Genomic DNA, 115,343 nt, shown 5'->3' on the forward strand with positions numbered 1-115,343 from the left:
GCTCACGCTCGTTAAAATCAATCGCGGGGCGTGTTGTGGTAAACGGGTTAGCATAAAGGTTAAATGCTTCCTGACGATTAAAGCCATCGGTTTCAATGCTTTGGAAGATCACACGAGGTGTGATCGTAAGGTTATCTAGTGGCTGCCACTTAAGTGCAATACGACCACCGGTGCGGTTACCACTGTTAACATCATCATCTTTGCCATCAGGCGTGTAGGCATCAATAAAACCGGCATATTCGGTTGAATAGGCAACAGCGCGAAGCGCTAAAGTATCGTCGACAAGCGGCACATTAACCATACCTTTAAGGTGGCCACCAACTTCACCGTCCGTTAGCTTGTTAACATTACCTTCAAATGAGCCTTCAAAAGTATCTAACTCTGGCTGGTTGGTAATGTAACGTACGGTACCGCCAATTGAGCCTGAGCCAAATAGCGTACCTTGCGGGCCACGCAGGGTTTCAACGCGGTTTAAATCATATAAATCAATATCAGGGGTAAATAGTGATAAAGAAATCACGCTTTCATCAAGGTAAACCCCGACCTGCTCTTTTACACCGGGTTGGTCACGAACAATCTGACCGGCAGAGACACCACGAAGCGCCACTTGGCTTTGCCCAGGCCCTAAGTTTTGAATAGTAAGACCCGCAACATTACGAGAGAGCTCTTCGAGATTAGTCGCACCAGCACGTTCAATATCCGCTTGAGTTTGTGCGTTAACAGAGAATGGAACTTCTTTAATACTGGCAGCACGTTTGGTGGCGGTAACAACGATTTTTTCAACTTCGTCGCTGTCGTTTTGCTGTGCATACACTGGAGAGGCCAATGTCCCTAAGACCGCGCTGATCAGCGCAGGCAACTTGGCTTTTTTATACATGTTTTACTTCTTCCTTCAAAGGTTTTTAACTTCCACCTTTCAGATACCGATTAATATCTCCCCTGAAAAGTCAATACGCCATCGACTTGTTATTGTTTTTATTGTGTTGATTTTAATGATTAGAGCTAAGGTTCTAATGTTTAGCGCTCGATAGATATAAATGAAAAAAATTCACCTTGCAATCATTATTTACTTATTTTCATCTTTCTAAGTCATTGATAAATAATTGTAAATTTAGATTCGCAAAACTTAGATAACAGCGAACAAGAGAACGGATAAAATGTGTATTTAGCATCTAATAGCGACTTAATTTAGCGTGCACTTGCAGCCAAATATGAGAATGCAATTAAGAGAGCAAGAGCTAGCTCTAGAAAATAAAAGCAAACGTTTGAAACTCGAAAACCACTAACTATTTGAACCAATAATTCTGCTTGTAAGCGCCTGTAGCCCCTTACCTTTGTTGACGACTTTCCATGCTAAATAACAATCGGCTTCAACGGGCGCATTTTCTGAGGGAATAATCACTAACGCTTTCTGGCTGATAAGCTCGGCAACTCTGGCTTGTGGTAAAAAGCCAACGCCGAGACCCGCTTTAATGGCAGCGATTTTTTGATGAACGCCGGTAACGTAAAAATGCTGACTCTGTTCAATCACATTACTGGTCCATGGAACCGCATTACGAGCAGAGTCATGCACAATTACCGTGCGAAAGTCTTCAATATCCCTGTTACTGACTGGCTGAGGTAAACGCGCAATAGGGTGATCTGGTGCAGCCACTAGTACCTGAGATAAGCTGCCTAGCGAAACTGTTCGAATACCTTGATGATTTGGCACAGGTGAAGGCGCACCAATGACTAAATCTAGCTTATCTTCTTGTAAGGCTTCCCATGTGCCATTCATTACATGCTCGCTAATATCCACCTCAATATTGGGGTAATCAGCCAAAAAGCTAGCCAAAGTATTCATCAGCGGCTGGCAATCTAAAATAGAATCAATACCGATACGTATTTTCGGCTCCCAGCCATGTGCGATGGTTTGTGCCTGCTCGCTAATTTTACTGACGGCGCCAAGCACTTTTCGCCCCTCTGCCAATAAGTGTCGGCCGGCCGGCGTTAGCACAGAGCGCCGGCCTTGACGGACAAACAAGGTAATGGACAGCTGCTCTTCAAGCTTTTGTACGATATAGGACAGTGCCGATGGCACTTTGTTTAACTGCTCTGCCGCAGCGGCAAAGCTACCGCGATTATCAATGGCATCTAGCACTAACAAGGCTTCTAACGTGATCGGGCTTTTGTACATTTTTGCTCCCTAGACTAGGTAACCAACAATCGTTCAAATTTTTTGAACATATTAGTCAAATAATGCCTGTTATTCCATCCAAATTAAGCCCGTAGAATACCCTCAACGCTTAAGGAGAGCAGATATAAACCACTCCTTAACGAGCAACTAAAAGACTTTAAACGAATACTGAGGATTAACTAATGAACACAGCAACAATCAAAAACTTATTCACATCACAGCAAAATATTTCAACATTACCACTGCGCCTGATCGCCGGCGTTATCTTTGCGGCCCATGGCGCACAAAAGCTTTTCGCTTGGTTTGGTGGTTATGGCCTTGATGGCACTGGTCAATGGATGGAGTCAATCGGCTTAGCGCCAGGCTACTTAATGGCACTGATGGCAGGTAGCGCGGAATTTTTTGGCGGCCTGCTACTCATTGTCGGCTTATTAACTCGCCCTGCTGCATTAGCACTAGCGTTTACTATGGTGGTGGCTATTTTCAGTGTACACATTCAAAACGGCTTATTTATGAGCAACAACGGTTACGAATTTGGTTTGTCATTATTGGCCATCAGTGTCGCATTGGTTTTTCAAGGTGGTGGCCGCTTCGCGCTAGATAACTTAGTAGCAAGTCGCATTAAGTAGTTATGCCAGCACTGAACTATTAATTGTAACTATCAATATAAAGCGCGCCATTTGGCTATCTTTTATTACCAAGGCGCGTATTTATACCAAACAGAATTAACAGCAGGAGCAAGATCATGGGCTTATTAGTAAATGGTAAATGGCAAGACAAATGGTATGACACGAAAAACAGCAAGGGCTCGTTTGAGCGTCAAGAAAGCCGCTTTCGCCACCAAATTAGTGATGCACAGGATGCACTTTATCAACCAGAAGCAGGACGTTATCACCTTTATGTCTCACTGGCTTGTCCGTGGGCACATCGCACCCTGATTTTTCGTGAGTTAAAAGGCTTACAAGATATTATCAGTGTCAGTGTCGTCGAAGCAGAAATGTTAGAGAATGGCTGGGAATTTGGTGAGCAAGGCAGTAAAACGGCAGATCCCCTGCACGGTTTTGACTACCTTTATCAAGTGTATTTAAAAGCCGCGCCTGATTATGAAGGCCGCGTGACCGTACCTGTGCTGTGGGATAAAAAAACGCAGACCATAGTCAACAACGAGTCGAGCGAAATTATCCGTATATTTAATACCGCCTTTAATTCGCTGACCGGAAACCAGAATAATTATTACCCAGACACGCTACAATCGCGCATCGATGAGATAAATGACGAGATTTACGATGCAATCAATAACGGAGTTTATCGCGCTGGTTTTGCCACTACACAAGCGGCTTATGAAGAAGCGTTTTTTCAGCTATTTGAAAAACTAGACTGGCTCGAAGAGCACTTAGCCAACAACCGCTACTTAGTCGGTGAAAGGTTAACCGAAGCCGATTGGCGCTTATTTACCACACTGATCCGCTTTGACGCTGTGTATCACGGCCACTTTAAGTGTAATCGCAATAAAGTTAGCGAGTTTCACCATATCAGCAACTATGTGCGCGAGCTTTATCAAGTGGCGAATGTCGCCAGCACAGTGGATTTTGACCATATTAAAGTGCACTACTATGCCAGCCATCGCACCATTAACCCAACATTAGTGGTCCCTGTTGGTCCAGTGCTGGATTTTGATGCTCCACATGATCGTGCGCAGTTAAATGCGCAAAGCAGTAGTGAATAGTGCAATCGTGCATAAAGCAGTTAAGAGGAGTTCCTATGATTAAACATATTCCCTATCAGCAGCTTGGCAAAGCAGATCACGGCTGGTTAAAAGCTAATCATCACTTTAGTTTTGCTCATTATTACAACCCAAAACGTATGGGCTTTGGCACTTTACGTGTGATTAATGACGACTGGGTTGCAGCAGGAACGGGCTTCCCCCCTCACCCACATAAGAATATGGAAATTATTAGCTTTATTCGCTCTGGCGCCATCACCCATCAAGATAGCGTTGGCAATAAAGGCATCACGCCAGCCGGTGAAGTACAAGTGATGAGCGCTGGCACAGGTATTGTTCATTCAGAATATAATTTGAGTAAAGAGCCACTGACCCTTTATCAAATCTGGATCGAGCCAAATCAACATAATGTTAAGCCGCGCTGGGACAGCAAGCGCTTGTCGCAAAAGGCGAACAGCGATAGTTTACCTTTGCTTGTTTCTGGCTTTAAAGAAGACAAAGACAAGGCGTTATTTATTCATCAAGAAGCCAGAATATTTGGTGGCAAGCTTGCCAAAGGCACTCAGTTTGAACATGAAATTACTCATCAAGCATACATTCTCGCGTCATCCGGCAGTGTTGATATCATAGATGGCAACAATCTTATTACCTTGGCGAAAGGTGATGGCGCAGAGGTAACACGCCAGCAGCAAATCGTCATAGAAGCGCATTCAGATGCGGAGCTAATTATTATTGACGCACCTGTGCACTAGCGTGAGTAATAGTACCTTCACCGTAACTTTGAAATAGGCATAAAAAAGGCGAACCCACTTGGAGTTCGCCTAAGTACTAAAATCAATAAATGATGAAAGCACTGCATCTTCAAACTAGCTGTTTATAAAAACAACATAACTTCAAACATAACAACCCTTCAAAGCTGTTATGTTGTAACAATAATTTATCTATCGAAAAAACTCAACAACATTTTTGCGACATTATCACAAAACACTACCTTGTAATGATCTTTACGCATGAAAAAACAAAGCATCTAAAATCCTTATAAATATACAACAAAAAAGAAAACAGTTAGTTAAGCACCTTGCTGGCACTGTGACATAGTCACAACAACTTAAATGTATGAGGTAAACGAGAATAATCACAGGTCAACTAATGTAGCAGCTGCGTACTTTTTGTCTAGCTTCTGCTTTTTATTAGCCGAGTAACATCATTTTGATAAATGATGAACAGTCTTTTTATCCCTCAAATACACCAACGCCTAAACCATACAAAATTGTATTAATCTCTCGTCGCTAATTGCGTTACTATGTTGTTCAGCATTAAGTTATAAAAGCTTGAATAATGAGAGTATTACTTGTCGAAGATGATATTGACACAGCCGACTTTATCGTACGAGGCTTAAGTCAGTCGGGCGAATCTACACATCACGAAACCACAGGTAAAGGCGGCATTATTTCAGCGACAACGGCAGATTTTGACGTCATCATCTTTGATAGATTGCTACCCGATATGGATGGCGTAGATGCAATTCGAGTTTTACGACAAAGTAAATTACTCACACCCATTATCGTGTTAACCGCATTAGCAGAAACAAACGAGCGAGTCTCAGGGCTTGAAACGGGTGCCGACGACTACCCCTAGTTAAACCTTTTGCCTTTAGTGAGTTACACGCCAGACTAAAAGCACTAGCACGGCGACAATCATTGCAGCCAGTTAACCAACAGTTGAGAGTAGGTGATTTAATTGTTAATCGCACGACAAGAAAAGTGACTCGTGCCGGACAATCAATCACGTTGCTGCCGCGAGAATATCAAATTCTGGAATATCTGCTGCTCAATACGAACCAGTTAATCACAAAAACGATGCTACTAGAAAATGTGGGGGGATTTAGTTTTGATCCCAAAACTAGCATAGTGCAAACCCATGTTAGTCGATTGCGCACTAAATTGGATAAACCTTTTGCGTATGATCTGATAAAAGCAGTACGTGGCAGCGGTTATTTAATTAATGATGACCATTAACTTAGTGTCACAGAAAAGACCTTTACCAATAAATACAAGCATTGAAGGCGAATGACAAAGTACAACGAACAACTAACACTTTTGCGTAGTCCCCTATTTCTTTACGCGCTTTTCTTCGGCTTACTTGCTGCACTTGTCTTAACCTTTGCGCTGGGTATTCGTGCGTTGTGGTTTGTTGAGCATGAGCAACAAATGCTCAAAGAAGAGTTACTTGAATTTAAACAAGAAATTTTGGATATTTACCACGAAGACGGCGCCATGGGTGTGCGTGAAGAGCTTGCGACCGTATTTCCAAACCTAACAAACTTTGCTGAACGGCCGACCCTGTTTAAAACTGAGTTGGCCTAGCAACTGTAGTTAGCTGCTAGTCATAAGATGTAAATGGGGCTTTAGCAAATATAGCCCCATTGACCTCCAAGAATTTACCACATTGCCCAGTATTCGTTGTCCCTGCATAAAAATCTAGCTGATAATAATCTGAAGATTTTTACCCCTTCAACCTATCAGTCACATTTAAGAAAGCTAAGCTGGTTTTTCGTGAGGTGCTTGCCCATGATAAAAATCAAAAAAGGCATCTAGTACTTGTTTGGGCGCTTCTAACTGTGGATAGTGCCCAATATCGTTTAACTCACACACATCGGCGTCAGCGATTAGTTCTCCAAATCTAGCTGCCATATGTACCCCTGAAATCGGGTCAGTCATGCCACAAATATATTTAAGCGGAACTTGAGCATTGGTTAGTGCGCCCACCCAACGCTCGCGATTTTGTTTGCGCTGAACAATATAGTGAATCAACTTAGGCATTATTCTTCGGCCATTATTGTGCATCAGCAATTGCCATAAGCCATCAATCACCTCTTCACTTGGTGGCGTATTTTTACCAAAGATCTTATGGAAATTGCGTTTTAACGCTGATTTTGTGGTGAATAGGGTTACTACCCTTCCCAGTGGCGAAAGTAATAGCTTTTGCAACAGTACAGGACGATGTGATTCTGGAAACAAACCACCATTAAGTAAGCAGCAACTAAGAATTTTAGGGTCGGCAATTGGTTCAAGTTGGCGAGCCAACAACTCTTGAGCAACCGTGTCACCATAGTCATGAGCCAGTATATGGTAATCAGTCACATCAAGTTTTTTTAACAAGCTAGTGAACAAGCTCGCTTGCTCACGAATAAGATAATCAACACCAATTGGTTTGTCGGAAAAACCAAAACCTAACATGTCTAGGGTGATGAGGCGAAAGTGTTGCCCTAGTTTGTTCCAAATGGGCTGCCAATCCCAACTAGCACTGGGATAACCATGAATAAGCACCAATACTTGCCCATGCTTTAACCCCCCTTGGCGAACAAATATATTTTGCCCATTTAATTTAACCAGCTCGCCCGCTGCTTGCCAGGCTGATAATGTATTCATATCGCATCCTTTCGCTGTACTACTGTGATACTGAACGTATGCAACTCCTGCTTGATTATTCGCACTGCCTAGATTGAATTAAACTTTAGAGCATCAAGAGAAAAGCGAATAAAAGTATTATTGAGTGCATTGTTTTGTATTAATTGTATACAGTGTAACCAATTGTCATGATGATTTCATAATTAAGATTCACAATTTGCAAAATAGTTCTGCCAACGTATCGTAGACTAATAAAGTATATTATTTTATTGCGATTAATGGCGGTTCGTTCTTTTCATTTTGGGAATAGATTTATCATCAATGCAGTCTGTTATTACCAGCCATGGCATCAAACTTAGTTATCAGGATAGGGGCGATAAAGCCGCGCCAGTGATTATTTTGATCATGGGCTTAGGAGCACAAATGACAGTGTGGCCAGACGAATTGTACTTTGGCTTGGTTGATAAAGGTTTTCGGGTTATTCGTTTTGATAATCGTGATGTTGGCCAATCTAGTCAGCTTGATGAATTTGGCGATCCTAGCCTAGTGAAAAGCTGGCTGAGTACTCGCTTTCCCTCTCGTTTGAAAGTGCCCTATTTACTGGAAGATATGGCGGGTGACGTATTGGCATTAATGTCATCCTTAAAAATTAAGAAAGCGCACTTAGTGGGCGCCTCTATGGGCGGGATGATTGGACAAATCATAGCAGCGCAGCATAAAAAGCGAGTGTTAAGCTTAACATCAATTATGTCGTCTAGTTCGAGCCCGAAAATTTCTTCTACCAATATGAGCGTCTTTTTAAAACTTGCCAAAAGACCACAACCAAGTGCTCGTGAAGCAGTGATCCAATATCACATGAAAATGAACCGTTTAATTGGCAGCCCTAAATATCCTGCAAAAGAGCAGGAGCTGCGCGCACAAGCAAAGAAGAATATTGAAAGAGGCTATAATCCCGGAGGCTTTAAGCGCCAACTCGCGGCAATTACCGCAAGTGGTGACCGCCGTAAACTTGCGCAGAAAATAAAAGTGCCAACGCTAGTTATTCATGGCAGTGCTGATCCCGTCATTCCATTAAGTGCAGGAATAGAAACCGCCAAACATATCCCCAAAACGAAACTTAAAGTTGTTTACGGCTTAGGGCATGACTTTCCAGTGCCCTTGATGCCTAAGCTCGCCAAATGGATCACAAAGCACGCCCTAAAATCCCAAGAAAAGTCACAAAAAAGAGCGCAAGAAAAATCACAGGAAAAATTACAAAAAAAGGCGCTACAAAAGGCCAAGAAAAAGCAGGCTCAAGCAAACTAGCGCAGTTTGCTCATCACCTGCCATTAAATATGCTGTTTTCAATGCAAACTACATGCGCTTTGCATTCACGTTAGATAAATTAACGCTGCCAGAGCCGTCACTGAGCAAATTAAAGCTCGTGGCGTTGTTAACATTGATACTGCCTGAACCATCTCTAACCGTCACTTGCCCTGTTACATCGGATACATGGATACTGCCGGAGCCGTCGTCAATGCGCACATCACCGTCGATAAGTTCAATATCAATAGAGCCTGAACCATCCTCAATCGCCAAAGCGGTGTGATTGTTTGTTGTTTTAATACTGCCCGAACCGTCTTCTATCTTGCTCACACTCGCATTGTCGATAACCATACGACCTGAGCCGTCTTTTATTTCGGTCACTAGCTGTGCGGGTAAAGTTACAGTGACATCAATACGGGTGTCACTGCGACAATTATTTGCAACCAGCTGGGCGTGTTGTTTATCGTCATTTGCATAATCTAGCGACAGACAATATTCCTCACCCGCGTCCACTTGGTAAATTTCCGCAGACACATTGATCTCATCCACCTCGTCACCAATTACAGTAAGGCTGCCAGCACCTGCTTCTATTTCAAAATGTTCAAGTGCTGATGCATCCATTGTTAAGCGCTTAGTCTCAACATATTCATAATCATTGTTCCATCCGGCAACCGCATTTGTTGCCGATAAAAGCGCCACTGTCAACGCAGTAATAGAGACTATTTTTTTCATTATCTTTTCCTTTTCTTTCTATTCAAGCCACTGTTCCGAGCTACCTATTCGAGCTACTAATTCGAGCTTTGCAGCTGACGCTCGCAGAGTTCAGTGCGTTTGTTTAATACATCTTAGATGCGGTGTATTCGAGAAAGGTTTAAATGCTCTCCATATTTTTTGTTGCTCTCTGCATTTAACTATTAGGGCGTGTTGACCTTTCAGGTTTGTTTTTGCAGCAGTCTGTTTGGGTTTTATACAAGGCGGCACTTGTGTAGTGTAGTTGTTCTCCATAAATAAGTGCCAACACAGTAGAAAATTCAAACAGACGCTGCCCCTTTACTTTGTGTTGAGGGGGTTCATCTAAACGCTTCCTGCTCATTGTTGCTCGCTTTTTATATACGACTGCATGGATGCAGGAGGTAGAGCGATTCAGGAGACAAAGCCGAGAATGACTATGCGACAAAGCGAGCGCCGCGATCAGAAAGCGTTTAAATTGAACAAAATTCAATCTCGAAAGATCAACACGCCCTAATATTTACTATTTTTTAACAAATTGGACAGTTTAGCCATATTTTGTCTTTAGCTGAAAATTTATACTTAGCGGCAAAGGAAGACACTAAGGTTGGATTAGGTAAGACAATGGCTACTCTATTGAAGCGCATGCTAATTGCGTCATCATTGCTAAGTGCAAGCTTCGCAGCTAATGCATCATTAATCACAAACGGAAGTTTTGAGCAGTTATTATTTGATGACAGTAGCAAAGCACAGGGGCAAATTTTCAATACAAATCTTGCTGATTTCACTCAGAGAAATAGGGCTTGGGATGTGTTTTATAATTTACCCGGTTGGCAAACCAGTTATGGTAATGGCATTGAGCTACAGAAGAATGTTGTAACTAATTCACAAGATGGTCAATATCATGTTGAGCTTGATTCGCACACCAGAGGCGCCTCAAATTCAGCAATGACGCAAATCATCGACTCCTTAGTAATTGGTCAAAATTATCAGCTTGAGTTTTATTACAAGCCAAGAACCAATCGTGACAACGATAACGCTATTCATGTTTATTGGCATGATGCGAATGTGAATTTTGATCAGAGTTTGCAAGCTAAACATATTGCCGATGGCAGCCGCAGCGCGATTCCAAACTGGCAGGTGCAAACTGTGCAATTTAAAGCAACGGCAACAGAAATGGCATTAAGCTTTGCCTCAGTGGGTGCTCAAAACACACTAGGCGGTTTAATTGATAATGTTTCACTTGTTGCAGTTAGCGAGCCCCCTGTTATTGCACTTATGCTAGGCGGCGCAGCATTATTTGGCTTTAGACGCAGACAAGCGAATAAGTAATTTATTCAATTTATTTACTTGTCAGTATTAACCGATTTCTCGAACTTTCTTGATCATAGGCCAGCCCCCACATTTGGCTGATTAAGAAAGTTCACTCTCGGTTTAACGCATAAGACTTATTCTGCTATTTCCTCTTCTTTTTACTTTCCGACTTTAGACCTCTCGCTTTAAACCTTCTAAATTTTAGTTTGCTCACTTTTTAGATCTTAGTTATCAAGCAGCACTAGCTTGATTTATAAATTCTTGATATATCGCTTCAAAACCATCAATACCGACTAGCTCAGCTTTCTCAAACAAATCATCAACGCCCTTATGCTCAGTTGCGATGCGGTACAAACAATTAAGTAATAACATCATCAGCTTACTCTCATGGCTCGCTTTACTCTTGCTCAAGCAAATTTGTTCGAGTTGATTGAGCTGTTTAATGATTCCGGCATCTAAATGCCAAATGGAAAGCAATAACGAAGACGCGCCAAATAAACTTAACGACAAGCTTTGCTGTAGGTGATGATTAAGTGTTGATAGATCATCAATACCGAATACCGAGTGCACAATTAACGCTTGGTGCTCTGTACTTTGATGCGCGAGTAAAAAGATACCTAACAAACCAAATACCAACATTTGCTCAGCTAGCGCATGATCGGCAAACCACGCAGAAGTTGTTTGCTTACGCGTTAGTTGCATAAGCTTAGGAGCAAGCTCAAATGCTTGGCAATAACGTTCGATAATCATGGGATCTACATGGTGTTGTAGCGCATCTTTGACAGCGTATAAAACCGCAAGATTAACCACCGTTGTTATTCCTAGATTTCTTCCTATCGCTTCACGTAAGTCCGTCGGCGTTTTGCCATAAATGGCCTTGCTGGCAAGGCCGATAACTCGTCCGGAAAATACAGGATCTTTTTCGATAATGGCAACCGCGCAGGCCAAGTCAAGCGCCCCACTGTCGCTTTCGGCGAGTAATTTAGCACAGCTATCTGGCATTGGTGGCAAGTCGTTGGCAATAGCAATTAAATTCTGACGGTGCTGCGCCCCGTGGTTTAACGAAAGCTCTCGAAACCTTGATGGCGTAATACCAAACTTTTGTCGAAAAGCACGCTCGAAAGTCGCACGCTCAGAGTAGCCAAGTGATATTGCCAGAGCTTCAATTTTGGGTTTCTCAGTAAGCAAAGCCTTAACGCAAAGTTCATTAAGGTATTTTTGTTGGATTAGTTTATAGCTGGTTTCTTCTTGCGCTAGCTTGCGACGAAACGACGTCATACTCATGGACAAAGACTGCGCGCACTGCTCAATTGTCAATGCCGCTGGCACTGAGCTTTCAGCTAATAAACGAACAACAATCTCAGTTAACACAAGGTTCGGTTGCTGATCCACAAAGTTACCCAAATTGGCGATTAAAGTGGCGATATTATGTTTGCTTAGCGACCTAACAACAAGTCCTTATTAACAAGAGATTAACTGAACAAGTAGACGGCAGATAATATATATTTTTTGCGAGCTATCAACCCTACTATACAAAAATGCCTATCGATACAAACGGTACCGATAGGCATTTGATTTTTAAAAGTTTAAATTGATGAGCTGTTAAAAGCTTATAACACAGTAATGGTTGCTTCTTGAGGCAAGCGTGCTTTTGGAAGGCCGTAGTTATAGTCTTCACCATCTTTGTGATAGCCCATTGCTAGCGCAACGTCACACACGTGGCCGTCTAGCTCTTCAGCAAAAAGCTCGCTGATAAGCGCAGGATCAACACCTTCCATCGGAGTAGAACCAATACCTAAGCGCGCTAGTACGTGTAGTGTATTGCCTAATGCTAAGTATGTTTGCGCTTTAGTCCAATCACTGTTGTTTCCATTTTCATCAGTATTTGCTTCAGCAAAACCAAACGCACCATCTAAAATGTCATTGTATCTTTCTTCAGGTAAGTGACCAGAAGACACTTCAACATCAACCACTTTACGGTAGTCATCTTTTGTGTAGCTTGGGTTATAAGCGAATAAAATCACGTGCGATGCTTCAGTTGCATGTGGTTGGTTAAACTGATGCATATTTGCAAATGTGTCGTGGAAACGTTTTTTCGCTTCATCTGTTTCAAGAATAATAAACTTCCACGGCTGTGAGTTAATTGAAGACGCTGATAAGCGAAGTGATTCTTTGATCACTGCCATATCTTCAGCCGAAATTTTCTTGCTTGCATCGTATTTTTTAACGGTGTAACGATCGCTTAAATCTTTGATAATTTGATGAGACATATCTTTCTCCACTACTTTGTCTGCTATTGCTAATGTGACATTCACTAGCAGCGAGACCACCAGAATTTGTCAACGGCGCGCAGAATACAGAATTCAATCGTGGCGAAAAATACAGAAATTGGAAAAACTTTATAAAGGAATAATTGATAATCCCATAACCTTTTGTTTTTAAATAATAATAACAAACATTGGTTGGTAGCCAAATTACAAAAAGAAACAAGTTTCATTAGCTTAATAACGTTTTTGCAAGTAAACCTAAACAATGAATATCGATACACTTAGCTCTCTTAGACCTCTAAGCAATAACAATTCGCTATTGGCAATAAACATTTGGTAATAAATACTTGGCACTGAACATTGACGCTGAATACTTAGCACTGAAAAGCTAGCTAGCTTTTGCCGTAAACTGAACGTAAACCAGCTAAAATCATTCAAACCAAGCTAACTTTGACGTAACGAGGGTAAAAAGCAAATAAAAAACCGCCCCCTACTATCAGTAAGAAGCGGTTTTCTGTTTTCTCATTTCTGACAATTTATACCTTAGCTCGTTTGCGCCAATTTGGGCTGTGCGGCCATGGCAGGTTTGTCACCTATAACCGCCACCAACAAGGCAGGTAAGAAAGTTAAACTCAATAACGTAGATACCAAAATACCACTCAGCACAATAATGCCCACGCCGCGATATAACTCAGTTCCTTCACCAGGAATTAAAACGAGCGGTGCTAGGCCAAATATGGTCGTTGCGGTTGACATTAAAATGGGCTTCAGTCGTTTGTTAACAGCAGCAATCACCGCTTCCTTCGCTGCCATACCCTGTTCAATAACAAAACGACGCGTTTGATCAACAATCAAAATAGGATTATTCACCACAGTCCCGAGCAATATCAAAAACCCAAGCATGGTGATCATATCAAAGGGTTGGTGGCTCGCCGAGATACCCATTGACGATAGCAAGCTATTAACGCCATTAACCGCAACCAACCCAAGTAAGCCGCCAGCCATGCCCAGTGGCACTGTTGCCAGAATAAACATAGGGTAGCGCCAGTGAGTAAAAATGGCGACCAAGAGCAAATAACTTAACACTAAGGCGATTAAGAAGTTACCAGAGAGTGAGTTTTTCGTTGCCTCTAATTGATCAGCCGCGCCGCTGATACTCACGTTAATACCTTGTGCGATTTTGCCATCACGCCAAAGGGTAGGCAAAAGCTGTTCACGCACAATTTGCTCAGCAGTTTCTAGGGCAACAATGCGCGGCGGAATAATATAAACGGTAACGGTTCGGTTACCATCGACACGGCGCACCGAGTTACTATTTTTGCTCTCTTTCAAGTCAGCAAGTGCGTGTAATGGCAGCACTTGTCCGGCAGATGTAACAATCGGAGTGACGGCAAGTTCTTCCAAATTTTGTTGATTGCCCGCACCGCTAAACATGAAAATATCAATTTTATCGTCATTGAGAATAAACTCATCGACATAGGCACCATCGCTCATTGCCGCAACCGAGTAGCCAAAATCATTATTGTTGATGTTGAGCTCGGCCAAGCGATGCCAGCGAGGTTTAATTTCAATCAAGGGCTGGTCTAGTGTTAGCGATCTTGGCTCTGAATTTATTTGCGGATTATCGAAAAAAACATTGGCCTGTTCATAAACCGCCTCTGCTGCTTGGTATAACTCAGTAATGTTGCTACCAGAAATATCAACGGCGACAGCTCGTGTACCACCGTCATTACTTGAGATAATTGAACCTCTTGCTGAAAACGCGCGCATGTTGTCATAACTGCGGAATTTTTCCGTTATCGCTGTCATCATGGCATTAATATTATCAGGCTCAACGGGAGCGCTTAGCAGCCAAATTCGCCCAACCGAAACCGACATTGAATAATAAGCCAAAGGCGGCATATTGGTTTTGCCACTGACATAGTCATCACCGCCGGCCTGCACATACTGATCAAAATAGGCTCTAAGCTCAGTGCCAATTTTCTCCATTTCCGATAAGTTATAGTTAGGCGGCGCTATCATCATAGAAAACGCTTTCGGCTCTTCACCTTCCGGTAAATACTCTGCTGCAGGCATCAGCAAATAAGCAGCCCCTAGCGTAGCAACGATAAAGGCAAGTGCGGCAGTTCGAGCTCTTGATTTACTCTGTGTAAACCACATTGCCAAACCAAGCCATCGTTTTGATAAAGTAAACTGCTGCCCCTGTTTGAGATCTTCTTTTTTGCTGATATTGGCCAGTGCCGCTGGCACAATAAATATCGCCACTAACATTGACGCGATAATTGCGCCTGAAATGGCAATAGCAATATCTGAATACAGCTGCCCAGCTTCTTGCTCAACAAATAAAATTGGCGCAAAAACTAATACCGTAGTTGATGTTGAAGCCAGTACCGCAGGCCATACTTCACTAACGCCAGCAATAGCCGCTTTAACTTTACTAACTCCTTGCCGTTTAGCCTGAATAATCGCTTCTAGTACAACAATGGTGTTATCTACTGTCATGCCAATGGCAAAGGCAACGCCTGCTAGTGAAATCACATTGATTGTGCGGCCAAACATCATTAGCGCAAAAAATGCCGCAATAGTACAAATAGGAATACCCATCACGCCCACTAAGGTGGCTTTACCCGAGCGTAAAAAGAAGTACATAACTAAGGTTGCCAACAAGGCACCTAATATTAAGTTAACCCATACGTTATTCAGCGAACTTTGCACGTATTGCACGTCATCACTGGTCAGCTTTAACTCCAAGCCATTTTGTGCCAGCAACTGACGGTTAATATCGGCAACAACAGGTAGCATGGCTTCTTTAATGGCTAGTACGTTCGAGCCGCTCTCTCGCCTGACTGATAAACTTAACGTGCGCTCTCCATCGTTGAACGATAATCGTCGCGTTTCAAAATGATCTAAGGTAACCGTTGCAACGTCTTTGAGTACAATGTTGGCATTATCACGACGGGTAATCACTAAATTTTCTAGCTGGCTGAGCTCTTCAAAGCGACCAATCACACGCAATAAATAGCGGCTAGCACCACTTTCAATATCGCCAGCTGAGCTGTCTTTATTGCGATTGCGAATTGCCGTGCGTAATTGCGGTAAACTAATGCCCCGCTGTGCTAAACGAGCAGCATCTACTTTAATTTGAATCTGTCGCTGTGCCCCACCGCGCACGCCAACTTCTGACACCCCTGATACGCTCTCCATACGAGGTCGAATATAGTCCTCGGCAAAGTCTCGCAGTAAATCTACATCTAGATTCAATGGGTTGCCTTGCACGGGTTTTAACACGAAATACATGAAGGCATTGCCAGAAAATGAGCTAGAAAATAAGCGCGGCTGATCAACGTTTTCTGGGTACGCTGGTACTTGGCTAAGCGCATTATTAACGCGGATCAATGCATCGTTCGCATCAACGCCGAAAGGAAACTCCAACTCAATTCGCGCTTGCCCCATTTCCGCATAAGAAACCATGCGTTTGAGATTTGATAAACTGCGTAAGTAACGTTCTTGCTCAATGAGTATTTCTTTCTCAACATCTTGCGGCGTTGCCCCCGGCCATCCCGTTTGCACTGTGATTGTACGCACCTCAAGATCAGGGATCATTTGCACCGGAATATTAAGTGCAGCCGCCAAGCCTAGTATGGTAGTGATTAATGCAATTACCGCGACTAAGGTTCCGCGACTAACCGCTGATGCTATCATTGCTTCGCTCCTTTGATGCGATTAACAGCCAATAACGCGCCATCTTTTAACAAGGCAACTCCAGTGACCACAAAATCACTATTGCTCGGTGCGCCAGTTACAGCGACTTGCTCTCCTTGTGTCTCAACCACTTTGACAAGGTGGCGTTTGGCGCGATTTTGCTCAACGGTAAATACGCTACGACCACCATCAGGATGCTGTTTTATTGCAGTTTTCGGCAGCCAAATTAAACGGCTAAGCTGAGCTTGCGTGCTAGGTAAAATAATGTCGGCACGCGCTGACATGCCAGCAACCAAATTCTCTGCCTGTGGCAAATCAACATAGCCCGTGATCGTACGACTGGTGTTACTGGCATCACTGACAATGCGGCTCAACGTTGCCCTTATCGGTGGGTTTGCAATATTGGTTGGCGCAGCATCAGGGCTCACTTCAACCCCAATTATTTGGCCATTTACACCGTTTTGGCGGTTAGTAAGGTTAGCGCTCGATAGCTGGCTAAAGTATTCTTGTGGAATGGCGAGTTTAAGCCTGAGTTTTGCTTGCTCAACTAAGGTGAATGCAGGGCGCTGCTGGGTAATCCATTCACCGAGATCAACATGACGTTCACTAATCACACCATCAAACGGTGCATACAAACGATGGCGATTAACAACTTCTTGTTGCTGTGCAACTTCAGCCTGTACTCGCTTAAAGTCAGCATTTGCAATCGCGACACCAGACTCTCGTTCCGCCATCAAGGTTTCAGCAACCAGTTGCTTTTTCGACAGTGTCACCACTTCTTCATACAGGCGCTGTGCTTCAATTAACGCAGCTTGGGCAGCAGCAAGCGATGCCTCGCGCTGAGCCAAAGTTAGCGCAGCGAGCTTGTCATCAAGCACCAACAAAGGGTCACCTTTGACTACATAGTCACCCGCTTCAACTAGCATAGCAGCAACAACGCCCGCTTCTAAGGTTGCCAGTTGTGCATGCTGGCGTGCTTCAATTGTGCCTGTAAGTGACAAGGTTTGTCGCAACATCTGCTCCTCAGCTTTTAGCACATCTACTTTAGTAGGCGCGGCTTGACTGTTTTGCTGTTCTGCAATTGCGTTTGCCGTGACGCTAATGCTACTCACGACAGTTAGCAGCAGTAATATCGCGATCTTTGTATGTTTAGCTATCAAAGTAACCAACCTTTAAATGATAATTATTATTAAATACGCTAATAGAGTAAAAGATACGCATACTATTTGTAATGTGCAGATATCTTCTTTACGTTTTCTTTACATAAGCTGATTGCGTTAAATCACAATTAATTGAATAAATTGCCGATTTGCTATGCACTTATCTATAGCTTAGCTAGAATACGGGCTAACACGTCCAAAAAAAGTCGAAAACATGCTTCACACTGCAAAACCGAGAAAGTTAGCGCTAGCCATAGCACTGATTACCGCTCCAACTAGTTATTTTATGCCTTCATACGCGCAAGCTGCGAGTGCTTCACCAGAAGTTAACATTGGCGGCGCTGTTCGCCTAAACTACGGCTGGCGAGACTATGACAATGACTCTAACGGTAAATTTGAAATTGAGTTGTTTCGAATCGACGCCGATGTGAGTCAAGACAAATGGTATCTTGATGCTCAATTTCGTTGGTATCAAGACTTTGACGCCATTCATCATGCTGAGGTTGGCTACAAAGTAGATGAAAATAACACAGTTATTGCTGGTGTTACCCAAGTGCCATTTGGTATCGCACCATACGCTTCAAACAGTTTCTGGTTTACTGGTGCTTACTATGTTGGCTTGGAAGATGATTACGACACGGGTGTAAAATGGCAAACCAAAGGTGATGGCTGGAATGCTGATTTAGCCTACTTCTTTAATGCTGAGTATGATGACGGCGCAAGATACAGTCGTTACTCGTTTGATATCGCCAGTACAGACGAAAGAGCTAACCGTGAAGATGGCCAAGTTAACGGTCGCATTCAATATCAACTGGGTAACCACACAGTGGGAGCATCTGCCCAATTAGGCAAATTTATCAATAGCCAGTCGCAAGACAAAGGCGACCACTGGGCGGCAGGCGCGCATTATGTTGGCATCTTTGGCAGTTGGAAAGTTAGCGGCCAGCTGATGCAATACGACTATGATACTGAAGAAAGCTTAGGCACTGCAGATCATCGAATTGCCCTTTCTGCGTTTGAATTTCCTTTTGATATTGCCGCTAAAGCAACACTCAGTAATTTAAACATTGCCAAAACATTTACCTATAACAACGATCTTGTCGATAGCATTACTTGCTACAACGAGGTGACCTTGATTGATCCGAATGACCGTTCTGGCTTGGCTGAATCGATTCAAAACGTTACCGGCTGTGCAATTGCAAAAGGCGGTTTATATACCTACGTAGATTGGATTGCCGGTAAAAATATGTGGTTTGTCGGAGGCCCTGGTGTAGGTATTGAACAAGGCCCAGAAAGGTGGCGTTCACGCCTAAATATCAATATCGGCTACTACTTCTAGTCGTTTAGTTTCTTTGGTGTTGCAGTTAGCTAAACCGTACACGTGAGAAACCTATCTAAACTTGCGGTAATTCAATTGTTACAGCTGAAAAGGCTTTGTTTAACTCAAAGCCTTTTCTATTTCTAACCCGTCCTTTCTGTTTTGCGTCGGCTGGCCTTGCTATTTTCCTTTGATTTTCTTTCCTGTTTACCAAGCTTTCAATTCCCCAAACATAAAGTAGCGTCATGGCAGCAAGTGGTATCACCTAGAAGGTACAATTCCTTTCGGCATTTGTTTGACTATCAGCAAAAGCTTACTAATTTTATTAGTAGGCCACCGTTGTTAAGGTAAATAAATGACCATTTCACAAAAACTTATCTCAGCATTTATAGCAACCATTACACTTCCTTTATTCACCATTTCGGTATTAATGATCAATAAAATAATTGATCAAGCTTATATAGACTTTGAAGTGAATAATACCCGCGAAGTAAAGCAAGTTGATCATGCTGTTGAATTGTTTTTTAAAGAAATAGCCAAGAACGTTATTTACCTAACAGAAAATCAATTCGTTAAAAATGCGAGCCAAGATATCACCCGTTATCTTGAAAATACGCAATCAACCGAGATGACTCCTCGCCAAAATAGTGAATTAGAGCAACAAATATTTGCCGACTTTGACAGCTTTGGCGCAAGTCACGAAGGGATCTCATACATCTATCTTGGTAATCAAGCTGGTGGCTACCTGCAATGGCCAATTGGCAGTATTGGCGCAAACTATGATCCTCGCCCTCGACCTTGGTACCAACGTGGTTTACAAGGCAATGGTGAAGCGGTGCGCACAAATGCCTATTACTGGGAACCAGATGATGCAGTGATCGTTTCAACCGTCAGAACCATCACCAACAATGGGCAGTTAGTTGGCGTTGCAGGTATGGATGTGTCGCTCAAAGAACTCACTCAAATGGCGAAGAAAATTAAGATTGGCGAGTCCGGTTACTTGATGGTGATAGAAGATAGCGGCAATGTGCTAGTCGATGCTAAGTACCCGGATCACAACTTTAAACAACTTGCCGAAATTGAAAACGGTGTTTTCTCCGAAATTTCTCAGCAGAGCAATGGCGTAGTCGAACTTGAAATATACGACGAAACCTACCTTGCCAATATCTACACCTCGCCCCAAATGGGCTGGAAATACGTTAGCATGATGGAAAGCTCCGAAGTCCTCGCATCGGCATATAGCATGGCAGTACTTATCGTCATTATTAGCGCAGTGTTACTGGTGATATTTGCAATTTTAGGCGTCTACTTAGCAAGGCTAATTTCAAAACCTATTGTTACCGTTACCGAAGGGCTTGAAGAGATAGCACAAGGGGGTGGTGACCTTACCAAACGATTGCACATCAAAACCAATGACGAAACAGGCAAACTGTCAGAAAGCTTTAACCGCTTCTTAGGCTCAATTGCCCAGTTAATTAAAGAAATTAATCAAAGCAGCGAGAATGTGAACCAGTCTGCCGATCAAACCTCAGCGTTATCGAACAATTTAGACGAGTCGATCAAGCAGCAACTGGAAGCCCTTGACCAATCTGCAACAGCCATCAATGAAATGGCAGCAACTGCAAATGAAGTGGCCAGTAATTGTGTAAGTGCAGCAGATTCTGCAAATGCCACAAAAGACTCTGCGGAATCGGGTCAAGAGCTTATTGAACAAGCCGTAGTGAGCGTACAAGCACTCGGCGAGCTAACGCAAAAATCCGCTGATAGCATTCGCCATCTCGATGTAGAAAGTGAAAACATCACCTCGATATTAGACGTGATTCGCGGTATTGCCGAGCAAACCAACCTATTGGCATTAAATGCCGCCATTGAAGCCGCGCGTGCGGGCGAGCAAGGGCGCGGATTTGCTGTGGTCGCTGACGAAGTACGTGCGCTATCACAACGCACCCATGAATCCACCGAAGAAATCGCTCATCAACTGGGTAAATTAAGAAATATGACGCAAAGCGTGTCGAATGATATGGAAATCAGCGTTGATAAATCACAGCAAACAATCGAGTTCACACAAGAGGCTAAAACCTCATTTGATAGTATTACTGGCTCGGTTGATGCTATCAGTGAAATGAACACGCAAATAGCAGCGGCCGCCGAAGAGCAGCAAGTGGTCGCAGAAGATATCAGCCGAAACGTTGTCGAAATTAAGATGGCAGCGGATGAAGTCGCGGTAATTTCATCGCAAGCTGGCAAAAATTCTCAGCACCTCAACACCCTCTCGGCAGACTTAAATGCCCTAGTACAGAAATTTAAGGTGTAGTGGCTTAAGGAATATCGAAAGGCAATTACGCAAATGTTAGCGTTGCGGTTGTACCATGCTCATTAGATGCTAATGCAATTCCTATCGCTTGTTGATCACATAATCGTTTAGCCAATGATAGACCAATGCCCAAACCTTGGCTTTGGTTACCTTTTACGCCGCTCGCAAACACATTCGGTAATATATCGTGCGCGATACCTTCGCCAGAATTTCTGATAATTAAACGCGGCGATTGCCAGTCAATATCAATTTCACCTTGCTCGGTATGACTAAAGGCGTTAGCGATAAGGTTACCGATAACGATGCGTAACGCCTGTGGGTTGGCGGTTACTGTGGCAGTATTTGAGACATTAACTTCAAGTTCGATGGCCTTATCTTCAATCAGCTGATGATGTTCGACAATGGCTGCTTCAACAACAGCAAGTAATGGTATGGGCTCATGCATTGTCTCACCTTCCCGTGCCAAGGCTAGTAAGCCCTCAATACACAACTGCATTTGCTGCTGTGCTGATGTGATGCGTTCAACTAATGGAAGCTGTTCTTTGGTCAGGGAAGTGTCGCTAAGTAAGGTGATTGCACCTTGAGTGATCGTCAATGGCGTGCGAAGTTCATGTGAAATATCGCGAGTAAAATGCTGCTCACGAGCGATAAATTCGCGAACTCGATCAATTGCTCGTTCTAGTTCTTTGGCAAACAAACCAATTTCATCCTGGTTAAACTGCTTAGCAAAGCCGTTTGGCAATTCATCACCTTTAACCTGTATTAGCACAGCGTTAAGTTGTTCAATTGGCTTAATCAAACGCTTTGCAAATGACCAAGCCAGCCACAAAGCTATAATAATCAGCATACCAATAAACACGGCATGTGTTTTTGCCATACCACCTTTGATATTGCGCACAACTAAATAGTCACTTACTTCCGCCACTAAAAACCCATCACCTAATCTAACTAAGTGGTAGTGCGCTTTGTTGTTTTGATGTTCATGCTCCATTGGGCCATTTTGTTTTGGACCAGAAAACTCAATGCGTTCAGGCTCATCCTTAAGCACATCTGAGATGGCTGTTGGTAATTGCTGAGTTGATGGATAATAACGGACGAAATTTAGCTGCGGTTGAATTGGCTGACCCGCATTAATTTGCGCCTCAACCAGCACTTTTTCTTGTTCAAGTAAGCTCACAAATAAGCTGTCTTCAACATAGTAAGTAAACAAAAAACTTAAGGCACCAAATAACACGCTAATCAGTAAAACTAAGCCAATAAAATACGCAAGAATCCGACTTCGTATTTGAGAAAACATGTTAACGATCCTTATGTCTTTATTTTTCACTAATAAAGTGAATGAGCCTAATAGGCAATGCAGTTGCAAAGCCGATGAACTAGAGAATTAAAAGGTTAAAGCGCTAAACCAAACCCCACGCCATGAATAGTTTTAACGATTGGTACATCAAATGGCTTATCTAAGGCTTTCCTCAGTTGATAAAAATGAGATCGCAATGCATCTGACTCTGTCGGTGCATCCCCCCATAACTTTTGACATAGCTCGCTGCGAGTAAGCGCCCTTGGGTGAGCTTCCATCAATAACTGCAAAATTGTGTATGGAATCGGCTGTAAGTGGATTTCTTGTTGATTTCGCATCACTTGTTTAGTGCTTAGATCAAGCACTAAGTGCTGGCTTCCTTCACCGAGTTCAAGCTGTTTTCGCTGCTGACTTTGATTGCGAGCAGCTAAAGCTTGGCACCTAACCAATAATTCCTCTAGTGCAAATGGCTTGGTAAGATAGTCATCTGCACCTTGCGCAAAGCCAGTTAGTTTGTCGTCAAGAGTATCGCGTGCCGTTAGCATAATGATTGGAATATGACGCTCTGCCTTTGCTCGAAGTAATTGGCACACCGCTAAACCATCTAATTTCGGCAATGCGATATCAAGCACAATACAGTCGAAATAATGGCTAAGTGCCAGCTCAGATGCTTGTTCACCGTCGTAAGCAAAATCGAGTATCACCTGATGCTTTTCAAAAAAGTTAGCGATATTGCGACTAATGGCCAAATTATCTTCAACAATAAGCACCTTTAAAGGTTTTACTTGCAATGATTTACCCGTCAATTAGTTATCCTTAAATGGCTTATGCTTTGAGTAATCAAGTGCTAATCATAGCACTATCAAACACTTAGCTATCGACGCTAATATTTAACATCATAACTTTAATTGTAAACCTTTAGTCGCTTGCTACTTCTCGTTGAAGCTGAACCTTCGTAGTCCAAATACTGCTAGTCTGTCGCCTAGTGCAGCACAATAAAGGCCAAATAAACAAAGATTTACATAAAAAGTTAGCTTACTGATACCAGTTTTCTAGCTGCTGATAGTATCCTTGAGGTAATACGTGCCCGCCATCAAACTGCACATGTTTCTTATTGGCTGTCGCAATGTTGGCATAAAGCGCGGCGTTCTCAGACTCGCTAGCATGCTCATCATCATTGGCTGAAACCAGCCATAATTTATCAAGATGCGCCAAATTATGGGTAAAGTTTTTTGGTGCGACTATCGCCACTTTATCATCAAGATACGGCGGCACAATAGATAGCACCCGTTCAATTCGTTCATCAACGCCAGCAAGTAATATGGATACTTGGCCGCCCATGCTATAGCCTGCAACCGTGGTATTGGCTTGGTCAAACTGCGCTTGTTTTTCCACCCAATCCAGTAAGACTCTATAATCTTTAACCGTGTCGATAACCATCTGCTCATATGGCTCGCGCTTGCCCCACCAATGTAAATCGCGCATCACTTCAATAATGTTGTAGTCAAGGTTTTTGCGTTTGCCATGGTTGCGACTATCAATGGCGATGACGGCATAACCATTAGCCAACGCCTGCTTGGCTAGTTTATCGGTTTGTTCAAGTGTTGGACGCTCTTTGAAGCTATCCATCCACCAGCGATTTTCACTGCGCCCCATGGCGTGCACGCCCAGCATCACCGGCATTGAGTGAGCTTTAGTATCAGTATCAGGATAAGCCATTCGACCATTAACAATAGCGCCATCAAAGCTTTGGTAAGTAAAAGCAAAGGTTGTTGCAGATAACTGTTCAAGCTGCATATTCATTGGCTTATCAGCATTACCTTGGTAAGTATAAGATGCTTGTATTTCTTGTTGATCAACTTGGTACGGATGCAATCCCCAAATCGCGTACCAAATACCGCCCAATAAAGCGAAAATACCAACTATACTGACCATAGCCTTCCCCCAATTGATACTGCTAAGTTTCTGTTTAAATTGATTAAACACACTCATTGCTCCTTGACCTTATTCGCTCAGTGCTAGCAATAGGCTTGCTATTTGTTCGTTATCAGGGAACTTCGCTTTTGATGTTTGCAGCAGTTTTATCGCCGTTTGTGTATCACTTTTATCAAGGTAGGCTTTGGCTATTGCTGTATCTAGCATTGGGTGGTTCACTTTCGCCTGCACCAATTCCATGAGCGTTATTCCAATATCAAGCTCGATTTGACGAGTAGCGTGCTTGGCTTGGTATAGCCCTAACATCGCCAACAACATAGAATCATAGCGTTCACTGTTGGCAATGAACTCTTGCTCGGCGGTTTCGCGGTTATTAAAAAATGCTTCAGCCAGTTTTATCGTACGGTCATCTTTAAAATCAATGTGCTGCGGTACAGGCAAGCCCAGTTTTGCAACCACGGCTTTCGCTGCGTCTGTGGTAGAAAATGGGTTTTGCCCCGTAATCAATCGACCATCGACACTGACCTGATTAAGCATTAAACCATCTTGTTGATAATTTGCGCCATTTTCCACCAGTTTATCTGCTAGCAAAAATGGAAGCTGCCACTTTTTCGTAAAGGCATTTTCTTCTTCATTGGTAAACGCTGACACGCGTTTATCAGTAATCAGCAAGTCACCATTGCTAAGCTTTACATTCAGCAATGCTGCTGGACCATGACAGACAGCCCCGACAATACCTTTGTTTTCGTAAACCTGACGAATAATGTCTTTAACAGCGGAGTTAGTTGCTAAATCAAACATTGGCCCTTTGCCACCAACCACGTAAACCGCATTGAACTTCGCTGGTTCAACTTGCGATAACTTAAGTGTTGAACCAAGTGAATCAACAGCCTGTTTATCATTGAGAAACGCTTGGTTATAAGTTTTGTTCTTATCAAACTTATCAGCGATTGGCTCGTCGCCATTTGGTGAAGCAAAAGTGACAGCAACACCTGCGGCTTTGAATACCAAATAAGATTTACTCATTTCATCAAATTCATAGCCGGGTTTGACTAACTGACCATCATCCCCTTTTTCACCATAACTACTGAGTACCATAAGCACTGCTGGCGTCGAGTCTGTTTGGCTGCTTTGGGCATTGATACTTGTAAATATTAAAGTGATAGGTACTAACACTTTAATGATAAATTGCTTCATTGCTATTGCTCCGTTTTAACTGGTACATGAATATCTAAATTCAATCGTTAAGCTAGCAATGACGCTGTGAAGAAAATGTGAAGACAGCAGTCTTCAGAAAAGGCATATAGAAAAATATTTGCGGAAAAGTTCTGGGCTATGGTTAGCAATTAAAGTTGTATGTAAAAAGATGACGGACCCTCAACAGGGAAATCAAATTAACAACTTTGCAACAAGCCTTTCTATTTTTTGAGCAATTTCCTAAGATGGAGCTAATGAGTACGATTTTTGCTCAAGTTTATTGATGCAAAATAAAGCCACAAAAAGAATAACAAAGGTGAATTTATGACGGAACATTCAGAGCCACTCGTTCAGCGTTTACTCAATAAAGTAGAAATTTGGGGCAATAAACTGCCCGACCCTGCTGCATTATTTATTGCGTTGATGGTCATTGTTTGGCTACTTTCTTGGGCGCTTTCTGGGGTAGATTTTAGCGCTGTAGACCCTCGCACTGGCCAAGCTTTGGTGATTAACAACCAGTTAAGTGGCGATGCCATGACCACTTTCTTTTCAAAAATGGTCACTAACTTTTCGCATTTTCACCCTGTTGGCGTGGTACTTGTCGCTATTTTAGGCATTGGTGTTGCTGAATTTTCAGGCTTTATCAACGCCGGCCTGCGAGCCTTGATGGCGGTAACAGGCAAATGGCTACTTACCCCTATGGTGATCGCCGTTGGTATTGTCAGTCATACCGCGGTAGATGCGGGTTATGTGTTAGTGATACCACTTGGCGGCGTCATTTTCTATGCTGCTGGGCGACACCCGTTAGCGGGCATTGCTGCAGCGTTTGCTGGTGTATCTGGTGGATTTTCTGCGAATTTTGTACCGTCTTCTATCGACCCTATGCTGCAAGGTATTACCCAAGCTGGCGCGCAAATCATGAATTCAGAAATCGTCCTTAACCCACTCAACAATTACTATTTTACCGCAGCCTCGTCACTATTAATCATTACCTTGGGTTGGTTTATTACCGACAAAATTGTTGAGCCGAAGTTAAAAGGTAACGAGCTTGATGGTGATTTATCTGACTTGCCTACGATGGAGCCGTTACAAGAAAATGAACGCAAAGCATTGCGTTGGTCGTTATTCGCAACGGGTATTGGCATTGTCTTGCTCATTGTGAGCACCTCATTTGAAAGCTCCGCATGGCGCGCAAGTGATGGCTCGCTGACTTCGTTTTCTGCACCACTAATGCAATCTATCGTCCCCTTGATTTTCTTACTATTTCTTATTCCCGGGCTAGTTTACGGCATTATTATTGGCAAAATCAGAACCACCAAAGACTTTATTCAAGGCATGAGTAAAGCGATGAGTGATATGGGCTACTATCTGGTCATTATGTTTTTTATCGCCCAATTTATTTACGCTTTTGGTCAATCTAATTTAGGAATTTTACTTGCGGTTAAAGGCGCAGAAGCGCTAAAAGCGCTGGCATTGCCAGGCGGTGTTACTATTACTGGCATTATTATCCTTACCGGCTTTATTAACCTCTTTGTTGGCTCAGCCTCTGCGAAATGGGCACTGCTAGCGCCAATTTTTGTGCCTATGTTAATGCAGCTAGGCATATCGCCAGATCTCGCGCAAGCGGCCTATCGCATCGGTGACTCTAGTACCAATATTATCACCCCATTAATGCCCTACTTCCCGCTGGTTGTTGTTTTCTGCCAACGTTATGTAACCTCTGCAGGGATAGGTACTTTAGCGGCGATGATGTTGCCATTTTCCGTAATATTTCTGATCGCTTGGACAATATTTCTTATGATCTTTTGGAGCTTAGGCTTACCGCTAGGTTTGCAGGCAAGCTATGAGTATTTTCCTTAAGCTCTAGCTTCTTAGATATAGCGATATAAGCTAATGTAGTGAGTAGTCTCAATCACTAAAATATTGAGGCTACTCGCAAATTTCATTGAGTTTCTCTCTTAGCGTTCTTTTAGTTTTCACTTTTACTGCCTATCAGCAAAGCCAAATCAAACAATTGTTACCAAGTTTGTTAAACCACTAGCTAACATAGATAACATAGATAACAATTATTATGCTGTTAATACCAATTTATGGACGAAAAGGTCAACTCAGCTTGTCACACTTTTACTTGTCAGCTTTTATGCGCTCAACCCAATCTAATAGCCAAAAGAATAGCCAGTTTAAAAGCCTAGTCCTGCTAGCTTTGGTGCTCATTAGCAGTATTTATTCCGTTAACGTATCAGCACAAGAGCGAGAGTTACGATCACCACCGCGCAAGCTTACTGCTAAGCAAGCTGAAGTTGCCGCAAGTAATTATCAAAAATACTGCGCCTTATGTCATGGTGAAAATCGTGAAGGTTATGCCAATGACCACGCGCCCTCGTTAAAAAGTAAAAGTTTGATGGAGTCTGGCATTGCCCATCAGGTACTACGCGCGATGCAATATGGCCGCAAAGGCACTGCCATGGCTGGCTATCTGGATGAAGTGGGTGGCCCAATGACACTGGCGGAAACTTGGGATCTCACCTATTGGCTATTTGAGCAAGCAGGTTTTGACCGCCTTAAGTTTTCCACTAAGCCAGTCACTGGTGATATCAAACTTGGTGAAACGCTATATCAGGCTAATTGCACCGCCTGCCACGGGGTTAATGGCGAAGGGGTGAACGCACCAGCGTTGATGAACCAATCTGCCCTTGCCCACAATACCGATGAATTTATTCGCCACGCCATTGAAAATGGTCGTCAAGGCACGCCGATGCAGGCATTTAACGAGAAATTATCCACACAAGAAATTAACAGCATTACTGCCTTTTTACGCAGTAAATCACTGGGCTTAAACGAAACTAAACCGACCTTAACGGCAATGCCTGAGCCCAAAGATTACATTATCAACAAGCAAGGTGATGATCCTAACTTTACGCTGAAAGACGGTATGTATGTGATGTCGGCAGACTTAAATCGTGCACTCGAAAATAACAGCCGTATGGTATTGCTGGATACGCGCGTGCCATCTGTGTGGCAAACCGCCCATATCGAGGGTGCTATCCCCTTCCCTTACTATGCCGACTTAGACGAAACCGTTGCCGGTATTCCAAAGGATGTACAAATCGTCGCCTACTGCTCTTGCCCTCGGGCTGCTGCCGATTACACCATTAATAAGTTAAGAAGACGCGGCTATACTCGCACCGCGGTATTATGGGAAGGCATTTTCGGTTGGATGCACTTAGGTTATCCGGTTAGGCGCGGTGATATTGCCGACGTTAGCCACTAGCGTTAACGCCTTTTAATTCCCAGAATAGATAGCGAAATTATTAGTACTTTCTTTCTGCATTTACTGATATTTCGCTAACTGAGATTGCACTAACTATGGCTGAACGGCCTTACTGAAACTACGAAAAGCGAGCGATGCCGCTTGCGCAGCACTTGCCTGATATTCCTCTTGTTGCACCCAACCTGCGTAAAATAACCCTTCAATTAAGTTTAATACCCAGCTGGTGGGAAGCGAGTTATCAAGCTCTCCGGCTTGCTTAGCCTGCTCGATTAAGTCCCATAACTCCTGATCTTGCTCGGCAATAATGCGGTTCACCTCGGGAATATCGTCGGCAAAATAATCCAGCGTCATCAAAAACTGTAACTCAGCCGTTAATGGCATCGCTAAACTAAACAGTAACTCAAACGCATGCATCGCCGAAGTCGCCTGTGCTTCAATAGGCTGCGTCGCTTGCTCAAAAACTTGTAAGCAATGTAAGGCAATCGCTTCAATTAACGCCTCTTTACTGGTGTACAAGCGATATAAGGTAGCTCGGCCAACACCAGCAGATTTGGCAATATCAGATAAGGAAATTTCCTTATTTTTGTTAATCAGTGTTAAACCAGCCAGTACTAATGCCTGCTGCGATTTTACGATTCTGGCATCCACCATCACATTCACCTTCAGTTTTTAGAGCGCTTTGACCACTACATGCTAAGCAATGCAGCTCGGGCACTCCGCTTAGTAGTTGCCAGTCAGTCTACTGAAAAACACTGTCTGAAACAACACTTATGAAACAGTGGTGACTCATAAAGTTGACTCACTATTAAAATCCCATTACTCTAAAAATACGAAACACATGTGTCTCATAAATTTATCCTGTAAGGAGCTCAGGTGAAATCAGGTAAAAGCAAGTCGCTAGTCATCAATTCACTGGTCGCCGTCATTGGAATATTTCTGGTGTTATGGTTACTTGACGATAGTGAAGCGCAGCAAGCGGCAATTGAACCACCGCAACCAATACCGCAAGTGTCAGTGATTGAGGTAACACCAACCGCCAGAATGGCTGAGATTAAGGTCACAGGAACTGTGAAATCTAGATGGCCACTTGCCCTTAACGCCAATGTCAGCGGCCGTTTGATAGATCATTTTGAGCATATTCAACCGGGCAGTTTTATTCGCCAAGGACAGTCAATTGCCGAAATTCAAGATATCGACTACGTAACAGCCCTGGCCAGCGCCGAAGCACGTATTAGTCAGGCCAAGTTAACGCTTGCCCGCTACCTGAATGAGCAAAGTGTTGCCAAGCATCTGGAAACAACGAATAACAGCAATGAGTTTCGCTTATTTAAGCCGCACGTAAGTGCTGCAAAAGCGGAACTATCCTCCGCACAAGCGAATTACCAATCAGCGCTTAAACGGGTTCAAGATACCAAAGTTAAAGCACCGTTTGATGCAATTGTGTTGGCGAAACACACGGCGCCAGCGCAAGAGATCACTGCAGGTGACACGCTTTATCAACTGGCCTCTTCACAAACCATAGATATCGAAGTGCACCTTGCCACTTATCAGTGGCAGCAAATCGTTAGTACCAAAACTGATAGCCAAAATGACGCCAAAAGTGATGTCCAAAGTAACTCCATAGTTAATGCGGAGCAGGCACCTCATCAAGAAAATACCGAGATAACAGCACGCATAACTGATAATCAAGGCAACATATGGCAGAGCCAACTGCGCTTTTTGTCACCAACACTGAACCCACAAACTCGCCAGCAGCGCTTGCTGCTGACCATTGAAAATCCTTATCAAAACAGCGTTATGCTCTACCCTGAGCAACAAGTGAACGTCAGCTTTAACGCGGCGCAGGGAAGCAATACTATTCTGGCTCCCGCCACTGTGCTGACCCGAGATCAGCAAGTGTGGACCGTTCAAGATGGCAGATTAGTCCAAGAAGAAATTCAACTGCTTAGTGAAGATATTGAGGATAGCGATCAGGTGTTATTTTCCTTTAGCAAGCAACCCAGTCGCGAACGTCTATTAGTGCGTTATCCACTAAGCAATATGTTGGCAGGCCAACAGGTTAACCCCTTGATGGAAAAAGAAAGCCTGCTTGCCGAGCAGCAGAATGAGCAAGAAGGTGCTCAACTAGGTGATCAATTAGACAAGCAGTTAGCAAAATCAACATTTGCAGGAGCACAGCAGTGAACACTATCACCAAATGGTTTCTTGATAATCCCGTTGCCGCCAATTTGCTGATGGTATTTACCCTAGTGGCGGGCTACTTATCGTTTTCCAGTTTACGCGTCGAGAGTTTTCCGCAGCCACCACCGTCACAACTGGTTATTGAAGTGAGTTATCCCGGCGCAACAGCCCTACAAGTCGATGAAAGCATTAGTCAGCGCATAGAAGATGCCATCAGCGGTATCGCTGGCATTAAAACCATCACTAGTGCGTCATATGCTGGCTTTGCCTCAGTACGGGTTAAGAAAAACACTGGTGTAGAGCTAAGCGACTTACTTGAAAAAGTGCGCAATCAAGTGAATGCCATTGTTGGTTTTCCGGAGCGTGCCGAGCAGCCAAAAATTTACCCTGATGAATTTGGCAACTTGGCCTCGTTTGTCATGATTTATGGTGGCGATAGCGATCACACGCGCCAGCAAGTTGCCACCTTGGTCGCTAACAACCTGAAAAAGCATCGGGCGATCTCACAAGTAACGAATTTGGGTAAACGCCGCAAGCAATTAGTCATCGAGCCAAACGCCAACGCTTTAAAGCAATACGGCCTGTCTTATCAGGATGTCGCCAATATTATTCATCAATGGTCACTAAACCATCGCAGTGGTGAGCTCGACACTGAGGCGGGTAAGCTCACTTTAAAGGCCGACAATTATAGTGACACCATACCTAGTTTGGCGCAGATCCCGTTGATTAGCAGCGCAAATGCAGTGATCCGGCTCAGTGATGTCGCCGAGATCACACGCGACTACGAGCAAACTGACAGTCGAGCGCGTTACGCCGGACAAGCCGCTATTGCGTTAATGATATCAACCAGTCAAAAAGATAATTTGCTGACCGTCAACGAGGCAACGCAATCAGTGCTAGCCGAACTACAAAGCCAACTGCCTGCGGGAATAAACACAGATGTGATGGCCGATATGGCACCTTACATCGACGAGCAACTAGATTTGCTCGGCAGCAATGCATGGCAAGGCTTGCTAATTGTGATTGTCTTATTGGCAATATTTCTCGAACTGAGGCTAGCACTTTGGGTCGCCATGGGGATCCCAATTTCCATCGCTGGTGCTATTTGGTTAATGGGGCTGCCAGCCTTAGATTACAGCATTAACGATATCACCCTGTTTGGTATGATTTTAGTGCTCGGCATATTGGTTGACGATGCCGTGGTGGTTGGCGAGTCCATCCATCAAGCGCGAACGCGTATTGCCGACCCGAAAGAAGCAGCCTATCAAGGGGTAAAAGCAGTATCTGTCGCCACCAGTTTTGGTGTACTCACCACCATTGCCGCATTTTCACCTATGTTATGGATAGAAAATGAGCTTGCACAAGTGCTGGCAGGCTTTTCTGCTGTGGTGATTTTTGCGCTGATTTTTTCACTGATTGAAAGCAAATTTATTCTGCCAACCCATCTGGTACTGGCACAAAACAAGGCAGCGCCTAAACAACCCTATCTCGCGCGATTAAATCGGTTACTCAAGGCTATCAAGCGAAAATGTAATGCTGGTTTAACTTGGTTTACCGAGGTTTGCTATCAGCCTAGCCTATCACTGGCACTGGCCCATAAACGCACTAGCCTAGCGATATTTTTACTGCTCGTTCTAGGTGCTTACGGTGCCATGCTAAAAGGGACGATAAGAACAGTATTTTTCCCTGAAATTCCCGGCCGTTATGCAACCTTAGTGGTGGAAATGGATCAAGATGCCGCGCCACAACTAAGCCAACAACATATGCTGAATATTGAGCAGACGATTGCAGCCACTAATCGCGAGTTGGTCAACAAATACCAAACAAGCGAGCCAGTGATTAAACAGTTCTTGGTAGCGATGACTGATAATGAGCAGCTAGAGGCGACAATAGCGCTATCCAACCAAGCCTTGGCAAAGGTCGCCAGTGACGAATTACTTAGTGTCTGGCAACAGCACCTTGGTCTTTTGGAAGGCAGCCAAGCACAAAAATTTACCTTTGCCGAAACGCCAGCGGGCGGCACTTATTTAACCGTTAGTGCGCCATCAAGAGACTTAGCTCGCCATGTTGCCAACGAACTCAAACAAGCGCTCGCTAACTTACCCGGCGTCAACGATATCACCGACGATGGCCAAATAGGCAAGCCACAACTACAAATTACCTTAAATCAACGGGGCATTAATTTAGGCTTAAATCAGCGTCAACTGGCCCAATTGATCGGCGGTGCTTATGGTCATATTGAACTGCATCGGATCCTCGATAGCGGTGAAGAGTCCATGGTGCTGCTGCGCCTACCCGCTCAGTCACGCCAGACATTGCAACAGCTAAAAGAAACACAAGTGCTGATCGCCGAGCAAGAATATATATCACTGGCAGAAGTTGCTGATTTTAGCTTTAGCCGCGAGCCAGAGGTGCTATATCGCAAAAACCGCAATCAAGTCATTTCCGTGTACTGGCGGCAAGACAAAGGCGTTGCCTCTCCACAAGAGGTTTGGCAGCAATTACAGCAGTCAAGCGTTGCCGCGCTTACCGCACAATACCCCAACGTTGAAATTAATGCTGGTGGCGAATTTGAGGAAATACTGGATGTTCAGCAAGGCTTTAAAAAAGCCATGTTGCTTACCTTGTTGTTAATTTATGTGCTGCTCGCCATTCCACTGAAATCCTACTGGCAACCTTTTATCATTATGTCGGTGATCCCATTTGGCTTTGCGGGTGCAATTTATGGTCATGGCCTAATGGGCTTATCGGTCAGTTTACTTTCCTTGTTTGGCATGATGGCTATGACGGGCGTGGTAATTAACGACTCGCTGGTATTGATCACCCGATTTAATCAGCTACACCGCTCAGGTATGACAATGAAAACCGCCTTAATTACCGCAGGTAAAAGCCGATTACGGGCGATATTTCTCACCACAGTGACAACCGTTTTTGGCCTTCTGCCTTTACTCAGTGAAACCTCAGAGCAAGCGCAATACCTTAAACCCGCCGCTGTGTCCCTAGTATTCGGTGAGCTATTTGCGACGCCTATCACCCTGATTTTAATCCCCGTGTTACTGAGTTTTCGAACCGCTGACAATACGAATAAAGCGCAAGCCTGCTCAGCAGAGCATAGCGCCGCTAAGCCCAGCCCAAATACGACACCAGAGTTGACTAGCTAATGACGATACAACCAATTTCTGTTCGCCAAATTCTTCGCAGCAACCAGCAAGCCGTGGCAATAAACGTACTGCTGACGATAGTTGAAATCACATTAACCGCGCTTATTCCGCTGTTTATCGGCTTTACCATTGATGGCCTATTAGCAGGCCAAAGCCGAGAGCTATTGATATTAATGGCGATTTTAGTTGTGCTTGTTATCGTCAGCGTTACCAGACGTTTTTACGATACCCGCGCCTACGGCAAAATCCGAGTAACAACGCAGGTAGGTATTGCCAAACAAAACCATCACTTACCAGTTTCAACCCTTAATGCCAGATTAGAGATGGGGCGCGAGCTGGTCGACTTTCTCGAACATAAGCTGCCTGAAATTCTTACTGCCAGTGTGCAGTTTGTTATTTCACTAGCTGTGTTGTTTTTTCTTAACCCTATATTGTCTGCCACTGCTTTTATTGCTGCCGTGTCGATGATGCTGATTTACGGATTTTTTCATCAAGGTTTTTATCAACTTAATGGCGCACATAACCAGCAGACAGAGCAACAAGTAAGCTTGTTAGCAGCAAAATCTCTACCAACAATTACTCGCCATTTTAATAGCTTAAAAGCTTTGGAAATCAAATTGTCAGATCGCGAAGCCCTGCTCTACGGCTGCGTCTTTATCGTGCTACTGGCAATGGTGGTGAGCAACTTATGGTATGCAACAAGCCAAATGGCCATCACAGCTGGCACTATTTTTTCCATCGTCAGCTATTCATGGGAGTTTGTTGAAGCAGCAATAGTGCTACCAGTTACCCTGCAAAGCTGGGCAAGGCTTTCAGAAATTACTAAGCGTATTAATTCAATAAACAAAGAAGATTAAATCAGCATTTAGTAGTTGTAGATTTGTACTTAGGCGCACTCAGAAGTCTTTGCATAGGCGGCAGCAGAATTGAGAAACACCAGAGTGATATTATTTGAAAATCTCGTCTGCTATCGGCGAATAGCAGTCAGCTCCGCACCTCAGTGTAGTATACAGAAATAGTAAAAAGCGGCCATTGAGGTTGGTCAGTATAAAAGAATTAATTTGCTTCCTTCCTAGAAAAGACTGTTGCTTATATTTAAGTTAAGAGTGCAGATTGTAACGAGGGCCCAATTATCGTCGCAAATCCCCTTTTGCGATGTAATGATTAACGAAGAAATGCTAAGAGCACAAATGTACTTAATAACCACAGCTTATATAAATATTTTCCAACTTGCATTTTGGCATTCGGTATTGCTGCCCTCCTAGTATTTCTTCTTTAGTAAAATAAATTGCATCTGCCTCTAGCGAAGAATTCATAGTCTGCTGCATATTCAACGGAATATCCAAATTAACTGGTTTTACATCTCTCGATAACTCTTTTAGCTCAAGATTGTATGTGTACGCATCACGCTGTTCTTTCGTACTATTATATGTTGAAGCTATCATCCTCAAACTCGACATGCCATCATCACCAATAACTCGAGGCCCTGACTTGAATTGTAAAGATTTTGCCATTCTGTAATTTTGCTCTTCGAGAACATTCTCATGGAAGGTGCCACCACTTGATTTTCCATTTAATTTGAACTCGCAGTCTTTTATAATTGCCAGTAAGGCTGAGCCAAAATCGCTACGATCTTCAATGGACTCTCGGTTTAGTTCGTAAAAAGCGAAAGTGTATTTAAGCGATGTCACATAGTCTTTTGCCTTATATGCCTTTTTACCCATCCAGTAATATTCTTCTTTTAGGTATGCGCCTGCTTGAAAGGACACAAACAGGAGTACAACGACTAATTTTTTCGCTAAGTTCATTTTGCTACTCCTCATCTTGCTTTTCCGGTAGTTCTGGATAAATTAGGTTTTTGTTTTTACCTCCGCCGCTACTAGAATTGCTACCATAATGAGTCTCAAATGGCTTATCAACAAACACAGCCACAGATAACAATACAACGCCCAGAAACACAAAAAAAACACCAGGAGACGCACTAACCAAGTCAGCTTTGGCTCCTTTAAGTTTTCCTTTAAATTTGAATTCTCCTGAAACGCCTTTTATTAGCAGGTCGTACCCTAATCGGCAAATTAAGTACCCGACCAAAAGTGTTGTGATTTTAAAGAAAAATACGAATCCAACAGTTATAAGGTGCATTGAAATATCTTTATCCATTGCGAATCCAACAGCTATCAGGTGCATTGAAATGTCTTTCCCCATGAAGCCTTCTGTTACTGATTTTTATCTCGATACCTTAGACTAGATTGTAGTATATATACGGGTTAAGTCCTTAGAACAATAAAGTCACTCACAACAAGCGCTCTAGTACCTACATATTGGTAAACAATTTTTAGTTCTACCATTTATACCCTCTGCTTCTGGCTTATTGGGAAAGTAGCCATGATGTCGACTGCACATACAAAGTGAACCACAAGCTATTAATTAGCGACGACCCGCTTCTGACACTTAGCAAAAAATCTTCCATATCACTAAGTATGTCGCATTTCCAAGTAACCCATCTATTTGAATTTCTCGCCACATAATACAAACTTCAAATTCGCTTGATTACTGATAGCTTTCACTGCTTTGTACTATGTGTCTATAAATCATTATTGCAATTAACTAGACGACCAGTCTAAAATAAAATTTCACTAATTATATGAACAGTTAAATGACTAGTAATGCGCAAAAGCCAAAACGCGGTCGCCCACCAAAAGTTGCCCGCGATAACCAAGATACCAAAGCGGCATTGATCCGCAGCGGCCTTGAGCAGTTAACCGAAAATGGTTTTGCTTCTTCCGGTATCGATCAAATCTTAAAAAAAGTCGGTGTGCCGAAAGGGTCTTTCTATCACTACTTCGCCAGCAAAGAGGCGTTTGGACAAGCGGTGATAGATAGCTATGGTACTTATTTTGCGCGTAAGCTCGATCTCTATTTACTCGATGAAACTCACCCGCCACTAACTCGGCTCAGCAACTTTGTTGACGATGCCAAACAAGGTATGCAGCGTTATCAATTTAAACGAGGCTGTTTAGTGGGCAATTTAGGTCAGGAAGTGGATTTGTTGCCTACGAGTTACCGCCAACAACTCATTGATATATTTAGTCAGTGGCAGCACAAACTAGAAGCTTGTTTAAGTGCAGCACAGGCATGCGGTGAGCTTGCAACTAAGCATAATTGCGCGCAGCTCGCTGAAGACTTTTGGATTGGCTGGGAAGGCGCGGTTAGCAGAGCCACACTCGTGCAAAATACAAAGCCACTAGATAACTACTTAGCTTTTTTTATCGCACGCATTTCGCAAAATAAATAGGCGAATAGTCAAACACGAATAAGCAAAAAAAGAGTAACTCGGCGAGGCTATCATTTAAAAGCTTCACCACATTTTTTTCAACATTAATAGACAATCGGTCTAAAACAGGAGAAAGCATGTTTAAGAGTATTGTTATCAATAAAGACGAACAGGGTTATCAGGCACAAGTTAAGGAAGTGGACGACAGCATTTTGCCTGAGGGCGATGTCACTATTGATGTTGCTTATAGCACCTTAAATTACAAAGATGCCCTAGCCATTACCGGCAAAGCCCCTGTGGTGCGAAGCTTTCCGATGATCCCCGGCATTGATTTAGCAGGAACAGTAACCGCAAGCGATAGCGACAAATTCAAGATTGGCGATAAAGTCTTACTCAATGGTTTTGGTGTAGGTGAAAAACACTGTGGTGGTTTGGCGGAAAAAGCCCGCCTGAACAGTGATTGGCTGATTCCATTGCCTGAAGCTTTCTCACCTCGCCAAGCCATGGCAATTGGCACCGCCGGCTATACCGCCATGCTGTGTGTTATCGCGTTAGAGAAAAATGGCGTTACCCCCGATAAAGGTGAGATTTTAGTCACCGGCGCGAATGGCGGTGTTGGCAGTTTTGCCATCGCAATTTTAGCTAAGCTTGGTTATACCGTGGTTGCTTCGACAGGTCGACTAGACCAAACCGATTACTTAAAACAGTTGGGCGCAGCAGAAGTGATTGATCGCAATACCCTATCGGAGCCGGGCAAGCCATTAGCGAGAGAGCGTTGGGCAGGTGCCGTTGATGCGGCTGGCAGCCACACCTTGGCCAATGTTTGTGCCAGTATGCAATATGGCGGTGTCGTCACCGCTTGTGGTTTAGCACAAGGCATGGATTTTCCAGCCTCGGTTGCCCCGTTTATTTTACGCGGCGTGGTATTAGCTGGAATTGATAGTGTGATGAGACCACTAGCGGATCGAATAGAAGCTTGGCAGCGCTTAGCCGAGATTATCGAAACAGCAGATCTAGAAACTATCTCCACCGATATCAGCCTTGACCAAGCCATTGAGACAGCACAAGCGCTTATTGCTGGACAAGTTCGTGGCCGAGTCATTGTCGATCTTGGTGCTAATAAATAGGCGAATAAGCTAACTAATAGTATATAAAGAGATGGTTAATAGATTGCCATCTCTTTTGCTTTTCGTTTGTCGTCCGTGTCATCAATAGCAGCTATTTTCTCAATTTTAGCAAGATAATCTGCGGGTAAATTCGCTTGGCTCGCGCCATAAAATACATGATGCTTATACCAAGCAAACGGCTGAATATCTGGCGTGCTATCGCTAGCATAATAAAGGCTAGCTTGCTCTGCTTGATGATTTTCATCATAGATGGTCACGTCTTTTTCAAAATAAAACACACCTAAGCCTTCAGCGGCGTCTAAAAAATGTTTCTCACTGGGGCAGAACTCAAATAGTACGCCAAAAACAACATCTTCTTCTTTGTTGGTCAGGTAGGCATCACACTTGGCAGAGCCGTCAACGCCCTTTTTATGAAAGCGTAAATCGTGTTTAGGTAAGTAATAAGCGCCAATATAGCGCGCGCTTGGCACCCGTTGCTGTAATCGTGGCACCGACATATTCGAGCCATAGGCAAAATATTTTAATAATGCACTATCCTTCATAACACTCCCTTAAAAAATTTTAGCTTTTGCAGCCTGTTAGTAAGACCATAACAAGTTAACCCAAAAGCCATCAAACGATAAAAACAGACGTAATAAACATACGTCAAAAGATACATCAAAAAATACGACTGTAGAGCGAATAAAGATGAAGAAATTAATCACAATATGCCTTCTCTGGCTAGTTAGTGCACAAACCTTTGCCTTGCCGAAAGTGGAGTTTACCGCAGTGAATTTGGCGGATCATAAACGCATTGTCGTTTTTATCAAAGACACGCAATCGTTGACGGGTATCGCTGCACAAATTAATCAAGAATCCTCAGGTCAATTACTCGCAGCAATTGCTAACAGTGATGCCTCGACCAAGTTTGGTGATACGCAAATTTTTTACGGTATTGCGCCGTTTACGCAGGTTTCGGTGATTGGTCAAGGTGACGAGCCGTTAACTCAAGCTAGCCTGCAAGCCTTAGGTGGTTATGCTATCGCCAGTATTCCTGCCAACCTGCAAGAGCAAGCCGCCATCGTTACTGATGCACTTAACACCAAAGTTGAAACACCCGAAGCTTGGCTGGCGCTCGGCGCGGCCTTGCGCGACTACCATTTTGATAAATACAAAACGCCGTCAGCCAGAACATTGCCTAGCGACTTGCTTATTCAATCAAACGATATTAATGCGGCAAAAGCTAAATACGACAAAGATTTGAAACATATGGCTGAAGGGATTTACCTCGCACGCGATTTAGCCTCTGAGCCCGGTAAAACTATGTACCCAGAAAGTTTTGTTAGCCAAGTCAAAAAAGCGTTTAAAGGGGTGAAAAATATTGATATCGACGTACTGAAAGTCCGCGATATGAGAAAGCGTAATATGGGCGCGCTGTTAGGGGTTGGGCAAGGCTCAGTGCATGATCCAAGGCTGCTGGTCATAAGCTATGTCGGTGCCGGCAAAAAAGCGCCAATCGCCCTCGTGGGTAAAGGCATTACATTTGATACTGGCGGTATTAGCCTTAAACAAAACAAAGGCATGTGGGCGATGAAATCTGATATGGCAGGAGCTGCTGCGGTTGCAGGTACGTTACTCGCAGTCGCCAAGCGCGGCGAACAAATCAATTTAGTCGGCGTGATGCCGCTGGCAGAAAATATGCCATCTGGTGATGCTATTCGCCCTGGTGACGTGTTAACTACAATGCAAGGCACGACGATTGAAATTATCTCGACCGACGCCGAAGGCCGACTTATTTTGGCTGATGCCGTACGTTACGCGCAGAAAGAGTTTAAGCCTAGTTTGTTGCTTAACATCGCCACCCTGACAGGCTCAGCGGTGCGAGCGCTAAGTGATGAATATGCTGCTGTTGTGACGCGCGACTGGCAATTGACTGAGCAAATGATGGCAATAGGTAAAAGCAGTGGCGAAAACGTCTGGCCATTACCACTGCATCCCAATCATTTTGACCAGATAAAATCGGATATAGCCGATATTAAAAACTCAGGAGCCGGTAATCCCGGCGCCAGTATTGGCGCTGCCGTGGTTGCCACTTTTATTGATAAAGACTTACCTTGGGTACACTTAGATATTGCCGGCGTTGACTGGTTAGACGCAGATATCGCCATAGCTCCAAAAGGCTCACAAGGCTGGGGGGTGCGCTTTATGGATCAGCTAGTGCGTGAAAGTTTGAAATCAGACGAGTAACAACCGCCCTGTTTTCAATGCTTACAGCAACAATAGCTGATCATATTGTTTTTATGAGCCATTAGCACAAGTAATTAGAAAGCCGCTAATTAGCGGCTTCTTTGTAATGGCTATTCAAATACTCAGACATGCATACCGCGAATGGGGTAATCATTGTCTGGGTTTTTAATCCAAGCTAAACCATTAACCAGCGTACCAAGCTCTGGGCGCACAAAGGGATTATTCGAAATATCCACGACATGTAACTTACCCTCGCCATTGACCACAAATAAGCCCGGCTCGGCAAACGGATGATCGGTTTCCTCTGGCGAGCGCGGATCAGAAATATACACACCTAGCTGCTGCATTTGTTCGACGGTTAAGCCGTAAGCAATTGGGAAACTAATGTCTAACTTTTCCAAATGAGCTTCTAGCTGTGCTTTCGAGTCACCAGAAACCGCCAGTACTTCAACGTCAATATCAGCTAACGGTGCTAGGTATTGCTCCAATGCATTTAGGTACTTGGTACATAACGGGCAGTGTTTACCGCGATACACTAACACCAGTTGCCAGCCATTTGTGTTAGCTGCTTTACCCAATATTTGCTGCTCGCCTGAGCGCATCGTGACAGATATTTCAGGAAACTCACTACCCGGGTGCAGTTTATTGGTTGTATTCGTCATCACTTTTCTCGCTTAAAAATGTTGGTTAAGGTGGGCTTCAAAACGTTTAAAGTCGTTTTCAATATCCGCATTTTTCATCACATCAAAACACGCAAAGGTTTCCATCGCCGTCATCCCAAAGAACTTAAAATTCATATGCATAGGGAAGAACAAATCGTCAACGCTCTTGCCTTCAAAAAAGTCTAGCTCGTCATTAAAAGATTCTGCTGGTGCGTTAAACGTCAATGACAACATATATTTAGTGCCCGCTAATGTACCGCCTGTTCCATAGTTGCTTTTCGGTGCATCTTCGGTGCGGCCATCGCCATTACATAAAGCACCACCCATACCTGCGGTATACACTTCATCCATATATTTTTTAAACGACCAAGGTACGCCCATCCAATTCACTGGCGCTTGCAGTAAGACAATATCGGCCCACTGGTGATGTGCCAGTTCTTGTTCAACGTCGACGGTTTCACCAATGCTGATAACACGGATCTCGTGGCCTTTTTCAGCTAATTGTGTCGCCGCTTTGTCAACCAAGGCAGCACTTAGCTTGCCTTCTGAAAATGGGTAATATTGGTGGGCGTTAATAATTAATACATTGCTCATAAGAAAATCTCGTTAATATGCGCTAGCAATCACTTCAGATGTAAATGCGCTAGAAGCTAGGCTATAAATGAAAAATAAAATACAGAATCATCGCTGACTCAAACTTGTGGTTTATTTTAGTAACCTGTAAACTTTAATCAATTAGTATACTTTTAGTAACCTAGTTGAGACCTAGAGAATTTTATGAAAAGTGTTGTAGAAACAGATAGTAAAGGTCGTAAAAAAGTTTTAAATGCCTGCCTAGAGCCATGTGCCATTGAAAAAGGCATGCGGTTAATTGGTGGAAAGTGGACAGGTTCGATTATTTATCACTTAAAAGATGAGCCAGTGCGTTTTAATGATTTAACCCGCTTACTTGGCGGCGCAAGCAAGAAAATGATCGACCAGCGATTAAAAGAGCTTGAAGCCAATGGTATGGTGCTGCGAAAAGTGATCAGCGATCGCCCGGTCGCGGTAAGCTATGAATTAACTGAATTTGGCCGCTCGGCACTATCGATTTTAGAACAGTTAAGAAGCTGGTCTGAACACAACGACATATAAGGTGGCTACTCTGCTACTCAGCTACTCAGCTACGTCAGCGAAGTCAGCTATGTAAGTTTGGTTAAACAAGTCTTGTCGTAAATTACTCATATCCATCCAATTTACCGTGATGAGCAGAATACTTGATCTATAGTCAGTGAATACCCAAATGGTATGTCGCTTATGTCTTTAACAGGAGATCATATGTCTAATCACACTTATAAATTACTCGAATTAACAGGTTCCTCACCAGATGGTATTGAGCAAGCGGTCAGCAATGCTATCGCCAAAGCCAGCGAGTCCTTACACAATCTTAGATGGTTTGAAGTCATCGACACCCGAGGGCATATTGACGAGGGAAAAGTCGCTCATTGGCAAGTCACCATCAAGGTCGGATTTACGCTGGATTAACAGGTAATAGCATGTGCGTCATTGATTAGTGCACAGTGATTATTGGCATCAAGCTTTCCGCCAGTAGTTGTTTACAGGCGAATATTTTCTTTTAAAAAATCGATAAATACTCTGATACGCTCTGACAACGCGGTTTGCTTATAGTAAACCGCCTGAATTTGTTCCCAAGGGTTGGGAGAATGCACAGCGCCCGGTAGCAATTCAACTAAACGGCCAGCGGCTAAATCGCGGTGGATCATAAAATTCGACAGCAACGCCAAGCCATGATGATGCAGCACAAGTTGCCTGACCGACTCGCCGCTGCTTGCCAATATAGAGGGCTTTGTTTGGCACGGCTCAATAAGCGCCCAATCATTAAACTTAGGCAAATCGGCAAAGCCCACGATTTTATGACTTGCCAACGCCGCAATACTTTCCGGCTTACCGTGTTTGGCAAGATATTCTGGCGTTGCCACTATTTTCAATGGGCTTTCCCCTAAACGACTGGCATGTAAGTTTGAGTCATTCAGTTGACCGATGCGAATAGCGACATCGGTGCGACGCTCAAGCAAGTCAATAATGCTTTCATTGGAAATCAGTTCGACCGATATATCTGGGTAAGCGACATTAAACTCAGCCATTAACGGCACAAGTTGGTGCAGAATAAAGGGGCTGGCGGCATCAATTCTGAGTCGCCCTGAAGGCTTGGCATCAGCAAATAAAAGTTTTTCTTCTGCATTAGTGAGGGTGGCTAACGCTTGTTTTGCCTCAGCTAAAAACAAGCGTCCCTCTTCCGTTAAATCCACTCGTCGCGTGGTGCGATTAAGTAAAGTCGTATTTAAGCTTTGCTCTAAACGGCTGACACTTCGTGAGACTTTGGCCACTTGCAAATCAAGCGCATCAGCCGCACTGGAAAAACCACCAGTATCAACAACGGCAATAAATGCCGCTAAATCTTCAATTTTTGATTTAACCATAATCGTGATGCTTTCACTGAAGAGTCACTATAAATTTAGCCAGTCGCAGCACTAGTAATGATAACGAAGCTGTGCGATAAGAATGGTTTGGTCTTGATACTTATACACGATGCGATGTTCATCATTAATTCTGCGCGACCAATAACCAGAAAGACCGTGCTTTAACGGCTCTGGTTTGCCTACCCCCTCATATGGCGTTCGCTGTATCTCCTTGATCAGCAGATTTATGCGCTTGAGCACTTTTTTGTCGGTGCTCTGCCAATAAAGGTACTCTTGCCATGCCTTCGACGAAAAGGTGAGTTTCACTCCATTAACTCTCGCTCAGCTCCTTTACCAGCTTCAAGCTCTGCGATCGATTCCAATAATGCTCTGGCATTTGCAGGAGATCTCAATAAATAAGTGGTCTCCTGCATCGCTTTATAGTCTTCCAGCGACATCATCACCACGGGGCTTTCACTTTTTCGGGTGATAATAACGGGCGCATGGTCTTCACAAACCTTTTCCATGGTTTTAGCCAAATTCGCCCGTGCGGTTGTATAGCTGATGGCATCCATTGGTTTAATCTGCCTTATAACCTGTACTTAATTCTGTACTTAATCATGTAAAGTGAGTGTAGGTTATGCTATTGATGAATTCAACTTAAGCCTCTTACAGTGGTGCTTAAACCCAGAATTTAAGGCGTTATCTTAACTATCTGCTTACCCACTAGCCCACCTGCTAACTGCTTATGCATGGCGTTAGTGACCTTCTCGGCATCAAAATCAATCGCATGAATTTCAGGTACATGCAATTGTTTACTCGCCAATAGTTCCAGTAAATGATCACCCATCATACTCAGTTTTTGCTGAGCACATAAATCATTGGCAAGCCAAGCACCACCGAGTGAAACAGCATGAATGGCCGGCGAGCGTTCAAACAATAAACCCGCATCAATTTCTGGGAGTTCGGTTAAACAGGCAATGCGGCCGTTAAAACGTAATAATTCAATATCACGCGCCGTTGCTTCGCCACCAACTGAATCAAGTACTGCGTCTAATGGCTGATAAGCCAAGGCTTGCTTAATCTTATCCACTAAGTGTTTATCGCGATAATCAAAGACATGATCTGCGCCTAAACAGCTAACTAATTTATGATTGGCTTTCGATGCGGTTGCCAGCACAGTTAATCCTTTGGTTTTTGCCAGCTGAATCGCAAACTGGCCGACAGCGCCTGCTCCTGCTTCAATTAAGATGGTTTCGCCCGCTTCAACTTGCAGCTTACATAAAGCGAGGATAGCTGTCATACCCGCACAAGGTAAAGCGGCGGCTTGGAGTGGTTCAACACCTTCCGGCAGTAGCGATACCGCATGAGCTTCAATCGCGACATATTCGGCAAGTGCACCAGCTTTAGACAAATCGCTATGCCACAGCACTTGTTTACCGATTAACGGGCAATGCGGGCTGTATGAATCTACCACAGTGCCAACGCCATCTAATGCTGGAATATGCGGATATTGCCAAACGCTATGCCCGACTTTCGCTAACTTGCTATCCACTGGGTTGAGCGCGGCATAGTCAACTTTGATCAGTACTTGACCATCACCAACACTCGGCACGGTTAGCTGAGTTTCAGTTAGTTCAAAGTCTTCACTTGCCTTGGTTAATACCAGTGCTTGCATCGCACTGGTAATCGAATTGCTTGTTTTCACTTATTTCCCCGCTAATACAAACTTACTGCGATAGGTTTAGCACTCAAAATAATCATTGCTAGACCTATCGCTATTGGCCGTTCCCTACGTTACTTGCTCAGCTGATAACGTTGAGACGGCCTTTTTATTTTTATTAGCTAGTAGCATATAGAAAACTGGCGTAAATAACAGGCCAAATACCGTTACCCCAATCATGCCGCCAAATACCGCTACCCCCATTGCTTGACGCATTTCTGCGCCTGCACCTGTTGCCAACACAAGCGGCACAACACCGGCAGTAAAGGCAATTGAGGTCATTAAAATTGGGCGTAAACGCAAGCGACATGCTTCTAAAATTGCCGCTAATGGCGATTGACCAGCATCTTGAATTTCTTTGGCAAATTCCACCATCAAAATCGCATTTTTACAGGCCAGTGCGACCAGTACGATCAACGCTATTTGGGTGAAAATATTGTTGTCACCGCCAATCATCCAAACACCCAACAAGGCAGAGAAAATGGTCATCGGCACAATCAAAATAATGGCTAATGGTAAACGTAAACTTTCATATTGCGCAGCTAATACAGTAAACACTAACACCACCACTAGCGGGAAGATGTACACCATGGTATTACCGGCTAAAATTTGCTGGTAGGTGACTTCGGTCCACTCGTATTCCATGCCGTTTGGCAAGGTCGCGGCGAGTACTTCTTCAATCGCAAATTGTGCCTGATCAGAGCTATAACCCGGCGCTGGGCTACCGTTTAATTCAGCACTTGGATAACCGTTATAGTGCATCACGCGATCTGGCCCTGTGGTTGGCGTTACTGCCACAACTGCGCCCAACGGTACCATATGCCCTGCGGCATTACGGACTTTTAAGCCAAGAATTTGTTTCGGATCAACACGAAAGTCTGCATCTGCTTGCGCATTAACCTGATAAGTGCGGCCAAACAGGTTGAAATCGTTGACATACAATGAGCCTAAGTAAACTTGCAGCGCATCGAACACTTCCGAAAGCTCTACCCCTAATATCAAGGCTTGTTCGCGATCCACTTCAATATCCATTTGCGGTACTTGAATGCGGAAAGTTGAGTACAAGCCCATTAACTCTGGGCGTTTCTGCGCTTCACCAATCACCGCTTGTAGTGAGTCAAACAAAGCGTTAAACCCTAAGTTACCTCTGTCTTCAATTTGCAGCTTAAAACCACCCGTTGAACCTAAGCCTTGAATAGGCGGCGGTGGGAAAATCGCGACAAAGGCTTCATCAATAGCCGCAAATTGGCCATTTAAGTTAGCCGCAATGGCATTAGCAGAAAGCTGTGGTTCATTGCGTTCGGTAAAATCTTTTAAGGTGACAAACACAATACCGCTGTTCGGACTGTTGGTAAACCCGTTCACCGACAAACCTGGGAAGGCTACGGTATTGGCAACACCTGGCGTGTTTAGCGCCATATCACTCATTTCTCGGATCACTTCTTCGGTACGATTCAAGCTTGCCGCATCTGGCAATTGCGCAATCGCCACTAGGTACTGCTTGTCTTGCTGAGGAATAAAACCACCCGGTACAGCATTAAACAAGCTACCAGTTGCGCCCACTAAACCTAGGTATAACACAGACACTAACAGCGAGAAGCGGATCAGCTTTTTCACTAAGTTTTCATAGGCATTAGTGCCTCTGTCAAACAACTTATTAAACGGTGTGAATACCACTTTGCTTAGCGTTTTATCTAACACACGTGTTAACCAGTCTGGCTTGGCGTCATGCCCTTTTAGCAACAATGCCGATAACGCTGGCGATAACGTTAACGAGTTAAACGCTGAAATCAGGGTTGAGATGGTAATAGTTAACGCAAACTGCTTGTAGAATTGGCCCGATAAACCAGTAATAAACGCGGTTGGAATAAATACCGCACATAGCACAAGTGCAATCGCAATAATTGGCCCAGTTACTTCGGTCATGGCTTTACGCGTTGCTTCTAATGGTGATAAACCATCGTGAATATTGCGCTCAACGTTTTCCACCACCACAATGGCATCATCAACGACAATCCCGATGGCAAGTACCAAGCCAAACAGTGAAAGCGTGTTAATTGAAACGCCAATCCACTGCATAATAGCAAAGGTACCAATGAGTGATACAGGCACCGCAATTAATGGGATGATTGATGCGCGCCATGTTTGTAGGAATAAAATCACCACTAAGACCACCAGCACAATCGCTTCTAGTAAAGTAGCGATTACCGCGTCAATCGAGCCACGAACAAACACGGTTGGATCGTAAGCGATTTCATAAGCTACCCCTTGTGGAAAGGCTTTTGATAGCTCGGCCATGGTGCTGCGCACTTCATCAGACAATTCAATAGCATTAGAGCCGGGACGCTGGAAAATCGGCATCGCTACCGCAGGCTTACCGTTAAGTAGTGAACGCAAGGCATAGGTGTTTTGGCCTAGCTCAACACGCGCGACATCCTTTAATCGGGTAATAGAGCCATCTTCACCCACTTTAATGACAATATCTTCAAACTCTTCAATCGAGTTTAAGCGCCCTTTTACGTTTAGGAGAACTTGGAATTCACTATCCACTGGCGTTGGCTGCGCGCCTAATGAACCTGCTGCAACTTGTCGGTTTTGCTCACGAACGGCTGAAACAACATCCATTGCTGTCATATTGCGTGAGGCAATAGCATCAGGGTTTAGCCATAAGCGCATTGAGTATTCACCGCCGCCAAATAGCTGAACATCACCAACACCGCCTAAACGAGCGATCTGATCTTTCACATACAGGCTGGCATAGTTTGATAAGTAGCTGATTTCGCGTGACTCATCCGGCGAATATAAATGCACGACCATGGTTAAATCAGGCGAAGCTTTTTCGGCGACTACACCCAAGCGCTGCACAGTTGTTGGCAAACGCGGTAAGGCACTGTTGACACGGTTTTGCACTTGAACTTGTGCTTTGTCTAAGTCAGTACCTAAGGCAAAAGTGACGGTTAAGGTCATGCGGCCATCACTGGTCGCCTGTGAAAACATATACAGCATGTTTTCGGTACCATTGATTTCCTGCTCAAGCGGCGTTGACACCGTTTCAGCAATCACTTTTGGGTTAGCCCCTGGGTAGTTCGCCGTGACCACAACAGTAGGTGGCACAACTTCTGGATATTCACTGACCGGCAGTTGGAATAGAGAAATAGAACCGCCAATCAGGATAATCAGCGACAGCATCGACGCGAATATCGGTCGTTGAATAAAGAAATGAGAAAAATTCACAGCGAGTAACTCCTAGCGAACAGCCGCAAGCGTGTCGGCAGTAGCTGGGTCAACGGTTAGCGCAACCGCTGATAAGTCTAAAGTGACATTGCGCGGGCTGATCACCATGCCTGGGAAGACTTTAGCTGGGCCATTTACCGCGATATTATCTTCAGGGTTTAAACCATCGGTGATCACGCGGTACTGACCGTAACGCTCACCTGCTGTCACTTGACGATATTGCACTGTGTTGTCTTCACCAATCGTTAACACAAAACGGTTTTTCAGATCGGTGCCAATTGCACGATCTGGCACCAAAATGTGTTTTTCAATATCAGTAGACGCCAGTTTTAAGCGAGCAAAAGAACCAGCTTTTAACGCGCGCTCTTGCGTGTGATTATCAAACGTTGCACGTACACGAATCGTACCTGTTGACGCATTCACCGCATTGTCGACAAAGTCGATATTGCCTTGATATTGCCGCTTTGTATTGCCTGCTAAGGTTAGCGTCACAGGCAATGGCGTGTTTGACGTTACCTTGGCAAAATCTGAGTTCCATGTGCGCTCGTCAATATCAAAGTATGCGTACATTTCATCGTTAGATACGATGTTAGTTAACACACTTTGATTAGCGATAACGTTGTTGCCTTCGGTAATTTCAGCGCGAGAAATCACACCAGTAATTGGCGACTTCACTGAGGTGAATTCTAAATCAAGTAAGGCTGAATCGAGTTGAGCTTTCAGTGCTAACAATTCCGCTTTACGTTGTTTTGAATCAGCTGAGCGCGATTCCACTTGTTCAATTGAAATGGCACTGCTTTTTCCTAAGTTTAAGGCTCGTTTTTCTCGATTAATCGCCTCTTCCAACGCTGCTTCACCAGCAAGAATTTGCGCGCGTAAGCGATCAACTACCGCTTGAAATGGACGAGGATCGATTTGAAAAAGTGCGTCACCTTGCTGCACCGTTTGCCCTTCGGTAAAGGCTATGCTTTCAACCACACCTGAAACACGCGGCATTAAAATCACGCGCTGTGGCGTCTCAAGGCGAGTGGTATAGGTATGCCAAGATTGCACTTCTTGAAAGGCAACTTGTGCAACATCAATTGGCAGTGGTGGCATTTGCATTTGTGGCTCGGCTTCTTGGCTATTACATCCAGCCAAGGTAAGTACCGCGAGCATTGCCGTTACGGAAGCTAATAAATGAAGCTTTTTCATGAAAATATATACCTTGTAATGCGCTAATTACGACCACACGTGGTCGAGAATTTTATGAAAAGAGATTGGTAAGGGTGACAAATACAGACTGTGAAACCATGACCAATTTATTGAGCGCTATTGTAAGGCTTTTATTGTTGCCTATTAACCACATATAATGACACACAGTGTTGCCAATGAAGCACCAATAAAGTTAACTTTGTGGAGATCCGAATGGATATTTCTAGCCGTATGTTGTTGTTTTTGGAAGTTTCTGAGCGCGGCTCATTTGCCAAAGTCGCCGAGCATAGAAAAATCGATCGCTCGGTTGTATCGAAACAAGTCGCCAAGTTAGAGCAAGAATTAGGCGTGCGCTTAATGAATCGTACCACGCGCTCCTTTTCCATTACTGGCGCAGGCCATGATGTGCTAAGAAAGGCTCAAGCGCTCAAAAGCCTGCTTGATGACACGACGCGTGTTGCACAAAACTATCACCAAACGCCGCGGGGCACGCTAAAAATCACCTGTAGCTATTCACTGGCTAAGCAAGTGTTAATGCCGGTGATTACCTCCTTTCAGCAGCGCTTTCCGCAAGTTAACGTAGAATTATTCACCGGCGATAAAGTCGTCGATATTATTGCTGATGGTTTTGATTTAGCGATCCGCGTTGGCGAACAAAAAGACTCTTCTATGGTGGCGCGCTACCTTGCCCGCAATCGCTTATTGTTACTTGCCGCGCCAAGCTTTATCGAACGCTTTGGCGAGCCGAAAACGCTTGAAGAACTGGCGAGCTTACCCGCTACTTGCTATGCCGGCGAGCAAATTAGGCCAGATTATATCGATTATGCCGACGATAAAAACGAGACACAGCGTGTGCACCTAAACTGGCAATTTGCCTGTAATGAAGTGGAGTTAATGCGCGACCATGTGCTTTCAGGCGCTTCGTTTTATCTCGCCCCTGCGTTTCAAATGCAAGACGATATCAGCGCTGGTCGCCTAGTGCCGATCATGACCGACTTAAAACTACTGGATTTTACTGCGATTTATGCGGTATACCCGCACCGAGACTTGCCACTTAGAGCACGTTTGTTTTTTGATGCATTAAAAGAATATATCGGCGATAAAATTCCGATTTGGGAGCAGAATATTCCGAACTTTGAAAAAATGTACGGCAATCCAACGCGTGAAGAGTGGAACAGCCAAGCCTAAACCATCAACAAGTAGCTAACGTTAAAAAGGCACTAAAGTTAAAAAGGCACCAACTGGTGCCTTTACGTAAATACCCGCTTAAATACTGGAACTTAGTGCAGTTTCATTTTAGGTCGAGTCACTTTCACTAACCGTTCGGCAAACCACAAAATTGTGGCTCGCACTTGGCCGTGAATAGCGGCTTGGTGCATGCGATACAAAGAAACATACACCAGTTTGGCAATGCGCCCTTCAATAAACATGCTGCCTTTGGTGAGATTCCCCATTAAACTGCCGACAGTACTAAAACGCGACAAATTCACCAGCGAACCATAATCCATATAGCGATATTCTTTCGGCGCGAGCCCTTTGCGCTTACGTAAAATATTTTCTTTGACGATGCTCGCCATTTGGTGTGCTGACTGCGCTCTGGGTGGCACCCAACTTTCATCTGGGTTTTGAAAACCGCAGGCATCACCCAATACATAAATATCCTTATTAAACGTTGAGGTCAGGTCTTTATTGACTAGCACTTGCCCCATGCGATTGGTTTCGACGCCTTTAATTTGTGATAAAAACTCAGGCGCTTTTACCCCTGCCGCCCAGATCATAATATCGGCTTGCAGTTTTTCATCTTCGCTGGTGACAAAGCCATCATGCTCTGCGCGCTGCACCCGCGTTTGCTCTAATACTTCAACGCCTATCTTTTCTAACTCACGTTTCGCAGCGCTTGCAATGCGATCAGGCAAGGCGGGTAAAATACGCGGTCCAGCTTCAATTAGGCGAATTTTAAGCTGCTCTGCGGCCATATGCTCAAAACCATAGCTGCCCAGCATTTCGGTAACATGAAATAGCTCTGCCGCCAGCTCAACACCAGTCGCGCCTGCGCCAACTATATCAATGTGCAGCTCTTGCTTGGATTCGTCCTGACTAATTCGGGTAAAAGTGCTTAATAAAGTTTTGTGAAAGCGCTCAGCCTGTTGATGACTATCAAGAAAATAGCAATGCTCAGCCACGCCAGGCGTGCCAAAATCATTACTGACACTACCAACCGCTAACACTAATTGATCGTAGTGTAGTTGGCGCGTGCCGAGATTATGCTCGTCGCTGACAGGTTCTAAGGTCAGGGTTTTGTTGTCAGGGTTAACACCACTCAAACAGCCAAGCTGAAAGTGATAGCCATGACGTGCGCCATGCGCGTGATAAACCACGGCATTTAAGCCAGCATCAAAGGTGCCAGAGGCGACCTCGTGCAATAAAGGTTTCCACACATGGGTGCGGTTTTTGTCTACCAAGATGATCTTGGCTTGGTTTTTTCGGCCTAGTTTATGGCCTAATTGGGTTGCTAATTCAAGGCCGCCAGCCCCTCCTCCAACGATAACAATAGTTTGCATAGAAAAGTCCTTAAAAGTAATAAAGGACTGACGTCGACAAAATTTTTAACAGCTCACCTAGCATTCTTCGATACAGAGAGGAGCGTAGCCAAAACAACCCAACTTCAGTGCTTTATCACTTAAAAAGCAAAATCATACTAACACAATTTATACGGTAATTTTAAAGAACCCTTTGGTATTAATAAGTTACCTTAGGATTACAGTTCTGAAGCCGTTCTTCGGAACTTCGAACTAGCAAATAGTCGATATGATCTTGATACAAATAGGCTATTTTTGAAGACGATATCGCCTAGCAGGTTAACCTTAGCAACTATAAAGTGGCTCGCAAAAGTTCAACCAAGGTAAATCACCATGAGACCGCTAATTTTAGCGTTAGGAGCCATAGTGTCACTGACCATCGCAACACCCGTTAATGCCTCAGATTCCATGTCAAATAGCCAAACGCATACAAACAGCCTTGTGCAAGCAGATAGCGATGCACTAAGCAAAGATCTAAGTAAAGCACAACCTAGTGTCCAAGATAGTGAGGGCAACACCTATCGCACCGTAGCAATAGGCGATCAAATCTGGCTCGCAGAAAATCTAAGAAGTACTAAATTTCAAGATGGCTCGGCGATAAACACAGCCTTTATTCCAGAAGACGATGAAAATATGCTGCTAACCTATGGTCGGCTCTACAACTGGTATGATGTTGTCGACGAGCGAAATATTTGCCCTGTCGGCTGGCGCGTTGCCACTGACGCCGATTGGCAAGCATTAGAAAAAACCATTGGTATGGCAAATGCCGATTTAAATAAAGAAGGTTGGCGAGGTGACAATGATCTTGCTATCACCCTTAAAGAAGCACAACCAGATAGCTGGTTTAAAAATTTCGATAAATCACAAGTCAATAAATACAATTTCGCTGCCAGACCCGCTGGCGTGAAATGGCATAACTTTTATATCACCCAAGGTATGTACACCGAGTTTTGGACAAGCACGGAGGCAACCGACAAAAAAGCCTATAACCGAACGCTAGTCTACCCTTGGTGGAATTCTCACAAAGGCGAAATTAATCGCGTCAGGATATCGAAAGACTATATGTTTTCCGTGCGCTGTATCAAAATTTAATCAAGTGTAATGAGTTTTGATAACTTGCTAGTGCGATTACTTGGTTTGCGCCCATTGCTTGGGAGATTGGCCATATAATCGCTTAAAGTCTCGGCTAAATTGGGACGAGCTCACATAGCCCATTGCCAGTGCTGCCGTGCTGACATTCTCACCACTAGCAATGCGCATTGCAGCATTATTTAATCGCATGGATTTAACAAATTGTATTGGCGACATAGTGGTTGCTTGCTTAAACTTGCGATGAAAGACAGCGCGGCTCATGCCCACTTGCGATGCAAGCTCGTCAATCGTCACGCTTTTACCTAAATGTGCCGATAAATATTCAATTGAACGAGCGATTTCATTGCCCATACCGAACGCTCGCTTCACTGACTGACCTGCTTGCCCTTCCAGTACAGCGTAATAAAACTCTCTTAATCGATTATCCCCGAGTATTTTCATTTGAGTTGGGTTAGCCAATAATTGCAACAAACGTAGCAACGCATCAGTAAAACTATCATCCCATGTTGCCAAGCTTAAGCTCGGTGATTGGTCGCTATGTTTAGGTTGTTTCATAACACTGGTTGTACTGGCTAATTCGATTACCAGTTCAGTCATTACCTTAGTATCAAGCGAGATATAAACGCCTAACAGTGGCTGTTCAGGTGAAGCCAAAGGTGTGCCTGCTTCAACTGGCATCGACATAGTGCAGCACATGTATTGGTCGCTGCCATAGCTAAAACGCTGACCATCGAGTATCGCCTCTTTAGTACCGCTAACAATGGCGATAATTGCTGGCTCGTATATCGCCGGTGCACATCGCACTGCGTCAGTTACTTTAAAAAGTTGTACGCCTTTAATACCGGTATCGATTAACGCTTCCGCGCTGACCTTGCTTTCACTTGCCGGCTTTTCACTAAGCTGTTGCTCGCCCATGGTTTGCTGACTTACCTGAGCCTCAATTAGTTGCCTTATTTGTTGTTTCAGCGCGTCTTTATTGCTCATATTTACATTCTACTTGTTAGCCTAACCAACTATCTTGACTCCCGAGCCCACATTTTAACAGTTCACCAAATCACTAAATTAACACCAATACGATACAAATAGGCAAGTTTTAACGACTTTATCGCCTATTAGCTACAACTATTGAGATTTATAGTATTTCACCTGAGCAAGTGCTTTAAGCTTATTAAGCATATGGGTTAACGACCGAAACCCGCAATAACGGTGACTTGCCAACCCATTTAGTACTTTAGCAACACGTATTCAGGAGTTAGACGATGACTACACAACAATTTGGCAAAAACGGCTGGAGCCCCGAGCGAATCAGATCATTAGCGGGCAAAACTTATGTTATTACTGGAGCAAATTCAGGCACAGGTTTTGAAGCTGCCCGTATTTTCCTGTCAAAAGGCGCGAAGGTAGTGATGATGAATCGCAATACTGAAAAATCAGCAGTAGCCATCGGCAAGCTTCAGCAAGAGTTTGGTACCAGTTGCCCGGTCAGCTTTATTCAAATGGACTTGGCAAGCTTAGCGTCAGTGCGCGAAGCTGCTGCACAGTTGTTGGAATCAGTACCGCAAATTGATGCACTGATCTGTAATGCCGCAATTGCACAAGTTGCTCAGCAAGAAATCACCACTGATGGCTTTGAGAGTCAGCTTGGCGTCAACCATTTTGGTCATTTTTTGCTATGTGGCTTGTTGTTTAATCGCATTGAAGCGTCAAGCGGTCGTATTGTTGTGGTAGGTAGCAACGCCTATAAAATGGGACTAAAAACCATTCAGTTTGACGATCTAAATTTTGACGCCAAATACACCGCATGGAATGCCTATGCGCAAAGTAAATTAGCTCAGCTAATGTTCGCTTATGAGTTGCAATATCGCTTGGCCAATCAATTTGCCAGCCGTTTAGCCAGCGATACTGATACTAAAGGCTCAAACGTTGAAGTGCACGTCTGTCACCCTGGCGCATCGCGCACTAATTTATTGATGGACACCGCCAGCACATTTAACAAGGCACTTTGGTCTGTGTTATCACGCGTTATCGCCCAACCCGCCGAAAAGGGTGCTTGGCCTCAGGTAATGTGTGCGACTGAGAACGAGTTAAAAGCACAGCGTTACTATGGGCCAACAAGACGCACACAAACGGTTGGCGCTGTTGATGAATGCCCGTTAGAAGCACTGGCGCTAGACAGGGAAGTCGCCACTAAACTGTGGCAGGTATCTGAGCAGAAAACGGGTTTTACTTGGCCGTTTTAGATAGCTATTTGGATTATGCTGTTTAATTCTTGGCGAGTTAAAAGATCTTTTCTCGCCAAGGCTCTTGCTGAATGCTTTATGCAAAACAAAACGCTACTAGCCCTGACTAAATATCAATATAAGGGTATTTAATTTCGCTAACAGGCACAATATAAAAACTTACCCCCGCAATCGAATATGTCGGTAGTTGATATGCAGGGTCAAAGCTTGTCGGTGTGCTAACGGCTTTTCTAAAACGAATATTTTTTAGAATAAGATCGGAAAAGGCATCCACATCATTAGGTGAGAAGGCCAGAATATTGCGGTCAATCACTAAGGAAAAACCGTTAAATATATTGGTAGAATCACAGGAAAAGCCGCAGTAACCGAAGTAGTCAGATAAGTTAGAGCCGATGCGAATCACTTCTTTAACAAACTCTTTCTCGCCAAACAGATAAGCGATTTTCCGTTCGAATAACTCACTGTTTAAACCGACAAATTGACTCATCAAGCTACAGTTTGCGTGGGCATTGATCAGATCGGTTAACAGCTGATTGTTCGCGTGGATCAGCTCAGATTCAGAGACAGCCCCTGACTCGCGAAGCGCTATTAACGAGTCGCATTTTTTCTCAAATGAATCAAAGTAAGCGGCAAAGTGGGCGATAAAATGAGAGACACTAGCATTAAATAAATTCATTCGAATCAAACTTATTGCGAATAAACCATTAATTTAAATCTAGTTAGCTTTTGATGGTTCGGCAACATTGACCATAGATGAAAATTCTTCTCTCATAGTTAATAATTGTAAGTGCAATATCATTCCAATCGAGCTAGCTTTTCCAATAGAAAATCAATCAACACTCTAACCCGCTTTGCTTTTTGCGCGTCTTTGTGGAAATACACATACAGCGCAGAATACGGATACCAATAGTCAGGTAGAACCGGAACCAGCTGGCCGCTATTGATTAATTCAGTGACTAGCGGCTCAACGATACGGCCTATTCCCAAGCCTTTTTGCGCAGCATCCACCATCAAGCTGGTATCATTGACAATTAAGGCGTTAGGCATTTCTACCGTCACTGTTTGACCATTATCATTAAGCAACACTGGCACTAATTGATTCGAGGTAATAAAGCGATACTGGATCAGTTTATGCCCCTGTAATTCGTTTGGCGTTGATGGTAAGCCATGTTGTTTTACATATTCGGGTGATGCGAAAAATGCCTCTTTCATTGGTTTGGTTAACTGGCGCGCCACCATCCCCTGCTCGACGCGATCACCGAAGCGAATACCCAGATCATAGCCTTCTTTTAAAATATCGATCGCCGCATCAGAAACGGAGATTTCCAATTCAATGGCGGGATAACGCTGACAAAATTCCGCATAAATGGGTTGTAATAAATGCTTATAAACAAAGCGCGGCGTAGTTAGCCTAACCTTACCCGATGGTACCTTGCTTAAATCGCTGACACTTTCAAACGCTAAGGGCAATTCCTGTAATGGCTGTTGCGTTTGCTGGTGCAATAACCTGCCGGCTTCAGTGAGCTCAATTCGACGGGTTGTGCGAGTAAAAAGCGGTAAGCCGACTTCTGCCTCAAGTGCTTTTAACGCATTGCTAACCGAAGGCGCGGCAATTTCTAGCTTTTGTGCCGCTTTGGTAATACTGCCCTCACTCACTATTGTGTGAAACATTTGTAGTTGGTTAAAAGTCGCGCCATTCATTTTTGCTGTTCTACATAACAAGCCAATTATTAGTTTTAGGCTAACAATTACTTAGCCATACATCATCTAATAAATAGCAATAAGCTCACATACACTCTCCCTATCAATTACAGACAAGGCCAGTTTAGTCAGGCCTTAGCCATATTAATGCTGTCAGCAGGAGAGTTACCATGAGTAATATTCTAGTAATTTCAGGCCATCCAGATTTAGCCAATTCAAACACCAATACTGTGATCATTGATCACTTAACTACACAGCTTGCCGCTCCCTCATATCGCCTTGAAGTTCGTCGATTAGATAGCTTATACCCAAATTTTCAAATCGATGTCGCCGCAGAGCAAGCAGCGCTTGTTAACGCTGATATTGTCGTCCTACAGTTTCCTTTTTACTGGTACTCCGCGCCAGCGTTATTGAAAAAGTGGTTAGACGATGTGTTTAGCTACAATTTTGCATATGGCGCAGAGGGTGACAAGTTAAAGGGCAAAGACTTGATCTTATCCTTTACGGTGGGTGGCCCCGAAGAGTCATATCAACCACTAGGTTATAACCACTTTTCGATTGAACAGTTAATTTCGCCACTTCAGCAAACCGCTTATTTGGCCGGCATGAATTTTGTTGCTCCTATTTACACCCATCGCATGGTGTATATTCCGGGTGTATACAATACCTTGGAGGATGTACAAGCCCGTGCTACCGCCCATGGTCAACGTCTCGTTAATCAAATTCAACAGTTGTCCAATTCAATCGACAGCAAAGTGAGTAAGTTTGTTACTGATTGGTTTGCCGATTTTGATCTACTGACTGTCGCGCCGGAGCGCTTAACCGCTCATTTAAGCGAGGATGTAAAAATGATCATGCCAGACGGTGAATTTATCGGCCATCAAGGTTTTAGGGACTGGTACGCCATTGCCAGAAAAACTTTTAAACCAAACTGTCAGCATATTGTCGAGCAACTAAGTGTGAGCGAGCAGAACAAAATTGGGTATTACACCGCTGAGTTACGTATTCGTCTTAAAGCAGAAACCTTTCCTAAATCAGCGCTGCAAGGTGAAAGCGTTAATATGCTAGTCAATGAAACTTGGCAGCTGAGCGTGACGGATAATGGTGATATTAATATTTCTGAATACCTAGTCGACGTAGTTAATGCTTAGCTCTTTGGAAACAGCCTCCCTTATTGGGAGGCCTTAACCGCCATCATTTTAATTCAACTATTACACAAACAGAACCAGCTCAAACGAGCAAAAAAATACTCCTATTATTTCATTTTAAACAAATATAATTTGTTATTTTTGCTCTCAATCTAGCCAATCAGCCTTGCTAAGATGCGCGCCACTTAACTTACTTTCTTCACACTTTGCATAATGTAGCGAGGCTCAGCCATGACAGATGCTTTATTCCAGCCTATTCAACTAGGCAAACTAACGCTTCACAACCGTATTGTAATGCCACCTATGACTCGCTCGCGAGCCAGTCAACCTGATGATGCTGCCAACGATTTAATGGCAACCTATTACGCCCAGCGTGCGAGCGCAGGTCTTATCGTTACTGAAGGTACGCAAATTTCACCTATGGGTAAAGGTTATGCTTGGACACCTGGCATATACAGCGAAACACAAATCGCTGGTTGGAAAAAAGTGACTGAGGCTGTGCATGCTAAAGACGGCAGTATTTTCGCGCAGCTTTGGCACGTTGGCCGAGTTACCCACCCAGATAATATCGGTGGCGAGCAGCCAATCTCATCTTCAGCAATTCAAGCCGAAAACGTTAAAGTGTTTGTCGATAATGGCACCGATGAGCCGGGATTTGTTGATGTAACAAAGCCGCGTGAAATGACCCATGACGATATCAAGTTAGTCATTGAGCAATATCGCCAAGCGGCATTGAATGCCATTGAAGCGGGCTTTGATGGCATCGAACTACACGCCGCTAACGGTTATTTGATTAACCAATTTATCGATTCAGAATCGAACAACCGCACCGACGAATACGGTGGTTGCCTTGAAAATCGTTTGCGTTTTCTAGACGAGGTGGTTGCCGCTATGGTAGATGCCATAGGTGGTGATCGCGTTGGCGTGCGTTTGGCACCTTTAACCACGCTTAACGGCACAGTTGATAGCGACCCTATCAACACTTACACAGCAGCCGCGGCACTACTCGATAAGCAAAAGATTGTTTATCTACATATCGCGGAAGTGGACTGGGACGATGCCCCCGATACACCAGTGTCATTTAAGCAAGCACTGCGTAACGCGTTTAGCGGCGTGCTTATTTACGCAGGTCGTTATAACGGTGAAAAAGCCGAAAAAGCTATCAGCCAAGGCCTTGCCGATATGGTTGGTTTTGGTCGCCCATTTGTTGCCAATCCTGATTTACCCAAGCGAATTAAACACGGCTACCCATTAGCTGCTCATGTGCCAGAAACCCTATTTGGCGGCGGTGAGCAAGGTTTAATTGATTACCCTAACTACACTAGCCAAGCTAACGCGGAGCAGTAACCATGATTTTCCAAGATTTTGAGCATCAATCACTAAGCTTAACTAACCGTATCGCCATGGCGCCAATGACACGCTCACGCTCTACTCAGCCCGGTGATATTCCCAATGAGTTAATGGCGAAATACTATGGGCAACGCGCTACAGCTGGACTCATTGTTACCGAGGGCACACCGATATCTGAAGTAGGTCGCGGTTATTCCATGACGCCGGGGATTTACACACCAGAACAAATCGCCGGCTGGCGTAAAGTAACCAATGCGATTCATGAAAAAGGCGGTAAAGTTTTTGTTCAGCTTTGGCATGTTGGCAGACGCAGCCATTCCAGTATTTCTGGGCAACAGCCGCTAGCGCCATCGGCAATCAAAGTGCCGGACCAAGTATTCGGCCCGTTGCCGTCGGGTGGCTTTGGCATGATAGAAATCGAGCAGCCAAAAGCCATGACGCAGCAAGATATCGACAATACTGTCGCTGACTTTGTCCAAGCAGCAAAAAATGCGATTGAAGCAGGCTTTGATGGCGTTGAGATTCACGCGGCACATGGCTACCTGTTTGATACATTTTTGCGTTTTGAAAGTAACCAACGGAACGATCAATATGGCGGTAGCCCTGAAAATCGGATGCGCTTTTTACTTGAGACTTTATCTGCCATAGGTAATGAGATTGGCAATGAAAAGGTCGCAGTGCGTCTATCACCGCATGTGATTGAAGGCTTTGCTGAACAAGACCCAGAGCTGGTGTCACTAACGTTAAAAATGCTAGAAAAGTTGCAGCCAATGAATTTGGCCTATATACATTTTTCCGAGAATATTTCCCGTTACCATGAAGTGCCAGAGTCATTTCGCCAGCAGGTGCGTGACGTTTACCAAAACCCAATTATGGTCGCTGGTAAGCTTGATAAAGACAAAGCTCAGGCTTTGCTAGCTAAAGGTTATGCCGATCTAGTGGCGTTCGGAACGCCGTTTGTCACTAATCCTGATTTAGTCGCGCGCTTTGAAAATAACTGGCCACTAGCGGAGTTTGATGCCGATGCCAGACTGACTTTATATGGTGGCAATGCTGAGGGTTACACTGACTACTCAAGTTATTTTGCCTAGTTTTAAGAGCATAAATATTTTGAAGTTCTAAAAATAGCTCACAAAATAAAAGCTAAGCGTGATTGCTAACTTGCCAGCAATTTAAAAATTCAGCAGTTACGTCTTGGCTTTACCCATTTTCAAAAGCGTAAAATTTTCATATAACCAACAACAGCCATATAACCGAAACCTCTCATATAACCATCAACGCTAAACAACTCAAAATAGGCAAAGTAAGCCACGGAGTTAACGTAAACTAAGCAATTGATGTAGTCAACGTAAGAAACCTAAGAAGCGTTGGCCAGCTAGCTCTTGACTAACCACCTATTTAGAATCAAACACTTACAATAGAATTTTCACCTTCAGATTAAGGTGACAATAACGATAATTCATCAAAATCATAATGCCTGTAAGCTTATACATAAACTCTCTCAATTATGATGCTAACTTGCTGACAATTCATCATTTATTATTACTTTTCGCTCATCTTTAGTTCTAACTAGCTATAATCGCTAGAGCGCCACTTTGATTTAGCCCCTATCATTGCTCAATATTCCTGGTAATCTAGCTAAAGCTTTTACTCTAAGTTATCGAGAAAAAGCAAAAAAAAGCAAAAAAAATCAGTAAAAACAATCATAAATTCTTCAGGTTTAAAATTCTTGGTCTACACTAAAGTGGCATTGCACAAGTCTGTAATACACACCAGACACCTAGTAAACACCCAAGAGTAACCCAAAACTTAGTTCGCTTTTTCAAAGCAAAGGACCTGTTGAGTAGAAGGAAGTCACCAATGAAAAAACTACTGAGTAGATTATCTATTATTCAAGTTTCGTTAATAAGCTCAGCCATACTCGCCATATTTGTTGTCACCTTGTTGATTCAAAACCTATTAAACAAGTGGCACGAAGTGGAAACTACAGAACAAGATATTAAGCTCATTATGTTGCTTGATGCGTTAGAGAAAATAGCACATAACCACGCTGTTGAACGGGGGTTAACCGCAGGCTTTTTAGGCAGCGGCACCGACCAAGCTAGGCAGAAAGTTATCGCTCAACGTCAAAAAGCCGATACATCGATTAACAACTTACGAGAGCTACAAAAAGAGCTTGATCATTTAGGTGATAAACTTAGTGAAAATCTCACTATTTTGTACAACTATGAAGCAGGTAAAGCCAGCCTGCGCCGTAAGGTTGATGTGCGAAACGCGCCGGAAGCATTTGGCTACTTCAGTACACTCAATAAAATTGCTATTGATATAGCCGCAAGTCTCAAAAATCAAATTAAGCACCCTGAGTTAGCTGAAGAATTAAGCGCTTCCTTTCTATTTGCTCAGTACAAAGAGCGACTTGGGCAAAATCGCGGCAAAATAAATGGTGTTTTAGCCAAACAACAAATTACTCCGCAAGCCCAACAAGACATCGCTTTGTATAGTGCAGAACTGCGCTTGTTGAACAATTATTTGAAAGCTACCCTATCAGGAACCGACGGGCAGCAAATTTTCAACCGAATTTTGAGCTCTGGAGACTCAATTCGAATTAAATCGATTGTCGATCAATTATTAGCATCAAGCGCTCCTGATTTTTCCTCGCTACCAAAACCTGCCAGCTGGTTTCCAATGGCAACCCAGCAAATTGGACAAGTAAAAGCCATGCTAGACGACCAATGGCAAACCATTCAAGCAGATGGCGAGGCAATGAAAAACGACGCGTTAAATGATTTTACTTATACAGTTGTCGCGTTTGTGATCACTGTCATCATCATTATTACGCTGAACTACTATTTACTATCAACTCTTCGTGCGGAGCTTGGCTACTTAACTAAAATGCTAAAAGAAGCTGAGAACGGTGATTTAACCGTTGAGTTGCGCCTTGATACCAAAGACGAACTAGGTGAAATATCAAGCGCTATTCACAACACAGTTTATGCGTTTAAAGCCTTGATGCTAGGGTTAGATAAGTCAGTCAAATCAGGAACCCGCCTCAACAATAGCATGAACGAAGCGACACAAACCGTGTTAGAAGAGTCAGTTAAAACACAGTCAATGGCTACAAATATCGCCAGTGCAATTGAAGAAATGGCAGCCACTAGTCGAGAAATTGCTCAGTCTGCGTCGCAAACCTTAGACGCCAGTGACGACTTAAACCGACAAGCAAAGCAACTGATTGATGACAATCAAGCAAGCCAGACTTCAATCAATGATTTAACCACAAGTATGAATACTGTTGAATCACTTGCCGCGCAAATGGAGCAGCAAGTTGCCAGTATTTCGTTAATTCTTGATTCGATTAGCAGTATTGCCGAGCAAACCAACTTACTTGCCTTAAACGCCGCAATTGAAGCTGCACGTGCTGGTGAGCATGGTCGAGGCTTTGCTGTGGTCGCCGATGAGGTAAGAAGTTTGGCTGGTAACAGTAAAGAGTCTTCAGAGAAGATTGCTTCACTACTCAATCAACTGCAATCCATTACTGAACAAGTCGTTCACTCAATTGACGATAGCGCTGAGTTGTCGAAAACTGCATTAAAGAAGTTTGAGCAAGCAAAAGGCGTGTCTGAGCAAGTGCATGCTCAAAGCCGTAATTTGGAATCGCTGGCAATGAACGTATCTTCTGCTGCCGAGCAGCAATCGACTGTTGCCGCAACCATTGCTGGCGACGCAACTAATGTGCTGGAATATGCGAACCACGAAGTTGAAGCATCTCAAGATTTAGAGCAAATTTTCAAAGATATGAAAATCAACTCTAAAACACTTCAAAACACCATGGACAACTTTAAATTTCAGTAGCAATTTAAACGCAAGCCAATAACAAAAAAGCGAGCATCACTTAGCGTGAATTGCTCGCTTTTTTATTTGCCTATTTCTGCCTAATTAGCTTTGTTATCTTATCTTTATATGACTGTTTTTATTGGAATTTAGACACAGATTCGATTTAAGGTAGTGTCAACATCGGCAGCTGTGCGCTGTTGTTGCTCAGCGTGCTCAGCAATGGCAGCTAAACCTTGCGTGACATCACGGCTTAAGGCCACCACCGTCGCCATAGCCTCGTTTATCGAAGATGTCGACAGTCGTTGTTCATCAGTGCCACTGGCTATTTGTGAGGTTAGATTGTCAACGTCAGCAAAGGCATCACCGACTTGGTCTAATGCCGACACCACCTGCTGAGAATGCGCTAAACTTTCTTGTGTTAACGCTTGCCCTCGGCCAATTGCGTTAACCGCATTGGTCGATTTTTCTTGTAAACCTTCTACCATCGACTGAATTTCTACCGTTGACTCTTGGGTTCGATGCGCCAGCGCCCTCACCTCATCGGCGACCACGGCGAAACCACGCCCTTGTTCTCCGGCACGCGCTGCTTCAATGGCGGCATTAAGTGCCAATAAATTAGTTTGTTCCGCAATGCCACGAATAACATCGAGTACAGTGCCAATTCGTGAGCACTCTTCTTGCAGCAAGGCTAAGTCATTGGCCATGCTGTTGACTTCATTGGTGACCGATTCAATTGTATGTTGGCTGGTATTTGACGAGGAAGTACCCTGTGCAAGAATTTCCATCACACGACTAGTCGTTTCGCTAACTTGCTCTGCGCTGTCAGATAAAATACTCGAAGTTTCGGCAACTTGATTGATTGAGCCTGCCATTAGCTCGATTTGATTTGATGATTCGTCAACGGCATTAACCGAGTTAACCATTTGTGATGACAGCTTAGTAGAGCCTTGACTTAACACCTCAGACTCAGTGCGAATTTCTTCAATTACTTGCCCTAAACCTTCAATAAACTCGCTTAATTCATTAGTGATTTCAGCAAGTTCATCGCTACGGCTATCATTAAGTGGAGACTCTGGTGCTTGCTCAGTACTCACCACTAACGCCAAATAGGCTTTTAGCTTGGCAAGCCTAGCCGTTAATGTCTGTTGGGAATAAAAGTAACAACCTATCAGCTGAGTGACGAGCATCGCTAGCACAAAGCCTGTGACTGCGCCACCCGACAAGGCTTCCGCCATCAAGACACTAACGACAACAAAAATGACACCAATCAATGCCAACGGCATCAGCAATTTTACGTTTAACCTATCTAACATATTAACTTTCCATATTATTTTTCTTATTCTTCACAACTTTCTGAGTAATGATATTTACCGTCGTCTCACCTTTAGCCCTGAATAATAGTACTCGAGCTATTTTGAAACTTAATAAGATAATAAATGACATCATTGTTATGAAAGCGTTACCAAATTACCGACAAATCAGCTATTTTTCTATGATAATTTTAAGATTTAACAGACAAATCATTTATCTGCATGAATATTGAGCAATTATTAATTCTAGTTTTGGCGTTAGGAGTTATTTGGGGCGGTATACTGTTACTAAAACAGTCTGCGAAGAAATTTAACCTGACAGATGAACAGAAAAAGAAAGTAAAAGAGCGTCAAGCCGCTTGGGAAAAGGAAGAGAAAGAAGAAGATAAGGAATGAAAGACATCGCTAGGACATTAAAAAAGAAATCAGAAAAGAAAAAGATGTTAAGTAGTTGATGGCTTGCTTGGTAAAGCGTTACACAAGCAAACCGTTCCATAAGTACCTTAAATTGTAGCGGCGAAAACGTTGGTCTAACTGCGATAAATGGTTTGGATCAGGTGAAAGCCAAAGCGAGTTTTCACTGGGCCGTAAATTTTCAACACATCTTTCTTAAACACCACATCGTCAAATGCTTTCACCATTTGACCACGACGAAACTCACCCAAGTCTCCTCCGCGCTTGCCAGATGGGCAGGTGGAATGCTTTTTTGCCAATTTGGCAAAATCAGCGCCTTTGTCTAATTGTTGTTTTAACTTTTCCGCTAATGCTTTGTCTTTCACTAAAATATGTCGGGCAGATGCTGTTGCCATGATTGCTCTCAATAAATACTCAATAGTGACAATTGTAAACTGAAAACACTAAAAACAACTAATTCAACCACTTCACATATTCAGTTGTGATACGCTATCACCAAGTTTATCTACTACTTACAATTATAATAATTAACTATGAGCTCCATCGATCATCTATTTAGTAAAAACCAACAATGGGCAGATAAAATACGTGAACAAGACCCTGATTTTTTTGAGCAATTGTCGAAACAGCAATCACCAGAATATTTGTGGATTGGCTGTTCAGATTCTCGTGTTCCCGCCAACCAGCTATTAGGCTTGGCGCCGGGTGAAGTATTTGTTCATCGCAATATCGCCAACCAAGTAGTGCACACTGACCTTAACTGCTTATCGGTAATGCAATACGCGATTGAAGTGCTGAAAGTGAAGCACGTGATTGTGTGTGGTCACTATGGTTGCGGTGGCGTTATAGCCTCAATGGATGATGAGCCTCGCGGCTTAATCGATAACTGGCTGCGTCATTTAAAAGATGTTTATCGATTCCACAAAGATAAAGTTGATGCCGTCACCGATCAAAACAAGAAATTTAATTTAATGTGCGAGCTCAATGTAATTGAACAAGTCGCCAATGTCGCTAATTCCAGTATTGTTAAAAAAGCGTGGTCTAACGGTCAGGAGTTAACGGTTCATGGCTTTGTCTATAACCTTAAAGACGGCATTTTAAAAGATATGGAAGTATCGGTAGACGGTAAGTAGCTGCTAGTGTTTTAACCTAAACGAAAGCCTTAACTAAAACCTTAACGAAAAAATAGCCAGCAATTGCTGGTTATTTTTTTATATACCCATGCTATTTCAAAGTGTTTGTTTCAGTTGGAATTAAAAGCGGTTTAGGCAAGGCATTGATTGGAGAGAATGTTTGTTCCCTTGTCAAAATCAATAACACAGCATAAATCGCTTTTAAACCAACCCCTTGGGCACTTCACAGGAACTCACTCTCAGCGTTGTAGCTTATTGAAAGGGAGTGGCCATTCCGGCAAGCTGCGCCTTGATATTGAGTCCCTGTGACAGCGCTGAAATCAAGCATCTTGAAGTAACATGGGTATTGGATGACAGTTGAAAAACCTACTCTTCCGAACCTTCTAAAATATCCGCAAATTTATTCAGTTTCTCCAATGCTAAACCATGAATTGATTTGCGTGGGTAGCGACCTGTGCGACTAATTTCGCCTGCTGGCATCGCCATCAATATTTCCAACGCTTGGTCGATACAATCAACGGCATAAATGGCGAATTTTCCTTCTTTAACGGCATCAATCACATCTTGCTCTAACATCAGATTAATGACATTTGTACGCGGGATAATCACCCCTTGCTTGCCAGTTAACCCCTTGTCTTTACAAAGGCGATAAAAACCTTCGATTTTTTCATTAACACCACCAACCGATTGCACTTCGCCGTGCTGGTTGATTGAACCAGTAATCGCAATGCTTTGTTCAATTGGCAGTTGCGTAATGGCAGAAATTAATACGCACAGCTCTGCCATCGAGGCACTATCGCCATCGATATGCCCATAAGATTGCTCAATGGCAATATTGGCAGAAATCGATACCGGAAACTCTTGACCGTATTTGTGGCCAAGATAGCCAGTGAGTAGCAATACCCCTTTGGAGTGAATTGATTTACCTAAGTCAACCTCACGCTCAATATCGGTCACGCCATTACTGCCTGCATATACCGTCGCGGTAATACGCGCTGGCGTACCAAACACGCTTTCGCCAATTTCTAATACGGTTAAGCCATTAACCTTGCCAACATTTTGTCCTTCGGTATTAATCAGTACTTGGCGCTCTTTAATTTCACTGAGCCAAGTTTCACTTAATCGTCCGGTACGACGCTGTTTAGCGGCAAGGGCAAGCTTGACAAATTCAGCAGTAAGTGTGCTTTCTAGTGACTGCTTGCGCCAGCAATAAACGGCTTCATCCAATAAGTCATTGATTTGCACAATATTGGCAGAGATCTTGTGTTGATGCTCTGCACGGCGCAGTGCATAGCGCACCAACTCAACAATCGCCTCATCCAGCACTTGAGGATAATCGAATTGTTTTGCGCGGCGACGAATTAAGTTGCCATACGCTTTTAAACTGGCGTGGTTATTATCGATATGACGATCAAAATCGGCCAATACGCGAAATAGCTCGGTAAACTCTTGATCGTACTCTTGCAGCATGTAGTAAACGTCTGAACTGCCCAGTAAAATCACTTTCACATTAAGGGGGATTTTTTGCGGCTGTAAAGTGACCGTCGCGCTCGCCCCCATTTCTGAGTAGGGGGTTTCAATGGCTAACTTTTGCGTTTTTAACGCCAGCTTTAACCTTGACCACACCAATGGCTGATTAAGCAGCTTATCAGCATCTAAAATCAAATAACCGCCATTCGCTTTGTGCAAAGCCCCCGGGCGAATTTGACGATAGCTAGTGTAAGTTGCTCCTTGAAAGGTAGAAAAATCGATATGACCAAACAAGTTCTGGAAGGTTGGATTTTGCTCGTACACCACAGGCGCGCCTTCATTCGGCTTACGTGAAACGAGTAGGTTTGGTAAAAAGTGCTCAACCAATAACTTACGATTGTCTTTATCGTTCGTGTTTTCTGCACTTTCATCCGCCAGTACTTCAAGTACTGTATCTACGGCGTGTTCTTTGAGCTTGCTCAGGTATTTAAGCACACCTATATTACTGGCAAATTCGTGCTCTAGTTCTTTAATTAATGGGCGAATACTGTGATCAGCGGTTTCAAATTTAAGCTTTCGTAGTTTGTTTGACGACTCGCGTTTCCATAGCGGTAACTCAATTAATTGTTCCGATAACAAATTCTCGAGGGCCGCAAGAATTTTGTAAAATTCAGCGCGTTTTTCTTCGGATAGATTGGCAAATTCTTTATCGCTAACAGGCTTGCCATCCACTAAGGGTGAAAAACCAATTTCACCGTTTTCTTCATGCAAGACAACGCTATGGCTAAGTGCAGTTTGTTCAACAGTGCCAATGGCTTCATCGTATTTTTGGTTAAACTCGCGATCAATCGCCGCCTTTTGACGTTGATAACCTGGGTTATCAAAAATTTCTGGAAACAGTGCCATCAACTCATCAATGAAGGTATTGATACGTGCCAATAACTGTTTGCCATCACCCGGGCTAACGTAAAGTCGATATGGTGCGTGGTTATCATCAAAGTTGTTGATATAGCACCACTCGGATGGCGTGGTTTGCTCACCTGCCACTTCATTTAGCATTTGCTTGATTAATGTTTGGCGACCAGTACCGTGATCCCCCATGGCGAACACATTAAAACCGATAGCTTCCATTGACAAACCAAATTCCAACGCCTCTTTTGCACGTTCATGCCCGACAAATGGCTGACGTTCAATGGCGTGCTCAGAGCTGATAAACATCGCCTCTGATAAATTAGCAGTTAATTGGTTTGGTTTTAGCAGGCAGCTAACAGCGGATAAACTCATGCAGGAACTCAAATGAAACATGTTCAGATTTTGTTAGTATTATCGCCAGTTTACTCGCTTGCCTGCCAAGAGCAAAGGTAATTTACCCTTGGCTTTGACAGGTGGTTACTTATCAATCAACGCAATCTAGTTAGCAGCAACTTAACCCCGCCCTATCTGCACTAGAAAGTAAGTTTCATTTACTTGAATAATCCTATTTACCGAAAACTAAGGAGATAGCGGCTGTCGGTAAAACTTATCGTGCCCACACTTAGCACAATTAGCGACTTGCGAGAAATGAGAAACCGTCAGCGAGGTTTGACATTGGCAGCAAACCAATACACCAAAACCAATATAGTCACCACTTTGATAGATACCATCATGGGCAAAATCATCCGGCAACTCAGCCCACTCTATTTGCGATTTATCTGCCGCTTTTGCTAACGAATCCCACCATGTTTCGTTAAGTAGTCCCAAATAAATTGAATGTGCCGAGTCTTGCTGCCACTGCTCGCTAAACTCCTTTAAGTCATACTTCAAGTTATCAACAAATTGGCCGACTCGCTCTTGCGATAAACTCTCTGCGGCATGCGCTAACGCCTTTGCTTCTTCCACGACATCAATTAACTGCCTGACCTCATGTTGCTGAATATCTTGCAGCCAATTGGAAAGCTTTTGATAAATAGTATCTAGTTGGTTGTGCTCAGCCATCATAACTCCTTAATCACTTAAGCAAGAAACACCCTATCATTGAGTATAGCTAGCCATAGCGATATCGTATTTTAGTGATTCTAAAATTAGCCTTAACTCAGGTTGCAATTAACGGGATTAAACTTGTTGTTTCCTAGCTGGATAAGGTATTCTATGCGGCAAAATTTAACATGCCGCCATTGCAGCCGTTCAAAGAGCGAATAAATAGCGATTAAATCGTTATTTAATGCCCACGTTACTTACCCTGCTACTTACCTAGCCACATGGGATAAATAATGGTAAAAAGCTGCTAGTTAAGGCTTAGGCACCCTCTTCTGAGTATTTGAGAAATTAATTGATGGAATCCACATACAATCCCCAATCGATTGAAGCAGAAGTTCAGCAGTTCTGGACTGACAACAAAACCTTTAAAGCACAAGAAAAACCGGGCAAAGAGAAGTTCTACTGCCTGTCGATGTTCCCATACCCTAGCGGTCGTCTGCATATGGGTCACGTGCGTAACTACAGCTTGGGTGATGTAATTTCTCGCTACCAACGCATGCAAGGTAAAAACGTATTACAGCCTATGGGTTGGGATGCATTCGGTTTACCAGCAGAAAATGCGGCAATTAAGAATAATTCAGCACCAGCCAAGTGGACTTACCAAAACATTGATTACATGCGCGGCCAATTGCAGTCGCTGGGTTTTGGCTATGACTGGGATCGCGAATTCGCGACTTGTCAAAAAGATTACTACCGCTGGGAGCAGTGGTTCTTCACTAAGCTTTACGAAAAAGGCTTAGTTTACAAGAAAAATGCCACAGTAAACTGGGATCCGGTTGACCAAACAGTACTGGCTAACGAGCAAGTTATTGATGGCCGAGGCTGGCGCTCAGGTGCGATTGTTGAGCGTAAAGAAATTCCTCAATGGTTTATCAAAATCACCGACTACGCAGAAGAGTTATTAAATGACTTAGATCAGCTAGAAGGCTGGCCTGAGCAAGTAAAAACTATGCAGCGCAACTGGATTGGTCGCTCAGAAGGTGTAGAAATGACGTTCGCTGTTGAAGGCAGTGAAGAGAGCTTTGATATTTACACCACACGACCAGACACCATTATGGGTGTCACTTATGTTGCCCTTGCCGCCCAGCATCCATTGTCAGTTAAAGCGGCTGAAAATAACCCAGCGCTGGCTGAATTTATCGCAGAAGTGAAAGCAAGCAAGCTATCTGAAGCGGATATGGCAACCGTTGAGAAAAAAGGTGTTGATACTGGCCTTAAAGCTATTCACCCGTTAACTGGTGAATTAGTACCAGTATGGGCAGCTAACTTCGTGCTAATGGATTACGGCTCAGGCGCGGTCATGTCAGTACCAGGTCACGACCAACGTGACTTTGAATTTGCCACTAAGTACGGTTTAGAAATCGCGCAAGTCATTGCTGGCAGCGAAGAAGACGATATCAGCAAAGCAGCCATCACAGAAAAAGGTGCCTTAATTAACTCTGGCGAATTTGATGGTTTATCGTTTGATGAAGCGTTTAAAGCGGTTGCCGCTAAGCTTGAATCATTAAGTAAAGGTAAGATCACCGTTAACTACCGCTTACGTGACTGGGGCGTATCACGCCAACGCTACTGGGGCGCGCCAATTCCGATGATTAACCTAGCCAATGGTGAATCTGTGCCAGTGCCAGAAGATCAACTGCCGGTTGAATTACCAGAAGATGTGGTAATGAATGGTGTCACCTCGCCAATCAAAGATGATCCAGAGTGGGCAAAAACTACTTACAACGGCGAAGCAGCATTCCGTGAAACCGATACCTTCGATACCTTTATGGAATCATCTTGGTACTACGCACGCTACTGTTCAACTGATTCAAACGATCAAATGTTAGACCCAGAAAAGGCAAACTACTGGTTACCCGTTGATCAATACATTGGTGGTATTGAGCATGCTATTTTGCACTTATTGTACGCCCGCTTCTTCCACAAACTACTGCGTGATGTCGGCCTAGTTGATTCAGACGAACCGTTCAAGAGCCTGCTATGTCAAGGCATGGTGTTAGCAGAAACCTACTACCGTGAAGGTGCTAACGGTGGCCAAGAATGGATTGCCCCAACTGACGTAGAAGTTGAGCGTGACGAAAAAGGCAAGATCACAGCAGCAAAAAGCAAAATTGATGGTGAGCCAGTAATTTCGGCAGGCATGAGTAAAATGTCGAAGTCGAAAAACAATGGTATCGACCCACAAGCGGTTATCGAGCAATACGGCGCAGATACCGTACGTTTATTTATTATGTTCACTTCACCACCAGAGCAAACCTTAGAATGGTCTGACTCAGGTGTGGAAGGTGCACACCGTTTCCTTAAGCGTGTCTGGAAACTCGCTGCTGATTTCACCGAAGCAGCAAAAGCAACTGAGCTTGACGCGTCAAACGTGAACTTTGCTAGCCAGCACAAAGCACTTCGTCGTGAGTTACACAAAACAATTGCTAAGGTAAGTGATGACATTGGTCGTCGTAACACCTTTAACACCGCGATTGCGGCGGTGATGGAGCTAATGAACCACTTAGCCAAAGCTAAGCTTGAGTCAAACGAAGATCTAGTGGTTATGCAAGAAGCGGTTCGCGCAGTTACCTTAATGCTTACGCCAATTGTGCCTCACTTAAGTCACAAGTTATGGCAAGAAATTGGTGACGGTAGCCAAGTTGAAGACGCGCTTTGGCCGCAAGTAGATGACGCTGCACTGGTTGAAGATGAAAAACTTATCATCGTACAAGTGAACGGTAAGCTTCGTGCTAAAGTGACTGTTGCTGCTGATGCTAGCCAAGAATCTGTGGAAGCATTAGCGAAAGAAGAGGAAAACGTAGCAAAATTTGTTGAAGGCAAAACTGTGCGTAAAGTGATTTATGTACCAGGTAAGCTGCTAAACATTGTAGCCAACTAAAGGTTGCTAGCTAGTTGTTACTAATGATTATTTAATATCAAATAGCCGCTAACTAACACTATAAAAATGCGCCTAGCAAGTCCTTGTTAGGCGCTATAAATAGGGCGTTAGTTTAGGCGCTAATTATTTAATCTTGTCGGGTTCTTTTCGCTTTAGAGTAAGGAAAAATTATGAAGTTATCGTCACATAAAATAAGCCTAATTGTCGTGTTAAGCATTTTGCTATCGGCTTGTGGCTTTCGCTTACGCGGTGACTTTCTGCTCGCACCAGAACTGCAAACCCTTTATGTTAGCTCAGTTGACAAACACGGTGAGCTAACTCGTTTAGTCAAACAGCATTTAACCTTAAATCAGGTGAATATCGTTAGTACACCTCGTGCCGAACTACCTGAGCTGAGAATTTTAAAAGATGAGCTAAATCGTCGCACGCTATCACTCTTCCCTAACGGACAAGTGGCTGAATACGAAATTATCTATACCGTTAATTACCAGCTACAAATGGCTAACCAAGAACCTCAGCGCTTTAGCTTTGAGCTTTACAGTGATTATCAAGATGACCCAGATCGCACTTTGGCAAAAAGTCGCGAACTTGCACTACTGTTAAAAGAAATGCGCCAACTTGCTGCAGATCGTATCCTACGTGAAATGGCGAGTATTCAAGTTAATAGCTAAGCTTTCAACGCCAATTAACGAGGTTTTTAAGCTTGCGCATCTACCACAATCAACTCTCACAAACCTTATCACAGCCGTTGGCACCTGTTTGGCTAGTATTTGGTGACGAGCCTTGGCAAAAAAACGATAGTTTGGCGCAAATTAAAGCCGCTGCACTGCAGCAAGGTTTTGATGAGCTAATCCGCTTTAGTATCGATGACAAATTCAGTTGGGATGAGGTGCTCAACGAATACAATGCAATGAGCCTATTTGCCGCCCGCCGTGTGATCGAGCTTGAGTTTCTTAGCACCAAGTTAAACGATAGTGCCACAAAAGCGATTGAGTTCATTTGTAGTCAGCTTAGCCCAGATGTCACCTTACTTTGCCATGGTGATAAACTCGATGGCAACGCCAGCAAAAAGAAATGGTTTAAAGCACTGAGCGGCGCAGGTGTTTATCTGCCGCTTTACGATCTAGACACCAAAGGTTTAGCCATGTGGCTAAATCGCCAAGTTCGCCAATATCAATTGGTGATTGATAAACAAGGCATTGAATTATTGCTGGCCATGTTTGAGGGTAATGTCTTAGCGCTCGATCAAGAGTTGCAAAAGCTGTCTATTTTATATGGCCAGCAGGCAATTGACTTTGATACCTTGTCAGCACTGATTATTAGCCAAGCAAAATTTAATCCTTTTGCCTTAGTGGATGCCTTACTCGCGGGTAAAATTGATCGCTGCATCACGATGTTAGATCAGCAGCAACAAGAAGGGACGCCTGCGGCCAAAATACAATGGTTTATCAATAAAGAGCTCAATCAGCTCAAACAAATGCATTACCAATTACAAGCAGGCGAAAACGAGCAAGCCATATTTAAAGCATTTCGCATTTGGGATAAGCGCAAACCGCTTTATCAGCATGCACTAGCCAATATGTCGCTTGATAATATTTTAATTGCGATTACCCGCCTAGCCGATGTTGATTTGGTCAGTAAAACTACGAGTGAATTTAATGTTTTTCAGATGCTCGCAGATGTCTGTATTTGCGCTTATCACGGTGAAAAGCTAAAGCCACTTAGCCTAAACTACTATGACTAACGTTGCTGAAAACGAGCGTGTTAAAAGCAAACGGCCCAAAAACACCGAAAGCCAACTAATTTTTGGCGGCACCTTTGACCCTTTTCACTTGGGTCACTTAAACCTATGTAAACATATTGCAGGCGATTTAAACGTTAATAAAATCACGCTATTGCCAGCGAATATTCCGCCGCATAAAGCGGCTGCCAAGGTATGCAGTCAACACAGATTGGCAATGTTACAGGCACTCGCCCAGCAAGTGCCTCTTTTTCGTGTCGATGGTCGAGAGCTTAATCGCGACAAGCCAAGTTATACAGTCGACACATTAGAAGAGATTAAGCTCGAAAAACCATCGCTTTCGCTAAGTTTACTTATTGGTATGGACTCTTTACTTAGCTTTACTCAGTGGCATCAATGGCAGGAAATACTCGCGCGAGTTAATCTTATTGTCTGTACACGCCCCAATTACACCCTTAACATAAAACAATTGCACGCAGAGCTTCAGCAGCGCCTGACCGACAAAGCCTCGTTAAATCTAGCTGATGTTGGACAAATTTATTTAGCCCCGTCAGCTAATGTAGACTTGTCTTCAACCGATATTCGCTATCAGCTTAGTCAAGTAAACACGTACGATTCATCATCGGTCACCACTTCTTCCCAAGTGCCTAGCCAAGCATTTAACCAGCTCCCCAAGGTAATCGCAGAGTACATCAAGCAGCATCAGCTTTATTGCTAATAATTTGCCTGAATATACAGATAACTCACTATCCGCACTAACCTAAACATCAACGCGTTTTTGTGAATACTTCACGAATAAGTACTTCGTAGCCTAATAATTTACTGCCTGCTACCTTTGAGCAGTTAACGCTCTTGATAAATAGTGATATTATTAGCGGTTACTAATTTCGAATATTGTTTTAATTCAATTTCAATCAAGGAAAAAACATTGCAAAGTGAAGCTCTTTCCGCTTTCGTTTATGAAAAAATCGACGATCTAAAAGGCCGCGACATTATCACCCTAAATATTCAAGATAAGGCCAGTTTTGCTGATTACATGGTAGTCGCTTCAGGTAACTCTAATCGCCACGTTAAATCTATTGCGCAAAATGTTGCCATGGAATGCCGTGCTGAAGGTATCGAACCGCTCGGTATCGAAGGTAACGATATTGGTGAATGGTCGTTAGTTGACTTAGGTTCAGTGGTCGTTCATGTCATGACTGACGAGCAACGTGACAAATACCAAATTGAAAAGCTTTGGCAAGACTAACAGCAATTTAGGCGATCCGTTCAATGCGTTTAACTTTATATGCCGTTGGCAATAAAATGCCTGCTTGGGTGACTCAGGGCTTTGAAGAATATGCCCGCCGTTTCCCACGTGATTTAAGCTTTCATCTGGTTGAAATCCCTCCTGGTAAACGTACTAAAAATGCTGATATTGCCCGTATTCTAGACAAAGAAGGCGAGCAAATGTTAGCGGCTATTCCAAAAGGCAATCGCATTGTTACCCTAGAAGTAACAGGTAAACCCTGGGACACTCCAATGCTCGCTACCCAGCTAGAGCGTTGGCAGCACGATGGCCGAGATGTGGCATTATTGGTTGGTGGGCCAGAGGGGCTAGCACCCGCTTGTATTAAAGCCTCAGAGCAAAAGTGGTCGCTTTCACCGTTAACATTGCCACACCCTATGGTGCGCATTATTATTGCCGAAAGTTTGTATCGCGCTTGGAGTGTTAATACTAACCATCCTTATCATCGAGAATAAGCCCAGAGAATAAGCCCAGAGAATAAGCCCAGAGAGTAAGCAAAGGAAATAGCCATCAAAACTAAGCAGCTATCATGGTAAGACGTAAACGCGTATCCATACGTAACCACAGCGCCGAGGCAAACTTGTTTGCTCGCCGTGCTTTTATTGCACTCATTGGTGTGGTCGCGATGTTGATTGTTCTGTTTACCAACGTTTATAACTCGCAAGTTAACTCGTTCGAAAAGTATCAAACACGATCAAACAGCAACCGCATTAAGCTTTTACCTGTTGCCCCTAATCGCGGGCAAATCTATGATCGCAATGGCGTACTGCTGGCTGAAAATAAGCCCGTTTACAGCTTAGAAATTATTCCTGAGCAGGTTGAAGACCTCGAAGGTACGATTGCCGATATTAGCGAGTTGCTCGATATCAGCGAAGAAAAGCAACAAAAATTCTTCAAAGCGCTGCGCGGTAAACGTCGTTTTAAACCGATTGAATTGCAGTCGCGTTTGAGCGATCAGCAAGTTGCGCTCTTTTCCGTTAATCAGCATAAATACCCAGGCGCATTTATTGATGCCCGACTTAAGCGTTATTATCCTTTTGGTGATTTAACCACCCATAATTTAGGTTATGTTGCCAAAATTAACCGTAAAGACGCGCAGCGTCTAGAAGCAGACGGAAAATCAGAGAATTACGCCGCAACACGTGAGATAGGTAAACTAGGCCTAGAAAAGTATTACGAAGAGATTCTGCACGGCCGTATTGGTCACCAAGAAGTTGAAGTGAATAACCAAGGACGCGTGATACGCACACTTGATTTCACCCCTCCGACTCCCGGTAAAGACCTCACCCTTACCCTAGATATTGAGCTACAAATGATCGCTAAGCGGGCACTCGCTGGCAAACGCGGCTCAGTAGTTGCGATTGACCCGCGTGATGGCGGAGTGTTGGCGATGTATTCGAACCCAAGTTACGACGGTAACTTGTTCGTGCACGGCATTAGCTCGAAGAACTACCGCAAATTATTAGACTCGAAAGACTTGCCACTGATCAATCGCAGTGTCCAAGGTTACCCGCCCGCTTCTACCGTAAAACCCTTCTTAGCCTTACTTGGCCTAGAGCAAGGAGTGATAACACCTGAAACTCGAATTTGGGACCCCGGTTGGTATCAATTAAAAGGCGTTGATCACAAATACCGTGACTGGAAAAAATGGGGGCATGGCTGGGTTGATTTAACTAAAGCGATTGAACAATCGTGTAACGTTTACTTTTACGATTTAGCCTACAAGCTTGGTATCACCAAAATCAGCGAGATGATGGACAAGTTTGGCTTTGGTGAACGCACCGGCATTGATATTCATGAAGAGAGCAGTGGTATTTTGCCCAGTGTTGGCTGGAAGCGCGCTCGCTACAATCAAAACTGGTATACAGGCGAAACTTTATCAGTCGGTATCGGACAAAGTTATTGGACGGTAACACCACTGCAACTGGCGCAGGCGACCTCAGTGTTGGTTAACAAAGGTGAAATCAAAAAGCCGCATTTATTAAAAGCCAGTTCGCAAACTACATACACACAAGGTGAAGGCAAGAATATTGTCACCATCAGTGCTCAGCCATATGAGCTTGAGGAGTATCCACCAATTGCCTTAAATAACCAAGACAATTGGCAACTTGTTTTAGATGCGATGCATTCAACCGTGCAGAAAAAAGGGGCAACTGGTCATACCGCGTTTAAAGACCACCAATACGACGCCGCCGGTAAAACAGGCTCTGCACAAGTTGCGCGCATTGCGCAAGATGCAAAATATGACGCCGAAAAAACTCAAGAGAACAAGCGTGATAATGCCATGTTTATCGCCTTTGCCCCATTTGATAAGCCCGAGATTGTGGTCTCTGTTGCTATCGAAAATGTTGCCAAAGGCGGTGGTGCAACCAATGCCGCGCCGGTGGCAAGGCAAATAATGGATCAATATTTTGGTAATCGCGTGATCACTAGCGAATACACCAGTGAGGAACATCCACTTCACGACGAACACTTTACCGTTTCCACTGACGAGGCCGATTAATGCGATCAACGGGGCAAGATCAAGCCAAAAAACTCGATATTTGGCAGAAACTTCATTTAGATTTACCCTTGTTGCTTGGCTTACTTAGCTTGATGACCTTGGGACTTTTTGTGGTCTATAGCGCAGGTGGGCAAGACTTTGATTTGGTTGTTCGACAAGGTGTTCGCCTTGGCGTTGCCCTGCTCGTGATGTTTATCGTCGCGCAGATTCCACCGCAGGTTTATTTTAAATGGGCCGTTCCCACTTTTGTGATTGGTTTAGGTTTACTGGTCGCGGTACTGCTAGTTGGTACGGTAGGTAAAGGCGCTCAACGCTGGTTAAATCTTGGCTTTATGCAGTTTCAACCTTCAGAAGTGATGAAACTTATTGTGCCGATCACCATCGCTTGGTTTATCAGCCAGCACGATCTGCCAGCCAAGCTAGGTAATATCGTAATTGCCTTTATTCTTGTGCTAATCCCAACATTACTCATTGCTAAGCAACCCGACTTAGGTACTTCACTGTTAATTGCTAGCTCAGGCATTTTCGTGATTTTTCTTGCAGGCGCCAGTTGGAAGTTAATTGGCACCTGCGTTGGCCTTGCCTCGGCATTTACGCCAATCCTTTGGATGTATTTGATGAAAGACTACCAAAAGCAGCGGGTATTGACTTTTCTCGATCCAGAGAAAGATCCACTGGGTAGCGGCTACCACATTATTCAATCGAAAATTGCCATTGGTTCAGGCGGGCTATATGGCAAAGGCTGGCTGCAAGGCACACAATCACAATTAGAGTTTTTACCTGAGCGCCATACCGACTTTATCTTCTCAGTATTTAGTGAGGAGTTTGGACTAGTTGGCGTAACAGCGTTACTGCTTGTTTATCTAGCTATCGTGATGCGTGGGCTTTGGATCGCAGTAAATGCTCAAGAAGCCTTTACCAAACTGCTTGCAGGCAGTATTACGTTGACCTTTTTCGTATATGTATTTGTCAATATTGGTATGGTCTCGGGCTTGCTACCAGTGGTTGGCGTACCGCTGCCGCTCGTTAGCTATGGCGGTACGTCAATGGTGACATTAATGGCCGGCTTTGGCATTCTAATGGCAATAGGAACGCACCGTCGGTTTAATGCACAGTGATTGCAGATAAGCTTTAAATCTCAATTTTATGGTAACGCATAAAAGCTATACATAAAAACTGCGCATAAAAGCTAAACATAAAAACACTACATAACAGCTAAACATAAAAGCTATACATAAATAATAATGACTAAAAAATTATGCCTAGCCAGCTTGCTTATCACTGCTATTGCCATCATGGCTGGTTGCAGTACCAATACTGGCCGCTACCAACAAGCACATGACAGCATTCCAACCCGTTTACCAACCGCTGCGGAGCTTAAAGATCCCATTCCGCGTGTTGAGCCGAAAAGCCGAGGTGGTAATCGAAACTATCAAGTGCGCGGTAAGCACTATCAAGTACTCGATAGCGCAGAAGGGTTTAGCCAGTCAGGTATAGCTTCTTGGTATGGTAAAAAATTTCACGGTCATTTAACATCTAATGGCGAGATTTATGACATGTATGCCATGAGTGCCGCGCATAAAAACTTACCATTGCCAACCTATGTAAAAGTTACCAACCAAGCAAACCAAAAATCAGTCATAGTCCGCGTCAATGATCGTGGGCCGTTCCATCAAGATCGTATTATCGACTTGTCATACAGCGCGGCATACAAGTTAGGCATGCTGTCTACTGGCACAGCAAACGTTACAATTGAAGCAATTACTGACGATAATGCGCCGATAGCAAAACCAAGTTCGGTTGCCAGTGCAAAAACTTCACCTGTTGGTACAAGTAAGTTAGCAGCCACTGACGCCAAGCCGGAAGCGAAGCAAGAAGTTAAGCAGAAAGTTAAGCAAGAGACGTTAACAACGACCAACAATGACTCGGCGGTACCAGAAGGTGATTATGTTCAAGTATTCGCAACACGCAGTGAAGACGTGGCTAAGCGTACAGTTCTAGCACTGACCAGCTTATATCAACACAACGCCGTTTATTCACAGCAAAATGGTATATACCGCGTTAAGCTAGGCCCATTTGCCGAGCACGAAAATACCGATGAATTAGTCACCAGTTTGCGACAAGCCGGTTACGAAAGCGCCTACCGTCGCAAAATCTTACATTAAGCCTGTTATCCATTGGGTTTGCGCGTAGCAAATCCTAATAGTAGTGATATACTGTTGGCAATTTTTTGACACAACTTATCACACCAACCTTTAGCACTGCCCTCCCCAATAAAGCGAGTGGCAAAGTAAATAACTCGCTAAAGCAATGATCAGTTGTGCAGCTGGTTAAAAATACAATTTTCAAGGAGCATTATGTCACGCCCATTCGCTCAGCGCGTAACTAAATCCACTAAGCGATGCTTAGTTTTGCTAAGCGCCATTACGCTTTCCTCATCTATATTTTCTGCTTCGGCGCAATCGATTCGCATCACACCGGATGCCCCAGAAATTAATGCCAAAGGTTTCATATTAATTGATTACACCACAGGTAAAGTGATCGCAGAAGGCAATGCCGACACGCAATTAGAGCCTGCCAGTTTAACTAAAATGATGACCAGCTATATTATCGGTCGCGAGCTTCAAGCAGGTAATATCGCAAGCACTGATATGGTGACTATCAGTGAAAATGCATGGGCAAAAAACTTCCCAGATTCTTCAAAAATGTTTATTGAAGTCGGTACTGAGGTGAGTGTTGCCGAGCTTAACCAAGGCATTATTGTCGCTTCAGGCAACGATGCCTGTGTTGCAATGGCTGAGCATATTGCAGGGTCGGAAGATGCCTTCGCCGATCTAATGAATGCCCACGCACAGCAATTAGGCATGTCGAGCAGTTACTTTGAAAACAGCCATGGTCTGCACAGTGAAGAGCACTTCACTACACCACGAGATATGGCAACCCTAGCGATTGCATTGATTCGCGATACACCAAGTGAATATGAGATGTACAAGCAACGCTCGTACACTTACAACGACATCAAACAATACAACCGTAACAGCCTACTATGGGACAAGAGTTTAGACGTAGACGGTATTAAAACAGGTTACCACTCAAAAGCTGGCTATAGCTTAGTGACCTCAGCGGTGAAAGACGGAATGCGTTTAGTTTCTGTGGTGATGGGTACCGAAAGCCAACGTGCTCGTAAAATTGAAAACAAGAAACTACTTAACTATGGCTTCCGCTTCTTTGAAACCATCACGCCATATGAAGCTGGCGAAACGTTTGCCACGAACCGTGTTTGGATGGGTGATATTAAAGACGTTAACCTAGGTATTTTAGAAAGTACGCCGATTACTATTCCGCGTGGGCAACGTAAGAAAATTGAAACGAACGTCGAACTTACCAAAGAACTTGTTGCTCCATTAGCCAAAGGTGAGCAAGTGGGCAAACTTTATTTAACCCTTAACGGTGAAGATATCGCTGAATACCCGCTGGTTACCTTACAAGAAGTGAACGAAGGCAGCATGTTCAGCCGTTTAGTGGACTATGTAAAACTGCAGTTTGTTAACTAGTTATTAAATGTGAAGTAATAGCGTAAATCATCCCTTGAAAAGCCCTAGCAAACGCTAGGGCTTTTTGTCTTATAAAGTTGCATTTGGCGCTTGAATTTTGATTGTTCGCCACCATTAACAAGCCAGCAAATCACAAGCATAGCCCTTGCCTGTAGATTAGTGATAAAATATGAACTAAGAGTACCAAGCGACCGCATATATGTGAGCGTTCGCAAGAGACTGCGTTGTGGAGCATTGTATTAGCGCCCTGCAATCAGTAATAGAGAGCAAATATGCAAACTAAATTTGATGAACTATTAGAATTTCCAACCGTACTAAACTTCAAAGTGATGGGTGTCGCTTGCGACGAATTACCTGACTTGATTGTTGCTGAGTTACAAAAACACACACCTGGCGATTACTCACCGAAATTAAAGCCAAGCTCTAAAGGTAATTATGTATCTGTGTCTGTTGCCGTTCGCGTGACAAGCAAAGAGCATATTGAGCAAGTATATCAATCACTTAATACGATTGAGCAAGTTCGCTATATTCTCTAGCGAACCAAGCCACCAAATAAATAGCCAAGCATTCTATCGCGACATTGTAAAATCAAGTAGGCAGTAAATTGACTAAAACGCTAGTTATTCGACAGTTAGCACAAGCAGAGTACACGCAAGTATGGCAAGCCATGCAAAAGTTCACCGATGAGCGTGACAAGTCAAGCTTAGACGAACTGTGGTTAGTAGAGCATCCGCCCGTGTTTACTCAAGGGCAAGCCGGTAAAGAAGAGCATTTACTTGCGCCAGGGGAAATCCCAGTTGTACAAGTTGACCGTGGCGGACAAGTGACTTACCACGGTCCCGGCCAGCAAGTTATCTATGTCATGATCGATCTTAGACGCCGGAAAATGGGTGTCCGAGAACTGGTTACCCTAATTGAAAATGCGATAGTTAATACCCTCGCAGAATATGATATTGACGCCTACCCAAGGCCAGATGCCCCAGGTGTCTATGTCGATGGCAAAAAAGTCGCTTCGCTTGGCTTACGGATTCGCAAAGGCTGTTCATTCCACGGGTTAGCGCTCAATGTTAATATGGATTTATCACCATTTTTGCGCATCAATCCTTGTGGTTATAACGATTTAGAGATTATTCAAAGTGCTGATTTAAATGGTCCGAAAACCGTTGAGCAAGCAGGTCAAGGGCTGGTCAAACATTTAAGCGCACTACTTGAAGCCGACAAGCTTCAGTATCAAACAGGTTTGGAACAACAATATGACAATTAAATCTTCACGTATGGAGCCCGGCGTTAAGTTACGCGACGCAGAGAAAATGGCCCATATCCCAATTAAAGTCGTACCTTCAGAGCGTGAAACTATGCTGCGTAAACCAGAGTGGTTGCGCATCAAACTACCGCGTACTACTGAAAAAATCGATCAAGTCAAGGCTGGCTTACGCAAGCACGGTTTGCACTCAGTATGTGAAGAAGCTTCATGCCCTAACCTGTCAGAGTGCTTCAATCACGGTACCGCCACCTTTATGATCTTAGGTGACATTTGTACCCGTCGCTGCCCGTTCTGTGATGTAGCTCATGGTCGCCCGCTAAAGCCAGACGCAGAAGAGCCGAAAAAATTGGCACTTACGCTTAAAGACATGTCACTAAAGTACGTGGTGATCACTTCAGTTGATCGCGACGACCTGCGTGACGGTGGTGCGAGCCAATTTGCTGAATGTGTGAAAGAAATTGCCGAACTTGCGCCACATACAAAAGTGGAAATTCTCGTGCCTGATTTTCGTGGCCGTATGGATCGAGCGCTTGAAATTTTAAACCAGCATCCACCACATGTGTTTAACCACAACATGGAGACTGCGCCACGCCTATACACTAAAGCGCGCCCAGGGGCGAACTACCAGTGGTCATTAGACTTACTTAAGAAATTTGGTGAAGCTAACCCCGATGTACCAACTAAGTCAGGCTTAATGGTGGGCTTAGGTGAAACTAACGAAGAAATTCTTGAAGTTATGCGCGACTTGCGTGCTCACGGCGTGACCATGCTAACAATTGGTCAATACTTGCAACCAAGTAAAGAGCACTTACCTGTTGAACGCTATGTTCACCCTGATGAATTTAAAATGTTCCACGACGAAGCCATGAAAATGGGCTTTAAGCATGCCGCCTGTGGGCCACTAGTACGCTCAAGTTACCATGCTGACAAGCAAGCCGCAGGTGAAGAAGTCAGCTAAGGCGCGGACATTCACTTCATTTTCAACGGCAGCATTGTGGGATGCTGCCGTTCTAATTATTAGCCTGTGCTCGCCAGATCAAACCAAGACAACCTTTCAGCTAGCAGTAATCAGACCTTAGATTAATAATTTAAAGCGTCTATTGCTCTAATACCAATATACAATAGAACGCAATTCGCTAAAGTTCTCACTAGCGGCTTGCACAATTGCCAACCAACCTTTAGCGGCTACTAGCCAATTAAGCGATTTCTTCATAATATAGGGTTTGTTATTTAGCATTGCGCATTGGGTCTGTGTGATGCAATTGGAAGTTATAGGGAAATCAATCGAGAGAAGTCATTTTAGAGTAATGACATGGAGCATATATGAAACTATTCAATTTTATTGCTGGCATTGGGTTAACATGCGTAGGCATTGTAACACTCAGCTCTGAAGTACCAGTGATTATTACCATACTGTTATTCATAGCTGGTATTACTATTCTGCTAACCGCAATTGCTTCAACCAATAAGTTGAACAGTCGCAGGCGAAAAATACACAAAGGTTATCGCTCCGATAATACTGGTAGTAATGTCAGTTCACATTCTCATGTTCATTGGCAGTGTGATGGTAGTAAGTCTAGCAGCTGGGGAGATTCTGGCGGGTGCAGTGGTGATGGTGGAGGCGGCGAATAGTTTTAGTATCCCCCAAAATTTTTACCTGAAAAACTAATTTGGATATTCACCTATTTAGGCTGCAAGGCAACTCAAGCTTCCTATCGCTAGCCAACACCTTTTACTTGGCGATGTATGAGATCCGATAGTTTAGGTGTTTACTCCCTTATGGGGTTTGACCTATTAGAGGTCGATTGATTTTCCAACTTTTCAAGAGTAATTCTGCATCAAGCGACCCAACACTCGACTAACTTCAACACAAGCAACAGAAAACACGCAGATGTAACGTCTAATTGTGCTGAATGCTATGCCATAGGCTACAGCTTATGATTCCAACTGTTTCTTATTCATTGCCAAAGAAATAATACCCGCCAGTAACGCAGTTATCGCCGCTGCAATATGTGTTTGCGTTAACCCATCACCATCTAGCCACAATAAGCCAGCTGCGTACGCACCGATCGCGCCACCCACCCCATAAACACCACTAATGTAGAGCGCTTGCGCCCTGTTTTGTTGATTTTCACGAAAATGGTGTTGAATAAACTGCATCGACGCACTGTGGTAAAGTGCATAGCTTGCCGCATGAATAAGCTGGGTAAACACCAGTAATGCCATATGCTCGCCCCAGAGCCCCATTAGCAGCCAGCGCAGTGCAGTACTTAAAAAGCTAAAGATTAATAAGTGATAAACACTAAACCGCTTGAATATACGCCCTGCAAGTATGAATGTCGCGACTTCAACCACCACAGAAACACCAATTAACAGACCAACTGCGTAGCTAGGGTGGCCTAAATCACGAATATACAGGGCGAAAAATGAGTAGTAAGGGCCAAAGCTTACTTGCAACAATAAACCAGCGACAAAGAATAAAATAAAGTTGCGTGACATAAGGGGGGTTAGCATTGAGCTCGTGTCTGGTTCGCTTGGTGCACGCCCTCTTTTATCGCGCATCAACAAGGTTGATAACCATAAACCAATCAGTACCACTAAACCGAGTAAAACAAAGGTTTCACTGCCTTGGCTGGCAATAACTTCCCCACTAAGCACGGCAAGCGCAATAAAACCTAAACTGCCCCAAAGCCGAATACGCGCGTAAAACTTTGCGCTTTTTCGCATCGAGTGCAGCGTTAACACTTCCAGTTGAGGCAACATACCTGTCCAAAATAAACTAAATAGTGCTAGTACAATAGCAATTGGCCAATAACCATCAACAAAGAACAAGCCAAAAAATGAAATCATTGCCAGCGTACTAGCCACTTGAATAACGACAAGTTGTTTGCCCGTTTTATCGGCAAAGAATGCCCAAAAAGATGGTCCTACAATTTTAGTGGCGGTAAAAATCGCAAGTAGCTCACCAATTTGGCGGGAATTAAATCCTCGCCCTTCAAGAAAAACCGCTAAAAATGGCATGGCTAAACCAAGTACGGCGAAGTACCAAAAATAGCCGTTCGATAAGCGAACAAAGTTAGATAACATGTGTTAGAAAATTACTTCCATATTGGTAACAAAAAGAAGGTTTGGATAGGTCCAGCCTTACCAAACTCTTAGGAGCGACATTGTATAAGTTCGCCAGTCCTTATTTGAAAGGGTTTAATACCAATTGAAATAAATACTTAATTATTCAGCGAGAATTAAAAGGCTCATAGGCAGGCATTGATTGCAAAGAATGGCTATTCCCTTGTCAAAATCAATAACGCCGAATATGAGCCTTTTAAACTCGCCCTTCGGGAGCGTGTAAGCACTGCGATTATTGCGCCAAATTTATTGGATGTAGAATAACTATATCGGCACAAATTTGGCTTATTCTCCCACCGCTGACAACGCTCTGAATTGATCAATTAATTAATTCAATTGGTATTATTATCGCTTATAAAAAAGCTCGCCGCGGCGAGCTATGTCAATTTTATCGCTTAGCAGCTTAAGATAAGTTAACTTTTTTAAGCTTGCTTGTGTTTGCCGCCAGCCTATTCAATTACTGGTGTAGCGCAGGCTACATCGGCGTTTTGACCACGATGGCGTAAATAGTGATCCATTAGGGTTAACGCCAGCATAGCCTCAGCAATAGGTACAGCGCGAATACCAACACATGGATCGTGACGCCCTTTCGTTGCGATATCCATAGGCTGTCCGTCAACATCAATGGTTTGACCGCTGACGCCAATACTTGAAGTTGGCTTAAGCGCAATATTGGCTACAATTGGCTGTCCTGAAGACAAGCCCCCCAATATGCCACCAGCGTGATTAGAAGCAAAACCTTCAGGTGTTAATTCATCGCGGTGCTCTGAGCCTTTCTGGTTGACCACCTCAAAACCGTCACCAATTTCAACGCCCTTAACCGCGTTAATGCTCATTAAACTATGAGCAATGTCAGCGTCTAAACGATCAAAAATCGGCTCGCCTAAACCAACAGGTACGCCTGTGGCAACCACCATGATTTTCGCGCCAATCGAATCTTTTTGCTTAATAATGCCGCGCAAGATTTCATCTAACGCGTCAAGCTTAGTGTCGTCAGGGAAAAAGAAAGGATTCTCCTCTACAATATCCCAGTTAAACTGCTCAGCTTTAACGTCAGCAATTTGTGTCACACAGGCCTTAATCTCAATACCTAATTGTTGTTTTAAATACTTTTTCGCAATCGCACCAGCCGCTACACGCATTGCTGTTTCACGCGCTGACGAACGACCACCACCACGGTAGTCGCGAAAACCATATTTTTGCGTATACGTGTAATCAGCGTGCCCCGGACGGAAGCTTTGTGCGATATTACCGTAATCTTTAGAGCGTTGATCGGTGTTTTCAATTAACAAGCCAATGGGTGTACCTGTTGTTTTACCTTCAAACACACCCGACATAATTTTCACTTGATCTGCTTCACGTCGAGCTGTGGTATAACGAGATGTGCCAGGCTTACGGCGATCAAGGTCAAACTGCAAATCTGCTTCCGAGATTTCTATACCCGGTGGGCAGCCATCAACAATAGCACCTAAACCTAGACCATGACTTTCACCAAACGTGGTGACCGTGAATAATTTTCCGTATGTATTACCTGACATTATCTTGCAACGACCCGTTGATTAAAAATTTCTTGATATTCTTCTAATTGTGCCTTTGTTAGTACAAAAACGCCGTGTCCACCGCGTGTAAACTCAACCCAATGAAAAGGGACTTCAGGATAAGTTGCTTCAACATGAATTTGTGAGTTACCTACCTCACAAACCAAAATGCCATTATCACTGAGTTGACTTGCTGCTCTGGCTAATATTTCACGAGTGATATCTAAGCCGTCGTGACCAGAGCCAAGCCCCATTTCTGGTTCATAAGTGAATTCAGCAGGCAAGCTGTCAACATCTTCCTGATCGACATACGGTGGATTCGTCACAATTAAATCATATTTTTCCTGTGTGACAGAAGCAAAAAGATCAGACTGAATCGGAATAACTTGTGCCATTAAACCGTGACCTTCAATATTAATTTGCGCAACATTCAGCGCATCTGTCGATAAGTCGAGGGCATCCACTTCTGCATCAGGGAAGGCATAAGCACACGCAATAGCAATACAGCCGCTGCCCGTGCAAAGATCTAATATACGCGCAGGCTGACGTGACAAGTAAGGGGCAAACTGATTATCTATCAACTCAGCAATCGGCGAACGTGGCACAAGTACGCGCTCATCCACATAAAATGACAAACCAGCAAAACTTGCTTGGTTGGTCAAATAAGCTGCGGGAATTTGCTCCTCGATACGGCGCGCAATAAGTTCAAATAATGCCTGCTTTTCATCAGCTAATAGTCTGGCTGATTTGCAACGTTCAAATAACTCGTTGGGCAGCGTCAGTGTGTACATCACTAATTTAACTGCTTCATCCCAAGCATTGTCAGTACCGTGTCCAAAAAACAAATCAGCGCGATTAAACTCGCTTGCCGCCCACCTAATCCAATCTTCAATCGTCGTTAATTGTTCAAATATTGGATTTGCTAGCTCTTGGCTAGTGATGTCGGGATTGAGCGACTCTTGCTGTGGCTCTGAGGTGGTTGACACTGTTTTTTCTGACATAGCTATCTTGCGCGTTCTGGCGTACTAATGGAGGACAAAAAAGGCCAACTACTATATCATTAAACTCTGTTTACGTGTTCAACTTTGCCATGAAATTTAAAGATTTATTAACCGCTGAAGAGAAGCAATTATTCAAAGATGAAATTGGTAAAGTTAAACGGCTTAAACAAGACAAAGTCGTGCATCAAAAAAAGCGCCCGACTTCTGCGGTTGTAAAAGCAAATCAAATGACGACGAGACAAGTGGCTGAGTTTCATTTTTCAGATGAATTTGAGCCCGATCTAAATCGCACAGGTCCAATGCAATACGTTAAAGAAGGCACCGACAGCTATGAAGCCAAAAACCTGCGCCGTGGAATTTATCATCCCGAGCTAATTTTAGATTTACACGGGTTAACGCAAAAACATGCTAAACGCGAGATTGCTGCCCTGTTGCTAGCTTGTCATAAAGAGCATGCGCGCTGTGTGTGCATTGTTCACGGTATTGGCAACCGAATTCTTAAGAATAAAGTACCTCACTGGCTAGTGCAGCACCCTGACGTACTAGCATTTCATCAAGCGCCTTTGGAGTATGGTGGTGACGGTGCTCTACTCGCGCTTGTTGATATTAAAGACAAGTATTAATAAAAGTAAGCCTTAGCTAATCTAAATAACAGCTAGCCTAAATCACTTGGCGCGACGACGCCATTGAGTTCGCCAAGCATAGTGTTTACATCATATTCTATTTCAGCAACACCTGCCGTTTGGAAGATAGGAGCAAACTGCTGCTGTGTGAATTCTGACACTAAATAACTCACCAATGGCATATGAGAAACGATCAATAAGGTTTCTGTTGGTGTCGACATCAATTCACCATCGATTAAATCGCGTACTTGAGACGCTGAGCCTGACGGGGTGATCATGGACTGAGTAACAACTAACTCGGCTAGCGCTTGAGTCGACAGAGGCAAATATTCAGCAAGGGTTTGATAGGTTTGCTGAGCACGCAAATAAGGACTAACCCAAATTTTGCTTGGCGTAATTGATTTACTCGCCAACCATTTGCCCATTATAGCGGCTTCATTAATACCGTATTCAGTTAATGCACGTTCCGCATCAGAGTTGGCCGTCGCTTCTGCTTGACCATGTCGCATTATCAAAATCTGCATTAACTGTCTCCCGCACTTCAATAAATCGCGGTTATTGGTAAAAAATTCCGGCTATAGTAAAAGAAACACGTTATGATTAATAACAACTCTTAAGAATAAAATAAACTGGCGTTATTCCCTCAAGTAATTTATAACAAAAACAACGCTATAATCAAAAGTATATACACGATTTTCCGATGGTGCTGTTCGATATAAGTGTGAAATAGGAATTTATGTTGAAACAAAGCCCTAATGACAAAAAACAATATCAGCCGCTGACACTTAGCAATGGTTTACAAGTGCTACTTGTACAAAACACTGAGTCTGAAAAAGCAGCGGCAGCTTTGGCAATTAATGCTGGTCATTTTGATGACCCTAGAGACCGCGAAGGCCTAGCGCATTTTGTTGAGCACATGTTGTTTTTGGGCACTAAAAATTATCCCGATGGTAGTGAGTACCAAAAATTTATCAGTCAGCACGGTGGCCATCATAATGCATGGACAGGCACCGAGCACACCTGCTTCTTTTTTGACATTCAAAGTAATTACTTACCTGAAGCCCTAGCAAGATTTGCTGACTTTTTTATCTGCCCGCTACTGAGCGAAGAATTTGTCGAAACTGAGCGACAAAATATCGATGCCGAGTTCAAATTAAAATTAAAAGACGACATTAGGCGCTTATACGACGTTCACAAGGCAACCGTAAACCAAGCCCATCCATTTTCACAGTTTTCTGTCGGCAACCTTGAAACCTTAGCCGATCGCGATGGACAAAGCGCACAAGCAGATATTCTTGCTTATTTTGAACAAAATTATCGCGCTAATTTAATGACCCTTGCCATCGAAGGGCCGCAGCAACTTGACGAATTAGAGCAGCTCGCTAAACAGTACTTTTCATCCATCAAGGCTGGTGGCGATAAAAAAACGATCACCACACCGTTATATTTAGCTGAGCACTTAACGCAAGAAATATCGGTTACCCCAGTCAAAGAAGAAAGGCAGTTAATTGTCAGCTTTGCGATGCCAGGTATCGATGAATATTATCAGCACAAGCCAGAATCAGTACTTACTTACCTGCTAGGACATGAAGGCAAAGGCAGCATCCTATCGCTACTCAAGCAACAGCATTTGGCTTTGGGGCTTACCGCGGGCTCAGGGATAAACGGTTCAAACTTCAAAGATTTCAATATCAGCATCTCGCTCACCGAACAAGGAGAGCAAGAGATTGATCGTATTCTCGACATCGTTTTTAGCTATATTCAGTTATTAAAATCAAAACCGTTATCGCACACTTACTACATTGAAAAGCAAAAGCTCGCGTGCATCGCTTTTGACTATATGGAAAGGCTCAAGCCACTCGATTCAGTGAACCAGCTCGCGGTGAACATGCAACACTACCCTGTGGAAGACTATATCGCCGGCGATTATTTAATGGCAGGTATGTGCGATGACAGCGTAGAGCACTTGTTAACCTTTTTGTCTCCTAACAACTGTCGCATCGTTAAAATTGGGCAAAATTACCAATGTGATCAGCTAAGCCCTTGGTATCAAGTACCCTATCATATATGTGCCATTTCGCCTCAAACACTAGAGCGCTGGCAAACCATAACTGTGCATCAAGACTTAACACTACCAGCACCAAACCCTTACATCATAGACAAACCTCAGGTTTGGCCTCATAGCCATGAGTCAAGCAAGCCTGCGCTAATTGACAACCACAATGGCTTATGTGTTTGGTACAAGCAAGATACAACTTATAAAGTGCCCAAAGGGTACATCTATATCGGTATAGATTCGCCACTTGCCATTGCATCCACCGCTAACATTGTCATGACGCGAATGTTTGTTGATATTTTTAGTGATCAAGTGATTGAAGAACATTATGACGCTGAGTTAGCTGGTATTCACTATCAACTCTATGCGCATCAAGGTGGGATGACACTGCAACTATCAGGGCTCAGTGAAAAGCAGCCATTGCTACTAGAAAGACTGTTGGCCAGCCTTATTCAACATAACTTTACTGAGCAAGCATTTGAGCAGAGCAAAGCATTGCATATTAAGCAGTGGCAAAATGCTGACAAGAACAAATCTATTTCTCAACTATTTGCGGCCTTGAGCTCACTAATGCAGCCTCACAATCCGGCTGCAAGTGAATTATTGGAAACGGTTAGCTCAATCTCGTTTGCTCAGTTTATGCGCTTTTGTGGTAGATTATTCGAACATATCACCCTTGAGGTATTGATCCACGGCAACTGGCTAGAAAGTCACGCTCGACAAATTGCTAAGCAAATAGAAGACGGGTTTAACCATTGCTTTGATGGTCGTAATCACGTTAGCTGCCCAGTTATAGATATCAATGGACACCAAGAATATATAGTGCCAGTGTTACTGCCCGAGCATGATCACGCAGCCGTGTGCTATTACCCACAAGCAGAAAAAGACGAACATTCAACGGCACTAACCATGCTAACCAGTCATTTTCTCGCACCTCTGTTTTTCCAAGAAATGCGCACAGAAAAGCAATATGGGTATCTAGTTAATGTCGGTTATATTCCTATTAACCGCTACCCTGGTATTGCATTTTACATCCAGTCACCACATACCTCACCGGTTGAACTAGTCAGCGCTATGGATGAGTTTATTGCAACGGTGAGTGATAAATTGGCAGGTGTCACCAATGAGCAATGGCAAACGTTTAAATTTGGCCTAAGTGCACAGTTAGCAGAAAAAGACACTAGCTTACGCACGAAAAGTCAACGCTTTTGGGCTGCAATATCCAATCAAGATTTTACCTTTGATCGCAAACAGCGCTTGCTTGAAGCTATCAATGACATATCGCTAGAACAAGTCATTGCTTTTATCGACGAGGTACTATGTAAAACTGACAATCAAGACTTCATTGGCCGATTAACATTAGTTTCACTTGAGAATAAAACGCAAAGTAAACAATGGGAAGATAGAGGCGCCACAATAATTAACGAACCAAGTGAACTAAGCCAAAAGACGGAACGAAAATACTAAAGCTCAGGCACCAAGTTTTTAGCCAAACCTTAGGCTAATGTTTATCAAGATTGAGACATTACCGACCATTGTTTGAGCATATATCCTACACTTTTATCAACAAATTTGACTTAGCACAAAGCATTCGATTAAATGTAGCAAACAATAATTATAAATGAACTAGCTAAGCCCTAGGCTGCTAGCAAAATAATTTGGCTGTTCTTTCTTTACATATAGCTTTACATAGAGTTTTCTTATTTTTGCTGTTAATTGCTGTATCAATATCGTCGGTATTGGTTAACAAAACAACGCACGCTAGCTACTTCGAAAATAACGCAACTTTTCAGCAATTCACCACCTCCGATGGCCTATCACAAAGCTACGTATTTTCTATAGTCCAAGACAGTAATGGCTTTCTCTGGTTCGCAACAGCCGATGGTTTGAACCGTTATGACGGGTTTGAATTTGTGCATTATCGACACAATGTTCAAGATCCAAATTCGGTGGCTGACAATTATATTCGAACCTTATTTATCGACAGCGAAAATACCTTGTGGGTTGGTACAAAAGGTGGCCTCAGCCGATTTAATCCTTCCCGTAATAACTTTGATAATTTCACCACCGATCAGGAAAACGCTCTTACCCCCTCTAATCAAGGCAATACTAATGCCCTATCCGACAACACGATTTGGACTATTTATGAGGTTGTTTCCAATGCAGATGGTGTTCAACTGCTCGTCGCGACAGAATCAGGCCTGCATAAGTTCAATACCGCTAATGGTCAATTTACACGGATAGAAAATGGCACTACAGGCGAAAGTTTTAAAGCAGTAAAAAGTATTTACCAAGACGACAAGGAAAACATTTGGTTAGGTACTTTTGATGATGGCGTTTATCTTTCTAATCAAAGCTTTAGTCTGATAAAACACCTACAGGTTGCAGGTGAAAAAACCAGCCAATGGAATTTCACTATTGATGCTACTTCATTATTTGATATTAAAGAAATTGCAGAAAACTATTGGCTAGCAACCGACAACGGTATTTTTATTGTTGATAAAAGTTACCAGCTTAAACACCACATCACCCAACAATCGACTGACTTCCAATTACTGTCAAACCAAATCAGAACCTTATTACCGACCCAAGGCAGCAAACTATGGCTTGGGACCAAAGAAGGTATCAATGCCATTGATTTATTGACCCTATCAATCAGCCAAGTCGCGAAAAAAGGTTCAGCCCCGAATGGCTTTGAAGAGCCATGGGTGATGACATCTTATCAAGATAGGGTTGGTAACTTATGGTTTGGCACTTATGGTGGCGGTATTCAAAAGCACAGAGACAGCAGTAAGCTGATTAAAACAGGTCCTATAACGCAGTTAACCCATGACCTTTGGCTCACCTCATTTGCGCAAGACAGCGCAGGGACCCTGTGGTTTAGTAATGAATCAGGTGAACTGTTTAAACAACCTCTTGATGCCGAGCTAGCTCAGCCAATATCGCTAAACATTGAAGTCGCGCAAGTGCACGTTAAAGACAGTAATAGTTTATGGTTAAAAAGCTATTCACAAGAGCTTTTCGAATTCAATACTGAGTCACTGACGCTTCGACACTTTCAAGCTTGGACAGCTTCCAGTCATAAAATGCAAGAGCTAGTTGCTTTTAACAACCACCTTTGCCAAATCGACTCAGCAAGAAATGTCAGCTGTTTCAACAGCAATAGTGAGCAGGTATTAACTTTTCTGCCTGGCGGTGAACAAGCGGCCGTTTTACTGCAGAAACAGACAAACGATAGTCTACTCGTACTGACCGAAAGCCAAGCCGTTTATAAATTTTCAATTACTCAGCAAACATTCGAGTTTATTTATTCTTTAGCTGATATTTATTCACCTTCAGTAACGGTAAGCCATTTAATACTCGGCCAAGGCAGCCTGTGGTTGGCTTCAAACGGTAAAGGCCTAACCTATATTGACTTAGCAACCAGTCAAGTGAAAAATTTCATTGAAGGCAATGGTTTGGGCAATAGCTACGTGGCCGACTTACTAATGTCGCCTGACAATCAGCTATGGTTTGCGACCAATAAGGGAATTGGCGCAATTGATGTTAACAGCTTAACGTTAAAGCAGTTCGATCTGGATTATGGGTTGGATCACATCGAATTTAATAGTCATTCTGCGCTATTAACAAAAGAAGGCTGGGCATATTTTGGTAGCCCTAAAGGCTATGTAAAATTCAAGCCACAACAGCTATTTAATACAACACAGTCAATATCAACGCCTGTCATCAGCAAAATCAACATTGCGAATAAAAACATTGAGACACTAGAACAGTTTGCGGGCCAACACTTTCCTATGAATTTAGCGAATACTAAAGCATTTACCATAGGTTACCGAGACTTCCCGTTAAGCTTTGATTTTGTTGCACCTAATGCCAAGCTAAAAAACCAAACCAGATACCGCTACCGCTTAATTGGCCTAGAAGAAAGCTGGGTTGAAGCTGACAACGAAAACAGGCGTGCGACCTACACGAATTTAAGCTCAGGCGAATATACGTTTGAGGTTGAAGCCTTTGACCTTTTTGACCAGACGCTTGTTGAAGGTACTAAGCTTTCGTTTACTATCGCCCCGCCGTGGTGGTTAGACCAAAGCGCGGTTATTCTGTATGGCTTAGCTGGCATCCTACTATGCGCATACTTCTTGCAGCAGTTACGACATCGTCACGAATATCACTATCAGATCAAAAAAAGTGAAGAGCGATTAAAACTTTCGCTTTGGGGAAGTGGTGACGAAATGTGGGACTGGAATATTCGTACTCAGAAAATATTTCGTTCAAATATCTGGGGCATTTTAGAGTTCCCACAAGATGGCACACGTAATGTAGGAACAGAGCAAACAAATATTCACCCAAATGATATCAAGCGGGTAACCAACGCATTAGAAGATCATTTTGATAGCAAAACTGAACACTACGAGACAACGTATCGCGTTCTAGATAAACAAGAAAACTGGGTATGGGTACTCGACCGAGGCAAAGTGGTTGAGCGTAATGAGCAAGGTAAGCCATTGCGAATGACAGGTACCCTTAAAGACGTTAGTCAAATAAAAAAAGCAGAAGAAAGGCTTAAATTATTTGCCAAGTGTATTGAAAACATTTCTGACGCAGTCGTTATTTACGACCGTCAATTTAACACCATTGATGTTAACAAATCTTTTAGCCGCATTACCGGCAGAAGCAAAACCGATGTTATTGGCGAACAATTGCAGTTTAATCGCTACCCCGCTAATTTTACGCAATCAATTAAAAAGCAGTTGGTTGTTGAAGGCAGTTGGCAAGGTGAAATTGAAAGTTTGCGCCACAACAATGAGCTTTATTACTGTGAATTAACCTTAGATGTTATTCGTGACGAAGGCGACAATATTTCGCATTTTGTTGGCGTATTTTCAGACATTACTTCGCGCAAAGCATCAGACGCTGAACTGCGTCGCCTAGCGAATTCCGACACGCTAACAGGCTTGCCCAACCGTTCATATTTCCAAGCGAACCAACAGCGTTTGGTGAAAAGCAAAATGCCTCATGCCTTGTTAGTCTTCGATCTTGACAATTTCAAAAAAATTAATGACTCCATGGGGCATCAAGTCGGCGACCTTATCTTAGTTGAAGTGGCGAAACGAATTGCTCGCGTCGGCGGCAAGCGTATCAGTGTATATCGCCTTGGTGGTGACGAGTTTAGTATTATTATTGAAAATACCAATGATATTCATACGGTAACAACGCTCGCCAAAGAAATTCTTAACTGCATTGCTCAGCCACTAAAACTTAAAAACCAAGAGATTGTCTTGTTTAGCAGTATTGGTATTGTGCTGTACCCAGAAGATGGCGCGACGCCAGCAGAACTCCTTAAGAATGCCGATACCGCCATGTATCACGCGAAAGGCAATGGCGGTAATCGATATCAATTCTTCAGTGATTCAATGAATAAGCAAGCGGTGAAGCGTATTCAAATTGAAACGCTTATTCGCCATGGTTTAAAAGAAGACTATTTCTCGGTTTTCTATCAGCCTAAAATAGACATTGTCAGCGGTAAAGTCTCTGGCATGGAAGCCCTAGTGCGTTTTGAAACACCAACTAAAGGCATTATCAGCCCACTCGCGTTTATTCCTATTTCAGAAGAAACAGGGCAAATTATTGATATTGGTGAAATTGTTTTAAGAAAATCGTGTTTTGCAACTAAGCGCTGGATTGATGCGGGGTTATTTGATGGTCGTGTCGCGGTTAACCTATCCGCGGTCCAGTTTACGCAACCTAATTTGCCGCAGATGATTGCCAATATTTTAGAAGAAAGTCAGCTACCGGCTAAGCACTTAGAGCTTGAGATTACCGAAGGCACTGTAATGGATTCGCCGCAGCAAGCTATTGATACCATGCTGCAAATCCGCTCAATGGGCATTCATTTAGCCCTAGATGACTTTGGTACTGGTTACTCTTCTCTTGCTTATTTGAAGAAATTCCCACTCAATACGTTGAAAATAGACAAGGCTTTCGTTGACGATATTGAAAGCTCAGATCAAGGTCGAAACATGGTGGCAACCATAGTAACCATTGCTCACAACTTAGGTATGCAGGTTGTTGCAGAGGGCGTAGAGAATAATAATCAGTTGAGCTTCTTAGCTGGCCTTGGCTGCGAACAGTTACAAGGTTATTTGTATAGTAAGCCATTACCTGAAAATGACTTCCAAAAGTACCTACTAAGCTATCAAATTACTGATAAATCAACGAGCTTCATCAACAGCTAAATAACTTGCACGTCAAAATTTTGCCTCACTGATCTAAGCTTTGCCGCTTGTTTGGCAGGATTTTGACATTTTTGCATTGAACACTCCCAAAAGCTAACGCAAATAAAAATAAAACATTACATTTCAACAGGTTAGCACACCTACAATATAACAAATCAAATTGGCATACATTTGGCTAAACCTTATACGGATTAAATCAATAACCATAAGGAAAAACAAAATGTTAACTTCTATTCTAATGTCAATCTCAATGTCACTAACACAACAAGCAACTATTGATACAGAACAAGTTGTTGATGGCGATTCAGCCACTTTAGTTAGCCAGAAGCGTCGTGAATCACGTATTAGCCAAAAACGTCGTGAGTCTCGCATTAGTGAAGAGCTTGAGTTAGCAAGCCAAAAGCGTCGTGAATCACGTATTAGTCAAAAACGTCGCGAATCTCGCATTAGTGAAGAGCTAGAGTTAGTTAGCCAAAAACGTCGTGAGTCTCGTATCAGTCAAAAGCGTCGTGAGAGCCGTATTTAATGATTAACTTTATTAAATCGCTTTTTCATAAAAAACATCACGAAAATTCAATTGCGGCTAAGATTGAATTTAAAGAAGCACCTGCTTCGACGTGGTGGAAATAAAAAAGCTAGTCAATTAATCGTCGCATTGACGTCGACCATTACTTGAAAACAGTTAAGTAGTCGTTAATAGCTATACAGTTAATCAAATAATATGCGACAAGGAAGTTCGCTTATCAGTTATTAGCAGTTGCTCAAAGACAAGACAGGAAATTCATAATAGCTACTGCAACCCAGCGGAAATCTATTTAGAGAGCCATATAAGAAGCTAAGTAGATACTTAGCATAATCCAAGTAACTGTTCGCTTAAAATAAGCTCAAATCCAGCTCAAAAAAAGATGAGTATAGCGGCCTAGAAAATCGTAAGACAATAGCCGTTAGGCTTTAAATATTAAGTAATTAAACCCAAACGCTTTATTCACTTTCATACGTTTTTTCATACAAAACATTGGCCATAACGCTGGTCCAAAAACTAAGCCACCCAACGCCCAACGTCTGCGCCCTAAACCATTTGATAGTGCTTGGCAGTAAAAAAATAATGAAGAAACTAAAGAGCAGACAACCACTAGTAACAACATAATACAACACCCATCACATACTAAGTCGAAAAGAGAACTAGGCTAAGATCGCAAGCCACCTATTGCTTTACCTAAGAGCTAAACTTGAAAAGTACTTAACTTGATAAGCTCTAAGCTAAAAACAAGCGAAACCTGCTGACGAAAAAACGAGCAGAAATATAACAAAACTCGATGGGCATGAAAAGCAAATTGAGCAATTATTCTACAAAAAAGAGCTCGTGTTCGATAAATCATGAGCTCTTTTTAGCGTGTTAAATTAAAGGTGCCAATTTAAAAGCAGGTCTGCCAAGTGCTGATAGTTAGTAGCAAGTAGTACCCTGCTCTGCCATATCAACGAGTGCTTGGCATGGTTTATAACGATCACCATGCTGCTGTGCCCACTGATTCAGTTGGTTGACGATATTAACCGCGCCAACTTTATCAATATAACGGAATGGACCGCCTAAGAATGGTGGGAAACCAATGCCAAAAATTGCGCCAATGTCACCATCTCGGGCATTACGCACGACACCTTCACCTAAACAACGCATTGCTTCGTTTAGCATCATGTAAACACTACGCTTAGCAATTTCCTGCTCTGTTAAGCTGCCACTTGGGGTAATACCAAGTAAACCATAAATGGTCTCATCCACTTGTTTTTTACCTTTTTTGGCAGCTTTGCCATACAGGTAGAAACCCTTGTTTGACTTTTTGCCTAATCGACCGTCATTGATTAATCGATCAAAGGCTTCAGGCGCGGTGAAACGCTCGCCTAATTCAGCGGTTAAAATTGGCGAGATTTTAGCGCCAATATCAATGCCAACTTCATCAAGTAACTGCATTGGCCCGACAGGGAAACCAAATTTAACCAGCGCTTTGTCAAGTTTCTCAATTGGCTCACCAGCAAGTAACATACGCGCTGCTTCGTTCATGTAAGGCGCTAATATACGGTTAACAAAGAAACCCGCCTTGTCTTTAACCACAATCGGTGTTTTGCCTTGTTTTTTGGCAAACGCCACTGTCGTTGAGATAGTTTGATCTGAGGTTTTCTCGTGAGCAATAATTTCTGCCAATGGCATTTTATCGACAGGAGAAAAGTAATGCAGGCCAATCACATTCTCAGGGCGCTCAGCTTTTTCAGCGATTTGGCCAATTGGCAGGCTTGAGGTGTTACTGGCAAAAATCGTTTCAGGCTTACAGTGTTGCTCAACATCAGCAACCATTTTTTGCTTTAATGACAAGTCTTCAAATACCGCTTCAACAACAATATCAGTATCGTTAAAGCCAGAATAATCTAACGTGCCTGTAATGGCTGACATTTGCTTTTGCATTTCACTGTGGCGCATAAAACGGCGCTTAACTTTCTTATTCAGTAAATCAAAACTGTATTTAAGCGCGGCATTAATGCCATTGTGTGCAATATCTTTCACACGCACTGGCACTTTCGCTTTGGTTGCGGTAACAAAAGCAATACCACCGCCCATCAAACCACCACCTAGTACGCCCGCTTTAGCCACCTTTTCAGGAGCAACCCCTTCAACACCATCTTCTTTTTTCATTTCTGTGGTGGCAAAGAATAAGTTACGCAGCTGCTCTGACTCTGGCGTCATTACTAAGTGGCCAAAATGATCGGCTTCCACTTGGTAACCCATCGCTGGTGAGTTTTCTGCACCAGTGCGCACACAATCAATAATTTTTAATGGTGCTGGGTAATTACCCTTAGTTTTCGCCAACACTGACTTGCTCGCTTGATCAAAAACAACTTTGCGACCAAATGAGTTACCTTCAAGTAACTTATCCATTAACGAGCGTTTCAGCTGCTTAGCTTTAACTTTGCCTGCTAACGCCAGTTTTTCAGCGGTTGCGACCAAAATAGTATTCGGTACAACATCATCCACTAACCCAGCTTTTAGTGCTTGTTTAGCACGCAGCTGTTTGCCCGTCAGCATCATATCTAATGACTTTTGAATACCAACAAGCTTAGGTAAACGCTGGGTGCCTCCGCCACCTGGCAATAAGCCAAGTTGCACTTCAGGTACACCTAATGCCGTTTTCGGGCTATCGCTACAAATACGTGCATGACACGCCATGGCTAGTTCTAAGCCGCCACCAAGACACGGGCCATTAATGGCGGCAATAATTGGCTTAGGAAACTTCTCCATTTGATCGAAAACCATCTGCCCCTGACGAGACAAGGTAGTTGCCTCTTCTGCCGTGGTGCAGCTAGCTAACATGTTAATATCAGCACCCGCGACAAATGAATCGGCTTTACCACTAACAATCACAACACCAGTAATACTGCTATCGTCTTTGATCTCTTTTAGCATTTCAGTGACTTGCTCACTAAATTCTGCCTTAAGCGTGTTCATGGTTTCGCCCGGTACATCCATAATCAAATGGGCGATACCGTTTTCTTGACGCACTAGCGAAAATACGCTGTTTTCGCCAGCTTGAGTCGTTGTTTCAGTCATTAGTCTGTCTCCACAATCATGGCTGCACCTAAACCACCCGCAGCACACGCCGTGGTTAAGCCAACACCGCCACCACGACGATTTAATTCATTAAGTGTTTGGGTAATTAAGCGGGCACCTGTTGCCGCAAATGGGTGACCATAAGCCAGTGAACCGCCCATAACATTGAACTTGTCCATGTCAATTTCACCTATCGCCTTGTCGCGACCTAAATGCTCTTTAGCAAACTTAGTCGAGCCAAACATCTTCATATTTGCTAATGCTTGCGCCGCAAATGCTTCATGCATTTCGATTAATGTTAAATCGCTTAACTCCATACCTGCGCGTTTTAAGGCGATTGGCGTTGCGTAACTTGGCCCCATTAGCATGTCTTCCCATACATCGATAGCAGCAAAACCATAGCTTTTGATATAACCAAGCGGCTTGTAACCTAGCTCTTTGGCACGCCCTTCACGCATCAACAATACCGCAGCCGCACCATCGGTTAACGCTGTACTGTTCGCCGCCGTTACTGAGCCATGTTTGCGATCGAACACCGGACGAAGCTTGGCGTAACCAGCTAACTCTGAGTTTTCGCGAATACAGTTATCTTTTTCGATAAATGATTTGTGAGGCTGTGGATGCGCCGCCATCACTTCATTATCAAGTTTGCCAGCAGCCCAGCTTTCAGTTGCTAATACGTGTGAGCGATGCGCTAATTCATCTTGTGCTTGGCGAGTAATACCATGCGTTTTCGCCATTTGCTCTGCCGTTTGTCCCATTGAAAGGCCAGTCGAGTATTCAGCAACAGCAGGTGGTACAGGCAATAAGTCTTTCAGGCCAAGTTGTCTAACTAGCGCAAACTTTTGCCCCATAGTTTTTGCTTTTGATAAATCCAATAGCGTTTTGGCCAGCTTTTTCGTCACCCCAATTGGCGCCACTGATGAAGAATCAGCGCCACCAGCAATACCGACATCAACCACGCCAGCCATGATCGACTCGGCAACATTAACGGTAGATTGAAAACTCGTTGCACAAGCGCGTGAGACACTATAAGCATCGGTATGCACATTCATACCCGTCCCTAAGACAATTTCACGGGCGATATTGGGTGCTTCCGGCATTTGCACCACTTGACCAAACACGAGTTGGTCTACAATTTTCGGATCAATGTCATGCTTTTGCATGAGCTCATTAACCACCATTTTTCCTAGGTCTACGGCAGGTACGCCATGAAAGGCTGTTGCCTGTTTAGCAAAAGGCGTACGCAAGCCTGCGACAACGGCAATACGCTCTCCTTTTGGAGTCGCTATGGTATGGGACATTGTTTATCTCTCTTATTTAAGAGGTCTGACCTCTTTGGGTTTTCTTCAATTTTAACGCTTAAGATATTTTTTTCAACTTTCCCCTGTTTAGGGCATGTTGATCATGACAACGACACGCACTAATTTTCTTACAAGTTTGTGCTTGTAATAAATAGTTTGAACCTTATATAACAAACAGCGTCATATTCTCGGCAGTCACTAACTTTTCCCTTAGTGTTGTCGTAAATACATAAAAATAGAAGATAAATAGTAAACAATTCTTATGACTATCGAGCATTTTTCAACTCTTAAAGAGCACCTATCTCAACAAATTATTGGCCAGCAAAATATGGTCGAAAACCTGTTAATCGCCTTACTCGCTAACGGTCATTTAATTGTTGAAGGCCCACCAGGCCTTGCTAAAACCCGCGCCGTAAATGCGTTAGCTGATGGCTTAGAGGCAGATTTTCACCGCGTTCAGTTTACACCCGACCTGCTTCCTGCTGATTTAACCGGTACCGATATTTACCGCCCGGAAGACGGCACCTTTGTGTTCCAGTCTGGCCCATTATTTAGAAACTTGGTACTGGCCGACGAAATCAACCGTGCGCCCGCGAAAGTGCAATCGGCACTGCTTGAGGCCATGGCTGAAGGGCAAATCACCGTTGGTCGTAAAACTTATCAATTACCCGAGCTGTTTTTGGTGATGGCAACACAAAACCCGCTAGAGCAAGAAGGTACTTACCCACTGCCTGAAGCCCAGCTTGATCGCTTTTTAATGCACCTTGATGTCAGCTACCCAGATGCCGCTAGTGAGCTAGAAATCTTAAAGCTCAACCGTGGTGAAGCATTAAAAACCGAAAACAAACCACTGCGTACCCTGTCGCAAGAGGAAATTTTTGCCGCTCGTGAAGAAGTCTTAAAAATTCATATGGCACCTGCGGTTGAGCAATATATTGTTGACTTAATTATTGCCACTCGCCAACCTGAAAAATACGACGACAAGTTAAAACAATGGTTAGCCTTTGGCGCTAGCCCACGTGCGACAATTGCCTTAGATCGCTGTGCTCGTGCCCGTGCCTGGTTGCATAATCGCGATTTTGTTAGCCCAGAAGATGTGCAAGCCGTTGTTCACAACGTGCTAAGACACAGGTTATTGCTAACTTATCAAGCTGAAGCCGAAGGCGTGACCACGAACCAAGTGATTAGTCACTTATTATCTTTGGTGGCAATCGCTTAGTGGGTTTGTGATGAAGTGGTTTAGTCGCGCCGCCGACACAGGCAAGTTTGCCGCAATAACGCAAACCTTAAACGAGTTACAAAGCGATGGCCTGACGCTCAGTATTGAAGAGCTCTTGCGCTATCAAAGTAAAACCAGCTTGATTGATTTGAAAGCATCGCGCAATCAACAATCACGCATGTCTGGTAATTACTTATCGCGCAGTAAAGGCCGTGGTATGGAATTTGACGAAGTACGTCATTACCAGCACGGTGATGATATTCGGGCGATTGACTGGCGTGTAACCGCACGTACCGGAAAAACGCATACCAAGCTTTACCGTGAAGAAATAGAGCGTCCAGTGCTGGTTGCAACCGATTTAAGCACCAGCATGTTATTCGGTAGCCAACTTCTATGTAAATCAGTGCAAGCAGCGCATATTGCAGCTCTTGTCGCTTGGCATGCCAAAGCACGAGGCGACCGATTAGGTGGCATGGTATTTAACGAAACCAGTCACCAAGAATGTAAACCCCGCTCGCGCAAGCAAGGGGTATTACATTATTTGCATCACTTAGTAACCATGCATGCCGCCAGTTTTGCCAACCAGCAGGCCTTAGCTGCTCGAGATTTTGTTAGCGCGTTTGCTGACAACTGCCAGCGCCTAAGGCAGCTGGCGAAACCGGGTAGCCTGGTGTATTTAATTACCGATGGTCATGCGATTGGCAGCGAAAGTGTTCGCCATTTATCGCAATTAAGCCGCCATTGTGAGCTGATTGTCTGCTTGATCACTGATCCACTTGAAATGGCTCTGCCAAGTTCTGATCAGCGTCTTAATGTAGCAATGACAGACGGTGAGCAGCGTCAACAGGTAACCTTAGGCGATCAACACGCCGCGCAAAATTATCAATCCAAAGTTGACGGCTTAATGGCAGCGCGCAAACAGCTCTTTCGCCAAGCAGGAGCAAGGTTGCTGATCTTATCTGCGGGCGAGTCACTCGAGCAACAACTGATAGACGGAGCACACCAATGGATCCGTTAGCGCAACTTAAAGATATTCACCTACCTGAGCAAGTGACTAACTTGCCGATTGCCCCCGGTTGGTGGCTACTACTGATGCTTATTATTGGCTTTTGTATTTGGGCAGTGTTGGCCTTTATTCGCTATCGTAAAGTGCGCAAAACACAGCGACAGCTTTTAACTGCATTATCAAGCTCAGCAACACTGGAAAGCAGCAATCAATTGCTAAAATTAGCGCTCATTAGTTACTTTCCACGGCAGGAAACAGCCAGCTTATTTGGCCGAGAGTTAAGAGCCTTCTTAGTTGCCGCACTGCCGTTAAAAAAACAAGCAAGCTTTGAACAACTGATGCCACAAGACCTTAGCGATATTTATCAAGCCAATACAGAGTTAAGCCTAGATAAATTTAACCAAGCCATACGCTTTTGGTTAACTCATGCACTACCTGCAAAAAAACATGCTTTAGCTGCCGCTAATAAAAACAGAGATAACAAAAACACAGCTAACGAAAGCAACGTGAAACAAACGATGAAAACAACTACTCGAGGTCAAGATGATTAGTTTTGCTTGGCCTTACTTATTATTGGCGCTGCCACTGCCACTCTTGGTGTATTTTTTACCGGCAAAGCGCCAAGTACAAGTTGCAGCCTTAAAAGTCCCTGCACTTGTCACTGGCTTAGATGCGGGTGCACAAGCGGATACCAATAAAAAACTTCCGTTATTCGTATTGTCTTTGGTTTGGCTGTTATTAGTTCTTGCCGCCAGCCGCCCCCAATGGTTAGGTGAGCCCATTGATATTCCGACCGAAGGCCGTGAAATGATGATTGCCGTTGATTTATCCGGCAGTATGCGCGTTGAAGATATGGAGCTAGGCGGCAGTACCGTGAACCGCCTGCAAATGCTTAAAGTATTACTTGGCGATTTTATTGAGCGCCGCGTTGGCGATCGCCTTGGGCTAATTTTGTTTGGTGACGATGCTTATATGCAAACCCCGATGACCTTTGATCGCGAAACCGTTGGGCAAATGCTCGATGAAACAGTACTTGGTTTAGTTGGCCAAAAAACGGCAATTGGCGATGCGATTGGCCTGGCAGTAAAACGCTTTGAGCAAAAAGAAGAGTCAAACCGCGTATTATTGCTACTCACCGATGGTCAAAATACCGCCGGAAGAATTACCCCAGAGCAAGCGCTGGAGCTAGCTGTTGCCAAAGGCATTACTATTTACACTATCGGTATTGGCGCCGATGTTATGCTGCAACGCTCGCTTTTTGGCATGCGCCAAGTTAACCCATCCAGTGAGCTAGACGAGAAAACCTTAACTGAGCTTGCGGAGCAAACAGGTGGCCGTTATTTTCGTGCTCGTGACAGCGAATCAATGGCGCAGATATATCAGTTGCTGGATCAGCTGGAGCCTGTGGAGCAAGATCAGCAACAAATGCGCCCATTAACCGCCTTGTTCTTCTGGCCGCTTGCTTTAGCAATGATTATCGCGTTACTGCATTTACTGTGGCTTAACCTGCCTACTGGCCGCTTATCCAGAGATTCGGGAGCCTAGCCATGTCAGAATTTCATTTTATTCGACCAATGTGGTTAATCGCCCTACTCGCACTGCCGCTAATTATTTGGTTAGTGAAACGCTTGCAAGTGAATCACAGCGGATGGTCTAACATTTTACCGCCACATTTGGCAGCGCGCATGATGGAGCAAGGTGGCCCAACCAAAGGGTTATCCGTTGTTCCCGTCAGCCTCATTTTTATATTGGCAACAATCGCTTTAGCTGGCCCAACATGGCAAAAGTTGCCCCAGCCGGTTTATCAAGTTGAACGTGGTTCTGTGATTGTCATGGATATGTCCTATTCCATGTATGCCACTGACTTAGCGCCTAACCGCTTAACCAGAGCCCGTTTTAAGGCCGTTGATTTACTCGACAACCTCAATGAAGGAGACATAGGTTTAGTCGCTTATGCTGGCGATGCATTTGTTATTAGCCCGCTAACTCAAGATATCAATAACATTAAACTATTATTGCCATCGTTAAGCCCAGAGTTAATGCCTGCACTAGGAAGCAATCCGTTAGCTGCACTTGATCTTGCACAGCAGATGTTAGCCAATGCGGGACATGTCGAAGGTGATATTTATTGGTTTACCGACGGTATCGACCAAGAAGACATTAAAGATTTAAATGATTGGTCAGCTCAATACCCGCATACAGTTAATATACTTGGCATTGGCACACGAGCAGGCGCCCCGATCAAATTACCTAACGGTGAGCTGATGAAAGATGATCGCGGTGCTATTGTCGTGCCGAAATTATCAGATCAATTCTTATATGGCGTTGCCAGTAAAAGTAGCGGCGAGTACCAAACGATTCGCAGCGATAGCTATGATATTGACGCTTTAATTAGCAATGCTAAACGAGTGCAGGATAAAGACAGTACTGATAGCGATGAACTAGTCGAAAGCGAGCAAAACTTAGGCGATCAGTGGCAAGAAGCAGGTCCTTACTTACTGGTTGTTGTACTTCTTTTACTGCTGCCTTATTTTCGCCGTGGCTTACTCTTGGGCGTGTTACCCGCATTACTATTATTGACGCCAAGCGAGCAAGCAATGGCAATTGACTGGCAAAGCTTATGGCAAACTAAAGATCAACAAGGACAAAAAGCGTTCAACCAGCAGGAATTTGAGCAGGCTGCTAACACGTTTAACGACCCAATGTGGAAAGGCTCTTCACTTTATAAAGCGGGCAATTATCAGGCTGCTGCTGAGGCATTTGGTAAATTGGAATCCGCGCAAGGGTACTACAATCAAGGTAATGCGTTAGCTAAAATGCAACAGTTTGACGAAGCCATTAAAGCTTATGAGCAAGCGTTAGCCCTATCACCAGAGCATAGCGATGCTCAGGCTAACAAAACCTTAATTGAGCAGCTTAAGAATCAGCAAGAAAACCAGCAGCAAAATCAACAAAGCTCAGATCAGAATCAGGACAACCAACAAGACGGTCAGCAAGAAAATCAGCAGCAACAAAACGATCAGCGAGGTCAAGGCTCACAAGGTGACGAATCGCAAAGTCAGCAAGACCAACAAAGTGATGCGAGCCAAAATGATGAGCAACAGAGCAATGACCAACAAAATTCGAGTCAGCAAAATAGCCAAAATGACCAGCAAAACAGCTCAGATAGCAGCTCTCAGCCACCAGAGCAGCAAGGGCAAGACGCTGCACAAAATAAAGAGTCACAAGATAACGCTGTAAGTGATCAGCAACAGGAAGAATCAGCAGAGAATGCGCAGCAGCAGGCTCAAGCGGCAACAGCAGGTGACCAGCCGGTTGACCAAGAGCAAGCACAAAAACATCAGCAATTACTGAAAAAAGTGACCGACGATCCTTATTTACTACTGCGTAATAAAATGCAGCTGGAATACCAAAAAAGACGCCAAGAAGGTTCAAACAACGGAGTTAAGAAAAAGTGGTAAGAATGTTATGGCTAGCAGCCTTGCTAATGCTAGGGCTAAGTTTTTCACCAGCAAGCCAAGCGCTAACGAAAGTCACCGCCAGTGTCGATAAAAACCCGGTAACGGTTAAGGAGTCTGTAGTACTTACCGTTGTCGCTGATGATGATGTTGACGCTAATGCACTTGATACTTCGCCACTTCTTGCCGATTTTATCGTTGGCCGCACATCGGTTAGCTCACAAACTAGCATGGTGAATTTTAACACCACACGTACGACCACTTGGCAAACGGTGCTTATCCCTCGTAGAATGGGAAATATCACCATTCCTACCCTATCGATAGAAGACCAATACACGACCCCAATTACACTAACAGTGCTTGATACTAATGACCCTGCAGCGAGCCAGCAGAGAGACGTATTTATTACCGCGCAAGTTTCCAATACCGAAGTCTATGTGCAACAAATGCTGACGCTGACCGTTAATATTCATATTGGCGCTGAACTCAAACGTGGCAGTTTAACCGAGCCAGAGCTTGAAGGGGCAACCATTGTTCAAGTGGGCAAAGATAAAGAGTCAGATACCCGCGTTAATGGTAAACGTTATCGCGTAATTATCCGTACTTTCTCGGTCACTCCACAGCAAAGTGGTGATTTTGTGCTGCGCTCGCCAATGTTTAGCGGTGAAATTATGATGCAATCTAGTCGCCGCTCTAACTTCCTAAGCTTTGGCGAAAGTAAGGCCATTAGCGTGTTAGGTGATGAGCTGCCAATCAAAGTAAAACCTATGCCGGCAAGCTTTATTGGCCATTGGTTACCGAGTGAATTACTAACTTTGCACGAAGAATGGCAATCAGAAGGAACTGGTACAAACTATACAGTGGGTGAACCTATCACCCGCACCATTACATTAACCGCAGTGGGTGTTAGCGAAGAACAGCTACCAGATATTGAGCTAACTGCGCCAAGCGGTATTAAAATCTATCCAGATCAACAAACGACACATGCAAATGCAACCAATGGCCGCCATGTTAGCCAAGCGGTGAGCAATTTTGCCATAGTGTTTAGCCAGCCCGGTGAGTACACCTTGCCAGAGGTGGAAGTGCCTTGGTTTAACACCATCACTAATCGCATCGAAACGGCGACATTGCCAGCTAAAACGATTCAAGTAATCGCTGGTGAGCAAACTGTTAGCCCCACTGTTGCCTCAACAAGCCCTATCGCTAGCAATAATTTCTCACCTGCTTCAGGTAAAAGCGTAACTGTTTATCAAGCTCATTGGTTGCAATGGTTATTTTTAGGCCTCTGGATAGCGACGAGCCTTGCTTGGATTATCACGGAATTAGTGCGCCGCAGTCGAAATAACCGTCAAGACAAGTCACTTCAGACGACGCCAAGTGCCGTTAGCAATGCCCAGCTTGCACTGATTGCCGCATGTAAGCAGCAAGACGGCCATAAAGTGATTAGTTTGTTGGTGCCGTGGTTCAATCAACTAGCCAAAAGCGACAAACACACAGCTACAGTTGAAACCATCGCAGAGTTAAAACAGATTAGCCAAGACACTGAACTACAGATGGCGATTGATGAATTACAACGTCATTGTTTTGCTGCAAATACGCCAGCAGACCAATCAAATTGGTCAAGTAAAGCGCTCGTTGCTGCCGTCAATCGAATCAGTAATCAGCAACAGAGTAAATCAGCTAGCCCCCTGCCCTCGCTAAATCCTTAAATTGACACCAATTTGCGGCTGATAGGAGCACTTTTTTCTGTCTTATCAACCGCGTTCCGGTTAAGCTAGCACTATATGCAGTGGCGCTAGCTGTCCGGATCCTCAATGATAAAAAAAATTCGAAATAATTTAACCGATGCTAAGGTCTCATCCAGCATGAGTACAAAACAAGTTAGATACGAAGCCTTAGTTAAAGCGTTACACACAGATTTATTCCGTTATGCGTATTGGTTAACTCATGACAAACAAGTAGCGGAAGATTTAGTGCAAGAAACCTTTTTAAGAGCTTGGCGTGCCCTAGACTCGTTGAAAGACGAAAAAGCCGCTAAGTCTTGGTTGATCACTATTCTGCGTCGTGAGAATGCGCGTCGTTTTGAGCGTAAACGTTTCGACATGGGCGAATATGAAGAAGCATCGATTACCGATCATCTCTCAACGAGTACTGAGCAAGAAATTGAAAACCATTGGCTGCGCGAGCGCATCGCAAAAATGCCTGAAGAATACCGCGAGCCACTAGTGCTTCAGGTAATTGGAGGTTTTAGTGGAGAGGATATCGCTGAAATGCTTGGACTGAATAAAAACACTGTGATGACACGGTTGTTTCGAGCGCGTAATCAACTTAAAGATGCTTTAGATAAAGAACCATTGAAAAGAGGTAACTACAGTGGATGATTTGCAGTTTAGGCGACATTTGTATGCTGCACCCAATAGCCAAGATCCCGAATTTTTAGCAGCTAAGCAAGCGGATGAATCACGCGCGCAGTTTGCTCAAGAGATTGAAGAATTAGACAGTAAAATTGCCAGCGCATTAAAAGTGCCTGTGCCTGAAGATTTATGCAATAAGCTGATATTGCGTCAAGCTATGGCAAGCCACCAGCAGCAAAAACGTAAAAACCGTATTCACTTAGCTCTTGCGGCCTCAGTTGCATTTGCTGTTGGGTTAACGGTGAACATGCTGCAGTTTTCTAGCGCTTACGACAACTTAGGCGACTATGCCATGGCGCATGTTTACTACGAGCAAGATCATTTTAGCAATGACATGTCTGCCGATATAACCTTGGCCTCGTTAAACTCTAAAATGTCAACGTTCGACGGCAATTTCACAGAGATGCTAGGTCAGTTAATTGCTGCTGACTACTGCCGCTTTGATGGCATTAAAAGTTTACACTTAGTGTTTCAAGGTGAATCTGAGCCAGTAAATGTTTTCATTGTACCAGAGCGCAGTGAAGTCGCCTTTGCGGAAGCATTTAGTGATAAAAAGCTCAATGGTAAATCGTTTAAGCACGGTAAAAACCAAGTGGTTATCGTGGGTGACAAAGCCGAACCATTACAACAATGGAAAAAGAATCTTAGCAAGAACATTCAGTGGTCTACCTAAAAACTGCTTTTTCCTACCTAGCCTCAACCAGCATTATTGAGATGTTACCCGCAAAAGCTGGTTGAAGTAGCACCCAAATATGATTCTTGTTAGCATGGCTGGATTATCCGTCATCTAGCAAGAATAATATTATGACTATTGCCCTTCCAACGTTAGTCACTTTTGTTGGCTATTTACTCGCAACACTAACTATTGGCTTTATTGCCTACCGCGCTACGGATACGTTAAGCGACTATGTCTTAGGCGGCAGACAACTTGGTCCGGCCGTAACTGCACTTAGCGTTGGCGCATCAGACATGAGTGGCTGGCTGCTACTTGGCTTACCCGGTGCTATTTACCTATCTGGTGCCAGCGAAGTCTGGATTGGTGTTGGTTTGGTTATCGGCGCTTTTCTTAACTGGTTGATAGTCGCGCCGCGTCTGCGCCAATTTACGGCGAACGCCAATGACTCGCTAACGCTTCCCGAATTTTTTGAAAACCGTTTTAACGACACATCCCACATACTGCGCTTTATTTCAGCAATCACTATTCTGTTATTTTTCACGTTTTACGTATCGTCAGGCTTAGTTGGTGGCGCAATATTATTTGAGAAGGTGTTTGGACTTGAGTACACCCATGCGTTAATTATTGGCGCGCTAGTGATTGTTGCTTATACCTTTTTAGGCGGTTTTTTAGCGGTCAGTTGGACTGATTTTTTTCAAGGTTGCTTGATGCTAATTGCACTTGTATTTTTGCCCATCGCCGCGATCAGCACCTTAGGCGGGCTAGAGCAAACAGTCAACAGCCTTGAAGCCATTAATCCAGATTACGATAATCTGTTTAAAGACTTTACATGGCTTGGCTTTATTTCCTTAATGGCATGGGGATTGGGCTATTTTGGTCAGCCACACATACTAAGCCGCTTTATGGCGATTCGCTCTACTCGCGACATTCCGACCTCGCGTAATATCGCTATGATCTGGATGGTAATCTCGCTTATCGGCGCTTTAGCAGTAGGTTTAGTCGGCCTAGCATATTTTGCCGAGCAACCACTAGCGAACCCTGAAACGGTATTCTTGCAATTAGCATCAGCTATTCTTAACCCTTGGGTTGCAGGCTTACTTATCGCGGCAATTTTATCGGCGATTATGAGTACAATCGATTCACAGCTGCTCGTATGTTCCAGCGTGATAGTTGAAGACTTTTATAAACACATTAGTAAACGCAATGCGAGCGAGCGTGAATTGGTATGGTTATCACGTCTGTCATTAGCCGCAATCGCCATCGTCTCAACCTTAATTGCGACAAATCCAGAAAGCAGCGTGCTTGATTTAGTGAGTTATGCATGGGCGGGCTTTGGCGCAGCATTTGGGCCAACGGTAATTTTAGCGCTATTTTGGCCAAAATTTAATAAGTTTGGTGCCATCGCAGCGATTGTTTCAGGTGCGATAACCGTTGTTGCTTGGAAACAAGCTAGCGGCGGCATTTTTGACTTATATGAAATTGTCCCTGGCTTTATTATCGCTTTTATCGCTGGCTATTTCGTAAGCCGATTTGTAGATGCTAGCAATACCGAGCCAGAGCAAATTTTTAATCGTTTACAACAAACCGAAGAGCTTGGCTAGCCTTAACCAAAGCCTTGCGTGTTAAAGTGAGTAACGCCCTAGCACAACCTTGGGCTATTGAAAGTTGTAAGTGGATTTATATAGCGTAAGCAGCTAAATATTGCATAGTGCTAGATTGATTTTCTTGCGTTAAATAGACGATAAAATAAGACAAAACATTGGCTATCTAATAAGCTTTCACTTATAGTGCGTACAAAATTAAATTTGGCTCTACCCGTTGTTTTTAGTCTACTTTTGCAGGCATTCAATAACGAGAGTTAGCTGTTATTACACCGCAATTGATAGCATTTGTGGTACAAATCGGTTTAATGAGCAATGCTTACCTTATGTAGCGATTGCTCTTAACACAGATTGAACAGCAATAAAGAATTTCGGAAAGGATTTTTACTCGATGTATTTTTATGCAGCGCGTCAACCAATACTAGATAAAAACAAAAATCTCTTCGCCTACGAGTTATTATTTAGGGATAGTATCGACAATGTTTTCCCTGAAATAGATGGTGATGAAGCAACCAGCAAGATGGTTGAAGCTAGCCAATTTAGCTTAGGAATTCATGAGTTTACAGGTAACAAACCTGCTTTCATCAACTTCACATTGGACACCTTGAGTAAAGGTTATCCAACAATGCTGACTAAAGAAGAAGTGGTTGTTGAGATTTTAGAAACTATCAAGCCTGGTAAAAAGTTGCTCGCTTTGTGCCAAGACCTGCACAAGCAAGGCTACACATTAGCGCTAGATGATTATATTCATCAAAATGTTTGGGCGCATTTTTATCCATTTATCAAAATCATCAAAATTGATATTCAAGACACTTCGCTTGAGCAAATTCAAGAGATAAAACAAGCCATTGCTAAGTATCCACATATCCAATTATTAGCGGAGAAAGTGGAAACCTACGAAGAATACAACCAAGCACTTGAATTGGGATTTGAATACTTCCAAGGCTATTTCTTCTCGAAGCCTGAAATGGTGAAAACAAAGAACTTATCACCTTCACAAATCGCCATGGCAGAGCTTTTATATGAAACAAGCAAGCCAGAGCTAGACCTTGCCAGCATTACTTCCGTATTTGAGCGTGATGTGACGCTTTCATACAAGCTATTACGCTATGCTAACTCGCCAATTTTCAGACGCCGTAGTGAGATTGCCACCATCAAGCAAGCATTGGTAATTTTAGGCTCAGCAGAGCTTAAGCGTTTCATTGGGCTAATGTTTGCCGCTAATGTTAATCCAGACAAGCCGTCAGAGCTGATCAATTTGTCCATGGCACGCGCTAAATTCTGTGAGCAAATCGCTGATATTATGAACCCAAGGCTAGATAGCTCTATCGCTTTCTTAACCGGTTTATTATCTTTGATTGACGCAATTTTGGATGAAGATATTGAAACCGTGCTAGAAAAGCTGCCGCTGTCGCAAGAGATTAAAGACACCTTATTAACTCAGAAAGGCGTAATGGCAGCGCTGATTAAGCTACTAGAGCTGATTGAGCGCGCCGAGTGGGACAAAACCAGCTTAGTCATGGACAAGTTGCAATTAGATAAAGAGCAAACGGTTGAGTTTTATAACCAAGCTCTTGCTTGGGCAGATGAGCAAGCGCAACAGGTGAGCTAAA

General features: G+C 43.6%; 95 protein-coding genes (1 of these 95 running past the window's edge). 57 read left to right on the forward strand and 38 right to left on the reverse strand.

The window, feature by feature from the left end; translation table 11 throughout:
- Both DXX94_RS04845 and DXX94_RS04850 read right to left on the reverse strand, forming a co-directional pair.
- Positions 1 to 877, reverse strand: partial view of a TonB-dependent receptor gene (locus DXX94_RS04845; RefSeq protein WP_116014216.1) — the 5' end (the start) only. The gene continues 1,496 nt to the left of window position 1, outside the view; 877 of the gene's 2,373 nt are visible here — the first part of the coding sequence; it begins with the start codon at positions 875 to 877; its stop codon lies off the left edge, out of view.
- A gap of 405 nt (positions 878 to 1,282) precedes the next feature.
- Positions 1,283 to 2,176, reverse strand: a complete 894-nt coding sequence (locus tag DXX94_RS04850) for a LysR substrate-binding domain-containing protein (RefSeq protein ID WP_116014218.1) — start codon at positions 2,174 to 2,176, stop codon at positions 1,283 to 1,285.
- Between the two features lie 182 nt (positions 2,177 to 2,358).
- On the opposite strand from DXX94_RS04850, the gene DXX94_RS04855 reads away from it, so the two are divergent.
- The 6 genes from DXX94_RS04855 (at position 2,359) to DXX94_RS04875 (ending at position 6,265) form a co-directional block, all read left to right on the forward strand.
- Positions 2,359 to 2,805, forward strand: a complete 447-nt coding sequence (locus tag DXX94_RS04855; RefSeq protein WP_116014219.1) for a DoxX family protein — start codon at positions 2,359 to 2,361, stop codon at positions 2,803 to 2,805.
- Between the two features lie 116 nt (positions 2,806 to 2,921).
- Complete coding sequence (locus DXX94_RS04860) at positions 2,922 to 3,902, forward strand: glutathione S-transferase family protein (RefSeq protein ID WP_116014221.1); 981 nt, start codon at positions 2,922 to 2,924, stop codon at positions 3,900 to 3,902.
- Between the two features lie 35 nt (positions 3,903 to 3,937).
- Positions 3,938 to 4,651 (forward strand): pirin family protein, encoded by a 714-nt coding sequence (locus DXX94_RS04865; RefSeq protein ID WP_116014222.1) that lies wholly within the window; start codon positions 3,938 to 3,940, stop codon positions 4,649 to 4,651.
- 586 nt (positions 4,652 to 5,237) lie between these two features.
- A complete protein-coding gene (locus DXX94_RS19480; RefSeq protein ID WP_258872100.1) occupies positions 5,238 to 5,537 on the forward strand; it encodes a response regulator in 300 nt (99 codons plus the stop codon).
- 62 nt (positions 5,538 to 5,599) lie between these two features.
- Positions 5,600 to 5,917: a winged helix-turn-helix domain-containing protein gene (locus tag DXX94_RS19485; RefSeq protein ID WP_258872101.1), complete on the forward strand. Its 318-nt coding sequence runs from the start codon at positions 5,600 to 5,602 to the stop codon at positions 5,915 to 5,917.
- A 51-nt stretch (positions 5,918 to 5,968) separates the two neighbouring features.
- Entirely contained in the window at positions 5,969 to 6,265 is a 297-nt protein-coding gene (locus DXX94_RS04875; RefSeq protein ID WP_116014224.1) for a hypothetical protein, read from the forward strand.
- Between the two features lie 174 nt (positions 6,266 to 6,439).
- Here the strand turns inward: DXX94_RS04875 and DXX94_RS04880 are convergent, their stop codons facing one another.
- Positions 6,440 to 7,330 (reverse strand): alpha/beta fold hydrolase, encoded by an 891-nt coding sequence (locus DXX94_RS04880; RefSeq protein WP_116014225.1) that lies wholly within the window; start codon positions 7,328 to 7,330, stop codon positions 6,440 to 6,442.
- Between the two features lie 300 nt (positions 7,331 to 7,630).
- Between DXX94_RS04880 and DXX94_RS04885 the strand changes: the two genes are divergently transcribed.
- On the forward strand, positions 7,631 to 8,614 hold the full coding sequence (locus DXX94_RS04885; protein WP_116014227.1) for an alpha/beta fold hydrolase: 984 nt from the start codon (positions 7,631 to 7,633) through the stop codon (positions 8,612 to 8,614).
- A 48-nt stretch (positions 8,615 to 8,662) separates the two neighbouring features.
- On the opposite strand, the gene DXX94_RS04890 is transcribed toward DXX94_RS04885, so the two are convergent.
- A complete protein-coding gene (locus DXX94_RS04890) occupies positions 8,663 to 9,346 on the reverse strand; it encodes a hypothetical protein (RefSeq protein WP_116014228.1) in 684 nt (227 codons plus the stop codon).
- Between the two features lie 621 nt (positions 9,347 to 9,967).
- Here DXX94_RS04890 and DXX94_RS04900 point away from each other — a divergent pair.
- Positions 9,968 to 10,675, forward strand: coding sequence for a PEP-CTERM sorting domain-containing protein (locus DXX94_RS04900; protein WP_116014232.1), 708 nt, complete (start codon positions 9,968 to 9,970; stop codon positions 10,673 to 10,675).
- A 213-nt stretch (positions 10,676 to 10,888) separates the two neighbouring features.
- On the opposite strand, the gene DXX94_RS04905 is transcribed toward DXX94_RS04900, so the two are convergent.
- The 4 genes from DXX94_RS04905 to DXX94_RS04920 form a co-directional block, all read right to left on the reverse strand.
- Positions 10,889 to 12,049 carry a helix-turn-helix domain-containing protein gene (locus DXX94_RS04905; protein WP_147302238.1) on the reverse strand — a complete coding sequence of 387 codons (1,161 nt, stop codon included), beginning with the start codon at positions 12,047 to 12,049 and terminating at the stop codon, positions 10,889 to 10,891.
- Positions 12,050 to 12,267: 218 nt separating this feature from the next.
- On the reverse strand, positions 12,268 to 12,927 hold the full coding sequence (locus DXX94_RS04910) for a nitroreductase family protein (RefSeq protein WP_116014235.1): 660 nt from the start codon (positions 12,925 to 12,927) through the stop codon (positions 12,268 to 12,270).
- Positions 12,928 to 13,467: 540 nt separating this feature from the next.
- Positions 13,468 to 16,626, reverse strand: coding sequence for an efflux RND transporter permease subunit (locus tag DXX94_RS04915; protein WP_116014237.1), 3,159 nt, complete (start codon positions 16,624 to 16,626; stop codon positions 13,468 to 13,470).
- Entirely contained in the window at positions 16,623 to 17,738 is a 1,116-nt protein-coding gene (locus tag DXX94_RS04920) for an efflux RND transporter periplasmic adaptor subunit (RefSeq protein WP_116014239.1), read from the reverse strand. Before DXX94_RS04920 ends, DXX94_RS04915 begins: the two co-directional genes overlap by 4 nt.
- Positions 17,739 to 18,000: 262 nt before the next feature.
- Between DXX94_RS04920 and DXX94_RS04925 the strand changes: the two genes are divergently transcribed.
- Positions 18,001 to 19,125 (forward strand): hypothetical protein, encoded by a 1,125-nt coding sequence (locus tag DXX94_RS04925; RefSeq protein ID WP_220348044.1) that lies wholly within the window; start codon positions 18,001 to 18,003, stop codon positions 19,123 to 19,125.
- A gap of 334 nt (positions 19,126 to 19,459) precedes the next feature.
- Complete coding sequence (locus tag DXX94_RS04930) at positions 19,460 to 21,418, forward strand: methyl-accepting chemotaxis protein (protein ID WP_116014240.1); 1,959 nt, start codon at positions 19,460 to 19,462, stop codon at positions 21,416 to 21,418.
- A gap of 25 nt (positions 21,419 to 21,443) precedes the next feature.
- On the opposite strand, the gene DXX94_RS04935 is transcribed toward DXX94_RS04930, so the two are convergent.
- From DXX94_RS04935 to DXX94_RS04950, 4 genes are all read right to left on the reverse strand, one after another.
- Positions 21,444 to 22,715, reverse strand: a complete 1,272-nt coding sequence (locus DXX94_RS04935) for a sensor histidine kinase (RefSeq protein WP_116014242.1) — start codon at positions 22,713 to 22,715, stop codon at positions 21,444 to 21,446.
- Positions 22,716 to 22,810: 95 nt separating this feature from the next.
- A complete protein-coding gene (locus DXX94_RS04940; protein ID WP_258872102.1) occupies positions 22,811 to 23,521 on the reverse strand; it encodes a response regulator transcription factor in 711 nt (236 codons plus the stop codon).
- A gap of 229 nt (positions 23,522 to 23,750) precedes the next feature.
- The gene (locus tag DXX94_RS04945) at positions 23,751 to 24,650 is read right to left on the reverse strand and encodes a dienelactone hydrolase family protein (protein WP_258872103.1); all 900 of its coding nucleotides are present in this window, start codon (positions 24,648 to 24,650) and stop codon (positions 23,751 to 23,753) included.
- 69 nt (positions 24,651 to 24,719) lie between these two features.
- A complete protein-coding gene (locus tag DXX94_RS04950; RefSeq protein ID WP_116014245.1) occupies positions 24,720 to 25,847 on the reverse strand; it encodes a type 1 glutamine amidotransferase domain-containing protein in 1,128 nt (375 codons plus the stop codon).
- A gap of 324 nt (positions 25,848 to 26,171) precedes the next feature.
- Here DXX94_RS04950 and DXX94_RS04955 point away from each other — a divergent pair, with 324 nt between their 5' ends.
- Positions 26,172 to 27,707, forward strand: a complete 1,536-nt coding sequence (locus DXX94_RS04955; RefSeq protein WP_116014246.1) for an AbgT family transporter — start codon at positions 26,172 to 26,174, stop codon at positions 27,705 to 27,707.
- A gap of 211 nt (positions 27,708 to 27,918) precedes the next feature.
- Complete coding sequence (locus DXX94_RS04960) at positions 27,919 to 29,118, forward strand: c-type cytochrome (protein WP_258872104.1); 1,200 nt, start codon at positions 27,919 to 27,921, stop codon at positions 29,116 to 29,118.
- Between the two features lie 93 nt (positions 29,119 to 29,211).
- Here DXX94_RS04960 and DXX94_RS04965 read toward each other — a convergent pair whose 3' ends face one another.
- Positions 29,212 to 29,769 carry a TetR/AcrR family transcriptional regulator gene (locus tag DXX94_RS04965; protein ID WP_116014248.1) on the reverse strand — a complete coding sequence of 186 codons (558 nt, stop codon included), beginning with the start codon at positions 29,767 to 29,769 and terminating at the stop codon, positions 29,212 to 29,214.
- Between the two features lie 222 nt (positions 29,770 to 29,991).
- Between DXX94_RS04965 and DXX94_RS04970 the strand changes: the two genes are divergently transcribed.
- From DXX94_RS04970 to DXX94_RS04980, 3 genes are read left to right on the forward strand one after another with little or no spacing between them, the layout of a single operon-like run.
- Positions 29,992 to 31,302 carry an efflux RND transporter periplasmic adaptor subunit gene (locus tag DXX94_RS04970; RefSeq protein ID WP_116014249.1) on the forward strand — a complete coding sequence of 437 codons (1,311 nt, stop codon included), beginning with the start codon at positions 29,992 to 29,994 and terminating at the stop codon, positions 31,300 to 31,302.
- Complete coding sequence (locus DXX94_RS04975) at positions 31,299 to 34,460, forward strand: efflux RND transporter permease subunit (protein WP_116014251.1); 3,162 nt, start codon at positions 31,299 to 31,301, stop codon at positions 34,458 to 34,460. The genes DXX94_RS04970 and DXX94_RS04975 overlap by 4 nt, the downstream gene beginning before the upstream one ends.
- Entirely contained in the window at positions 34,460 to 35,317 is an 858-nt protein-coding gene (locus tag DXX94_RS04980; RefSeq protein WP_116014252.1) for an ABC transporter six-transmembrane domain-containing protein, read from the forward strand. Before DXX94_RS04975 ends, DXX94_RS04980 begins: the two co-directional genes overlap by 1 nt.
- A gap of 339 nt (positions 35,318 to 35,656) precedes the next feature.
- On the opposite strand, the gene DXX94_RS04985 is transcribed toward DXX94_RS04980, so the two are convergent.
- The gene (locus DXX94_RS04985) at positions 35,657 to 36,268 is read right to left on the reverse strand and encodes a hypothetical protein (protein ID WP_116014254.1); all 612 of its coding nucleotides are present in this window, start codon (positions 36,266 to 36,268) and stop codon (positions 35,657 to 35,659) included.
- A gap of 4 nt (positions 36,269 to 36,272) precedes the next feature.
- Positions 36,273 to 36,665, reverse strand: a complete 393-nt coding sequence (locus DXX94_RS04990) for a hypothetical protein (RefSeq protein WP_116014255.1) — start codon at positions 36,663 to 36,665, stop codon at positions 36,273 to 36,275.
- 451 nt (positions 36,666 to 37,116) lie between these two features.
- On the opposite strand from DXX94_RS04990, the gene acuR reads away from it, so the two are divergent.
- Together acuR and acuI are read left to right on the forward strand one after the other, a co-directional pair.
- Complete coding sequence (acuR, locus tag DXX94_RS04995) at positions 37,117 to 37,755, forward strand: acrylate utilization transcriptional regulator AcuR (protein ID WP_116014257.1); 639 nt, start codon at positions 37,117 to 37,119, stop codon at positions 37,753 to 37,755.
- Between the two features lie 116 nt (positions 37,756 to 37,871).
- The gene (gene acuI / locus DXX94_RS05000; RefSeq protein WP_116014258.1) at positions 37,872 to 38,861 is read left to right on the forward strand and encodes an acrylyl-CoA reductase (NADPH); all 990 of its coding nucleotides are present in this window, start codon (positions 37,872 to 37,874) and stop codon (positions 38,859 to 38,861) included.
- Between the two features lie 35 nt (positions 38,862 to 38,896).
- On the opposite strand, the gene DXX94_RS05005 is transcribed toward acuI, so the two are convergent.
- Positions 38,897 to 39,403 (reverse strand): gamma-glutamylcyclotransferase family protein, encoded by a 507-nt coding sequence (locus tag DXX94_RS05005; RefSeq protein WP_116014260.1) that lies wholly within the window; start codon positions 39,401 to 39,403, stop codon positions 38,897 to 38,899.
- Between the two features lie 145 nt (positions 39,404 to 39,548).
- Between DXX94_RS05005 and DXX94_RS05010 the strand changes: the two genes are divergently transcribed.
- Positions 39,549 to 41,087 carry a leucyl aminopeptidase gene (locus tag DXX94_RS05010; protein ID WP_116014261.1) on the forward strand — a complete coding sequence of 513 codons (1,539 nt, stop codon included), beginning with the start codon at positions 39,549 to 39,551 and terminating at the stop codon, positions 41,085 to 41,087.
- A 122-nt stretch (positions 41,088 to 41,209) separates the two neighbouring features.
- Here the strand turns inward: DXX94_RS05010 and DXX94_RS05015 are convergent, their stop codons facing one another.
- Both DXX94_RS05015 and DXX94_RS05020 read right to left on the reverse strand, forming a co-directional pair.
- Positions 41,210 to 41,749, reverse strand: coding sequence for a redoxin domain-containing protein (locus tag DXX94_RS05015; RefSeq protein ID WP_181901480.1), 540 nt, complete (start codon positions 41,747 to 41,749; stop codon positions 41,210 to 41,212).
- A 12-nt stretch (positions 41,750 to 41,761) separates the two neighbouring features.
- Entirely contained in the window at positions 41,762 to 42,343 is a 582-nt protein-coding gene (locus tag DXX94_RS05020) for an NAD(P)H-dependent oxidoreductase (RefSeq protein ID WP_116014265.1), read from the reverse strand.
- 183 nt (positions 42,344 to 42,526) lie between these two features.
- Here DXX94_RS05020 and DXX94_RS05025 point away from each other — a divergent pair, with 183 nt between their 5' ends.
- Together DXX94_RS05025 and DXX94_RS05030 are read left to right on the forward strand one after the other, a co-directional pair.
- A complete protein-coding gene (locus DXX94_RS05025) occupies positions 42,527 to 42,883 on the forward strand; it encodes a winged helix-turn-helix transcriptional regulator (protein ID WP_115999664.1) in 357 nt (118 codons plus the stop codon).
- A 183-nt stretch (positions 42,884 to 43,066) separates the two neighbouring features.
- Complete coding sequence (locus DXX94_RS05030) at positions 43,067 to 43,273, forward strand: dodecin (RefSeq protein WP_116007334.1); 207 nt, start codon at positions 43,067 to 43,069, stop codon at positions 43,271 to 43,273.
- 71 nt (positions 43,274 to 43,344) lie between these two features.
- Here the strand turns inward: DXX94_RS05030 and DXX94_RS05035 are convergent, their stop codons facing one another.
- The 6 genes from DXX94_RS05035 to DXX94_RS05060 all read right to left on the reverse strand — a co-directional run bounded on the left by DXX94_RS05035 (position 43,345) and on the right by DXX94_RS05060 (position 50,359).
- Complete coding sequence (locus DXX94_RS05035) at positions 43,345 to 44,232, reverse strand: LysR family transcriptional regulator (RefSeq protein WP_116014266.1); 888 nt, start codon at positions 44,230 to 44,232, stop codon at positions 43,345 to 43,347.
- A gap of 48 nt (positions 44,233 to 44,280) precedes the next feature.
- Positions 44,281 to 44,535: a Txe/YoeB family addiction module toxin gene (locus DXX94_RS05040; RefSeq protein ID WP_116014268.1), complete on the reverse strand. Its 255-nt coding sequence runs from the start codon at positions 44,533 to 44,535 to the stop codon at positions 44,281 to 44,283.
- Positions 44,532 to 44,783 (reverse strand): type II toxin-antitoxin system Phd/YefM family antitoxin, encoded by a 252-nt coding sequence (locus tag DXX94_RS05045; RefSeq protein ID WP_116014269.1) that lies wholly within the window; start codon positions 44,781 to 44,783, stop codon positions 44,532 to 44,534. Before DXX94_RS05045 ends, DXX94_RS05040 begins: the two co-directional genes overlap by 4 nt.
- 119 nt (positions 44,784 to 44,902) lie before the next feature.
- The gene (locus DXX94_RS05050; protein WP_116018307.1) at positions 44,903 to 45,886 is read right to left on the reverse strand and encodes a zinc-binding dehydrogenase; all 984 of its coding nucleotides are present in this window, start codon (positions 45,884 to 45,886) and stop codon (positions 44,903 to 44,905) included.
- A gap of 114 nt (positions 45,887 to 46,000) precedes the next feature.
- A complete protein-coding gene (locus DXX94_RS05055; protein ID WP_116014271.1) occupies positions 46,001 to 49,165 on the reverse strand; it encodes an efflux RND transporter permease subunit in 3,165 nt (1,054 codons plus the stop codon).
- Positions 49,166 to 49,177: 12 nt separating this feature from the next.
- Positions 49,178 to 50,359, reverse strand: coding sequence for an efflux RND transporter periplasmic adaptor subunit (locus tag DXX94_RS05060; protein ID WP_116014272.1), 1,182 nt, complete (start codon positions 50,357 to 50,359; stop codon positions 49,178 to 49,180).
- A gap of 213 nt (positions 50,360 to 50,572) precedes the next feature.
- On the opposite strand from DXX94_RS05060, the gene DXX94_RS05065 reads away from it, so the two are divergent.
- Entirely contained in the window at positions 50,573 to 51,547 is a 975-nt protein-coding gene (locus DXX94_RS05065; protein ID WP_116014274.1) for a LysR family transcriptional regulator, read from the forward strand.
- 92 nt (positions 51,548 to 51,639) lie between these two features.
- Here the strand turns inward: DXX94_RS05065 and DXX94_RS05070 are convergent, their stop codons facing one another.
- The gene (locus tag DXX94_RS05070; protein ID WP_116014275.1) at positions 51,640 to 52,920 is read right to left on the reverse strand and encodes an NAD(P)/FAD-dependent oxidoreductase; all 1,281 of its coding nucleotides are present in this window, start codon (positions 52,918 to 52,920) and stop codon (positions 51,640 to 51,642) included.
- Positions 52,921 to 53,271: 351 nt separating this feature from the next.
- Between DXX94_RS05070 and DXX94_RS05075 the strand changes: the two genes are divergently transcribed.
- Complete coding sequence (locus DXX94_RS05075; RefSeq protein ID WP_258872105.1) at positions 53,272 to 54,030, forward strand: fibrobacter succinogenes major paralogous domain-containing protein; 759 nt, start codon at positions 53,272 to 53,274, stop codon at positions 54,028 to 54,030.
- A gap of 36 nt (positions 54,031 to 54,066) precedes the next feature.
- Here DXX94_RS05075 and DXX94_RS05080 read toward each other — a convergent pair whose 3' ends face one another.
- Positions 54,067 to 54,945 carry an AraC family transcriptional regulator gene (locus DXX94_RS05080; RefSeq protein ID WP_116018311.1) on the reverse strand — a complete coding sequence of 293 codons (879 nt, stop codon included), beginning with the start codon at positions 54,943 to 54,945 and terminating at the stop codon, positions 54,067 to 54,069.
- A gap of 344 nt (positions 54,946 to 55,289) precedes the next feature.
- Between DXX94_RS05080 and DXX94_RS05085 the strand changes: the two genes are divergently transcribed.
- Positions 55,290 to 56,270 (forward strand): SDR family oxidoreductase, encoded by a 981-nt coding sequence (locus tag DXX94_RS05085; protein WP_116014277.1) that lies wholly within the window; start codon positions 55,290 to 55,292, stop codon positions 56,268 to 56,270.
- 106 nt (positions 56,271 to 56,376) lie between these two features.
- Here the strand turns inward: DXX94_RS05085 and DXX94_RS05090 are convergent, their stop codons facing one another.
- Positions 56,377 to 56,946, reverse strand: a complete 570-nt coding sequence (locus DXX94_RS05090; protein ID WP_116014278.1) for a hypothetical protein — start codon at positions 56,944 to 56,946, stop codon at positions 56,377 to 56,379.
- Positions 56,947 to 57,065: 119 nt separating this feature from the next.
- Positions 57,066 to 57,971 (reverse strand): LysR family transcriptional regulator, encoded by a 906-nt coding sequence (locus DXX94_RS05095; protein ID WP_116014280.1) that lies wholly within the window; start codon positions 57,969 to 57,971, stop codon positions 57,066 to 57,068.
- 170 nt (positions 57,972 to 58,141) lie between these two features.
- On the opposite strand from DXX94_RS05095, the gene DXX94_RS05100 reads away from it, so the two are divergent.
- The 4 genes from DXX94_RS05100 to DXX94_RS05115 all read left to right on the forward strand — a co-directional run bounded on the left by DXX94_RS05100 (position 58,142) and on the right by DXX94_RS05115 (position 64,321).
- Positions 58,142 to 59,122 carry an NAD(P)H-dependent oxidoreductase gene (locus DXX94_RS05100; protein WP_116014281.1) on the forward strand — a complete coding sequence of 327 codons (981 nt, stop codon included), beginning with the start codon at positions 58,142 to 58,144 and terminating at the stop codon, positions 59,120 to 59,122.
- A gap of 228 nt (positions 59,123 to 59,350) precedes the next feature.
- Positions 59,351 to 60,466 carry an alkene reductase gene (locus tag DXX94_RS05105; protein ID WP_116014283.1) on the forward strand — a complete coding sequence of 372 codons (1,116 nt, stop codon included), beginning with the start codon at positions 59,351 to 59,353 and terminating at the stop codon, positions 60,464 to 60,466.
- A gap of 2 nt (positions 60,467 to 60,468) precedes the next feature.
- Positions 60,469 to 61,560: an alkene reductase gene (locus DXX94_RS05110; protein WP_220348047.1), complete on the forward strand. Its 1,092-nt coding sequence runs from the start codon at positions 60,469 to 60,471 to the stop codon at positions 61,558 to 61,560.
- Between the two features lie 769 nt (positions 61,561 to 62,329).
- The gene (locus DXX94_RS05115; RefSeq protein WP_116014284.1) at positions 62,330 to 64,321 is read left to right on the forward strand and encodes a methyl-accepting chemotaxis protein; all 1,992 of its coding nucleotides are present in this window, start codon (positions 62,330 to 62,332) and stop codon (positions 64,319 to 64,321) included.
- A gap of 128 nt (positions 64,322 to 64,449) precedes the next feature.
- On the opposite strand, the gene DXX94_RS05120 is transcribed toward DXX94_RS05115, so the two are convergent.
- Positions 64,450 to 65,616, reverse strand: coding sequence for a methyl-accepting chemotaxis protein (locus tag DXX94_RS05120; protein ID WP_116014286.1), 1,167 nt, complete (start codon positions 65,614 to 65,616; stop codon positions 64,450 to 64,452).
- A gap of 219 nt (positions 65,617 to 65,835) precedes the next feature.
- Here DXX94_RS05120 and DXX94_RS05125 point away from each other — a divergent pair, with 219 nt between their 5' ends.
- Entirely contained in the window at positions 65,836 to 66,009 is a 174-nt protein-coding gene (locus DXX94_RS05125; protein ID WP_116014288.1) for a DUF2897 family protein, read from the forward strand.
- 134 nt (positions 66,010 to 66,143) lie between these two features.
- On the opposite strand, the gene ppiC is transcribed toward DXX94_RS05125, so the two are convergent.
- Positions 66,144 to 66,422 carry a peptidylprolyl isomerase PpiC gene (gene ppiC, locus DXX94_RS05130; RefSeq protein ID WP_116014289.1) on the reverse strand — a complete coding sequence of 93 codons (279 nt, stop codon included), beginning with the start codon at positions 66,420 to 66,422 and terminating at the stop codon, positions 66,144 to 66,146.
- A gap of 138 nt (positions 66,423 to 66,560) precedes the next feature.
- On the opposite strand from ppiC, the gene can reads away from it, so the two are divergent.
- The gene (gene can, locus DXX94_RS05135) at positions 66,561 to 67,160 is read left to right on the forward strand and encodes a carbonate dehydratase (protein ID WP_116014291.1); all 600 of its coding nucleotides are present in this window, start codon (positions 66,561 to 66,563) and stop codon (positions 67,158 to 67,160) included.
- A 366-nt stretch (positions 67,161 to 67,526) separates the two neighbouring features.
- Here the strand turns inward: can and DXX94_RS05140 are convergent, their stop codons facing one another.
- Positions 67,527 to 69,914, reverse strand: a complete 2,388-nt coding sequence (locus tag DXX94_RS05140; protein ID WP_116014292.1) for an ATP-binding protein — start codon at positions 69,912 to 69,914, stop codon at positions 67,527 to 67,529.
- Positions 69,915 to 70,121: 207 nt separating this feature from the next.
- Positions 70,122 to 70,604, reverse strand: coding sequence for a zinc ribbon-containing protein (locus DXX94_RS05145; RefSeq protein ID WP_181901481.1), 483 nt, complete (start codon positions 70,602 to 70,604; stop codon positions 70,122 to 70,124).
- Between the two features lie 337 nt (positions 70,605 to 70,941).
- On the opposite strand from DXX94_RS05145, the gene leuS reads away from it, so the two are divergent.
- The 14 genes from leuS (at position 70,942) to DXX94_RS05215 (ending at position 85,509) form a co-directional block, all read left to right on the forward strand.
- Entirely contained in the window at positions 70,942 to 73,527 is a 2,586-nt protein-coding gene (gene leuS, locus DXX94_RS05150; protein ID WP_116014295.1) for a leucine--tRNA ligase, read from the forward strand.
- A gap of 170 nt (positions 73,528 to 73,697) precedes the next feature.
- A complete protein-coding gene (locus tag DXX94_RS05155) occupies positions 73,698 to 74,198 on the forward strand; it encodes an LPS-assembly lipoprotein LptE (RefSeq protein WP_116014297.1) in 501 nt (166 codons plus the stop codon).
- A gap of 32 nt (positions 74,199 to 74,230) precedes the next feature.
- The gene (holA, locus tag DXX94_RS05160; protein ID WP_116014298.1) at positions 74,231 to 75,271 is read left to right on the forward strand and encodes a DNA polymerase III subunit delta; all 1,041 of its coding nucleotides are present in this window, start codon (positions 74,231 to 74,233) and stop codon (positions 75,269 to 75,271) included.
- On the forward strand, positions 75,264 to 75,986 hold the full coding sequence (gene nadD / locus DXX94_RS05165; protein WP_116014300.1) for a nicotinate-nucleotide adenylyltransferase: 723 nt from the start codon (positions 75,264 to 75,266) through the stop codon (positions 75,984 to 75,986). The genes holA and nadD overlap by 8 nt, the downstream gene beginning before the upstream one ends.
- Positions 75,987 to 76,196: 210 nt before the next feature.
- A complete protein-coding gene (gene rsfS / locus DXX94_RS05170; RefSeq protein ID WP_115999628.1) occupies positions 76,197 to 76,517 on the forward strand; it encodes a ribosome silencing factor in 321 nt (106 codons plus the stop codon).
- A gap of 23 nt (positions 76,518 to 76,540) precedes the next feature.
- Entirely contained in the window at positions 76,541 to 77,011 is a 471-nt protein-coding gene (rlmH, locus tag DXX94_RS05175) for a 23S rRNA (pseudouridine(1915)-N(3))-methyltransferase RlmH (protein ID WP_115999627.1), read from the forward strand.
- Between the two features lie 74 nt (positions 77,012 to 77,085).
- Complete coding sequence (gene mrdA / locus DXX94_RS05180; protein WP_116014301.1) at positions 77,086 to 79,059, forward strand: penicillin-binding protein 2; 1,974 nt, start codon at positions 77,086 to 77,088, stop codon at positions 79,057 to 79,059.
- Positions 79,059 to 80,177: a rod shape-determining protein RodA gene (gene rodA / locus DXX94_RS05185; protein ID WP_116014303.1), complete on the forward strand. Its 1,119-nt coding sequence runs from the start codon at positions 79,059 to 79,061 to the stop codon at positions 80,175 to 80,177. The genes mrdA and rodA overlap by 1 nt, the downstream gene beginning before the upstream one ends.
- A gap of 126 nt (positions 80,178 to 80,303) precedes the next feature.
- The gene (locus DXX94_RS05190; RefSeq protein ID WP_116014305.1) at positions 80,304 to 81,224 is read left to right on the forward strand and encodes a septal ring lytic transglycosylase RlpA family protein; all 921 of its coding nucleotides are present in this window, start codon (positions 80,304 to 80,306) and stop codon (positions 81,222 to 81,224) included.
- Positions 81,225 to 81,416: 192 nt separating this feature from the next.
- A complete protein-coding gene (locus DXX94_RS05195) occupies positions 81,417 to 82,613 on the forward strand; it encodes a D-alanyl-D-alanine carboxypeptidase family protein (protein ID WP_116014306.1) in 1,197 nt (398 codons plus the stop codon).
- A gap of 272 nt (positions 82,614 to 82,885) precedes the next feature.
- Complete coding sequence (ybeD, locus tag DXX94_RS05200) at positions 82,886 to 83,149, forward strand: DUF493 family protein YbeD (RefSeq protein ID WP_115999622.1); 264 nt, start codon at positions 82,886 to 82,888, stop codon at positions 83,147 to 83,149.
- A gap of 68 nt (positions 83,150 to 83,217) precedes the next feature.
- Positions 83,218 to 83,877 carry a lipoyl(octanoyl) transferase LipB gene (lipB, locus tag DXX94_RS05205; protein ID WP_116014308.1) on the forward strand — a complete coding sequence of 220 codons (660 nt, stop codon included), beginning with the start codon at positions 83,218 to 83,220 and terminating at the stop codon, positions 83,875 to 83,877.
- The gene (gene lipA / locus DXX94_RS05210; protein WP_116014310.1) at positions 83,867 to 84,835 is read left to right on the forward strand and encodes a lipoyl synthase; all 969 of its coding nucleotides are present in this window, start codon (positions 83,867 to 83,869) and stop codon (positions 84,833 to 84,835) included. Before lipB ends, lipA begins: the two co-directional genes overlap by 11 nt.
- Before the next feature lie 365 nt (positions 84,836 to 85,200).
- Complete coding sequence (locus DXX94_RS05215) at positions 85,201 to 85,509, forward strand: hypothetical protein (RefSeq protein ID WP_116014311.1); 309 nt, start codon at positions 85,201 to 85,203, stop codon at positions 85,507 to 85,509.
- A 303-nt stretch (positions 85,510 to 85,812) separates the two neighbouring features.
- On the opposite strand, the gene DXX94_RS05220 is transcribed toward DXX94_RS05215, so the two are convergent.
- From DXX94_RS05220 to prmB, 3 genes are all read right to left on the reverse strand, one after another.
- Entirely contained in the window at positions 85,813 to 86,964 is a 1,152-nt protein-coding gene (locus DXX94_RS05220) for an MFS transporter (protein ID WP_116014313.1), read from the reverse strand.
- A 488-nt stretch (positions 86,965 to 87,452) separates the two neighbouring features.
- Positions 87,453 to 88,541 (reverse strand): chorismate synthase, encoded by a 1,089-nt coding sequence (aroC, locus tag DXX94_RS05225; RefSeq protein WP_116014314.1) that lies wholly within the window; start codon positions 88,539 to 88,541, stop codon positions 87,453 to 87,455.
- The gene (gene prmB / locus DXX94_RS05230; RefSeq protein WP_116014316.1) at positions 88,541 to 89,542 is read right to left on the reverse strand and encodes a 50S ribosomal protein L3 N(5)-glutamine methyltransferase; all 1,002 of its coding nucleotides are present in this window, start codon (positions 89,540 to 89,542) and stop codon (positions 88,541 to 88,543) included. The genes aroC and prmB overlap by 1 nt, the downstream gene beginning before the upstream one ends.
- Positions 89,543 to 89,631: 89 nt before the next feature.
- Here prmB and smrB point away from each other — a divergent pair, with 89 nt between their 5' ends.
- Positions 89,632 to 90,165 carry an endonuclease SmrB gene (gene smrB, locus DXX94_RS05235; protein WP_116018315.1) on the forward strand — a complete coding sequence of 178 codons (534 nt, stop codon included), beginning with the start codon at positions 89,632 to 89,634 and terminating at the stop codon, positions 90,163 to 90,165.
- Positions 90,166 to 90,197: 32 nt separating this feature from the next.
- Here the strand turns inward: smrB and sixA are convergent, their stop codons facing one another.
- Complete coding sequence (gene sixA, locus DXX94_RS05240) at positions 90,198 to 90,689, reverse strand: phosphohistidine phosphatase SixA (protein ID WP_116014317.1); 492 nt, start codon at positions 90,687 to 90,689, stop codon at positions 90,198 to 90,200.
- Positions 90,690 to 90,901: 212 nt separating this feature from the next.
- On the opposite strand from sixA, the gene DXX94_RS05245 reads away from it, so the two are divergent.
- The 3 genes from DXX94_RS05245 to DXX94_RS05255 all read left to right on the forward strand — a co-directional run bounded on the left by DXX94_RS05245 (position 90,902) and on the right by DXX94_RS05255 (position 98,983).
- The gene (locus tag DXX94_RS05245; RefSeq protein ID WP_116014319.1) at positions 90,902 to 93,688 is read left to right on the forward strand and encodes an insulinase family protein; all 2,787 of its coding nucleotides are present in this window, start codon (positions 90,902 to 90,904) and stop codon (positions 93,686 to 93,688) included.
- A 239-nt stretch (positions 93,689 to 93,927) separates the two neighbouring features.
- The gene (locus DXX94_RS05250; protein WP_181901482.1) at positions 93,928 to 98,457 is read left to right on the forward strand and encodes an EAL domain-containing protein; all 4,530 of its coding nucleotides are present in this window, start codon (positions 93,928 to 93,930) and stop codon (positions 98,455 to 98,457) included.
- 220 nt (positions 98,458 to 98,677) lie between these two features.
- Positions 98,678 to 98,983, forward strand: coding sequence for a hypothetical protein (locus DXX94_RS05255; RefSeq protein WP_116014322.1), 306 nt, complete (start codon positions 98,678 to 98,680; stop codon positions 98,981 to 98,983).
- A 918-nt stretch (positions 98,984 to 99,901) separates the two neighbouring features.
- Here the strand turns inward: DXX94_RS05255 and fadJ are convergent.
- Both fadJ and fadI read right to left on the reverse strand, forming a co-directional pair.
- Positions 99,902 to 102,052: a fatty acid oxidation complex subunit alpha FadJ gene (gene fadJ, locus DXX94_RS05265; protein ID WP_116014323.1), complete on the reverse strand. Its 2,151-nt coding sequence runs from the start codon at positions 102,050 to 102,052 to the stop codon at positions 99,902 to 99,904.
- Positions 102,052 to 103,356, reverse strand: coding sequence for an acetyl-CoA C-acyltransferase FadI (gene fadI, locus DXX94_RS05270; RefSeq protein ID WP_115999611.1), 1,305 nt, complete (start codon positions 103,354 to 103,356; stop codon positions 102,052 to 102,054). The genes fadJ and fadI overlap by 1 nt, the downstream gene beginning before the upstream one ends.
- 262 nt (positions 103,357 to 103,618) lie before the next feature.
- On the opposite strand from fadI, the gene DXX94_RS05275 reads away from it, so the two are divergent.
- From DXX94_RS05275 to DXX94_RS05320, 10 genes are all read left to right on the forward strand, one after another.
- Positions 103,619 to 104,575 (forward strand): AAA family ATPase, encoded by a 957-nt coding sequence (locus tag DXX94_RS05275; RefSeq protein ID WP_116014325.1) that lies wholly within the window; start codon positions 103,619 to 103,621, stop codon positions 104,573 to 104,575.
- A gap of 10 nt (positions 104,576 to 104,585) precedes the next feature.
- Complete coding sequence (locus tag DXX94_RS05280; RefSeq protein ID WP_116014326.1) at positions 104,586 to 105,593, forward strand: DUF58 domain-containing protein; 1,008 nt, start codon at positions 104,586 to 104,588, stop codon at positions 105,591 to 105,593.
- Positions 105,581 to 106,132 carry a DUF4381 domain-containing protein gene (locus tag DXX94_RS05285; protein WP_116014328.1) on the forward strand — a complete coding sequence of 184 codons (552 nt, stop codon included), beginning with the start codon at positions 105,581 to 105,583 and terminating at the stop codon, positions 106,130 to 106,132. The genes DXX94_RS05280 and DXX94_RS05285 overlap by 13 nt, the downstream gene beginning before the upstream one ends.
- On the forward strand, positions 106,125 to 107,126 hold the full coding sequence (locus tag DXX94_RS05290; RefSeq protein ID WP_116014329.1) for a vWA domain-containing protein: 1,002 nt from the start codon (positions 106,125 to 106,127) through the stop codon (positions 107,124 to 107,126). The genes DXX94_RS05285 and DXX94_RS05290 overlap by 8 nt, the downstream gene beginning before the upstream one ends.
- 2 nt (positions 107,127 to 107,128) lie before the next feature.
- Positions 107,129 to 109,042: a vWA domain-containing protein gene (locus DXX94_RS05295; RefSeq protein WP_116014331.1), complete on the forward strand. Its 1,914-nt coding sequence runs from the start codon at positions 107,129 to 107,131 to the stop codon at positions 109,040 to 109,042.
- Between the two features lie 2 nt (positions 109,043 to 109,044).
- Positions 109,045 to 110,748 (forward strand): BatD family protein, encoded by a 1,704-nt coding sequence (locus DXX94_RS05300; protein WP_116014332.1) that lies wholly within the window; start codon positions 109,045 to 109,047, stop codon positions 110,746 to 110,748.
- A 105-nt stretch (positions 110,749 to 110,853) separates the two neighbouring features.
- The gene (locus DXX94_RS05305) at positions 110,854 to 111,420 is read left to right on the forward strand and encodes a sigma-70 family RNA polymerase sigma factor (protein ID WP_115999604.1); all 567 of its coding nucleotides are present in this window, start codon (positions 110,854 to 110,856) and stop codon (positions 111,418 to 111,420) included.
- Positions 111,413 to 112,126, forward strand: a complete 714-nt coding sequence (locus tag DXX94_RS05310; protein ID WP_115999603.1) for a DUF3379 family protein — start codon at positions 111,413 to 111,415, stop codon at positions 112,124 to 112,126. Before DXX94_RS05305 ends, DXX94_RS05310 begins: the two co-directional genes overlap by 8 nt.
- Positions 112,127 to 112,257: 131 nt before the next feature.
- On the forward strand, positions 112,258 to 113,730 hold the full coding sequence (gene putP, locus DXX94_RS05315; protein WP_116014334.1) for a sodium/proline symporter PutP: 1,473 nt from the start codon (positions 112,258 to 112,260) through the stop codon (positions 113,728 to 113,730).
- Between the two features lie 391 nt (positions 113,731 to 114,121).
- Complete coding sequence (locus DXX94_RS05320; protein ID WP_116014335.1) at positions 114,122 to 115,342, forward strand: EAL and HDOD domain-containing protein; 1,221 nt, start codon at positions 114,122 to 114,124, stop codon at positions 115,340 to 115,342.
- The last annotated feature ends 1 nt before the right edge of the window (position 115,343 follow it).

It is taken from the genome of Thalassotalea euphylliae, from assembly GCF_003390375.1.
Taxonomy (GTDB): Bacteria; Pseudomonadota; Gammaproteobacteria; order Enterobacterales; family Alteromonadaceae; genus Thalassotalea_F; species Thalassotalea_F euphylliae_A.

Coding starts and splice junctions, on each gene's coding strand:
- DXX94_RS04960 (WP_258872104.1), top strand. CDS start 27,919: ATGCTGTTAATACCAATTTATGGACGAAAAGGTCAACTCAGCTTGTCA.
- acuR (WP_116014257.1), top strand. CDS start 37,117: ATGACTAGTAATGCGCAAAAGCCAAAACGCGGTCGCCCACCAAAAGTT.
- DXX94_RS04910 (WP_116014235.1), bottom strand. CDS start 12,927: ATGTCTCATCAAATTATCAAAGATTTAAGCGATCGTTACACCGTTAAA.
- ppiC (WP_116014289.1), bottom strand. CDS start 66,422: ATGGCAACAGCATCTGCCCGACATATTTTAGTGAAAGACAAAGCATTA.
- DXX94_RS04850 (WP_116014218.1), bottom strand. CDS start 2,176: ATGTACAAAAGCCCGATCACGTTAGAAGCCTTGTTAGTGCTAGATGCC.
- smrB (WP_116018315.1), top strand. CDS start 89,632: ATGAAATTTAAAGATTTATTAACCGCTGAAGAGAAGCAATTATTCAAA.
- DXX94_RS04990 (WP_116014255.1), bottom strand. CDS start 36,665: ATGGGGAAAGACATTTCAATGCACCTGATAGCTGTTGGATTCGCAATG.
- DXX94_RS05020 (WP_116014265.1), bottom strand. CDS start 42,343: ATGAGCAATGTATTAATTATTAACGCCCACCAATATTACCCATTTTCA.
- DXX94_RS04935 (WP_116014242.1), bottom strand. CDS start 22,715: ATGTTTTCTCAAATACGAAGTCGGATTCTTGCGTATTTTATTGGCTTA.
- DXX94_RS04860 (WP_116014221.1), top strand. CDS start 2,922: ATGGGCTTATTAGTAAATGGTAAATGGCAAGACAAATGGTATGACACG.
- DXX94_RS05125 (WP_116014288.1), top strand. CDS start 65,836: ATGAATATTGAGCAATTATTAATTCTAGTTTTGGCGTTAGGAGTTATT.
- DXX94_RS04885 (WP_116014227.1), top strand. CDS start 7,631: ATGCAGTCTGTTATTACCAGCCATGGCATCAAACTTAGTTATCAGGAT.
- acuI (WP_116014258.1), top strand. CDS start 37,872: ATGTTTAAGAGTATTGTTATCAATAAAGACGAACAGGGTTATCAGGCA.
- DXX94_RS04955 (WP_116014246.1), top strand. CDS start 26,172: ATGACGGAACATTCAGAGCCACTCGTTCAGCGTTTACTCAATAAAGTA.
- DXX94_RS05080 (WP_116018311.1), bottom strand. CDS start 54,945: ATGGGCGAGCAACAGCTTAGTGAAAAGCCGGCAAGTGAAAGCAAGGTC.
- DXX94_RS04930 (WP_116014240.1), top strand. CDS start 19,460: ATGACCATTTCACAAAAACTTATCTCAGCATTTATAGCAACCATTACA.
- ybeD (WP_115999622.1), top strand. CDS start 82,886: ATGCAAACTAAATTTGATGAACTATTAGAATTTCCAACCGTACTAAAC.
- DXX94_RS05245 (WP_116014319.1), top strand. CDS start 90,902: ATGTTGAAACAAAGCCCTAATGACAAAAAACAATATCAGCCGCTGACA.
- DXX94_RS05295 (WP_116014331.1), top strand. CDS start 107,129: ATGTCAGAATTTCATTTTATTCGACCAATGTGGTTAATCGCCCTACTC.
- DXX94_RS04915 (WP_116014237.1), bottom strand. CDS start 16,626: ATGATAGCATCAGCGGTTAGTCGCGGAACCTTAGTCGCGGTAATTGCA.
- DXX94_RS04875 (WP_116014224.1), top strand. CDS start 5,969: ATGACAAAGTACAACGAACAACTAACACTTTTGCGTAGTCCCCTATTT.
- fadI (WP_115999611.1), bottom strand. CDS start 103,356: ATGTCCCATACCATAGCGACTCCAAAAGGAGAGCGTATTGCCGTTGTC.
- DXX94_RS05255 (WP_116014322.1), top strand. CDS start 98,678: ATGTTAACTTCTATTCTAATGTCAATCTCAATGTCACTAACACAACAA.
- DXX94_RS05060 (WP_116014272.1), bottom strand. CDS start 50,359: ATGAAAAAGCTTCATTTATTAGCTTCCGTAACGGCAATGCTCGCGGTA.
- DXX94_RS05005 (WP_116014260.1), bottom strand. CDS start 39,403: ATGAAGGATAGTGCATTATTAAAATATTTTGCCTATGGCTCGAATATG.
- DXX94_RS05090 (WP_116014278.1), bottom strand. CDS start 56,946: ATGAATTTATTTAATGCTAGTGTCTCTCATTTTATCGCCCACTTTGCC.
- DXX94_RS05280 (WP_116014326.1), top strand. CDS start 104,586: ATGAAGTGGTTTAGTCGCGCCGCCGACACAGGCAAGTTTGCCGCAATA.
- sixA (WP_116014317.1), bottom strand. CDS start 90,689: ATGCAGATTTTGATAATGCGACATGGTCAAGCAGAAGCGACGGCCAAC.
- DXX94_RS04950 (WP_116014245.1), bottom strand. CDS start 25,847: ATGAAGCAATTTATCATTAAAGTGTTAGTACCTATCACTTTAATATTT.
- rodA (WP_116014303.1), top strand. CDS start 79,059: ATGCGATCAACGGGGCAAGATCAAGCCAAAAAACTCGATATTTGGCAG.
- DXX94_RS05275 (WP_116014325.1), top strand. CDS start 103,619: ATGACTATCGAGCATTTTTCAACTCTTAAAGAGCACCTATCTCAACAA.
- DXX94_RS05065 (WP_116014274.1), top strand. CDS start 50,573: ATGGATATTTCTAGCCGTATGTTGTTGTTTTTGGAAGTTTCTGAGCGC.
- DXX94_RS05290 (WP_116014329.1), top strand. CDS start 106,125: ATGATTAGTTTTGCTTGGCCTTACTTATTATTGGCGCTGCCACTGCCA.
- DXX94_RS05050 (WP_116018307.1), bottom strand. CDS start 45,886: ATGCAAGCACTGGTATTAACCAAGGCAAGTGAAGACTTTGAACTAACT.
- DXX94_RS05115 (WP_116014284.1), top strand. CDS start 62,330: ATGAAAAAACTACTGAGTAGATTATCTATTATTCAAGTTTCGTTAATA.
- DXX94_RS04980 (WP_116014252.1), top strand. CDS start 34,460: ATGACGATACAACCAATTTCTGTTCGCCAAATTCTTCGCAGCAACCAG.
- DXX94_RS05300 (WP_116014332.1), top strand. CDS start 109,045: ATGTTATGGCTAGCAGCCTTGCTAATGCTAGGGCTAAGTTTTTCACCA.
- DXX94_RS05190 (WP_116014305.1), top strand. CDS start 80,304: ATGACTAAAAAATTATGCCTAGCCAGCTTGCTTATCACTGCTATTGCC.
- lipA (WP_116014310.1), top strand. CDS start 83,867: ATGACAATTAAATCTTCACGTATGGAGCCCGGCGTTAAGTTACGCGAC.
- DXX94_RS05025 (WP_115999664.1), top strand. CDS start 42,527: ATGAAAAGTGTTGTAGAAACAGATAGTAAAGGTCGTAAAAAAGTTTTA.
- DXX94_RS05120 (WP_116014286.1), bottom strand. CDS start 65,616: ATGTTAGATAGGTTAAACGTAAAATTGCTGATGCCGTTGGCATTGATT.
- DXX94_RS05015 (WP_181901480.1), bottom strand. CDS start 41,749: ATGACGAATACAACCAATAAACTGCACCCGGGTAGTGAGTTTCCTGAA.
- DXX94_RS05220 (WP_116014313.1), bottom strand. CDS start 86,964: ATGTTATCTAACTTTGTTCGCTTATCGAACGGCTATTTTTGGTACTTC.
- DXX94_RS05215 (WP_116014311.1), top strand. CDS start 85,201: ATGAAACTATTCAATTTTATTGCTGGCATTGGGTTAACATGCGTAGGC.
- fadJ (WP_116014323.1), bottom strand. CDS start 102,052: ATGACTGAAACAACGACTCAAGCTGGCGAAAACAGCGTATTTTCGCTA.
- DXX94_RS05140 (WP_116014292.1), bottom strand. CDS start 69,914: ATGAGTTTATCCGCTGTTAGCTGCCTGCTAAAACCAAACCAATTAACT.
- DXX94_RS04925 (WP_220348044.1), top strand. CDS start 18,001: ATGCTTCACACTGCAAAACCGAGAAAGTTAGCGCTAGCCATAGCACTG.
- DXX94_RS05095 (WP_116014280.1), bottom strand. CDS start 57,971: ATGAATGGCGCGACTTTTAACCAACTACAAATGTTTCACACAATAGTG.
- DXX94_RS05030 (WP_116007334.1), top strand. CDS start 43,067: ATGTCTAATCACACTTATAAATTACTCGAATTAACAGGTTCCTCACCA.
- DXX94_RS05075 (WP_258872105.1), top strand. CDS start 53,272: ATGAGACCGCTAATTTTAGCGTTAGGAGCCATAGTGTCACTGACCATC.
- nadD (WP_116014300.1), top strand. CDS start 75,264: ATGACTAACGTTGCTGAAAACGAGCGTGTTAAAAGCAAACGGCCCAAA.
- DXX94_RS05010 (WP_116014261.1), top strand. CDS start 39,549: ATGAAGAAATTAATCACAATATGCCTTCTCTGGCTAGTTAGTGCACAA.
- DXX94_RS05285 (WP_116014328.1), top strand. CDS start 105,581: ATGGATCCGTTAGCGCAACTTAAAGATATTCACCTACCTGAGCAAGTG.
- prmB (WP_116014316.1), bottom strand. CDS start 89,542: ATGTCAGAAAAAACAGTGTCAACCACCTCAGAGCCACAGCAAGAGTCG.
- DXX94_RS05155 (WP_116014297.1), top strand. CDS start 73,698: ATGAAGTTATCGTCACATAAAATAAGCCTAATTGTCGTGTTAAGCATT.
- DXX94_RS04985 (WP_116014254.1), bottom strand. CDS start 36,268: ATGAACTTAGCGAAAAAATTAGTCGTTGTACTCCTGTTTGTGTCCTTT.
- DXX94_RS05100 (WP_116014281.1), top strand. CDS start 58,142: ATGAGTAATATTCTAGTAATTTCAGGCCATCCAGATTTAGCCAATTCA.
- DXX94_RS04965 (WP_116014248.1), bottom strand. CDS start 29,769: ATGGTGGATGCCAGAATCGTAAAATCGCAGCAGGCATTAGTACTGGCT.
- aroC (WP_116014314.1), bottom strand. CDS start 88,541: ATGTCAGGTAATACATACGGAAAATTATTCACGGTCACCACGTTTGGT.
- rlmH (WP_115999627.1), top strand. CDS start 76,541: ATGCGTTTAACTTTATATGCCGTTGGCAATAAAATGCCTGCTTGGGTG.
- DXX94_RS04880 (WP_116014225.1), bottom strand. CDS start 7,330: ATGAATACATTATCAGCCTGGCAAGCAGCGGGCGAGCTGGTTAAATTA.
- DXX94_RS05105 (WP_116014283.1), top strand. CDS start 59,351: ATGACAGATGCTTTATTCCAGCCTATTCAACTAGGCAAACTAACGCTT.
- can (WP_116014291.1), top strand. CDS start 66,561: ATGAGCTCCATCGATCATCTATTTAGTAAAAACCAACAATGGGCAGAT.
- DXX94_RS05195 (WP_116014306.1), top strand. CDS start 81,417: ATGTCACGCCCATTCGCTCAGCGCGTAACTAAATCCACTAAGCGATGC.
- DXX94_RS05145 (WP_181901481.1), bottom strand. CDS start 70,604: ATGGCTGAGCACAACCAACTAGATACTATTTATCAAAAGCTTTCCAAT.
- leuS (WP_116014295.1), top strand. CDS start 70,942: ATGGAATCCACATACAATCCCCAATCGATTGAAGCAGAAGTTCAGCAG.
- mrdA (WP_116014301.1), top strand. CDS start 77,086: ATGGTAAGACGTAAACGCGTATCCATACGTAACCACAGCGCCGAGGCA.
- DXX94_RS04945 (WP_258872103.1), bottom strand. CDS start 24,650: ATGGTCAGTATAGTTGGTATTTTCGCTTTATTGGGCGGTATTTGGTAC.
- DXX94_RS04865 (WP_116014222.1), top strand. CDS start 3,938: ATGATTAAACATATTCCCTATCAGCAGCTTGGCAAAGCAGATCACGGC.
- DXX94_RS04855 (WP_116014219.1), top strand. CDS start 2,359: ATGAACACAGCAACAATCAAAAACTTATTCACATCACAGCAAAATATT.
- putP (WP_116014334.1), top strand. CDS start 112,258: ATGACTATTGCCCTTCCAACGTTAGTCACTTTTGTTGGCTATTTACTC.
- DXX94_RS19480 (WP_258872100.1), top strand. CDS start 5,238: ATGAGAGTATTACTTGTCGAAGATGATATTGACACAGCCGACTTTATC.
- DXX94_RS05085 (WP_116014277.1), top strand. CDS start 55,290: ATGACTACACAACAATTTGGCAAAAACGGCTGGAGCCCCGAGCGAATC.
- DXX94_RS05070 (WP_116014275.1), bottom strand. CDS start 52,920: ATGCAAACTATTGTTATCGTTGGAGGAGGGGCTGGCGGCCTTGAATTA.
- DXX94_RS05110 (WP_220348047.1), top strand. CDS start 60,469: ATGATTTTCCAAGATTTTGAGCATCAATCACTAAGCTTAACTAACCGT.
- DXX94_RS05320 (WP_116014335.1), top strand. CDS start 114,122: ATGTATTTTTATGCAGCGCGTCAACCAATACTAGATAAAAACAAAAAT.
- DXX94_RS05305 (WP_115999604.1), top strand. CDS start 110,854: ATGATAAAAAAAATTCGAAATAATTTAACCGATGCTAAGGTCTCATCC.
- DXX94_RS05045 (WP_116014269.1), bottom strand. CDS start 44,783: ATGGATGCCATCAGCTATACAACCGCACGGGCGAATTTGGCTAAAACC.
- DXX94_RS04900 (WP_116014232.1), top strand. CDS start 9,968: ATGGCTACTCTATTGAAGCGCATGCTAATTGCGTCATCATTGCTAAGT.
- DXX94_RS04890 (WP_116014228.1), bottom strand. CDS start 9,346: ATGAAAAAAATAGTCTCTATTACTGCGTTGACAGTGGCGCTTTTATCG.